We start from the raw sequence: 115,343 nt of genomic DNA on the forward strand, positions 1-115,343 counted from the left end.
CGCAACGAAGTGGAGGACGGCAAAGCCGTTGCCGGCGGCGCGAGCCTGGCAGGACCAAAAGCCGGGGCAGGACGAGATGGCCGCAATCAAAGGGGAGGTTCAGACGGAGGCGGACATGGCAAACCTCGCGAGGCGGCATCATGTCGCTCACGTCGCGGATCAACCACAGGCAATACAACATCACGCGCCAATCAAGATCTTCATCCTGAGCGATGAACATCCAGGCATGGCGCGAGCATGAGCTCGACGGTCGGATGGCAGCGGTCGATCGCGCTCCTATTCGACGAGGCTAGAAAAGCCGGGACATGTCCTCGATTGTCGTTACGCCGCGCAAATGTGCTTGGGACGGTGGTCGAGCAAACTGGCCAAGATGACTTCACATTACTGCCAACCGTAAGCCGGGCTGATGGTGGAGACGGAGGGACCGCCTACTTATTTCGGCAAAGGCAGGTGGAAGCGGATTTGCACCGTATGAAAGCCCCGCGGCGAACTCCGTCTCACTCGGGCGGCAGGTCAGCTAACCTTATACAGTTCGCGAGCAACGCAGCTCGTAAATTCAAAAGGCACATTGGTAGCGGTCGGGTACGATCGGAAATGACAATTTCAGCGCTCGAACCGATCCAGCATCCTCTTCAGTTGTGCGTTTTGCAGTCTAAGCTTCGTCGCCAGTTGATCCCGGAGCAGCCTGATTTCTCCATCGAGGCTCACTGCGTCGTCAGCAACGGCGGCAACCCCTGAAGAAGGTGGAACAACGACAGTAATCGTTTTCGCTTTCTTGCTCCGCCTGCCGCGCTTTCGCGTAGGACCTTCGCCTCCTGGCAACGCCTTTGGTGCGGCGTGCGCGGCTACGTCGGCCTGATTGGATAAGGGCAGATCAATGACTTTCGCGAGCGTTGCGCTTTCGCCATCTGTCGTGTCGTGAACATTGCTTGCCGCATCTTCGGCATGATCCGGCTCTGCTGACACCGCCTCGCGTTCTTTGTGAATGGCCGCACTGCCTGCGGCGTTCAAGCGGTTGTCGGCGGCCGTTTCAGTCGGCTCTGTGATGGCTGATGCGTCCGGCTTCAAGTCATCGGTCGAGCCGTGTTCTTGCTTTTGCTGGCGTCGCCGTGACACCAGCCCAGCAAGAAGTTTCCATGGAGACGCCATATTAATCGACCTCGAATTCTACTTAGTATGCAAACTGCGCGCGAAAACGTTGGCGGCAGAACGAACCGCCGCCAAAATCTTCACGTCAATAAGCATGAGAATGCGGCCAGCGATTGGCCGTTCTGCGGATCAACCGAGGTTGAGTCGCTTTCGCAGATCGGCATTTTCAGCGCGGAGCTTCTGCGCCAGCAGCTTACGCAGTCTCTGGTTTTCCTCTTCGAGCTGCAGAAGATCCGCGATCTCATCAACTGCCGCCACCGACGGTGCAGGCGCTACCGACACAGCCTTCGGAGCACGTTTGACAGGCGCACGCCTCGCACTCGTCGCCCCTTCGTCAGGTTTTGCTTTGCGTCCTCTCGTCTGCTTTGCGGCTTTGGCACCCAAAGCCGCCGCCGGTTGCACAGAAACGGCGGCTGAGGCGGTTTCAGGCACCGCCTTCTTGGCGCGAGGTCTGCGCACCTTCTTCGCTACATCGGGCACGGCAGCGGCCGGCGTGTCAGCACTGGTCATTGTATTGTTTTCGTCGGCCATCATGGTCTCCTGTAAAGCCGATGCATTTGTCTCCTGCCCGATCGGCGGTGTCAACAACGGCCCGGACTGTTCTCCCGCTAAAAGCATCTCGCTGCCGCTAGGGCGAGGCGCTGCTGAAAGAAATGGCATTCCCTCGTCTTGCAGTTCTTGCGCGACGGACTTGAGATCCATGTCTCCCCAGATCGAGTTCGGCTTGGAATTGACTATTCGCCGATCAGATCTGTATTCGACGGCAAAGCTGCGTTGTACTTTTTTCACTTAAGAAGCCTTCGATGTCAGCAGTGATTTTTTCAGCGACGCTTTCAGCATCGCAACATGGCTGCAAATAACGACTGTTGCGCCGGCGGTCCATACCCCGGCGACACCTGGGCTATGGGAACTCGGACGATGAAAGTCTCCAGCCGCACATATCGAGTTACCATTGCGGTTCCCGGTGAGAGCCGCAACGGTAGCTGCCCCGTCAGACATGCCTGCCTTGACCGGAACCGTGAACTGATAACCGCCGTTTCGGATCGTCCGGAAAAGGGGGCCGCTTTGAGTTTGACCAAGCTTGCGTCGCAGCCTGCTCACCAAGAACGTCTATTGATTGGTTCATAGGCTCGCTCTTGCGCCCATGCGTCCGGTCTCTCAAGAAAGACCACTAAAAGTTCGAACTCGGCCGCGGCCAACTCGATCTCCGGGCCAAGCAACTTACAGACCCGCCGGGTGCTTGTATCAGCGACGAAGGGAAATTTAAGACCTTAACGTCGCTGTCAGCGTCCTGAGCGTCAGCGGCTCGTCGCAAGACTGCCCTGATCCTTGCCACGAGTTCTCGCGGATTGAATGGCTTGCCAAGATTATCGTTCGCCCCGAATTCCAGGCCGATGATACGATCCACCCCTCCTTCAATGCGGTCAGCAGAATAACAGGAATTCGAGACCGCCTAGCGGCGCAGGTTCCTGCAGATATCGAGGCCTGAACCATCCGGAAGCTGGACGTCGAGCACGATCAGGTCAGGCCTGCTGGAATCGATCCACCTCTCACATTCCTGCCGACGTGGCTGGCATGCTTATCAGCTCCGACAACCGATTGGCATTCTTGATCGAATGTCCGTCGCGATCATTGTTGAAGTAGACCCATACCGTATTCGCCCGGCTTTGCCTAATGCGCTCGACCCACTCGAGCAATTCCGCGTCGCTGTAATCGTGGCGATACCATTGCTTGGTTCCGTGAAACCGAACATAGATGTCATCGGCGGTCCGCACCAGCTCGTCTGGTAACCGGGGCCCGCTGCAAGAGCAGAAAATCGCCCCGGCGGCTCTGAAAGCCTCGAAAACCTCCTCATTCCACCAGCTCTTGTGGCGAAACTCGACAACGTTCCTGCGGCGGCAATCGAGCTGCGATAAAATAGATTGCAGCATTTGTGGAGTGTAGCGAACGCTCGGCGGCAGCTGGAAAAGAAAGCAGCCCATCTGCGGGCCGAGAAGGTCGGCGATATAGCCGAAATCCTGGATCAGACTTTCCGCGTGCTCGAACCGCTTGATATGGGTAATCAGCTCGCAGACCTTGATGGTGTAGACGAAACCCGGCGCGCCCTGGCGGATCCAGGCCTTCACGGCTCCGATTGTCGGCCACGAATAGAACGGGGCGTTCAGCTCGACCGTTTTGAAGCTGCTCTGATAGATCGAGAAATATTGACTCGACGGAACATCCGCAGGATAGAACTTTCCCTTCCAATGCCAATAGTACCACCCCGAACATCCGATGTGGATACGACCAGCCAGTCGATCCTCGGTCGATTTGTTGGCCTGCGGATCGGCTAGCCGTACCTGACGCATTTTGGCGGCCCGATCGACATTGGCATCGCGCTGCGTCTGCCGGCGCTCAGCGCGGCGTGCCCGGCGGGCCGCGTTATCTTCAGCAGTGCGGTCCACCAATCGATCCTCCCCGCCCCGGTCTCGACTTAACCCGCAACGTAAGCACACGGTGCCGGGTTTACCGCTCGACGAGCAGCATCTTGACATCGCCAGGATGAGTCCCGATGCGCGGACGCGATCCTGCAAAGTCGACCAAAGACTGATCTTCGCCAGCCCGCGTAGGTCTGGGATACCCTCGGGCTTGATGCGCCCACTCTTGAGACAAAGCGTCAGTGAACAGTCCTGAGTCCGATGCCTCTCAGCAGCCGATACCTCCGGCGTTCCTGGGTCGACGCCTTCGAAATCAGCCGGCCACAACGTCTTCCTCATCCGACTATACAAGCGCGCCGAGCGCCAGGAACGACTGCAACTATTGTTCCGACTGCTCGCGCTTGGCAATCACCCGAAACTCTTTGCCATCAGCTTTGAATTGCCGCGCAGTCTTTAGCGCATCGGGGTAAAGGAGCATCGGCTCATTACAGGTGTCGCTACCCTCCGGGTCGAGCGAGCTGATGGCGATGACCTGGAATGTCGCAGCCATAAAATGTTTCCTTTTTCACGCCAGGATAATAGGCCGCTAGCCTTCGTTCCCGTCTGATGAAAACCCTTTGGAACTGCTTCGCGTGCGTCTTGAAGCGCCGTGATCCGATCAAGCCACTTGCTTTTGAGGACATCGTTGATCGCAAAAGCGACGTCCTCGGCGCTCCAATCCGCATTTTCCATCTCCCGAATGAGTGCGGTCAGTTTCTGATCGACAATGTCGCGAAGCTCATCATTCATGGTTGGCAGGCTCATTTGGCATCTTCACACAGCCCTTCAAACTGATCTGAGCAACGGTCGGGCTGCGCATATGTTCCACGGCGAGTTCGAAATCCCTGGAACGGAGACATCCACCTTTCGCCGAAGACGCGTTCCGGGCCGTCGGCGACGATCGGCGAATACTGTGTCAGCGCCCACATGGAGACGCGTTCGAGCGTCGCCGCATCTGCGGCCGGATCGGCGTCGATCATACGCAGGCCCTGGAGGAGCGCCTGCGCCTTGGCGGCCGGCATGCCGACGTGGATTCCGGCCTTTCTGGCCGCGGCGTCGGCGGCGGAGACCCAGCGCTTGGAGCGCTCTTCGAAATGACGGCGATCGCCTCCCTCAACGGGAATGGCGGGATCGCCCCGTCTGATCCTGGGCTGCGAGCGGATTCAGACGCCCCAAGGTGACAAGTGTGGGGCACACTTCCGATGTTTGAGTCATGGTCTCGCTGGTGGAGGCTAGTTGATGACAGGCGAAGACAACCGCAAAGGGCCGCGTAAGATCGTGCATGTCGACATGGACGCCTTCTACGCATCGGTCGAGCAGCGCGACAATCCGGAGCTGCGTGGCCTGCCGGTTGCCGTCGGCATTCCTGCTGCCCGCGGTGTCGTAGCGGCCGCCAGCTATGAAGCCAGAAAGTTCGGTGTGCATTCCGCCATGCCTCCGGTGACTGCGCAGCGGAAATGTTCGGACCTCATCTTCGTCAAGCCACGCTTCGACGTCTACAAGGCCGTCTCGCTGCAGATAAGGACGATCTTTGCCGAGTACATGCCGATCATCGAGCCATTGTCGCTCGACGAGGCCTATCTCGACGTGACTGAAATCTCAAAGGCATGGAGATCGCCACCGAGATAGTCGCCGAAATCCGCGCCAGGATCAAGGCAACCACGGGGCTTACCGCCTCGGGCGGGATTTCCTACAACAAGGTCTCCTGGCAAAGATGGCATCCGACCAGAATAAGCCGGACGGCCAGTTCGTCATCACGCCGAAGAACGGTCCGGCCTTCGTCGAGCAACTGCCCGTCAAGAAGTTCCACGGCGTCGGGCTGGCGACTGCCGAAAGATGCAACGGCTCGGGATCGAGACGGGAGCGGACCTCAAGGCGAGAACCTCGACTTCCTCGTCGAACACTTCGGGAAGTCAGGACCGTATTTTTATGGCATCGCCCGCGGCATCGACAATCGTCTGGTCAAATCTGACCGCGCGCGGAAATCAGTCGGCGCAGAAGACACGTTTTCGCAGGACATCCATGCCTTTGAGCCCGCCCGCGAAGGGCTTCAGCCACTCATCGAGAAAGTCTGGGACTACTGCCGGGCCAATGAAATTGGCGCCAAGACGGTGACGCTCAGGTCAAATATGCCGACTTCAGCCAGATCACCCGCAGCAAAACCATTCCGGCACCTCTGCTGGCGATCACCGATTGAGCAGGTGGTCGATCTGCTTCTTGCGCCACTCTCCTCGCCGCGACAAGGCATACACCTGCTTGGCGTGTCGCTGTCTTCCCTTGGGCGGCGGAGCTTTGCAACGGCGCCGCAATTGCGGCTGGCGCTTTGGACGCCAAGCATTGGCTTGACAGGAGAGGCTGAATGGCTCGCGACCCAGATGTTTCTGCAGCAAGCGGGCGCAGGATTTCGTCCTCGGGTACCAGTCCGTCGAGCCAGGCCATGCGCTGATCGCGGTCAGGACGGCCATTTGGCGATCGCGAAACGGTGCGATATCGGCATTCGCTTCGATCGTCAGGTGGCAAATGCTTCCGGCCAATGCATGGCTCGTAAGTCAGGTATTGGAGATACCGCCGGTTTTTCCGCCGGCGCTCCGCCGAAGGCGGGCATGCGGATAGCGCGCTTGGCGTCCGAACATCGAAACGACTGGTGCGACCGAAAATCCTGCCGACGGAACATGCGACAGCCGAGGTCAGCCGCGCGCCAATTTTTCCATCACCGGCATGCGGCACGAGACGCCTGAGGTCGGCGAGGCTTCACGATGCTGACAATGGAGCGATGCCAGACAATGCGCCTTACGACCTGCGGCTGACCTGCAAACCGGCTGCGAAGAAGTACTTTCTTCTTTCACTCCCTGCTGTGGCAGACCATGCGCTAGCTGGCGCCGCAACGCCCTGTAACGGAACCATATGCTCTTGCCGCGGTTGGATAGGCATATCCCAGCTCTCAGTCTCTTACGGAGCATCCATGGTTATATCGTCCCCAAGCGATCGAGACGCGGCCGCCTATCCAATACAGTCGCTCTTTGTCCCGTTTCCCTTCGTATGTCTCACGCTCGCGCTAGCGACCGATATAGCTTTTTGGCAGACTGACAATCTGATGTGGCAGAATTTCTCCGCATGGCTGCTGTTCGCCGGGCTTATGCTCGGCTCGCTTGCGATTCCGGCAGGGTTGATGGATTTGATGCGTCCCCGCACCCGCCCTTTGCGGCCGCCGCTCCTGTCCGCGCTTCTCTATTTGGTCATACTGGGCCTCGCCTTTGCCAACAACCTTCTCCATGCCGGCGATGGATGGACGGCCGTGGTCCCGTACGGACTGATGCTTTCGGCCGTCACCTTTGTCCTGTGCCTGGTGGCCGGAGCCGTTTCCGCCCGGAAATATGCCAGACTTGCCTGGAGGATATGATGATGAAGTCTCAGCTTCTCGGTGCTTCAGTTCTGTCGATATCTGTCGGCGTCGGTCTTGCGGCTTACGCTCAGAGCGGAGGCTTTGACATTTCTCAGCAGATTGGGCCCAACCCGGTCCTGCCGGATCCAGCCCCCTCCCTGCTGCCTGATCTGAAGGTAGCGGAGGTCGTTGGCTGGAAGGACGGTGAGACGCCGGCCGCTCCGAACGGTTTGACGGTAACGGCTTATGCCAGGGGCCTCGCCAATCCGAGGACAGTCCATACCTTGCCGAACGGCGACGTACTGGTGATTCAGTCGCGCGGCCCCTCAGGCGAACCGACCTCACGGCCGAAGGATTTGATTCGGGACTGGATCATGTCCATCGCCCATGGTGGTGGCGGCGAGCAGAAGGAAAGCAACCTCATCACATTGCTGCGTGACGCTAACCGCGACGGCACGGTGGACGAGAAGCACGATCTTTTGAAGAAGCTCGATTCGCCCTTCGGTGTCGCCTGGATCGACAACACGCTCTATGTTGCCTCGACGTCCGCCATTCTCGCCTACCCCTATGAACTCGGGCAGAATGAAATCACGGCCCAACCGAAAATTTTGGCGCCCCTGCCCGGTGGTCCGATCAATCATCATTGGACCAAGGATCTGGCGCTCAGCCCCGATGGGCAGATGCTCTACGTCTCGGTCGGCTCGAATTCCAATATCGTCGAGAATGGGCTTGAAGCGGAAAAGGGCCGTGCAGCTATCTGGCAGGTCGACCGGCATACCGGCGCGGCGCGCGTCTTCGCCTCAGGTCTGCGCAATCCGAACGGCCTCACCTTCAACCCGGAGACAGGGACGCTTTGGACGGTCGTCAACGAGCGCGACGAACTCGGTCCAAACCTCGTTCCCGATTACATGACGTCGGTCAAGGAAGGTGGTTTCTATGGCTGGCCATGGAGCTATTATGGCAACCATGTCGATGAGCGCGTACATCCGCCGCGTCCCGACATGGTCGAAAGGGCAACCCCGCCGGATTATGCCCTGTCGAGCCATGTCGCGGCGCTCGGATTGGCGTTCTCGATGAATTCAGCGCTGCCGGCCGCTTACGCCAACGGCGCCTTCATCGGCGAGCACGGCAGCTGGAACCGGGACAGCTTCAACGGCTACCAAGTGGTGTACGTGCCTTTCGAGGCCGGCAAGCCATCCGGCAAGGCGCAGGACGTCGTCACGGGCTTTATCCAGGGCGACCGGGCGAAGGGACGACCAGTCGGCGTCGGGATCGACGGGACGGGAGCTCTGCTCGTCGCAGATGACGCCGGCAATACCGTCTGGCGCGTTGCTTCGTCCGACGGCAAGATCACGCCGCAGCCCATCGGCACGGACCAGATTTCGGCGAATCCGCAAGTCTCGACTGATGCGAAAGCGGGCGGGACTGCCGATATGAATCCCAACGTCGGAACCGAACGGACGGGTTCGACCCCTCAATCACAGACGCCGGCGGCCCCGGCAGATGAACGCCCGATCGACCAAAAACCCCTTCCCGGACAACCCGACAAATCCCAGCCTGCGCAAATGCAGATCGCTCCTGCAGGTGGCCTATAAAGAGATTTCGTCGGGTCTATATCATTTCTCGTCATGTTTTCGTGGCGAGACTGGCCAGCATCAAGAGAAGCTAATTTCCCGAGGTCACCGTCGGGCGCCGGCCGTGTCGCGCGCTCTTCTGTCGCCGATCATTAGCCGCCGCATATTCAACCTGGCGCGAAGGCGCACAAGGCAGGGGTTCCCGGCAATGAGATGCAAACTTAGATCGGCTTCAAACGCGGGACTTCAATGCAAATGGTTGCGCTGCAAGCACCAAACACACCACGCCGAATAGTCGTCATCAGCGACTTCCAGGACGGCGATTGGCGTGACGCCCAATTCGAGACGATAGCCTGGTTTCGGCAGCAATGGTTGTCGGGCAATCGCGGACCTCTCCCAGAGAGGACCGTCAACCCGAAACAGAACGTCGAGGTCGCGGGGGGCTACATCGAGCGACTCCCTCTTGCAGTCCTCAAAGGGGGCCTTGCCGACCACGCCGAGATTTGGACCCACAGCCGTGGTGCGTTGCCACATACGCATCGGCCTGACGGCAGCCCATTCTTGACGCGCCGGTCGTTCCAGATGAATGGGCCTGAAGTGCCATTCGCATCAAATGATATGCTGGGCCATATTGAGGCTTTCGGACCACCGTCGATCTTGTGCGTATGGGGCCTTGGCGTCAGCGAAGACATATTGCTGGCGTGCCCCGACAGTTTCAAAATTTATAATTCGATCGACGCACCGGCGTTGCGCGTGCCATCTGAGGTGAGCCGCCACTTCGACCTTATTCTCACCGGCGCCGCGTGGCAGTCGGAAGCAGTGCACGTTCGACATCCCGCTATGCGCACCGCGATTATGCCAATCGGACCGGAGTTTGCTTCCGAGGCGACATTCCGGCCTTTAGGTCTGGAAAAGATCTATGACGTGATCTACGTCGCTGCTGCCCAGGCGTACAAGCGGCATGACATTCTTTTCAACGCGCTAGGCCAACTGCCCCGTTCGCTGCGCGCATTGTGCGTCTGCGGCTATGGCGAGATGATGGAAGCGCTGCGCCGGCACGCAGGGGCACTCGGCATCGACGTCGATTTCGTCGATCCGCCTGGCGTACCATTTGCCGAGGTGAACAGGCTTATGAACCAGGCCCGGATCGGCGTCGTTTGCGGCGTCGATGACGGCGCGCCGGCTATTTTGACGGAGTATATGCTGGCGGGGATACCGGTGCTTGCAAACAGTGAGCTGAGCTGCGGACTGCAATACATCACGCCGAAGACGGGGTGCGCTGCCTCGGCCGGTGAGTTTCACGAGGGTATCCGCGACATGCTTGGACGGTTGCACAGCTTCGACCCACGTCAGATCGTCTTGGAAAACTGGACATGGCCGCATAGCCTCCGGACGCTCAAAAGCCTTATGGAGATAACTTAGCCAAACTGATTGGAACATTCGCCGCAATCGCAAGTTCGTGGGGGCCATGATTGCGAGGTGCCTGATGAATCTGCTGAATTCTGTGCCGTTGTCCGGCTGCGGTTTGCTGGAAGACGCTCCGCTCATTTGCTTCTCGCATCTTCGCTGGGACTTTGTGCTCCAAAGACCCCAGCACCTGATGCAGCGTTTCTCGCGGGAGCGCCCAGTTTTCTTCTTCGAAGAATTCATCCCGACCGACCATTCCCTTGCCTATCTGGAGATCCACCCGTTCGAGGGGACCAGCGTCAAGGCGGTTCGTCCGCGCATTCCAAATGGGTGGAGCGAGGCCGACCGTGAAGCCGCTCTTGGCAAGCTGCTTGACGAACTCATCACGCTTTACGGCGGAAAACGCCCGATTCTTTGGTTTTACACCCCGTTGATGTTTGCTTTCGCCCGGCATGTCGATTCGGTTGCGGTGGTCTACGACTGCATGGACGAGCTGGCAAACTTCAAGTTCGCGCCGGCCAACCTCAAGGCCTCCGAAGAGATGTTGATTGCCGCCGCCGATGTCGTCTTCACCGGTGGCATAAGCCTTTATGAAGCCAAACGGGACCAACACGACAACATCCACCCATTTCCATCCGGTGTCGATAGCCATCACTTCCGCAGGGCGCGCGAGCCTTTGCCGGAACCCCGGGACCAAGTCCATATTCCTCATCCTCGCCTTGGCTACTACGGTGTGATCGATGAGCGGCTCGATCTGGATTTGATGGAACGCTCTGCCGCAACGCGGCCCGGCTATTCCTTCATCTTTCTTGGACCGATCGTGAAGATTTCACCCGATGATTTGCCGCGAGCAGCCAACATCCATTATCTCGGTCAGAAAGCCTATGGTGATCTGCCGGCCTACCTTTCGGGCTGGGAGGCGACGCTTATGCCGTTTGCGCTGAACGATGCCACCCGATTCATTAGTCCGACTAAAACTCCTGAATACCTCGCCGCGGGCCGGCCAATCGTCGGAACGAAAATAGTCGATGTGGTCCGCGGGTATGGCGATGTGCCAGGCGTCTTCCTGGCCAATGACCCACAAGCCTTTGCGGAGGCCTGCGATGCTGCCCTTCATATTTCCCGTAATGATCAGACATGGCTGCAAGCCGTCGATGAAATTTTGGCCCGGTCATCCTGGGAGACCACCTTCCGTAAGATGTCGGCGCTTGTCGAAAAGGCCGCAGCGCAAAAAGTCCTATCTCCTGGCCTGCCCCAAAGATTTTCCGTTCGCACCGAACGGTCCGCGCCGGGAAGCTATGACTATCTCATCGTCGGTGCAGGATTTGCCGGATCGGTGCTGGCGGAACGACTTGCCTCAGATGGGAGGAAGGTGCTTGTTTGCGACAAGCGGCCTCATATTGGCGGAAACGCCTACGATCACTACGATGACGCCGGGATCCTTGTCCATAAATATGGCCCGCACATTTTCCACACCAACAGCGAGGATGTGGTTGCCTACCTCTCGCGTTTCACAGCATGGCGTCCCTACGAGCATCGCGTGCTTGCACAGGTCGGCGCCCTGCGGCTTCCCATCCCTATCAACCGCACGACGCTGAACGCGCTCTATGGCCTCGACCTTGCGGACGAATTAGCGGCTGCACGCTTCCTGGCCAATCGGGCGGAACCCTGCGATCCCGTGATAACGTCGCGAGACGTCGTCATATCTCAAATCGGCTCCGGACTTTATCGCACTTTCTTCGAAGGCTACACGCGCAAGCAATGGGGCCTTGATGCCTCGAAGCTCGACAAATCAGTCACCGCACGAGTGCCTACCCGCACCGATACCGACGATCGATATTTCCTCGACCGCTTCCAGGCCATGCCACTTCACGGATACACGCGCATGTTCGAACGCATGCTCAACCATGACAACATAAAGGTCATGGTTGGCACGGATTTCGCCGATTTGAAGCAGGATGGGCTGGCGAGCCACACAATCTTTACCGGGCCAATAGACGAGTATTTCGGCCATTGTTTGGGCCAGCTGCCTTATCGCAGTCTGGAATTCCACCATGAAACGCACGACGCACGACGGCTACAGCCGGTAGCCGTCATCAACTATCCATCCGAGGACGTGCATTACACGCGCGTGACTGAATACAAGCATCTGACCGGCCAGGTTCACCCAAAGACGAGCATCAGCTATGAATATGCCCGCGCCGACGGCGATCCCTATTATCCGATCCCCCGCCCTGAGAACCACGCACTTTATAAACGATATGAGCTTCTCGCCCGCGCGCTGACCGACGTGACATTCGTCGGGCGGCTGGGAACCTACAAATATTACAATATGGATCAAGTGGTCGGCCAGGCACTGGCGACCTACCGGCGCCTGAAGCTCCGGCATGAGGCCGGCAAAGCGTTTGCCGGCGCGCGACATGAGTAGGAGTCCTCATATCCTGCTGGCGACCGACAGTTCTGAACCGTCCGGGATGGGCGAGCACATGCTTGCTCTTGGGCGGGCTTTGAGCAAACGGTGGGATGTCACAATAGCCCTGTTGAGCGAGGACAGGACCGGTTTGTTGCCGCGTGCTGCGCGCCACGGAATTGGCATCAAGCTAAGCCAAGATGCAGGCGCATTCCAGGAGTGGTTGGCGCGATCAAGTATTGATCTTCTGCACGTTCACGCGGGAATCGGATGGGAGGGACACGGCCTAGCCGCCGCCGCAGATGCCCTGGCAATCCCGATCATCCGCACCGACCATCTGCCTTATCTGCTCACAGATGCTGATCAGATCGAGCTTTACCGGCGTGAGACCGGGAGGCTGTCGCATCACATCGTGGTTTCCGAGGCCTCGCGTCAAAGCTTCTGCGAGGCAAACGTCGCGCCGAAGCGTTTGACAGTCGTGCGCAACGGCATCTTTCCGCTTTCGCCGGCGCGAGCAACGACTGAACTAAGGCAAGCGCTCGACCTGGTGGGTAAAACTGTGCTGCTGATGGTCGCCCGCTTCACCGAGCAGAAGGATCACGCGTCGCTTGTCCGCGCCTTCCCGACCATCCTTGAAGCTCACCCTCAAGCGGTTTTGCTTTTTGTTGGATCGGGTCCAGAAGAAGATCGTGTCAGCACCTTGGCAGGAGATTTGAAAGCCTTCGGTCACATTCGCTTTCTGGGGCACCGCGCAGATATTGCGGAGATCATGGCGATCGCCGATCTCTTCGTGCTTCCTTCGCGCTTTGAAGGCCTTCCACTCGCGGTTCTCGAGGCAATGTCGCTTGCCGTTCCCGTGGTTGCGACGAGGATCGGCGGAACCGTCGAGGCGCTGGGCGCTGATCATCCCTATTTCGCCGAGCCCGGTAACCCGGCGTCGATCACCGCTGTCGTCAATCAGGCATTGAACGACCCCCATCTAAAGGGCACCGGCAGAGCCGGCCACGCGCGTTTCGCGCGCAACTTTTCCGTCCATCGTATGGCGGATGAGACTGGCGCCGTCTACGAGCGGTTCCTCACCCAACTTGCAGATCAAAAACAAAAGGATACCGAAATGCGAAAAACGCGGCTAGGCTTCATCGGCGTGGGCGGCATCGCCCATCGGCATCTGGATATCCTAACCGGTTTCGACGATGTCGAACTTGTCGCCTTTGCCGATCCGGACCTTCCCCGTGCGGATGCAGCCGCAATGCGTCTTGGCGCCCGCTCTTTCAGCCATCACCGCGAAATGCTCGAGACGCAACAGCTCGACGCGGTCTATATCTGCATTCCGCCTTTTGCCCATGGCGAGCCGGAACGGGACCTCATCGACCGCAACGTTCCGTTCTTTGTCGAAAAGCCGGTGACGCTGGATCTGGCGCTGGCGGAAGAGATCGCAGCCGGCGTGTCGAAAGCCAGCTTGGTCACTGGCGTTGGCTACCACTGGCGTTATCTCGATATCGTCGATGAGGCTCGAAGCCTGCTGGCGGATAATCCAGCGCAACTGCTGTCGGGATATTGGCTGGATTCCACACCGCCTCCGCAGTGGTGGTGGAAGAAGGATCAATCGGGGGGCCAGATGGTTGAGCAGGCGACGCATCTCCTTGATCTGGCGCGCTTCCTCGTCGGCGAGGTCACCGACGTCTATGGCCGGGCGGGATACGCGGAAAGGGTGGAGTTTCCCGGCCTCGATGTGCCGACGGTCACGACCGCTAGCCTGACCTTTGAAACGGGCGTAGTCGCCAATATCGCAGCGAGCTGCCTTCTCGGCTGGAACCATCGCGTCGGCCTGCACATTTTCGCCGACCGACTGGCGATCGAATTGACTGATCGCGACATCATGGTGGATGTTGGAAGAGGACGCCCAGTGCGTCGTGCCGATGGCGATCCGGTATGGCGCGAAGACCGCGATTTCATCGACGCCGTCCGTGGTGGTGAAAACCGCATCCGCTGCCCGTATGGTGATGCTCTAGCCACCCACCGGCTTGCCGTCGCCGTCGTATCTTCGGCTTGCAGCGGGGAGCCGATACACCTCGACGCCCCGGTTCTGAAGCGGCGCGAGCTATCGCCCTTGCTGGCACAACCACGTGCCGAGAAGTCTCAAGAACTGCGGCCTGGGCACCGCAAAATTCGCTCGCTTGGCATCGAGGCGCCGGGCCGAGCCTATTTCTTCGAATACGAGGAAGGCCCGCCTTCCGATGGGCATGTGCGGCTCGACACGCTCTATACCGGTCTTTCCGCCGGGACGGAGCTGACGTTCTTAAAGAACACCAACCCCTATCTCCGCGCGCGCTTTGATGGCGAACGCGGCGTCTTCATCGAAAACGAGCCGGATCTTAGCTATCCAGTGCCTTTCCTCGGTTACATGGAGGTTGCACGCGTTTCGCAATCCTGCGCGCCCGGCTTTGCCGATGGCGAGGTGCTCGCAGCAAGCTACGGGCACAAAACTGGGCACACTGCAGACCCCTTTCACGATCTTCTTGTCAGCATCTCGCCCGATCTCGATCCGCTGCTCGGCGTCTTTGTCGCGCAGATGGGACCGATCGCTGCCAACGGCATCCTCCATGCCGACGCAGAAGCATTTGGCGCAACCGTACCCGCACTCGGTTCCGGCGTTTGCGGGCGAACGGTCATCGTCCTCGGTGCAGGTACCGTTGGCTTGATGACGGCGCTTTTTGCCCGTTCGCTCGGCGCATCAGACATTTTGATCACAGATCCCTCCGAATTTCGCCGCGGCAAGGCGGAGGCGATGGGATTGATGGCGATGGACAAGGAACAAGCCTGGCAGCATGCCAAGGCGCGCTGGCACGACGGCGCCACGGGACGCGGCGCGGATCTAGCGTTTCAGACGCGAGCTCATGCAGCTAGCCTGCACACGGCGCTCAAAGCCTTGCGCCCACAGGGCACGGTGATCGATCTTGCCTTTTACCAGGACGGCGCCAGCTCGTTGCGGCTGGGGGAAGAATTCCATCACAACGGCCTGAACATTCGCTGTGCGCAAATCAACCGCGTTCCCCGCGGGCTGGCGCCACGGTGGGACCGTCGACGGCTGGCACGTGTGACGCTCGACCTCTTGAAAACGGAGGGTGCGACGATCCGCGAGCACATGATCACTCATATCGTGCCTATGGACGAAGCGCCTGCTTTCCTCGTCGATCTGATCGAGAACCGGCCGGAATTCCTCCAGGTTATATTCAAGGCCAGCGAATGAAGGTTGAACCAGCGCCATTGCGGATCCTTTTCGTCCTCGCCTGGCTGGTCGTCGGGGGCGAGGAGACGGAGGTCCGGCTGCTTGCCAAGAATCTCGACCGCCGTCGCTTTCGTCTCGACGTCGTCGCCTGCTTCCGAAAACCCGGCATGCCGGAGCAAACACACCGGCAGCTTCGAGGGCTGGGGATCGATGTCGATACGGCGCCTTACGAATTGTCGTTCGAGGATACGGTAAAATATCTCGCCGGGAAAATCTCAGGTTACGACATTGTCGTTTCCTGCCAGAACGTGGCGGACATCTATCCGGCATTGGAGCGACTGCATCTTCGCCCGCCCCTCATCGAACATGGCGGGCTGGTCTCAGAGGCTTTGGCCGGCCCCAAGCATCTGACGGCGCGTTATGTGGGCGTCTGCCGCTCGATCCGTGACGCAGCCGCATCCCGCATGCCCGGGCGCGACCATCATGCCCTGGAAATCCCCTCTATGACCGATCTTTCGGCCTTCGACCCTGCACATCGCGAGCGGGCGCGAGCGGACCTCGGGATCGCGGCAAATGAGGTTCTGATCGGTTGGGTTGGCAGGCTCGATCCCAAAAAGAATGTCGAGGACTTTATTGAGGCCGCCGCACTGGTTCATGCCACCAAGAAAAGTGCACGGTTCGTTATTGTCGGCGGGCCGGACGCCTTCCTGCCGGAATATGCTGTGCACCTCAAAGCCCTGGCCGCCCGGCACGGGCTCAATGGTATGCTTCAGTTCCTCGGCGACCGGAACGATATCCCGTCCCTGCTCGCCGCGCTCGATATATTCGTCTGGCTGTCATCAGGCGAAGGCATGCCGCACGTTATCGCAGAGGCCGGGGCAGCCTGCCTCCCGGTGATTGCGACGCCTGATAACGGTGCTATGCAGCAGATCGATGACGGACTATCTGGTATCTTCGTGCCCCATCGCAGTCCAGGCGTCGTTGCGAAAAATATCGTCGCGCTGATCGAGTCCCCTGCGCGCCGTCACGCACTCGGCACCGCCCTGCGACGGAAGGTCGAGAGGGACTACTCCGTCCAGGCAGTTCTGCCGCAGTGGGAGCGGCTTCTGGCAGATGTCCATGGAGAGCGAAAGGCAGCGCGGCCGACAGGTCTGTTCCAATCATTCCTGCAAGGCGGTTTCGAATGTTCGAGCCATCGGCTCCGGCCAAAAAACGGTGAGACGCAGGGCGATCGACTCGACTTGATCGCCGCGACTGGTCACGATCACCATGCCGAGACCGACTATCGCCAACTTCAGGGCTTTGGTATCAGCACCGTGCGCGATGGCTTCCGATGGCACCTGATTGAAAAAGCTGGCCGATACGACTGGTCGAGCATTCGTCCGATGCTCCAGGCGGCAAAGGCAACAAAGACCCAAGTTGTCTGGGATCTTCTGCATTATGGCTGGCCCGACGATCTCGACATCTGGTCGCCTCGCTTCGTCGATCGCTTCGCGCGGTTCGCACGTGCATGCGCCGAGTTGGTCCGCGAGGAGAGCGATGGCGTTCCGTTTTATTGCCCTGTCAACGAGATCTCGTTTTTCTCATGGGGCGGTGGTGACGCTGGCTATTTGAACCCATTTGCCAATGGGCGCGGATTCGAACTCAAGGTGCAGATGACACGCGCCGCCATCGCAGCGATGGATGCCATTATCTCTGTCGATGCCCGGGCCCGCTTCGTCCACTGCGAGCCGGTGATCAACGTCGTCGCGGATCCGTCGCGTCCCCACGATGCGCGTACCGCCGAAGGACATCGCCAATCGCAATTCCAGGCCTGGGACCTGATTGGCGGAAGGATGTGGCCGCAGATCGGAGGCTGCGAACGCTATCTTGATATCCTCGGTGTGAATTATTATTCCAACAACCAGTGGATTCACGGCGGTCCACCGATCGACCTTGGTCATTCGCGTTATAAGCCCCTCAGCCGAATTCTGGTGGAGACGTTCGCGCGCTACGGCAAGCCGATGCTTATCGCCGAGACCGGCATCGAGGATGACAGGCGGGCATCCTGGTTTGACTATGTTGCCGACGAGGCTCTGGATGCGATCCGCTCGGGGGTGCCCTTGGAAGGTTTGTGCCTGTATCCAATCGTCAATCATCCGGGTTGGGATGACAATCGGCCTTGCGCAAACGGCCTTCTCTCCGTCGATGTCCCTCCAGGAGGACGAGCCCCATTTGCTCCCCTGGTTGCTGCGATAGGCGAACGAGCAAAAGAGTTTGCAAGCTACGCGCCGCATCCTGTTGGGGGCGCGGAAGCTACGACACCTAAACGCCTCTAGCGGCTCCTTGTGAATTACGGGAATTACCGACGGGTCAAAGGCGGTTGCGAAGGCAAACGGGGTATCGCTGCGCTCATTCTCGACAAGATCCAGAGCGGCGCCCACGCCAGCCAAAAACCGACAACTGATGCGCCGGCTCTCGCAGGCTTCTGCCGAGTCTCATCTGCCAGAAAATACATCCTCGACGATCAGCACCCGCTTACCTTCAAAGAGCGTCGCCATGAAACAACGGCACCTCACGATCCGTATCGCTCAGCGCTCGGAAGCCGATAGTGCTGGACCGTCCGCGCCGCATCGCTCAGTAAACGGGCTCGATGCGCCGGAAGCGACCGCGCGTCGTGGCACCGACGCGGCTTACTTTGCGCACGACAAGTGCGCGATGTGCGGCGTTGTGCTATCCGCGTTAAGAGGACCTAAGCCGGAACTTGCGCACTCTGGCATTTGATCCACAGGTTTTGTCCGAGCACCACCGCCTGTGACCGCCGCGAGACTGGTCTAGGAAAAGCCAGCCGCAATTTCGACCTTGGCACGCGCGCACAGGACGGCGTTCGGCTCGCGACGTCAGCAGCTGGGCAGCCAACACGGCGATACGGTTGCTGATCGCATCCAAGTCTTTGGCCTCCGAGCGACGCCACTCGATGGTGCCTCCAACCTGGCCCAATGTTTGTTGGGATAGGCCACGTCTAGCCATGTCGGCAACTAGCTCGAGATCATTCGGACTAATTTGGCTTTCACCAAACTCGGACAAGAACAGTCGGTATAGGGCCTCCCGCAGGTCCTTTGCTTGGCCGAGTTCTTTTTCGGCGTCCGGCCCCGAACTGTTAGCCGTGACCAGCAAGACGTCGCGTTCCTTGTCGTCGATCACGTCGAGACGACAGGCCCAGGCCACCAGGTCATCGTAGCTATTCAGGAAATCCGGCCCCCAACGTCCACCGCGACTATCGACTGTGTTGACGAAGTCGAGTGCCGGGTGACCGCCAAGAAGGCTGATATCATCGATCTTCTTTTGCATGTCCATCATGTGAATATCGTTCTGCGGAACGATTTGAACAAGAGCGGGTTGTAACGAGATAACTAAATATTACTCGTTACAATGATCGGAGCCCTCATGCTCGCCGACGTCAACAAAAATCAGCTGCGCTTTCTGATGCTGTGCATGATCTGGGGGAGCACCTGGATCGGAACGAAGGCGGGCATCGAGGCCGTTCCGCCTCTCCTATTTGCCGGCACCCGTTTCACCGCGGCCGGTATTTTGCTTCTTCTCTATACACTGGCCAAAGGCGAGACTACGAGCTTCAAGGTGCAAGACGGCTTTCGCTTCACCGTCGTCAGCATCCTGATGATCACGCTCTGCTACGGCCCGCTGTTCTGGGGCATGCAATATATCGATTCCGGGACTGCTGCCGTTCTGGAAATGTCGCTTACCCCTATCGCGCTCCTGGTGTTTGCGCTCCTCCTCAACGAAGAGACGTTGGATGGCCGTCGCATCCTTGCGATCGCTCTGGGGGTCTGCGGGCTGGTCGTCCTGTTCTGGCCGGCCGCCGCCAATGGAAATCTGCCCGCTGCTGAAGCCTTTCCAGGCGCGAGCCTATGGGGCGGATTGGCGGTTGCATCAGCGGCCTTCACCTATGGCTACGGCTCGGTTCTGGCCCGTCCACTTCTGCGAACCTATCCGGCCTTGTTCGTTTCAGGTGTGACGACCTTGGTCGGAGGCATCGTGCTGCTGATTGCAGCCCTGGCTTTCGAACCGGGGGCAGTCGCCGCCCTCTCCGGCGATTGGGGCACAGTCGCCTGGCTCGGCTGGTTCTTCCTGGTGATCTTCGGCTCGCTGATCGGCTACACGACCTTCATGCGCCTGCTGCGGGACATCGGCGCATCTCGCGCAGGCAGCTATGCCTTCGTGTCACCAGTGATCGCTGTCGCGCTTGGCGCCGCAGTCTTCGCCGAACAGATCACTGCAATGGATGTGATTGGTATCGTCGTGATGCTGAGTGGCGCCTATCTTGCCATGTCAGGAGTGCCGGCGACGAACGCAACCGTTCTCGAACGTGAACCCGAGCCGAAACGGCCCCACGAGGATCTCGACCACGACCTCAAATGCCAAATCCGCGCGATCACGAAACAAAACCAGCAATGCCGCGGGCGGCTAAGGTGAGGCGGAAAATCGCCCCGGAGAGGCGAAGGTGGGAACAAAGCCGGCCACGCGAGGTTCGTGGGTCGGCAGACGCCGTTTGTTCAGTCATGGGAGGCGTCAGTGTCAAACGAGTTCACAGAGATCGATGGGAGGCCAAGGCCGTCATCCGCAACATCACTGCAATCTGAGGATGCGACGTCGTCAACGCAACCTTCCACGTCACTCGCGGGATTGAAGGAGAAGTTGGCTGACGACGTGACCGCCGCCACGGACACCATAAAAGAAGGCGCCGATACAGCTGTCGAGAAGGTCAAAGAGATGGTTTCCGATCAAGCGAACTTCGCTGCCCGCCAGGTTGGCGGCGTGGCAACGGCGCTTGAGAAGGTTGGCGCTGAACTGGAAGCATCCGACCAACCGGAGGTCGGACGCTATGCCAAGCAGATCGGGCGAAGCGTCCAAAGCTTCGCCACGCAGATGAAAGATAAAGACATCGGCGAAATCGCGGTGATGGCTGAAGAATTCGGCCGCAAGCAGCCGCTAGCATTCCTTGGGATTGCAGCACTTGCGGGATTGACCGCGAGCAGGTTTTTGACAGCGATCGCCAACGCAAGCAACGACCCGGGCCTCTCCGGCGAGCCCCACGAAGTCATCTGCCACGGGAAGCTACAATGGCTAAATCTCCTGACAGTGTTTCTCTCTCAGAGTTGATTGGCGGTCTCGTGGCTGATGTCACCGGACTGTTGCGCAAGGAAATCAATCTTGCGAAGACTGAGGTGTCTGAAAAGTTCTCGCAAGCGCTCAACGGCGTAGAAGTGGTTATGTTCGGGCTTGTGCTTGCGGTGGGGGCTGTGGGCGTCCTGCTGAGCGCCCTTGTTGCCGGGGTTGCTGCCTTCCTGGACACTCAAGGTTTCACAGAAACAAGCGCTGACGCGCTCGCCTCCGCTGGTCCAGAATCCTGGGGCGGTTCAAAAACGCTGGGCTCTAATCGCAGTCGGATGAAAGTTCAGTGGCAGGTCACGATCAACCGCATCGTGTAGGAGGCGCGGAGAAGAGTTCGCAACGTTCTGGCCGATATAGAAAATGCAGTCGGTGTTCTCGAAATCCGAGAGTATCGCCGTTCCGACAGACGCTCCGATGCTTTCCGACACCGCCACTGACGAGCTTTCATGACACATGTTTGAACTATCCGGCAGATTATTGCTGCCGTAGATGCGGGCGAACAGCTGATACATATAACTGGTCTCGAACGAAGCTCGCCCGGAGGTGTAGAAATCGGCCTCCCGCGGTTTTGGCGACCGAAGCTCTCTGCCAATCTCGTCAAACGCAGCCTTCCATAAAACTGGGACACATCTGTCTGTGGCCGGATCCCATCGCATCGGATGCGTCAAACGGCCTCCTCTTCCAGGTCATGATCCCGCCACTGCTACAGACCCTTCAAGGTATGTTTGGCAAAGAAGGCTCTGTCGGCTCTCCTGTTTGTAACTTCCCACGCTGTTGCCTTCGCGCCGTTCTCACAGAATTCGAGCGGATGCGTCTTGGCGGGCTTGGCCCACGCGCAGCTCACGCACATGTAGCTTGGAGCTTGGCTTGCTTTGCAAGAAGTCCCGCGCCAGAAAAGGTTTTGTGTTCGCGCAACAGGATTGCGGCACCGATTTGGCCGAGCCCCCTGCCGGTCCCCGATAGCGTTTTATTTTCGATGGAGATTTTGGATTTGCAGACATTTCTAGGTTCTCTGCGTCCTCAAACCTAAGACGCGGGACTACTCGACTGCCGAGAAAGAAATTTACTTCAGGAACCGTTTACCGGTCCGGGCTGTTTGCCATTGACGACCATCAAGGAGACATACGATGACCGACCATACGCGCCGCCCGACGCCGCCCTATCCTGCGCAACAACAGGAGCCGCCGGGCCGGACAGCAGTCATGCAGCCTGTGCCCGACCATGGTGAGAAATCCTACAGGGGAAACGGAAGGCTCGAAGGCAAAACTGCTCTTATCACGGGTGCGGATTCGGGCATTGGCAAAGCTGTGGCGATCGCCTTTGCTCGAGAGGGCGCCGATATAGTCATCTCGTATTTAAGCGAGGACGAGGACGCCAACGACACCGCAAAGTGGGTCAAGCAGGCAGGCCGCAAAGCTATCGTCATCCCCGGCGACATCAAGTCGGAGGATCACTGCAAGCTGCTCGTGCAGCGGACCGTCGATGATTTGGGCGGCATCGACATTTTGGTGAACAACGCCGCCTTTCAGCGCACTTATGCCGACATCGCTGATATCGATGCCGAAGAGTGGGACGAGACCTTTCGCACGAACATCTATGCACCGTTCTTTCTGGCGAAGGCGGCGATCCCACACATGGCGCGCGGCAGCGCCATCATCAACACCACGTCCATCCAGTCGCGCCAGCCGTCCCCCCAGCTGCTAGCATATGCGTCGACAAAAGGCGCTATTTCCAACTTCACGGCCGGCCTTGCCGAGATGCTCGGAGAGCGAGGCATTCGCGTCAATGCGGTCGCGCCCGGCCCCATCTGGACGCCGCTCATCCCTTCGACGATGCCGGCCGAAAAAGCTGCGAAGTTTGGAGGAAATACCCTGATCGGGCGGGCCGGACAGCCTGCGGAGCTTGCCGGCGCCTACGTGCTTCTCGCTTCGGATCTCGGCAGTTACATGACCGGAGCCATAATCCCGGTGACCGGCGGGGAAATCATGATCTGATCACGTCGGCAGACTATAGGAAAAGGCCGCCAACGATGACGGCCTTTTCTGCATGATCGTATAGACGGTTAGGCCGCCCTCTTTCCCTTGGCGTTTGCGGACGCCTGTGCAAGCTGGGTCAACTTCTTGTCGGTCGCTACTTCTTCGGCGAGGTTTGCCTGAAGCAGCGGAACGGCATCCTTGAGGCCGAGCTGATTTGCCCAAGCGATGAGAGTGCCGTACCGGGCGATCTCGTAGTGTTCGACGGCCTGAGCCGAAGAGATGAGACCGGCATCAAGTGCCAACGACCCCTTGAACTCTTCCATGATCTCTTCACCCTCGGCGATGATGCCCTGGATTGCTTCACAGGTCTTGCCGCGTGCCGGCTTGCCTAAAAGCTCAAATACCTGGTCGAGCCGTTCGATCTGCGCCTGAGTTTCGTCGCGGTGCTGCAGGAATCCTGCCTTGCCTTCCTCAGCCTGGGCGGCGCGGGCCATTTTCGGCAGCGCCTTCAGGATCTGCTTTTCCGCGAAATAGATGTCCTTGAGCGTATCCAGGAAAAGGTCATCAAGTGTCTTGGTGGTGGTGGTCGCCATGGTTAATCCTCCTGTGGCAAGGGCTTGCGCGGGGGTAAACGCCGCGAGGTTTTGATGGTTCCTGTCCGTAAATCCACCGGCGCCCCGTTGCCGGAGCGCCGTCTCGTTCCGGCGAAGATGAGAGGCTGATCAGCGATAATATCCATGCCAGGCGCCGGGACCGATCCGCTGGTAGGGGAGAACAACGCGGGACCATCGTTGTTCCCTTAGACCTTGGCTTTCTCGCCAGCTCCGCGCAGAGAAAGAAACTTGGTCGTCACGGAGACGATGTTTTCATCCAGCCACCGTGCCATCGCCGTCTCTTCGGCGAGGTTTGCTTGCAGGGCAGTGCTGGCCGCGCCGTAGCCACCTAGTTCGGCGATGGTCAGCAGCGACTTGTAAGCTGCCATTTCGAAATTCTCAAAGGCGAAGTTGGCGAACGAGTTTTTCAGGATTTCGTCGCCGGCCATGGTATGGCTCATCGCGGCCATCGACCCGGTCCGACAGAGCCATGTCTTTAAGCGAAGAGTGGTCTTCGTTCAGACCATCGAGCACCTCTTCGAGGCGGACGATTTGCCCCTCGGTTTCGCGGATATGCTGGTCGAGCTTGGCCTCAATCTCCGGATAGTGTCGGACCGCCGCCATTGCCTTGTGGGGTGTAGGAGCACGATCGGTAGCTTCAGGCGGCCGGCTGCCGCCGCCAGCCGGATCGTTGTCGAACGTTCCGGCGCCGTGGGGCTCGGCATTGATTGGATCTGGGGCTATCGATGCCTTGGGTGTGGGACCGATGTCGATGCTTTCTCCCCAGATCTCGGCGGCGCCCCAGGCCATCATCGCCAGCACGAGCACACTGACGAGCACCGCAAGGACAGGTTTGCCATATCGGCCCTGTCTCGCGTCTGTCGCGCTCTCGGTCACCCGTTCAGGCTGCTGGCGCTGCGACCGGTGGTTCGAAATTGTCATCGTTAGGGTAGACCGCGCCAAACCGGCCCGATGCGGAAGTTCCAAAACTTTTCGCCGAGGTAGCTCCGGTGCGGCTTGGCAAAACCTCCGGAACATTTGCCGCGCGCTGAGGTTGGAGACGGCAATTCCTCTTATGGAGACCTCGATGAAAACCGCTCTCGCCTCCCTTCTCTTCTGCTTGACCGCATTTTCCACCACGGCGGCAGAGAACGCGTCCAAGCAGCAAGCCACCGACTTCGCGTCGAAGGCCGCCATGTCGAACTTGTTCGAGATGGAGGCCGCGAAGATCGAGATTGCGAGCGGAAAGGCTGACGACGCCATACAATTCGCGCAAGACATGATCAAGGATCACGGCAAGGCCGGGCCTGCTATCAACGATGCCGCGAAACAGGACGGCATCGAACTGCCCGCCGCTCTCGACGCAGAGTATACTGCGAAGCTGACCGCCCTTCGGCAAAGCGACGCCGCCAATCTTGATCAGGCCTATCTTTCCACTCAAGTAACAGCGCATGAAGAAGCCGTGACCCTGTTCGAGAGCTATTCAAAGCAGGGGCCGGACGGGCAACTCAAGCGGACGGCTGCAAAGATCCTGCCGGACTTGCGAATGCATTTGACGCGGATCCGCGGGCTGACGTCGAAATATCAGCGGGGATAGGATCCGCCAGCCGGTTTTTTCATCACGGTTCTGACGTTTCATAAACACCATTGCCAAGCTGAATGCAGACTATCGGTGGCAGCAGACCCGGCTTGGGGAACCAAGCTCTTTGTCTGGGATCCGTTATTGATGCAGAGGATCAACCAGCAACACCCACTCCAAATTAGACGTGGTGACAGCGTGCCGAGTGCCATCGCCATTCTGGTTCATTTATCGTCATTGCGTTGTTTTCGAAGCCAACCTGTCGGCACTTCCCACGTCGACCACTCTTTAAGGCGCCGGGAACATTTGCCGCTTCGGCATGTTGGTTGGTTCCATCGGATCAAGAGCCGCACGATGTTCCCTTTGCTGCGGACATATCTTTCATGCCGGCCGTCAAGGGGAGCGAGGTTTTGCAAAATTCAGCCATCGAGTTCTTCGCAGGAAAGCGCAGACTGATCGTCGAAGACGAATTTCTCCTGGCAGACGAAGCGCGGCGGAAGCTTGAGAAAGCCTTGCACGGTTATCGGGCCGGCTGCCGGTGTGACCGCAGCCCTGGATCTTGTCGACAATGAGGAGATTGACGCGGCAATTCTCGATGTCCACCTCGACGGCGAGTTCGTATTTCCGGCCGAGGAGCTTGAGCGCCGGGATACTCCATTTGTATTCGCCACAGCCTTCGACCGTTCCGTCATCCCCGCAAAGTTCGCAAGCTTCATATTGTGCGAGAAGCCAACCGAACTGGAAAAGATAGCGCAAGCTTGTTCAGTCAGAGGATCACCGGGTCCCACTAGCTCACTCGCCGTCGAGGACCTTCGTCAGATGATGACGGGCTCGGTTGACCCGGCTCTTGATTGTTCCGATTGGAACGCCGCATCGGTCCGCAGCGGCTTCGTAACTCACTCCTTGAATGAACACCAAGTCGACGACGGTTCGGTAATTGTCCGGCAAGGCAGACAATGCGACCTCCAGCTCGTGCCCGCGCACCTCCCAGATTTGCGACGGCGCCCGCGAAGCCCAACCGGCGGAATCTTCGATCGCACCGACCTGTTCTCGTTTCGATATTCTAAATTTGCTGCAGAAGGTATTACGCATGATGGTGAACAGCCACGAGCGCAGCCGGGTGCCACGCCTGAAATCGCCGGAATGGGCGATAGCTTTGGCGAGCGTTTCCTGAACAAGATCATCAATATCGCTCGCCGAATTGTGGAAGCGTCTGGCGAAAGTTCTCAGAGCTGGCAGATTATCAAGTAGTTCCACGTCCGTAAAACCTGGACCATCATTGGTGAGCATTGGGGTTCTCCTCTGCTGACTGAACTTCGCCTGGGCTGTTACGTTCCACTCGCTAGTATTATTCTGTGGATCTGCAGTCGCGCCGCTACACTCTCGGGTTTGACGATGAAATGAAGCCACCGTTCAGCCCAGTCCGAAGTAACCCAAAATGCGATACCGTCGGCGCGCGACATCGTCAGAATGTTAATCACCGATTTAGGAGGTTGACGCTGGGAACCTTGCCGGTCATTCAAAGTTCGGTGCTACACTGGGAGCACCACAATGAATTATCTTTGGTTTTTTGTAGTGGGGGGAGGAGCAGCACTTCTTGGGGCTGCGCTCGCTTTTGGAATGATCAAGCAGGATGGTCGACGGTCGGTCGTGGCGCTCGCTGGTGCCGTCTTTGTGGCCCTCGGCGCACTGGGACTTGGCCTCTATATCGCCAGCGCGCCAACGGCCCCTCTTCGCGGTTCCGATAGGGAGGGATCGCAGAACAGACTTCCGGCGGCTGCCACAACGGAAAAGGATCTGCCGGGAAAGTGAGGCCTGGCAGAGCGTATCCAGCGGGCACTGATGCTGAGCGTTGACGCGCCATTGCTGTGATTTGCAGGCTTTTAGGATGCCGGATCGCTCTCTCGACAGGTCTATATCTGGGAAGCTCGGGCGGTGCCGTCGAACCGATCCTGACGCTTTTATCCTTCCCCGCGCGCCAACCGGCTAATCTTGAGAGCCGCCCCGAATTGGCGGAAGGCGCCTCCGTCGAGATCTTCAGGTTTTCCATATCCAGGTGTGCCTGCCGCCTAAGACCGGCGAGGCTTTGCTTGTCGTGGGATGCCGCATTCGAACCACGGGCCCAGCTCCCTGGCAACGTGCTCTGGCACCGGGCTGGCGATCTCGCACGATTTGCAACGCACCATCTCTCCAAGACAGCGGTCAACGTCGCCTGGTCATCCGGCAGGAGCGCCGGTTCGGTGTTTTCCGTATGCTGGATCGTGCATTCCTCCCTTATATTAGCCGGTCCTAATCAAAGTTCTTCCGGCATCAACCACTGGTTGGAAAGCGTACGGACGAGAGAAAGACGGCGATCAGTGGAAGGGCGAACCGTCGACGGGAAATGCACTCCCGTGGGGTGCTTGAACATGGTACCCACTGCGTAGGCCGACCGCCCGCCTGAATCGCTAAAGCATCGGCACCATCAAACAGGATAAATTAGACGTCCGTCATGAATTTGCTCAGCCAGATCGCCGGCAAGACGATCCTAATCATCGGCGAGGCTGACTTCCTCTCCAACCACGCGAGAGAAGCGCTTGCTGCGCTTAACGCAGCAGTGGTCGGGCCAATCATGGTTTCTAACGCGATGGAGCGCTTGAAGGAGGAGCAGATATTCGATGCCGTTGTCATCGATATTGCAGTCCCCGACGAGGCCATGCTCTGGATGAACGCCTGGCTGGAGACACGAGAAATTCCTTTCATCTTTGCCCGCGATCAGCGGTCGCAAGCGCTGCCTGGCGGCTTTGTCCTTAGCGGAGCTGCTTCCGACCTGACCGACATAGTCGCATCGTTGTTCGGGCCCGTCCCCTCTTATCACTGAGTTGTCCGCTTTCGTAGGGCTGGCTCGTCTGCTCGCAGTTTTCCAAGATGAAGCGGTCCATGGAAGCGCTGGCGCGTCTCGTCGTCGATCGTCAGGAGCAATGGTACCAACCACAAGCCGCACGCTGCTCATCGCAATCCGCATGGCATCGGGCTCGAAAGCGTCCAAATCATAAGTATTTTGATCGATGCGGGTATCCACACGCCCATGGTCAGCAATTTTCACGAAAGCACCATTCCGGCGGCCATGATGATCGCCAGGATGACGCCAACACCGGCCAGCGCGAGCGACATCAATTCGCTTCCGCGACTCGCGCCGCCCCTCCTAATCTCCTGGCGGGTTCCGATCACGGCAAACAGGCCGGCCGCCATCCACGATGCGAGCGCCAGCGTGCCGAGGAGCATCGCCCAATACGGTCCGTCCATGATAACCTCCATGTCTCTGTGCCAAACTCTGGTCACCATTGGGGGGTTCCCCTGCTGCAGGCGATGGTACGGTCGAAGACAATACACTAGCGGTCGGAACCCGAAGTGCGGCGGTTAGCCGGGATCAGGTGGATAGGAAAGATGAGTTTTGCGATTTCGGCGGTAGCACTGCTGTCGGCGCCGCTGGTGCTGATGCACCCAACACGTTGGGCGGCGGCCGGCGCGTTCCTTTTGAAGGCGGTGGCGTCGGAGCACGGGTGGGGCCGTCCCTGGCTTCACCTGACGAGAGCTTTCCGCGCGCTGGCCACGCCGGTTTCTGCAGGAAGTAGTGACAGACGACGACAAGGTTTTGTTCAGCGTTGCCAAGCGCGACTGGTGCGCAGAACCTAGCGAGACCCGAATTCCGGCATCGTGGTCTACTGGGCCGGTTGGAGGCTTTAGCGATCGCGAGGCAAAAGATGCATTCGGAACCATCGTCCGTGACAGACGAGTGGGAGATGGTGCACACGATCCATCGCAGTGGTGCAAGGAGCACGACTATTTCTCTGACCACGATTTCGCTCAGGAGTCGGCTCTCCGGCAGGAACTCTTCGGATGTAGCCGGGTTGGAGGCGTTTACACATCTGAAAGGATAGCGTGATGACCGATGCGGAAGACGCGCGGGAGGGCGATGTCGACCAACTTCTCTTCGAGCCCAATGCCTCGATTAACGGGCCTATTGACGAGAAGGCAGTCACGAGTTTTCTGGATCAGATTGCCGCCGTACGCGCAGGTGATCAGGACCTCGTCTTGGAACTGAGTACCGTCGGGGGCGACGCCGATGCTGCGCGCAGGATCGCGTTGGAGATCCGGCTGTTTTCCCGGCGTGCCGGACGAGCCGCACACTGCGTCGGAAAATCATACGTCTATTCGGCGGGCGTCACGATCCTCGCGGCGTTCAATACACAAAACCGGTACCTGACGGCGGATGCGTTCCTCCTGATACACGAAAGAAGAATCAGCGGCAGCCTTGAACTCTCGGGCCCGATCACTGCATGCATTCAGATGGTGCGAGAAAAGCTTGCGATGCTGGAGAACGCTCAGCGGCTGGAAAAACAAGGTTTCGCCGAGCTGGCGAGGGGAAGTCAGATGTCGGCGGAAGAACTCTTCCACTGCGCCCGAAAAAACTGCTACATGAGTGCGCAGGATGCTCTGGGCTACGGCCTGATCGGCAGAATACTCCCATAACGATGTAATAGGATGGGGGCGTGGTGACGCCGAAGCCACGCCTTAGTCGCGAGCAGGTTGTTCCGAAATGAGGGATGTGGTTCTCCGTCAATTCACCGGGATGGGCTATTGTTCCCCACAATCCCGCGACTCCCCTTCCTTTAGTCGGCGTGGGCCTTCTGTTCGATGGTGTCGAGCACGTCCTCGGGCGCCACGTCCTGCGTAAGCTCGTTAATCTCCTGCTTCTGTTCAACCACGACGCCTAATTTTTCCGCGATCGCGGAAACGATGATCAGGAGCTGTGTAGCCTCGTGTTCCGCAAGCAGAGAAATCTGCAAGTTCAGATCGGCTCTCTTGTCGTCTGCCTCCGCCATGCGGTTCTGGCTGATCATGACAAAAGTCGAGATAAAAATCGCCTCGACCGACGCCACCATGGCAAGGATCACGAGTGATGGATCGAAGACCGGAAGAAGCGGCAGCAGCCCGACGTTGAGGAGTATCCATAAGCCGAAGACGATGGCGTGGATGTAGACGAAGGTCATAGAGCCCGCGAACCGGGTGATCGACGCGGCAACGCGATCTTGGAGGGATGCGTTCCGCAGATCCTCCTTCCGCCGATCCAACAGCGCCTCAATATTCTGATCCAGGCGACGAGAAACGTTTGCGGCAGGGCCGGACGTGTTCATGGGATTAAACTCCAATCTGCACCTGCCAAACCCAGGAGCGCCTGCCGGGTTCCACGCTCTCACGTTCGTTTGATGAATAGGCGTCGGCGGGTGAAGCAGGGCTAGTCTACGGGCTCGGCGATGCACGGACGACGTGAGACGCTCCGGCCAACCGATGTCCCACCCGTCTAGACTGGGCGTAAAGGTGACCTGGCGTCACTCACCGTCTTGGGCGGTCGATCGGCGCCGCCTTAATGGACTCTCGATGTAGATCCTCGACTGACAATGCGGCATCATCGCTCATGCAACCGGCCCCAATGTTCACCGCGACTGCCGCGGTCTCCTCGTTTCGATGAAGGGCAAGCGCTTGGCCTTCGTGAGCGCGCTCGTTGCGACGAGTATCGCATCTCGATGAAGGTCGCAGTCTCCACCATACGTCCTGCGACCGAGCAACGGATGGAAGGACTTACTTCGCCGCGCCAGGGCATCGAGGCGCAAGGAGGCTGGCCACGGCGGAACAAAAGGGTTTTTTCGGAGGTTCACGACTGCATGTCATAGGCTGCAACGTAGTACTGTATCGCCAAAGCTTGCCCTAATCACGAGGAGACGGGATGCTGATAGGTTATCATGCCTCGCACGAGCAGTTTTCGCCCAGCGAATTGCTAAACTTCGTTCAGGCTGCAGAGCGTGCTGGCTTCGGTGCGATCATGACGTCCGACCATATCGCGCCATGGAGCGAGCAACAGGGAAACTCAGGTAACAACTGGGCCTGGCTCGGCGCAGCACTTGCAACGACATCGCTGCCTTTCGGCAGCCTCGCGATACCCGGAGGCTGGCGCTACCATCCAGCCCTGCTTGCGCATCTCGCCGGCACCCTCGCCCAGATGTACCCCAACCGTTTTCGATGGATAGCAGTAGGTAGCGGTGAGGCCCTCAACGAAAGCGTCGTGGGTAGCGGCTGGCCCGAAAAAGCAGAACGCGACGCGCGGCTTCGTGCCGGCGCCGACGTTGTCCGGGATCTTTTTCGCGGAGAGACGGTCACTGTTCGTCATCCCTGGTTCGCGGTGGAGGAAGCCAAGCTTTGGTCCCTGCCCGCGCGGCCGCCGGAAATATTTGGCGCCGCCTTGACCGCCAAAACGGCAGGGTGGATGGCAGGTTGGGTCGACGGCCTGATAACGGTGCGGAAATCTACGGAGAGCATGCAAGAGCTCGTCGGCCGCTTCGAGGATAATGGCGGCCGCGGCAAGCCGCTCGTCTTACAGCTTCAGGTATCCTGGGCAGCGTCGAAAGAAGAAGCGCGCCTAGCGGCCTGGCAGCAGTGGCGCAGTGCGGCCGCGCCGCCGACTGTTTTAGCGGACCTGAAGCGGCCGAAGGACTTCGACGAATTTACCAAAATCTTGATTCCTGCGGATATGGACGAGCTCATCGTATTGGTCACCGTTGGATCGGAGCTACTTGAAATTCTCGACGAATTGGCATCATGCGGATTTGAGGAAATCTACGTGCACAACGTGTCGAGGGATCAATATGGCTTCCTACGATTCATGGCGCAGGAGGTCCTGCCCCATATCAAATAGCCACACCATCTTTCATAAGGCATCAAGCAAGCGTGAAGCGGGCGGATTGCATCTTGCCCGCCGCCCGTTCTTCTCGTTGAAAAGGTCTCTCTGGTTACTGAGCGCACGCCTGACCCTGAGGAGTCGCGTCGCTCAATCCGCCCTGGGTCTGGACCGAGCCCGAAGCCGTGGAACTTGCAGGATCACTACCGCCGCTGCAACCACCTGGCATAGTCGAACCCGTTGATCCGCTGGTGGTGCTGCCGGTTGAGCTTGGATCGGAAGCCATCGGCTGCATTGTCTGTACAGTTGCACCACCATCGGGACCAACGGCATTCGGTTCAATAGTGGTTCCAGCTCCCGCGCTGGACTGGGCAAGCGCGCTTGTGGCCACGCCAGCCGCAAGCAAAAAAGCGTAGATGAGCTTGATATTCATTCTTCATTTCCTTCATCGGTTGCGTTACGGCCCTCGAACATCGAGATCACCCTTGTGTTCCCAATTATCTGAACCGAGATATCGATTGCGCCTCCGAAGGCAGACACGCGACCCTTGGACGACTGAGTTGTCCTGCCGCATCTGTGCTCGCCATTGCTTGCATGGCCAAGACGCTGGTCAGATGGCGATGAGATGCAAGCGCCAGAGGGTGATCGATGCGGAGCGCCTTGAGTATTTCTTTGGGGTTCTGATGGAAATTCAGACGTGATGAAGGAGAGTGCTGCGAGCGGCGCCGAAAGATTATGCGGCGCCACGACACCATGAAATCGGCTCCGGTGGCGAGAAGCAGCTGAAGGAGGTTACGGTTCCGCGGTCAATAACGAGACGCCGACATCGAGATTTCCAAGTCTCGTCGCGCGAGTCCAACCGGCAAAACCGCCACCCCATAGTTCCGGTGGCGACTTGGAGAACCGTGTGTTTCTCGAAGCGGGTTGAGACCGCGTAGCCTCAGTCATTCCGTTTTTCGACCAGCGCCTGCATCAGGAAGCTCCACCTCGAATCGTGCCGGGGATGCCGCGAACAACGGAACGCATGAAAGGTTCCGCTTGCATAGGGACGCCGAAAACCAGTGCGACTGCCGCAGGCCTCTCTGCGTGCCGCCAGCTTTACCTGGCGATATCCGATCCATGCAGCTCACCGGCGGCTTAGGGTCCTTCTACCATGTTAAACCCGAAAGCTCCCTGTAGAAGCAATGGAGAGCTGATAGACCTAACCATCGAGGACTTCACGGCTGGAGATCATGCTCGACGACCATTCACCAGCATGACCAGCTTCAGGTTGCTGAGCTTAATTCACGGAAGGTTATCGAATACGCAATTGGTCAACCGGTGGGATGGAGTGTTGCCACAGGATTCTGGCTTCGCCCGCCATCACATAGGCCGATCGCGGTTCGAGCGTGATCGAGCTGAGCTGCCACTTGCTGCCCTGCCGCCGCCTTAGCCTGAAAGTGCACGAAGATAGCAGCGAGACTCCAATTGCTTGTCCGAAGACGAACTTATCTCTGTGCCAGCCGATCGGAGCCCCCGGACCATATTCGGTTACCAAAGCCTGTTCCAAACGGTCGGGATCGATGTCTGCAAGGGCAGCTACGATTTTGCGGAGCGGCAAAAGGATGAGCGGAATATCTTCGCTTTTTCGGAGACGCTTCTTGTCGAAGTCGTATGTCCGGCTTAGGAGACGGTCCTGCGCTTGCCTTCGAAGCCGTGGAAATCGAAAGCCTTGAACGGCAGCTCTGACATCTTTTCCAGAATGGCCTGCTGCAGATCGTCGGGGACGACATCCGGCGAATAGCGAAATCCGTCCGGCAAAGACGGTTTAACTGCGCCAAAGAGGTCATGCTGTTCCGTCTCGCTCATCGGGGTTCTCGAATTTGCCGCCGCAGAGGCCTCACGGCACGGTCGCGATGTTCTTCGGGCCGGCATGCCGGTCCGAGGCAACTCCTGGCGAAAGCCAGCATGCAGGGTTCAGAGTGATTTCCCCACTTGCCGCCGGAGAGTTTTGTCGTCGAGGCGGCCGATGCAGGAACATATGCGGCGATCGCTTCGTGATTCAGGTAGAGCAGATCGAGCTTTTCGATGTTGCCCTCGTTTCCGACCATGGTACCACATTGAAAACCTCCGGTTGGTTTTGGACCCAAAACCGTCGGACACCGCAGTTTGTTCCTCGAGGCGATACGCGTGGTCGCAACACCCTGTTGTCAAAGGATATTCGCTCAACTTACAAGCTTCGGCGATCTGAGCGTGGCGCGTCGCGATCGGGTGACGTCTGGAACAATCGGGGCTGCTCAGGGTTTGCGAGCCATACCATACGGGATCGAACCGACTTTGTCGGTAACGAACGCACCGCCATGCCATTACTAAACATCTGAACTACTCTTGGTGGAAAGATGATGGCGAGGTTGAGTGCGCTGCCGAAGTCATGACCGAAGATCTCTGACTGTGTGCGGCATACCGAAATCAGCTTGAGGCTCACGAGAAATCGATATCCGCGCCACACAGCCCAGCGTCTTTGAAACCGTGTCCTGGCGGAGAGCCTGATGATCTTAGACGCTTTGAACGATATAGGCATCAGTCCTGCCGATCTGGTGGCTGCTCAAAGGCTGAATTCCGTACTCGCAGCAATTCCTCGGTTCCATACGAGCCGTCGCTGGAACGCTCGTCTGGTCAACGCTGCGCTGAGGCTACACCGTGCAATGCCCGACCTGCGACGATGGCGTTCCAAGGTTTGTGTAACACCGATCCCTGGAACTTCGTGTTCCCTTCGACTGACACACCCGGTCGCACCGCGCCGCGCGATGCTGCTTCATTTCCATGGTGGTGCCTGGGTCATGGGTTCCGCGCGTCTTGAAGACCGGCTGGCGGCCGACATCGCTGGTGAGTGCGGGATGCTTGTTGCTGCGGTTGATTTTCCCAATGCCGTCGATGACGATCTCGACCGAACGCTGCAAGAGTGTATTGCCACGACGGCCTGGGTGATCGATAATCTGGAGACTTTCAGTGTCGACTGCATTTTCTTGTCAGGCGAGTCGTCGGGTGCGCATCTGGCGTTGGAGTCGTTGCTCTCCTTGCGCTCCACCGGCAGGCACTCGGTCGTTCACGGCTTCTATGCTGTATGCGGTGCCTTCGATCTCGAGGGAACGACAAGCCTTCGCGACAGCCCGGGCAGCGCACTGCTGATCAACGGCCCATCGGCTCTAGAGAACCTTCATCGTTTGTCGGCATCACTCCCTGTTCATCTACGGCGCGGACCGTTACACGCCGTATTGCAGGGCCTCCCACCCGCTCTGTTCATCGCCGGGGAACTAGACCCCATCGTCGACGATAGCATCGAGATGCATGCGAAGTGGTGCAACGTCGACGGCCGCGCCTGGCTTGCCGTCGTGCCGGATGGCCCTCACGGGTTCAACCGCATGCCGACACGACTGGCTTCCATGACAAATGCCTTTGGGAGGCGGTGGCTGAGCGAGCGGCTGAGAGAGAGTTCGGACGATTAGAGTGACAACTAGTCCAGAGGTCATCAGGCCACCAGCAGCTTGCGGGCCAGCAACGATCAGCGACTTTTAGATCTTGTACGTCGCTCTGAGCACTCAAGGCGCAACCAAGCCGCGTTTTTGTCCCAACAATGTCAGATGATAATTTTAAGCTGATGTAGATTCAGGTAGGAATATCTAAAGATACTCGGACGCCAGCTCCCGCCGAACTCGGGCCGCCTCGCGCCAAGGCTACCATCGCGATCGACGCCGAGAGCTCATGTTCGCAAGCGGTGTTTCCTCAGACACGGGAGCGTTCGGCTTTCAAAGCCATGTGTGCCGCCCGGGGAGGGCTCGCGGCCCATGAGAGCGTCAGGCCGATGCTTGGCCGCGCTTTGTCTTTTCGTCCGCGACGTCCTCGACGCACTCCGCTTTTTCGGCGAGTGTCCTGCTCATCTCGCGCAAGGATTCCTCATCGAGCTTTTCGATCCCAACGAACTTGTTCTGAGCCTGCGAGGTCAGAATGAGCTCGTCGAGCTTGGCCTGCAAAGCCTTGCCATCTCGATTCTGCGAGTTCTGCAGGACGAAGACCATCAGGAACGTGATGATAGTCGTCGACGTGTTGATTACGAGCTGCCAGGTTTCGGAGTAGCCGAAGAACGGCCCGGAGATCGCCCAGACGAGAACAAGGGTCACGGCGAGCACGAAAGCGCCGGGCTTGCCCGACATGCCCGCAATGGACGTCGCGAATTTTGAGAAAACATTAGACATGGTGAACTCCTGTTGGGCCGGCTCAAGGTAACGCGGCGGTTGAAGCGGTTCCTCATGAGAGGCACGAAGCCGCTGATCGAACGCTGGTTAGAAACGCGACGGTCTCCATAATCTCCAACTGAACCGAAAAGCGGTCTCCAAGCAGCTTCAGCGATGCGTCGTGTGTCTCGTCGGCGCCGCTGCAAACGGCGTCCTTGAGGAGGATAACCCGATAGCCGAGATCGATGGCGCCGAAGATCGCGGCTGTGACGCAGACATCGGTTTCGCCCCCGGTCACGACGATTGTTTGGATGCCATCAATCCGCAGATGAGCGTCCAGTCTTCCGTCTACCCAGGGCGAATAGGTGGGTTTGTCGAAGACCCGAGCGGGCGGAACGAGCCGGCGCAGTTCTGGCAGTATGTCGACGAGCTCGGCGTGAAGATGCTCGCCTGTCATCATCCACCATTTCTCGTAGTAGGCACGCCACATACCACGCGCCGTCGCCCGATGCGGCGGCGGTACGAACCGCGTGAAAATCGTCCTCTCCGGGTAGCATGGGGCAAGTTCGACAACCGCAGGAGAAACCCTCTTCATCCAGCCGACGTGCCACGGCGTATCCTCCGCGAACATCCGCTGCATGTCGACGCACAAGTGGATCCAGCCGCCTTCCATTAAAGCCTCCTTTGGCAGAAACCTGCGGGTTCCCCTCCGAGTTCCAGCCACGGACGAAGACGAAGTGGAACCTTTCACGTTCACGACCGGCGATAAGCGTGTTTAAAGCGAATTGCACTCGTCGCGCATCGACGATCCGAGGCGTCGATTGCGCTTCCAGTTCTGCCCAATTTGCTGAACGACCAAAACGCCGGCTCTCGGAGGAGATCGAGGGCCACGGCGATCAACTGCGGGCAAGCGCCTCTGAGCACGGGTTGGAAGGCATCATCGCAAAAAGGCGGGATGCGCCCTATAGCTTCGGGCGGAGCTAACGACCGCGATTCCAAATCGTTCCGAAATTCAGAGGCGCTCGATCGAGGTTGCGCGGATAACGATCTTCTCCTGGCGGAAGCGAGCCTCCAGTTTCCCGCGGTAAGAGGACCACCAGGAGTAGTCGATATCGTCAGTCATCACTTCGGCCATGACAATACGGTCGCGCTCGACGTCTCCACCGTCCTCCCACAGCCCCTCTGCGGGAGAGCTGATCTGCAGGGTTACCCCTCCGAACTCCGCCGTGAGTTCGTCGCGGACAAGGTCAAGGTTCGTCCGGCTCCGCCGGCCATGCGTAACAGGAAGAAGGATTTCGACCAAATAGGGCATGCCCCCAAACTGGCAGAGCACAGGAAGGTTCCGGGTTGTGCGATCGTGCCACCAGGCTCGGCGGATCAAGATAATTCGACTTACGTGCGATTCATCCACCAGCAGATGTTACATAGCCTGCCCAAAAGGCTGATAAAATCTTTCGCCATGGGAACCATTGGCTCTGCCGATCGTAAGGAGTCGGGCCGTGCAGAGATTTGTTACGGCAGCCAATGCTACACTTTAATGTGCGGCCCACCGCAGCCTGTAACTAGCCCCGTCCTACTAAGGCGGGGCTTTTTTAGGCGCCTGAAGGAACGACCTGGCGCTGGTCGCCAAGGACCGCTACGAGAGCTACTGGCTGAAATGGCTTGCGTTTGTAATGACCGGCGCGGTGGACAAGACACATACGCTCCCGCCGTCGGTCAACATCTGTCGAACGAATAGTGAAGAGATCGGAAAGAAGCTGCTTCGGGAGGGCTTCGCGCACCTGGAGCCCGAGGCATCGGAATGACTGGTGCAACGGATAGTTTCAAGGGCTACCACTAACTGACAAAACCACCGGGCATCAACCGCCGGCACTGTTTTTCGCACCTGGTTCGTCAGCATCTGTAAGGCCAGCTGTCCTAAACAGCGCCGAAAATCATAAAATCAGTCCAGCCAGTGCAGGAACGTCCATGACGGCCGGAGCAATTGAAGGGCCTATTAGGGTTTTCCTTGTGAGAGACGCGCAGTCAACTCCAGGTATCTTGCAACCGACGGGAACTTTTCTAGATCACGGCGGGACAGGTAACCTTGGGGGAATGAAATGAGGCTGGTGCCATTCCACTACGCGGGCCACAACAATCCAATCGTCTTCATCAATCCGGAGCACGTAGTCGCCGTTAGGGCTTTCACCAGCAGCACACATATCTATGTCAGCGTGCTGGGAAAAGACGCCTCGCCGAGCTACTATCCAGTGAGAGAGACGATTGAGGAAGTCGTTAAACTGCTAACGGCTTAGCATGTCGAGCTTTGCGCGACCTCGGCTACCGTGGCGGTTACGAACCGTCCGGTGCTATGCCCGAACCTGGGCGAAGGAGCACGGCTCGGTGACGGCGGAAGCCTATCGCGAAGGAGTACCGGAACCACGTCACTCACCGAGTGTTATCTAATGCCGATCGCAAGAGTGCAAAGCCCCTGCCACCCCCTGCACCATCCTCCACAAGGCGGCTGCGGAGGTTCTTTTTTTGCAAGTACTGGACGAAGACGAATTCACCGTCCTTTTCACAAAACGGATCTGGGAACTGTCGGCTGAGAAAGGCTTGTGGTTTGGCAAGGAACCCTCCGACTATGCACCGGCCGTTGCGCGGGCTTACTGGCTATCGCTCCAGCAGAAGGCTTGAGCCCTGAAGACTGTGCCGACGAGGACGCCTCGTATTGGCCCTGAAACACTTTCATCGCCCGTAAGGTGCCGATCTGCGCCCTAGGATCCCAAGCATTTTTCCGAAGCGGGTGCGTAATCATCCGAAAGGCATCGGGACCGCGCGCGAGAGTCCTGCGCCCGCAAGCCTCTCTACATCGCCCGCCCCCGCGCGGTCTCGTCCTTTCCCTCTTTCACAAAATTGCCCCGTTTCGGCGGGGCTATTTTGTTGCGATAACAACCTGCGGCGCGGGGACATCTGGCGATGAATCAACCAACGTCGGCGGCTTTCCCGAAAATCACGCTTTGGCTATGTGCCACCCGGCGACGGACGCGCGATCCCGGATCACCTCCGGTTCCGGCGGAAAACGGTACTGTAGCTGACGAAGGCTGTTGACCCTGGTCGACGAGAAGCCGACATAAGTGCCGATGAGCAAGGTGGAAACTTCTTCGGCCGTTTTGTAACCCTCCTGATAGAATTCGAGGGCGGCTGTACAGAGGGTTTGCACGCTCGTCCGGATCGAGTTCGTAGAAGCGATACCAAGCTTGGACCGCCTCCGAAAGCATGCCGAAACCTTGTCGCGCTGACTGGTTGGCATGTCTTGCCTCCTGGTGGTTCGAGGAGATTTAGAGGTGCTTTTGCCGTCTTCAAGGCCCGGCGGAGGGTCGCTCCGCCGTACCGCGTCGAGTTTAGCCGTTCGGCCGAATGACCACCTTGACGCAGCCGTCCTGCTTCTCACGGAAGGTCTTGAATGTCTGAGGCCTCCTTCAAGTCCTATCCGATGTGTGATCAAGAGGGAGAGCCGCGGAGCATAGCAGACGACGCTTGTCTAGCACGAAGTCGGTCATACTAGGAGAGACCTCTCCGCCGGTTGTACAGGGCGAGGCTACGCCGCGCCCGCTCGTCCGGAATCCATGTGGATACCGGCTTTAGCGCTGGAACCGTGGGGTCTTGCCAGAGTTCTGCTTTCCGACGGAGATGGAAGATGGATCAGGAACGGTATAACTGGATAAGTCGCCGGGCCCATGAGATCTGGCAGAGCGAAGGATGCCCGAACGGACGGGACCGCGAGCACTGGTCGCAGGCGGTCGACGACTGGGACTCAAGGGGCCAAGCTGATCCGCACATCGGCCTGAACGCCGTGGTTGATCCCGTCCGAAGGGTCCTCGTTGTCGATGATGAACCTCTGATAAGATTTGCAGTGGTGGACGCTCTCGAGGACGCCGGGTTCGAAGTTCTTGAGGCAGGCAACGCGGACGAAGCCCTCGTCCTCCTGGAGGGGACTCAGGTCGACGCCGTCTTTACGGACGTCAACATGCCCGGCTCGACGGACGGGCTGGGCCTGATGGCGCGCGTGCGAGCGCGTTCGCCGGGCACGCGGGTCATCGTGACCTCTGGCCATGTTCGACTTGGTGCGTTCGACCTAGCAAGCGGCGTCTCGTTCGTTGCGAAGCCCTATGCTCACGAAGTGATAGTTAGCATGCTTAAAGCTCCCGCCGATTCATCGTGATGTCGGCGGGCTTGCATTCTGTGAGATGCAGTTTTTGACTCTCGGCCGCGGTTTTACGACGGGACGAGTGACCGTGCGGTCCACGGACGAGTGGTGATGGCGCAAGCGGTCGACGCACGGAACGGGCTTCCAATCAGCACATCTGTCGAATGGTGTCGATCTTTTTAGATCGGAACGGCGGTGAGGAGCAAGATAGTCGGCCGGGCGGCGGAATTTTTAGGCAACCGACGCCGAAATCAAAAAACATTATGCCCTTGTCGAGAACTGATCTCCTCGTACGTCTATGTCTATTACAAGTGAGGGCGCCGAACACCATCTGGCACGCCCTTCAACTTCCGAAGGTGGCCGAAACTGGTCGGATAACGAAACCGTCGTAATGGGTCCAGGGAGCAAGCGCATGGACATGAGCGAATTGAAACCTGCGAAGGAACTAGCCGCGAAACGTGTGAGCAGGTTCATGAACGAAACTGCGGACTACGCCGAGGCGAGGACGGCCCTGCTGGTGGAGGAGATCGAGGTCCGACGACATCTCGCCAGACTTGCGGAGCAACGCCGACGCCTGCCTCCGGGCCCGCTCGTACAAAAGGATTATCGCTCCAAAGACGAAAACGGTGAGGAGCTCGGTCTGGCAGACGTACTTCTAGATGTTCGGCCCGCAACGGGAACGGCCCTGTCCGATGTGCACGAACTTCCTCGGTGGAGCGAACGGCAATGGCGCCGACGTCAAACAGAAGGTCGCATTCAAGATTATCGGTCGCAGCGCGGTGGAGCGGCAACGTGCGTTCGCTATCGAACGCAGCTGGCGTGACCTTGGTCCAGGCCTTCGGCGACGACTATGCCCGAGACTTGGGCGTGTTCGACGTCGAGGGATCAGAGTATCCGGGATGCACGGTCTACCAGAAGGATGGGGACCGCGTTCGGGTCTTCTACAATGGCGAGATGCCGGCCGAAGCGGCAGATCCCGGCCAGTATCCAAGGGGGGCGGTAGATATCGCCCCGCTCTGGAACCTTCTGGACATGACGCCCAGCGGCCGCGCACGGATTGGTATCCCAAGCTCAAATACTGAACTCGATCGGTTCGGAATGCGGTCAAGGCGATCCGACGCCTTTCTGCTGTGGATTGCTCGCATCGGAGGTGCTCCCCAGTCGGGATCGGAAGTCCGGCTTTGGGCGCCGCGGGATCAGGGGCCGGCCGATCGAACAGGAACCCAGACCCGAGTCGATGCTGGATGGCCTTATGACAGGCCCAGGCTGCCGACGATAGTGACGATGGCAAACAGGATGACGATAATGGGAAACGCGAGGCGGGACGGCTTATCTTCGTGATAGATCATTGATTGCTCCTGCGGCCCGACGGCGCATAGGACGCCGCCGGGAAACGTATGTTAGGCCTCGATGATGTAGGCGATCGTGAGAGCATCGGGATCGACGATTGTCGCGCCATCGGTCGAAGGCTGCTCGGCACTCCCGCGCATCTTTGGGGTCGAGCATGCCCTCGTGGTTGGAAGTGGCGGCTGGAGCCGCCCGTCGGTCACTGGATGACCTGGATGACCTTCCGCGAGGAAGGTTCGACGATCACACGCTGATCGTTGACGATCGCATATGCATATTTCGGATCGTCGGGAATTGGCGTCACGACGACGGTCTCCGGCAGGGGCTGGCCGACGACGACCTTCTCCTTCACCACGACGCGTTCGGTCGGGGCCGGAGCCTGCTGAACATAGGTCACAACCTGCTGGGGCGGCGGATCAATGACGCTCCCTGCCACGCCGCCAACAATGCCGCCGACAGCCGCACCGACCGGGCCGCCGACGATCGCGCCCGTTGCAGCGCCACCAACGGCGCCTGTCACAGTCGACTGCTGGGCAAAAGCGGTTGTCGATGCCAACAGGACGCCCGCGGCAATACCTACAACTTTCATAATCATGTGTTTTCCTCCTTGGATGCGGTTGGTTCCACTGCAGAGCGAAACCGTCGAGTGGAGGAAGTGTTCCATTACCGGGGCTTCGTACCGGGGTTGCCCCCGGACCTTGGTCCTAGCCTCTTGGATTGCCTCTCGCTACTGCGTGGGGAAGCGGCTCAGCATCCGATCCTGGACGTTGTCGTGGCCGACGATCATCCCCGCAAGCGAGATGGCTTTCTCGCGGTCTGCGGCGTTTGTTATGTAGCCTTCGAGCAGGACCAGCGGGCCGAGCATCCTGATCTCGATGGCACTGCTGTCGATATTCTGATCGGCGGAAAGCGCCGCTTTGATCGTGGCGATGGTCGAGGCCGAACTATGGCCTTGGGAGCAGCGCCCTTCATGGTTGGTGTTGTCGGAACCGAACTTCATATCGTCCTCCTGTTCCGTCCCTCCACGGACCGTCATGTTACCTCAGACCTAATATGAGAAGCAGGTGGCGGCGTCGCCAGTGCGACCTAAGTCCCTCTTCCCCCCGACGGCATGTGGCATAGATTCCCTTTTCCTTGTTGAAAGGACACCAGGGAGGTTTTAGCGATGTTGCTGTCTCCAGTCAGAACCTCCCTGGTGAAGCGTTGTAGATCAGTCGGGCGTCGCTTCCCGAGAGTAAAGGGCCTCATCAATGCAAACGGTCGGTGAACTGGCATAAAAGCGAAGATTTCGCCCCTCTGATGCTCGTGATGAGCAGTCAAGAAAAGCATAGGCTGATCCGATCACTTGGCGAGGTTGCCGAGCCCTCGTCGCCGCTTGGCCGACAGACGACGGCAAGGAATACCTTGCGGCCGTAAAAACCTGCCTGGATGCCATTCAAGGCAATATCCCCGCAAAGACAGCGCGTGCCGCGCTCATTCGCGCGGCGGAGGAAGCCGGAATTCCCGTGATTGCGGTCGTCCACTGACAGATTGCCCTTCCCGCTTCAAGCAGTCAATGTTCGCTTCCCAGTTCCGTTGAACAAATCGATGATGGCCGCGCGGGCAAGAGGCCGGGAGATTAGGAAACCTTGGAGGCTGTCGCACCCAAGGGCCACTAGAGCGTCGCTCTGTTCGTTCGTTTCCACTCCTTCAGCCGTGGTCTTAAGACCTTTCGCTCGGGCCATATTGATCATCGCCTCAATGAGCGGCTTGCTGTCTCCTTGCACTGCATCGATGAACGACTTGTCGATCTTGATTCTGTCGATCATGACATTCTGCACTCTCGAGAAGGACGAGTAACCCGTTCCGAAGTCGTCGATGGCGATTCGCACACCCGCATTTCGGAGCATAGCAATGTTCCGATCGCTGTGTGCTTCTCCACCAAAAGCCAATGACTCGGTGATTTCTATCTCCAGCCTCGTTGGATCGATGTTCCATTTCGCCAATCTGGACAAGACACGAAGGGGATAACCGTCGGAACAGAGTTCCAGCGTCGACGCGTTGATTGCCATCGAGATAGAAGGAAGGTCGGCCATGACACTGCAAGCATCTTCGAGCACGATAGCGCCGACTTCCTGGATCAGGCCGATTTCCTCGGCAATGGGGATGAAGACGTCGGGAGCGATGAAACCTTCTTCAGGATGCTTCCAACGGGCAAGCGCTTCCATGGATGACAGGCTCTTGTGCTCTGCCGAATATACTGGCTGATAAAAGGTCTCGATCTGGGACTTCGTCTCGAGCGCCAGTCGAAGGTCGTGTTCCAGCTTCCGACGGCTGCGCAGCAATTCGTCCATATGGCCTCCGAATTTCGCAAAGGTATTCCGACCCGCAGCCTTTGCGTGATAGAGAGCTATGTCGGCCTGACGGGTGAGTTCAGACGGATCCGCGGGGCCGGCAGCAAGCGCAGCGCCGACACTGGCACCAATGACGATGTGAGCGCCATCGATCTCGAAAGGATCTCGCAGACGCTGTACGATCCGTGCGCAAGCCGCGTCGACCACTTGGCCGTCGGCTTCTTCGAGCAGGACGGTGAATTCATCACCCCCGATGCGGCCGATGAGCGCCGCCGGCATGATCTCATTCATGCGCTGGGCCACGAGTGAGATGAGCTTGTCCCCCGTCGGGTGCCCGAAAGTATCGTTGACCGCTTTGAACCGGTCGAGGTCGATGAACAGCACGCAGTGGCACTGGTTCTGGGAGGCCGCCCCAATGCGGGCGGCGAGTTCGGTGCTGAAATGAGCGCGGTTGGAAAGGCCAGTCAGCGGATCGCGCGAAGCCAGTCGCTGGAGTTCCTCACGACTCGAGGCAAGACGTGCTGAACGTCTCCAGATCGCACGCCCGAACATGTTTGCCGCGACGAAGATGGCAACGGCGGCCAGACCGACCGCCGGCAGGGTCGCTTCCATCACGTTCGCACCAGGACGAAATGGGCGCCAGGTGAAGTAGCCGATAGCGGCGCCCGCGCGAGATTTCAACGGAACGAATGAGTGCTCAGCGTCCGTAGGAGCGTCAGCCGAAAACTGCATTTTCGGCAAACTGGTAGTCCGCTCCGATCTCGGATACGAAACTTCGATCGAGGAACCTTACAGCGACATGGAGATTTTGCTGCCCCGGCGGTTGCTCGATATCGCCCGTGTCCGAAACGATTGGCTTGACGCTCACAATCGCCGGTCGCCGCCCTACATATGTAAGGTCGCTTTCTCCGATCGAGAGAACCCGATCCGTGACCCCTTCAGCGTCGCCAGCAGCAAGTCGTTTCTGCAAAGCATCCGCCAACGGCTCATAAGCGAGGCGGAGATCACCCAGCGTCAAAGCGTTGTCCGAGGGCGCAATGAACTCGTAGATCCGGCCATGGTCGGCCGAAATTACGATGGCCGCGTCATGCCCGAAGTAGGTTTGCATCCATTCGCCGAGGTTCGAGCGAAGCCATTCCAGGTCCCGCGCGTCGGTTTTTCGAACAGCGTCGTCCCAGACTGTCGCGCTTTCCTGATCATGAGCAACGCTAGCCTGCATCTTCGAGACGATCAGTTTGACGAGATCCCGCTGGCGAGCCTCCGCAACCATATCGGTCTGCCCGGCGGCCCATTGGAGGGTACCATAAAGAACGCACCCGATGATCAATGACGTGGCTGCCGGGAGAACCCATTTTAAAACCCACTGCGACCGCGCCTGCCAGTTCATCTGCATTACGTCCTTCTATGTTCGCAGACCGTAAAACAGCGATCGTTAAAGCACGCGGAATGGGATTGGTTAGCACTTCCTTTCTGTCTTTCGGCGGCGGCTGACATACCTACCCATCCTACGAAAGGAGAGGGTCTATCTCAGACCAAAGTCCGTTTGCGCCAGCACATGGACAACGCGTCCGCTATTCTTTCGGGCTTCGTCGGCTTAGCGACGACAGGTCGCCCCTTAGGGTATTCGATAAGGCCGGGGTTCACGGTGAAATACACCACCCCAAGTCCGAATTCAGAAAAGAGTGCACGGGCGATCGACGGCCCCGGAGTCCATCCCCCAGCCGGACGTCGATGATGGCGATGTCTGCTTCCGCGCCGAGATCCAGAGCCTCAGACATGTTTCCCGCAATACCTGCGATTTCGAATCCGGCGCCCATCGCGACATACTCGATCACCAGAGCAATTCCCAGTTCGTCTACGACTATGAGCAGGCGCATGTTTCGTCTCCGAGGATGGCTCCAAAATCGGCACGGCACCTCTGGCGTCGCCAATCGAAAACACTCCCCACCACAACCGGTTCCACGCGTAAGACTTGAGTCGCAGCCATCCCCAACCTAGGTTCGACGTCGTCCAGGATCCCGCGACGATATGCGCGCGGCGCACCATGAGGCATGTTCATTTATAAGAATTCTGATATCGTCCGCGCTCAAACGGGAGTGAGCGTTATGTTTACCGCGAGTTTGATTCCGGAAGCCTTTTACTGGGCGCGTTCAGCGAAGTACTTCGAGGGGAAGCTCACCGTTGTGCAGGTCTCGACTGTCTTCGGAGAAGATCCCAACTATTGGACCCTTGCACTACTGGGCACAGACCAGCACGCAATGCCTTGCGATTTCGAGATCGTCGGTCCATTGGTACTCTTGGACGAAAACCCCATTCGGCAAGCCGCGGAGTAGTGTTTTTCCTCCGACTGCTGCCGAACGCCGTGCCAAAGGAATCCCACGGCGGACAATGAGAAGAGGCAGCACGACTGATTGGGCCCCGCGGGCTCTCGCTCTCATCACGTGCAGGTTGACGGACATGATGCGGCCGATCGACGCTGCTGGCCCGCCTTAAGGAAGTGAATCTAGCCGAAGTGAAGCGCAATGAACTCGCTATGCACAAGCAACCATTGCGATAATGGCGGGAAAGCGCAGGAGCGTCCAAAGGACCTTCGCCTGCGATGAGTCAAATTGGTAACGAACCATTCGTCGAGAGCGACGAGAACGCGCACGCGCTCGCCGAGCGGCCATAGATAGAAGCCGTAGCGGAGCTTCTTTTGCGTTGAGAAGCCGATTGCTGTCGACGAAGTCGCGCATGGCGACCGGGCGGTAGGCATGCCCTGCCCGGCGCGGCGGCCAGCTCTCTCCAGTCGGGCCGCTTCGGAAGATCTGGGCGACGTCGACCACGAAGGTGCGGTCGTCGGTGCCGGTGACGATGAAATCGACCCGATAGGTCTCGCCGCCATATCAGCGCGACGCATTCGCATGACCACCAGGTGACGTCCCGTCGTCGTCGAGAAGACAGGCAAAATCGCGGGCCTCCTGGCTCCGGAAGAGCGGAGGCCCGGCGCACTTGATAGAGCGAGCGGAAAATGGAAGCGAGGAGGCTCGTTTCGCGGGACGACATCGTCCGGCGGCCTCTCATAGGGAATGCTCTTCATGGCACCCTCGAAAACATGAACGCGGAAGGGCGGACGCCGAACTATGTCCGGCGGTCGGTCAACGTGCGTCGAGGATCTTTCACCAGATCGATTTTTCTTTCACGCGAGCTAGTCTTTCTTCTCGCCGCGCCAATAACTGTCGATGATATGACGACCGTCGCCCTAGATGCGCTCGCCCAGTTCGGGGTCGCCTCCTCGCAAGGTCTCGGGATCCCCACTGCATAGACGGACGAAAGCAACCTGGTGGACGATGAAGGTGAAGAGTCTTGGTGGGTGGATTCGAAGTCCAGCCTTGCGTTCCTGATGCCGTTCTCGACCGCGGCAGCCGCCTCAGAGATCGCCTTGAACAGTGTCGAGCATTCTGCGTTCGGCCGCCTCGCTTATGTCGAGGAAGCGTCTCTGATCGAGTGTTGGCGGCGTGCAGGTGTCCTCGGTCATCGTCATCCTCTTTCACGTCAATCAGAAATCCTGAGTCTCGTAAGCGCGCGTGATCCCCATCCTTGCCGGGGATCGCGCAACGGTTTATGAATGCGCCTCCCAAAACCAGAGCATCGGAGAAGTTGGTGGCTACCGGCACTGTAAAGTTTTTCAATCAGGACAAGGGTTTCGGCTTCATCACTCCGGACAACGGCGGTCAGGACGTTTTCGTCCATATCTCTGCCGTTCAGGGCGGATCGCTGCGCGACGGCCAGGCTGTCAGCTATGAGCTCGGCCAGGATCGCAAAACCGGGAAGTCCAAGGCTGAGAACGTCCGGCCGACCTGATCGTCACCAACAAAAAAGGCCGGGGCGAAATCGCACCGACCTTTCGTTCGTCTACCTATCCCTGCCAGTACATCCGTGGTCAAAGCCAGTCGACGAGGCATTGCGAGCGGCACTATTTCCAGCGCTCATCAGCAATGCCGATGGGCCGTATGTAGTGGCGCAATCTGGCGATATCAAGGCAGTGTCTCATCTACCTGTTCGCGAAGGGTGCGCCGCCGTTCCCTGGATCTCGCCGCGCTCCTCGCAGCCGCAGCTCCTCGATCGTCGGCTGCCACCATCCCCGAGCCTCTCCTATTCGCCCGGCTCCGCTCGCGCCGGCCATGAGTTCTTCCAGCGTCGCCGCCCCGCCATCCTGCCCAGACATGCTCGCCGACGGCGTCCGGATGATGCTCGGCGGCCTCCTCGGCATCGACGAGTTCGCCCGTGATTTCTGTCACGACAACGATCCCGTAGGCTGTCGTGGCGACTGGTGGGTAACTGTTACCTGTCGACCCATGTAAGTCTCGGATCGATTATAGCAAAGTCGCCGAGCGCAAGTCGGATGCGTTGCCAATCACTACAGAACCTGCAGAATTGAGTCACCGAGGCTCGCGAAATGCCGGCACCAACCAGGACACGACACTTGACCTCCCACCAGATGCGATCCGAGGATCCGGAACTCGGACACGAAACCAGAGGCGGCCTACCTTCGCTCGTCCTCGCCGCTTTGGGCGTCGTCTATGGCGACATCGGGACGAGCCCGCTCTACGCGTTCAGGGAGGCCCTCCACGCTACGGGCGGGTCGGAAGCCCGCCAAGAGAACGTGGTCGGCATCCTTGCACTGATCATCTGGGCTCTCACCATCGTCGTCACGGTGAAGTATGTGTCCTTCGTGCTGAAGGCGGATAACCGGGGTGAAGGTGGAACGCTGTCCTTGATGAGCCTCGCGCGCGAAAGCCTGAGAGGACGACCCAAATGGGCGCTTGTCCTCGGCGTGACGGGCGCGTCGCTGTTTCTCGGCGACGCCATCATCACGCCGGCGATTTCCGTTCTCTCGGCGGTCGAGGGCATTCAGGTCGTGGCGCCCGCTCTTTCCAACTGGGTGGTGCCGATCACGCTGACGATCATCGCCGCGCTGTTCTTCGTCCAGCGTTTCGGCACGGGCGGCGTGGCGTCGGTCTTCGGGCCGATAACGGCGCTGTGGTTCGCCGTCCTTGGCGTCAGCGGGGCGATCCACATCCTCGATGATCCATCGGTCCTCGGCGCGATCAACCCGGTCCACGCGGTTCGGTACGTCGCCAACAACATCACTTCCGCCGTCGCGGTCTTCGGCGCGGTCTTCCTTGCGGTGACCGGCGCCGAGGCGCTCTATGTCGATCTTGGACACTTTGGCCGGCGGCCAATCGTCGTGGCGTGGTTCGCGCTGGTCTTCCCGAGCCTGCTCCTGAACTATTTCGGACAGGGAGCCTTCGTGCTCGCCAATCCCGAGATGGCCGCCCATCCATTCTTCAACATGCACCCCGAATGGGCCAGGATCCCCATGGTCTGTCTCGCGACGGCGGCGACGGTCATCGCCAGCCAGGCGGTGATATCTGGAGCCTACTCGCTCGTCCGCCAAGCGATCCATCTCAACCTGCTTCCCCGCCTGCAGATCCTCCACACGTCCGAAACCCATTCGGGCCAGATCTACATGCCGCGGGTCAACACGCTGCTCTTCGTCTTCGTGGCGGCGCTGGTGCTGTTTTTCCGCAGTTCCAGCAGACTGTCGGCCGCCTATGGAATCGCCGTCACCGGCGAGATGCTGATCACCTCCGTGCTACTGTTCGTCGTCATGCGGCGGATCTGGAATTGGAAACTGGCGACCACCCTCGCCATCATCATCCCGATATCCCTGATCGATGCCGGTTTTCTCGCGGCCAACATCGCCAAGTTTGCCAACGGCGGCTGGGTCCCGGTGGCCGTCTCCGCCACCATGGCGCTGATCATGCAGACCTGGACGGCAGGGCGACGGCTCCTCATCAGTCGCACCAAGGCCGACGAAATTCCGCTCGCGACGATCATCGACAACCTAGCCCGCAAGAAGCCGCCGACGGTGCCAGGAACCGCGATCTTCCTGACAAGCGACGTCGAGGGGGCGCCGACGGCGCTCCTTCACAGCCTGAAGCACTACAAGGTGCTTCACGAGCGGAACGTCATCCTGAGCGTGGTCACCGCCACCAAGCCGTTCGTTCCCGATACCGAGAAGATCTTCCTGGAAAGTTTCAATCCGCTGTTCAGCCGGATGGTCATCACCTTCGGCTACATGGAGACGCCCAACATCCCGCGCGCACTGGTCCTGGCGCGCAAGCTCGGCCTGAAATTCGACATCATGTCGACCTCGTTCTTCCTCTCCCGCCGCACAATCCTTCCATCGAGGAAGGGCGGGCTGCCCTTTTGGCAGGACCGGCTGTTCATCGCCCTTTCGCGCAGCGCCAGCAACGCCACCGACTACTTCGGGCTTCCCACCGGGCGAGTGGTGGAACTCGGCCTACAAACAACCATCTAGCCGCCCGCTTCGGAAACCGGGCTTCCGACGTCGTGCCGTCGCGAGGGCCTCACCGACGTACTTTCCATTCACGGACATTTCCACGCAGAGGTGCGTCCGGCGAGGATGAAATGCTTTGGAAGAGGCGTGTGGCTATCGCAACCTTCATGCCGGATCAGTTTGCAGATGCCGTTATGTAAGCCCCGAAAGTGGTGTGTGCCCAGCCGCATATTGCTTTGTCTAACGGACAGACGCCGAAGTTGGGGCGTTGATCCGCGGGGCCCAGATGCCAACATATGTCCCAATCAACATGGTGGCGATATCATCGACTGTCTGGTAACCGTCACCATATAGACTGATCGCCGCGCTGCAGAGCGTGTCGGGCGCTCTTTCGTCGAGCTGAACCTCGTAGAACTCGAATCATCGCCGGACAGCTTCGGAAACCACCGCCACCACCGGCTCCACCTGTTGTCCATCCATGTCGAACTCCTCTAAGCGATATCTAAGAACGTGCTGAAATACTTCAGCGGGCAACGTGGGCTGCACGTCGCCCGCTTAGTAAGGCCAGACATGCCTGCAACGTGACGTCTAGAGAAATCGCCGGCGAAGAGACGAGTTCGGCGAGCCCAACCTCATTCTCGTCGAGGGCGACAGCAGACCGGGTGCCGGATGTCGGAATATGCCGACTACTTGACTCATTCCGCCGCGACTGAGCCTTCACGCAGGCCAAGGACATCGATCCTTATTCGTTAGGAAATTGACGATTGCTCTGGACAGAGCGACAGGGTTTTCCTCCGCCACATGGTGCCCGCTATCGATGCCAAATCCGCTGACGTCGATCGCCCATTCCTTCCAGATCGCTACCGGATCGCCGTAGATCTGCTCGAGGTCATCACGAAGCGACCAGAGGCACAGCATTGGACAGCCGATCTTCCTACCCGCGTCGCGATCAGCCTTGTCATGAATATGGTCGATGAGAATGCCAGCGCGGTAGTCCTCGATCATCCCATGGACGGTCTCGGGCCGATGGATGGCCTGGTTAATATCGGCGTATGCCTCATGGCCCATGAGATCTGGCGAAAGCTTGTCGTACCATGCGCCGGGATCGGCTGAAATTACGCGCTCGGGCTTATCCGGCTGTGCGAAGAAGAACCAATGGTACCAGTCTCGCGCGAACCGCCAGTCGGCTCGCTCAAGATGTTCGAGGACCGGTAGGCCGTCTATGACGATAAGTTTCCGCACCGCGTCCCGATGGTTCATTGCCATTCGGAAGGCCGTCAGGCTGCCACGGTCATGTCCAACCAGAAAGAAATCGTCATGCCCCAAGCGTCGCATCAATTCCACGAGAGCCGCTGCCTTTGCCTGCTTGGACGAGTGGCGGCTGTCAGGTGCTTCTGGCGGTATATAGGACTGGCCGAAGCCAGGGACGTCCGGGCAGGCGACGGTAAACGATGGCGCGAGAAGATCGGCTACTTTCCCCCAGGTCATGTGGGTCCGCGGGTGCCCATGCAGGAGAAGAAGAGCGGGACCGCTTCCCCCCACGCGAAGCCGAATGTCACCCGCGTCGACGTGAACCGTTTGCAGTTCGAAGCCATCGAAGGCCATTTCATCACCTTAGATTTGGGTGCGACGTCACAATACGCCTCCGCGGTATGACCGAATAGCGGTGCCGACTTTGACGAGACGTGGCAAGCTCATGAAACGTACAGGAGGAACAAACTCCCATGCTTTCCTGCAGATATAACAAAGAACTGACCAGTCAGGTTCCCGTTATCGCTCGCCACGATTCAAAGAAGGAGCCCCGCCGAATGGAAAGGACGGACCGCACAGGAAGGAAGGGAAGCGGACAACCCCAGTTCGAGGCGCCTGTGCGATCCTATCATGGGCGTCCGTGAGCCCTTCGCGCCGAACGACGCGATTGATAAGTTCGTCGAATGCTTCTCTGGCGCTTTGGATACGCTCCGGATCAAGGGGATGCCCTCCGTGCTGATTCACTGACGTCCGTACCTGTGATGCACCGGCGCGTCTGGAGCGACGAAGAGCGTACCAGGAAGGCGGGCACGCTAGCACGATGCCAGCGGCGTGAGCTGCGCGCCGGAGGCACCGATCCCATGCAGGAAGACGATCAAGGTTTTATCGGACAAGGCTTTCTCTTTCGGACTTATGACAGCCGAGGGCGCTCGACCCAAGGGGGAGCGCCCTCGTTCACCCGGACGGCCGCGACCACGCGAAGTCATTTCGCGGCGCGGACTGTCGTTGGTTTCGGGTGGTAGTCCCTAGATGATGATTGAAAAGACGATCTTCAAGATCCGGTCCAAGTGAGTCCTCGTCTCCGTCAGAGGCTTTTTGACCGGGCGTCGCGCGTGGCGACATGGGCGAGAACGGCCGCCGATAGAAGTATGCTGGAGACGAGAGCGGCGATCGAAAGCAGGCGCTAGAGCCATAGACGCTTGTGCGCAAACCCGCGTTCTTCGTGAAGCTGATCTCAACTTCGACGTTCGACATGTGTCGGTATTGATCCTGAGCGAGCGTCAATCGCTGAGCTCACGGCGCTTTTATCGAGCCTCTGATCCATCAACATTGTAGATCCGCTTCGACCTTCTTGCGGCTATTGCCGACCTTTTTGACGGCGTCTTTCACTTCACTCTTTGAGACGCCTTCCTTCTTCGCTTCGTATCGGACCTCATGATCCTGTTCGGCTGTGACCTTCGCTCCGTCCTGCGCCCGGCCGCGTGTTGTGGTCGCATACGTAATCCTGCCCCTAAACGTTTGATAATTCACGTTGTTCCGCGCGATAGGCGTAGACGATCCCATCCTCCACAGGTGCCTTTCGGCGCACCCGGAATCAAATTGGCAACAAACGGCGCTAAGCCATTGAAAAATGATTCGTTTCGAATCGGAACGAATCACCTCTTCAGACCTTGATTCGCCAGTAGCGATTCGGAGTAGCGGGCATGGCGAGTGGACACAGAGCCCAATGGAAGGGCTTCATCAAGTTCGGGGAAGTCTCTTGCGGGGCGGCTCTCTACACAGCAGCGAGTACCTCCGACCGGATCACCTTCAACACGATCAACAAGGCAACCGGCAATCGGGTCAACCGCGTCTTCGTCGACGGAGAGACCGAAGAGCCTGTGCCGAAGGAACAGCAGACCAAAGGATTTGAGATCGAGAACGGCCAGTACATCATGATTGATCCAGACGAAGTCGCAGCCACCATTCCCGAGTCAAACAAGACACTGGAGATCGAAGCCTTCATCCCCTGTTCTGATGTCGACGACGTCTACTTCGACAAACCCTACTACCTGACGCCCGACAAGATGGGCGGCGACGCCTTTGTGGCGTTGCGCGACGGAATGCGGAAGTCGAAGGTGGCGGCCATCGCGCGCACCGTCCTGTTCCGCCGGATGAGGACCGTACTCATCCGGCCGCATGGCAAAGGTCTTATCGCAACGACCTTGAACTATGACTACGAGGTGCGCTCGTCAAAAAAGGCCTTCGAGGAAATGCCCAAGCTGAAGATTGAAGGGGAGATGCTAGATCTTGCCAAGCATATCATCGGCACCAAGAAGGGCGACTTCGATCCGGCCACGTTCGACGATCGATATGAAGCAGCCTTGGCCGAGCTGGTGAAGGCGAAGATGGAAGGCAGATCCTTGCCTAAGCCGAAAAAGGTCGAGGTTTCGAAGCCGAACGATCTGCTTGCCGCCCTGCGCGAAAGCGCTGGCATGCTGAAGGCCACCGCAGACAAACCGAAACCCACCCCCGCCAACGCCAACTCTGGCGTCGGTCGGCCGCGTGCCGCGCGTGGAGCGGCTGCGAAGGCCGCCTCCTCCAAGGCTGCTCCGCAGCGCAAGGCGAGCTAGGAGGTCGGTCATGGCGCGTCCCTACTGGAAAGGCTACCTGAAGCTTTCGCTCGTGACCTGCCCGGTCAATATGAGCCCGGCGACGTCGGAGTCGGCGAAGGTGCGGTTTCACACGCTCAACAAGGAGACGGGCAACCGGGTCGTCTCCCAATATATCGACTCCGTCACGGGCAAGCCCGTCAAGGACGAGAACGAGGCGAAGGGATACGCCCGCGGCGAGAACGACTATGTCATTCTGACCGACGACGACCTCGATCGGGTCGCGCTCGACACAGTCAAAACGATCGACATCGAGAAGTTCGCTCCGGCGGAATCGATCGAATGGGTCTACCTGGAGAAGCCGCATTATCTAATGCCGGACGACGCCGTCGGCAACGAGGCTTTCGCGGTCATCCGGGATGCAATGAAGGCTGACAAGGTCGTTGGCATATCGAAGCTCGTCGTTGGCCGGCGCGAGAAGGCGGTCGTCCTCGAGCCGCGAGACGAAGGCATAGTCCTCTGGTCCCTGCGTTTCGGCGACGAGGTGCGTCCAGAGGAGGCCTACTTCGAGGACATCGAAGACGAGGCCGATCCCGATCTCGTGCCGCTGGTCCAGAAGCTGATCAAGCAGAAAACGAAGCGATGGTCGCCGGACATGGTGAGCGACCCCATTCAGGAGAGTCTGCTCGCTCTCATTGAGGAGAAGAAAAAGGCTCTGAAGCCGCAGAAGAAGAGCTCCAAGACCAAACAAGCCTCCGCTCCCGCTTCGAACGTCATCAACATCATGGACGCGCTGCGCAAGAGTGTCGCCAACGAACTCAAGAGCAAGAAGACCGGATGATGGACAAGGTCATGGAGCTCGAACTCTGCCAGCCGGCACCCTTCATCTAAAGGCAAAAAGGCAGCTTGATTGCAGCGAAATCGCAAAAGGCGCCATCAGGCGCCTTTTTTGCGCCTGAGGATAGAAGATGGCTATCCTGCCGGCGCCATCTCCGGGAGGGCCCTGCCGGACGACGAGAAGCTATCGGTCTGACGCTGACCAATGCCAGTGCGCTATTGAGCTGCTCCTGACTAAACGGTTTCGAAAGCCGCGCCAGCCCCTCTCCGCCCGGCAATTCGGCATAACCGGCAGCAAGGATCACGCGCAGCGGCACCATCGGAAAAGGAGACGACGAAGTTCTTTTCTGCCCTGCACAAGGCTGTCGCGCGTTTATCTAGGATCTCGGCGCCGTACATGGTGGCTTGAGCACGCATCCGGCCAAGCAACTCGGCGCCGCTGATGCCGCCGGGAAGCCCGCATGGTTATGAGAAATGGGATGCTGGCCGCCCGGCTGGTTCCGCCGTCTAAAACCGTCACAGGTGATAGCGCGCGAGATAAATCGCGGCTGTCAATCCTGCCGGTCCACCTCCAACGATGACGCAATCTTTTATTGTTAGATCCATTCCGTCGTCCGTCATCGGTGATTTCCCTGAGGCCTCGCGGGATCACTGGAACAACGGGCGAGTGGGATAGTTCCCGATCGCTTTGGATCACACAGTTAGGAGACCGTCATTTTGGATACAGCGCTGATCGTCGGATATCTTGCCTCCGTATGTTCCGTCTGCAGCTTCGTTCCGCAGGTCTGGAAGGTCGTTCGCACCGGAGACACCGAAGCGATTTCGGCGAGGATGTATTGTCTTACCGTAACAGGCTTTGTTCTCTGGACCGCCTTCGGCGTCATGCGGGCTGAGTGGCCAATCATCCTCACGAACGCTGCCTACTTTCTACTGTCGGCGTTTATCCTTCTAAAGAAACTCAGAAATTAGCGCGAGCGACAAATTCTTTGGTAACCGATCTGGAACTACGGCGCCTGGTGCGTGATTCTCCGGCGAGCAACGCAACCGGTTGCTATGACGCCGAGCTAGCGAGAGCAAATGATACGTCAAAATCACCCGGACGATAACTATGAACAGCGGGCCTGCGTCTGGCGGAGAGATCGTGATGCGAATACCCGGCGTCACGAGCCAGATGCGCTTTCGGTTGCACAGCCTGGTGAAAAGGCGGCACTACCCGCGACAAGAGGACATGCAGTCCTCCGATAACGTGACAGCGCGGGTGCTGGAGCAGCCAACAAACCAACTCCGGCAATCACAAGACGAGTTGGTCGAAACGGCCGGTTGTCAGATCGAGCGGTCAGTTACGGTCGAGCACATCCCGGACGCGTACGGCCAGATCTTCAAAAGAAAATGGCTTGGGCAGCAAATGCACGCCCTTGTCGAGCCGGCCGTGATGAACGATGGCGTTGCGCGAATACCCTGTTGTGAACAACGCTTTCTGCGTCGGATTTGTCTCACGCGCCTTGGCAACAACGTCGGCGCCGCTCATGCCGCCCGGCAACACCACATCCGAAAAGATCAGATCGACTTTGCCGTAGCTCGACAGCGCTTGCAGAGCCGCCGGACCGTCCTTGGCTTCGAGTACATGGTAGCCGAGCTCGCGCAGCGACTCGACCGAATAGGCGCGAACGTCCGGATCATCCTCGACGACAAGAATAACTTCGCCGGCCGACGCCTCGGGGATGGCAGGTGCCTCTGCCACCTCGTCATCGGCCCCGTCTGAAAAGAGCCGTGGCAGGTAGATCTTGACTGTCGTTCCCTCACCAACTTCCGAATAGATCTTCACATGGCCCTTGGATTGCTTGACGAACCCATAGACCTGGCTGAGGCCAAGCCCGGTGCCCTTCCCCTGATCCTTAGTCGTGAAGAACGGCTCGAACACATGCGATAGCGTTTCCGTGTCCATCCCCGTCCCAGTGTCGGAAACACTAATGGCGGTATACTGGCCGGGGATCACTTCGGCATGCGATGACGCATAGGCCTCGTCCAGTTGGGCATTGAATGTCTCGATCGTCAGTTTTCCGCCATCAGGCATCGCGTCCCGGGCGTTGATCGCGAGATTGAGCAGCGCGCTTTCCAGTTCGTTGGGATCGGCTTCCACTTTCCAGAGACCGGCGGCGAGCACAACTTCAATGTGGTATATCTCTCCGAGCGTCCGGTGCAGGAGCTCCGACATGCCGCGGATCAGGCTGTTCGTGTCAATCGGCTTGGGGTCGAGTGGCTGGCGGCGGGCAAAAGCCAACAGTCGTTGCGTCAGAGCCGCTGCCCGCCTCGCGCCGTTCATCGCCTGCGAGGCTGCCCTTCGCAACCGACCCGCTTCCGGCGGCAGGTTCCGCGTGAGCGTGTCGAGATTGCCGACAATGATCTGCAGCAGATTGTTGAAGTCGTGGGCGACTCCCCCCGTTAACTGTCCAATCGCCTCCAATTTCTGGGCCTGCCGCAGCGCCTCTGCGTTCTGGGTCAGCTCCTCCGTCTTCTGCTTGACGAGATGCTCGAGGTTGGCGTTCAGTTCCTTGAGTGCTTCTTCAGCGCGGCGTCTTTCCTGCAGCTCACGTTGCGCGGCATCGAACAGCCGGGCGTTGTCGATGGCGACCGCAGCTTCGCCGGCGAGGCCAGCGAGACCGCTTTCTGACGCCGCGTCGAACACGCCGATGTCAGCGTGACCGAAGAAAAGTCCACCAATTACCTCGCCTGTTCGTGAAATGACCGGCACGGCCAGATAGCTGCGTACGGGAAGATGACCTTCCGGCATTCCCCGTCGCGGCTCATTCTTGCCATACCGGCTGTCTTGGGTGATATCGGCGGAACGCACAATCCCCTCTCCGAGAAAGGTCGGTGCAAAGACAGCCGTATTGCGTGGCATGGGAAACTTCGAGAATGCCTCGCGAGGAACGCCGGACAGCGTGTAGAGCATGTAGCTCTCGCCCGATGGATTGATGACGTTGTAGAAGAATGCGCCGAACTGAGCTCCGGTAAGCTCCACGCCGGCATCCGTTACCAGTTGGACAACCTTCTCCAGGTCATTCGCGCGCGCGAGGTCAGCTCCGGCTCGGTTGAGAATCTCGAGCGCGCGGGTGCGCTCTCGCAGCGCCATCTCCGTCTCGCGCTGCTCGGTGCGATCACGCAGGACCTTCACGAAACCAACAAGCGTTCTCTCATCATCCATTATCGGCGTCGTCTCACCGACGGCCCAGATGCGCCCCCCGCCCTTCTGCAGCCGCCATCCTTCGCCGCTTCCCTTTCCCTTGGACCTGGCGTCGGTCAGTTCCGCCTCGAGCAGCGCGGCGGCTCCTCCTTCCGGCGGGAAGATCGCTACCAGGGTCTTACTGAGCATTTCATCCTGCGACCAACCGAGTAGGGTTTCCGCACCCTTGCTCCAGCCGGTGATCGTGCCATCGACGTCGAGCATGATGATCCCGGTATCAACTGCACTGTCGAGGACTTGCTGGAGACGTTCGGCGGGGAAGCGGAGGGCAGTGTTCATTCTATAGCCTGATCGTTGAGATGCAGATGGCGCGGCGCGATTCAACACGGTTGGTTTGCATCGCAGGGATATGGCGAGAAATCAAGCAATCGACAAGCGACGATGGCGCGCGATCGACGCGCTCCCGCACAGATTACTGACGAAAGGACACACGGTTGATATTGGATACACAACCCCCCACCTAGGAGGCTGGTTGTAGACCCAAGTTACGGCTCCACCGGCTATTGTTCGTCGAAGGGCATAAGCCTTGCGCAGGATCTTGATGCCCTGTGCCTCCGCGTCCTGTTTTGCCGCTCTGAACAACCGCTGGTGAGCAAGATGGGCAAATCGCGCCGACGCAGCCGGATCTCCTTCGCGAGCTCCACGTCGTTCATCCCGCTGGCATCATGACGTCCGAGAACACGAGGTCGATGCTGCGGTCGTTTGCCAATGCGCCAAGTGCAGCCGCAGCTGTCGCTGCACGCATCCCCTCAAAACCGGGTTCGTCGAGCATCGACCATGAGTGCGGCGACTTCGTCGTCACCTTCGACCAGCAGTGCCGTCACGTAACTTTTAGAAGTTGCGCTAGAACGCCGACGATCGGCAATAGCCTGCTGAACATCGAAAGCAGACTCGTTCCGAGAGACCTTCAGCCGATCGTTGCCAGCTCGCGATAGCGTCCGTTCGATGCGATTAGCTGATCATGGCTTCCCATTTCGACGATGCGACCTTGCTCAAGGACCACAATCTGGTCCGCGTGGCCCACAGTGGATAAACGATGTGCTATCGAAACCATCGTGCGTGCTGCCATCGCTGCCGACAGAGCATTCTCGGTTTGCGAGTCGAGCGCGCTAGTCACTTCGTCGAGCAAAACTACCCTCTTCGATCACCGCACTCAGCGGGCAATTCCGCTTGACACGAAGTGGTGATGCGCGAAAAGAAGCGTGGGGGTGGGGTTGGCTCCTCCAGTATCCGCTCCAGCCCAAGCAAGATGCTAGACCACATTCGCCCGTTCAGAGACATCGGGAGGCATTCGACAATCTTGCGCTTTGTGACCCCAAGGCCATCACATCGGGAACAATCGCAAGGGGACACGAGTTAACGGTTCAGTCGGGCGTAAGCGTAATCGGAGCGTGGCGCTCTCCTATCCCTCGGGTATCCGAGGTTGCTTCCAGCCTTCGAGCTGTGACGCGGGGTTCGAATCCCTGCCCCGACAACAAGCTTCGATACAAGCGAACAAGCCCGGCGATTCTCGTCGGAGCTTTGTCCCCGAAATTCGAAACGATCTTCAGTTAATCGTGTGCACCGCGGTATCGCCGTGGCGCTGGCAAGCCGTCGTACGATGCTTTTTCGCAGCTTTCCATCATGTGTTCATGCGCCTATATGTGGATGGACCCCGACGCCGGCCGCGAAAACTGAGGAGGAGGGCGACACGACGAAGCGCGCCGGTTGCAGCTTCGTCATGAAGCCAGGTTTCGTCGGTGTTTGGCGTACGATCGAGACTGTGCGCACAGCGGACAACTTCATGTCCTGCGACTCTGCGGCGTCTGCCTGGAATTCATTCATCAGGTCGACGATGAAAATCTCGACGCGGAAATCGTCCTCGACGGGAACGAACCGCTACGCTTCGCGAATTGCTTCCACTGTGCGAGTGGCGGGAGGCTTTTGCCTGAAGAGGTACAATTTCGCCGCAACGGATGCACCGAGTGGAGGGAGGAACTTGCGCCCCTCGCAACCTGAACACCTCGGCGGATGCTATTTCGGAAATGGCAGGATCGGCAAAACCTGGCTTTCTCGGAAGCTTCAAGGTCTCTGGGACCGTCGAGGTCCGAACGCGCCGTTCGGGACGCGCGTAAAGTGCTCTGTTTGACTCGGCTCGCGGTCTCACCTTGACATCATTAGAGCAGGAAAAATGGCCGGAGTGCATCGATCATTGAGGTATGGCCATAGCGAACCACGCCAGCGTTCGGCGCGATCTCGACCAGACCCCCCTTATTCTTGGCGTCGTTGGCTTTGATTAGCAGGCTGGCAAGGCTTGACGGCATAGTGCGTTCGAAGGTCGCCTGCCACTGCGACCGGGGTACCGCCCGAGCGCGCACCACTCGGCTCGAGAGTTGACTCACCACCGCTGCAACGTCGTTCGCGCTATACCTGCGAGGTCCCTCCGCATGGATGACCTGAACCCCCGTCCCGCTCTCGGGTCCCAGCAGGAGGTCGGCGGCAATCAGACCGAGGTCATGGGCGGAGATCGTCGGCTGCGCCAAGTCGACTGGGTCCTGAAAAGTTGGCAAAATGCCGGAAGCGACGGACATCGGGATGACACGCCCCCAATTGTGCATGTGTTCTGCAGACCGCAGCACAAGCAGCTGGGTTTTGAGTTGGGCGAGCCGCGCCTCAAGGTCGCGGAACATGCTGGGCATCCCAATATCATCAGTGACGTGGGCTCCGTAATCGGAGATTGCCAGCACCTGCTTCGGCCGTGCCTGGGTCAGCGCCTCGAACAGGCCTTCGATCGATCGCCGAAGACCATCAGCCGGATCCTTTGTCAGTGGCGATACCGGGATAATGATTTGCACGGCGTCAGCATCGCCGATCGCCATGGCTAAAGCGGCGGCATCTTGCAAATCGGCGGTAGCAATCTCGCAGCCGATGTCGCTCAGCCGCGCTGCTTTTGCCCTATCGCGTAGGATCGCCCGGACTGGCATACCCGCCCGGCGCAGGGCCGATGACGTTGAGTAGCCGACATTGCCCGCGGCTCCGACGATCGCAAACATGCTCCATCTCCCTGTCGTGATTGCCAGGATTGAGAAAAACCAGCCAGCATCGCACCCAGCCACTTATCTAAATTTGGAATCGTTAAGGCCATTCAGCAATAGCCCTCATAACGCATGTTATCGGGGGTATTGCCTATGTCGGAGAATCTCCTCGGAGACCCAAATGCGAACTTCGATTATGTGCTATGGCGGTGATCCATATGTGCGCCCGCCTAATTGACGGACGACAGCAGACCGACTGGCGTTGCAGTGGTATTTGGAGCGATGATGAAGGACAAGAAGGCGAATGCCGAGTTGGTTGTGTCACCTCAACAGATCGCTCAAGCAAAAGCAGAAGGTAAACCGGGCCGTGAGAACTCCCGGGGCTTATTGACTGTCCTGCCGATCCGCAGTGAAAAAGACGATATGCTGCCCCTGACTTGACCTATTTTCGGCGTTGCTGCCGGCCGCGCGGCCTTCGTTGTCACTCGGCGCAAATTAATCCGAGCGCGGCAGCCTCCGTTGTCCTCCCGCGCGCGATATAGACCTAGAGTGAGCGAAAAGCCAAATGTCCCGCTTTCTGTTTTCCCTGATTATCGGAGTCGGAGCACTCCTGAACGGCTGGTATCGTCTTGGAACTCCGGCAACTGATGCCGAGCAGGCTGGCTGGCTATACACGCGTTTCGGCCCGAACGGGATCGGGTGGGGTATGATAATGCTCGGGGCAGTCATGCTTGTAATCGGTGTTCTCATGCTACGTACTTGGCTAGTCAAAATGGACGAATCTAAAGTCAGACGCGACAGGTGAATGGGTGGCTTGTGCTCGTCCCAGGCATGACGGATATCGGCCCGAAGTGGTCATCGGGAATGGTACCTGCCTGTCTGGTGGCGCGTCTCAAGCGACAGGTCGGTGGGCTGGACCACATGTCATTGGTTGAGACCGTTTTAACTCCCCGCAAGAGATTGTGAAAACAATACAATGCGTGGAGATCTTTCGGAAGCCACACCAGGCCGATGTGTTTTCGGCCGGGCATAAAGGTATGGTATCAGCATCACCAAGGCCAAGGGAACAAAAGCTCTCGCCGGCCTTTCTTTGCGGATAGGTCACTTTGGACACGCGCATGGAAGCTCCTCCTCTTGATCGAAAGCTTGCCGCCATCCTCGCTGCCGACGTGGAGGGTTATTCCCGGCTCATGCATGTAAACGAGGAGCTGACTCTGGCTACTCTGACTTCGCATCGCACGATCGTCGACGGCATCATCGAACGGGCAAAGGGGGAAATCTTCGGGACGGCTGGTGACAGCGTTCTTGCTGAATTCCCATCGATCGTGCTCGCGTTCAATGCCGCCGTTGCAATGCAGCAATCTATCTGGCGCGCCAACCAAGCTTTACCTGACGAAGTGCGCATGAATTTTCGTATCGGCATTAACGTCGGCGACGTTCTAGTCAAGAACGGGAATATCTTTGGCGATGGTGTAAATATCGCGGCTCGGTTGGAGGGCATGGCGGATGTCGGCGGCATCTGCGTCACCCGCGGTGTCAGAGACCACCTGCGGGATCGTGTCGACGCGACGTTCGAAGATCTTGGTGAGCAGACATTTAAAAACATCGCAAGACCGCTGAGGGTTTTCCGGGTGCAGTTCGACCGGGAGGCAGACCCGGTCCTCGATGGGCCCGAGCCCCGCTTCCCGTATCTCGATGATGGGAGCGACAAAGGCACTTGGGCACAGAATGCCGAACCGATACCGACCGATTACCGAACCCCGGACGACATGCAGCAGGTCGAGATTGCTTACTGGGACTCTGTACGGGAAAGCAATGACCCCAATGAGTACCGACAGTATTTGAGGCGATATCCGAACGGCAAGTTTGTCGATCTGGCGCAGACTCGCCTTGAAAACGGCAAGCCGTCGACGGAAGAGCTGGCGGTCGAAGTTGCCTTCTGGGACACGGTACGCAGCGATGGGAGTGCTGCAATGATCGAAGCCTACCTTGCCAGATATCCCCAAGGACAATTTTGTGACTTGGCGCGTCTGATGCTCGCGGGACCGGGCAGGTAGAATTATCAATTACACACGCTGCCGCGTTTATTGTCTTTACCTGCGGCTCAACCAAGGCGCACAGCTGCCACAAGCGAAATCGAGGATCGCATGTTTTTCCTTTCAGTTGCGGCAATCTGGGCCATCGCCTCCATGACGCCCGGACCAAATACGCTCCTGTCCATCCGCTATTGCCTGACATCGACGCGCAAGGTTGCGCTCACCGCGGCTTGCGGTACCGTCACTGGGACGTTCATTTGGGGCCTGGCGGGATGGTTGGGCATCAACGTGTTGTTTCAGGCCGCTCCTTTCTCCTATCTGGCTCTGAAAATCGCCGGCGGGCTCTACCTTGTTTGGCTCGGGCTGAAACTCTTCCTCGACCTACGGAAAGCACGCGGCGGCGATGCGGACGTTTCGCCGGCGCGCATCGAAGTACCATTAGCAACAGCTTATCGCATGGGTCTTGTGACCAACCTTGCCAATCCGAAAACAGCGCTTTTCGTCGCGTCGGTTTTCGCCGCGACAATCCCAGCGGGCACACCGTTCTGTTACGGCGCGGCGGCAATTGCCGAGATGATGATGATCTCAACCATTTACTACACCTGCCTGATCAGCCTGGTTACCCATCCCGCGGTGGCCGCCGGTTATCTCAGGGCAAAGCGCAAGATTGATGTCGGTGTCGCGACCGTGTTCGTCGGCTTCGGCACAAAACTTCTCCTGTCGCGGCAGTAGGATCACCACGAAAGCTGAATTAAACCGGCACATCGTCGGCCAGAATCTGGCACTCGTGCGAAAGGCAAGGGCTTTACGTTAGTCCGGCATCGCCCTAAAGCATGTCGCGGTTTTTGAAATCCAGGATTCGCAAATCAGCTGAGTTGTGATTCCCTTCTCTTGAAGGGAGAGTGCCAATGGGCAAATCACATCCGATCGCGTTGCGTAGTCGTGTCGTTGCGTTTGTCGAGGATGGTCATAGCCATCGCGAAGCGGCACGGCACTTCCGCGTGTCGCCGCGTTTTGTGAACAATCTGGTGATCTTGAAGCGGGAGACCGGATCGCTCTCGCCGCGACGGCAAGGTCATGTGGGTGGCGGCAAGCTGAATGCACATGGCGACTGGGTACGCCAGCGCTTGGATGAGAATGGCGAGCTTACACTGGATGAGCTGTGCCTGGACCTGGCCGGGCGCGGTGTCATTGTGCATCGCTCCAATGTGGCACGCCTTCTGCATCGGCTCGGGCTGAGCCATAAGAAAAGCCTACGGACAAGTGAGCATGAGCGTCCGCAGATTGCCCAAACGCGCGAGCTGTGGATTGGATGGCGCCGGCAAGGCCTTGGCGCGATTGATCTTTATCGATGAGACATCGACCAATACAAAGCTGTGCAAGCGCTCGGGATGGTCGCAAAAAGGGCGACGCTACCGCACACACGCGCCCTTGGGCTCGTGGAAATCCCAAACCTTATCGCCGGGTGGAGGGGACTGCAAAGGGGACCAACTCCTGCGGAACATGCTCACTGGAGCCGCGTTTTTGTTGCGAAGGCAATTAAGCACTGACCCGAACGAACATGGACCGGCGGAATTTCTCGAAAATCCACACATGTGTTCTTTACCTGGTCGCAGCCCTGGCAGGCTGTTCCTCCTCTTCGGATGCTGATCAGATCAGTGCGCAAGCGAGAATTATTGCGTCCTGTTCGAATTCGGCCCGCATGGCGCTCGTCGAATGGGACTTGATGCAGTTGCCGGATGCTTATGTACAGCGGACCTTGCAGTCGATGGAGCGCAATGTCGAAGTTGCCGCTTCAAAGATCGAAACCGTCCGCGGCCTCGACGCGACAGCGCGCGAAGTGACGCGATCGGCGAGCGATATTCTCGATATACTCCGACAAGCGCGGAACCAGGTTTCGCAGGGGGATCGCGACACCAACCAAACGGCGACGCAGCTAAAAGCTGCGAGCGACCGCCTCAACCTGACCTCAGGTGTGAGACGCACATGAAGAAGATATTAGAAATATCGCTTGGAATTGTGACGAGCGTTGGCGGTTTTCTGGAAATCGGATCACTGGCAACGGCGGCCCAAGCGGGAGCGGCATTCGGCTTTCAACTGATCTGGGCAATAGTGCTCGGGACGATCTGCATCATCTTCCTTGTTGAAATGGCTGGCCGCTTTGCCGCAGTAAGCGGTCACACTATCTCGGATGGTATCCGTGAGCGGTTCGGTTTCAATTTCTTCCTTCTGCCTTTCCTCTCGATCCTGTTGCTCAATCTGATGGTCCTTGCCGCCGAAATAGGAGGTGCGGCTGTTGCTCTGGAGCTCGCTACAGGCGTGGCCTTTCAATGGTGGGCACTCCCCGTTGCGTTCCTTGCCTGGCTGTTACTCTGGAAGGGAACTTTCGGTTTCATCGAGAAAGGCGTTTCCGTCCTTGGATTGGTGACCCTTTGTTTCGTGGTTGCTGCCGTATTGCTTAAACCCGATTTGGAGGCGGTGGCGGCCGGTGTATTGCCAAGCACGCCGCATCACGACCATGCCAGTTATTGGTTTATAGCGGTCAGCATTCTCGGTGCCTCGATATCACCATATCTATTTTTATTCTATTCATCCGGCGCGGTCGAAGACCAGTGGGACGAAACGTATCTAGGCACCAATCGCGCAATCGCGGGCCTTGGAATGAGCTTTGGTGGCACCATATCGATCGCCGTTCTCATCGTGGCCGCTCTTGTGCTGGCTTCCAATGGGGTGGATCAAATCACCGATTACCATCAATTACCGACCATGCTCGTTCCCGTGTTCGGGTTGTGGGGATACTGGCTATTTGTCGCTTCCTTGGGAATTGCCTGTTTCGGCGCGATCTTGGAAGTTGGGTTGCAGCAGGCGTACCTGGCGGCTCAGGGACTGGGCTGGAACTGGGGCGAAGACCGCAAACCGCGCGAAGACCCCGGATTTAGCGCTGCATACACGCTGGCACTTTTGTTTGGCGCCATTCCGATCGCTTTCGGCCTCGATCCGCTGAAACTGACCATTATGTCCATGGCTTTGACTGCAGCCACACTTCCGCTGACAGTCGTCCCATTTCTCTTCCTGATGAATGATAAGCGATATATTGGGAAACATGGAAACGGGATCATCTCGAATTCGGCAGTCGTCCTCATCATCCTGCTGGGCTCTGTGCTGGCGATTGTGACCATCCCACTCGAACTGATCGGAGGCACGTGATGGATTTGCTGCGTGATGTACTCGACAAGCAACTGGTCGACCGGGACGGCGTGAAGATGGGCAAGGTTGACGGCATAGTCGCCGAACTGGGGCGAGATGGCCCGCCCCGCGTCGTCGCGATAGAGGTCGGCGCTATTGCGATGGCCCGCCGATTTGGCCACCGGCCACAGCAATGGATAACCTGGCTCGCGACCAAACTCGGTGGAGAAAGATACTCAAAACCTCATCGGGTGGCGTGGAGCGAGGTCCGGTCTATTGGCGTCGACGTTCAGTTAGAAGCGTCCGTGAGCGATACCGCAATTTTCGATTGGCAAGACTGGTTACGAGACAGAGTGGTAACTAAAATTCCCGGAGCCTGACGTGGTAGAAATCAATATCGAATTGCTGGTCGGTCGCGCCGTCTCGTCTAGAGCAGGGAAAACAATTGGCCACATCGAAGAGGTACGAGCCGAACGAGACGGACCCGACCTTATTATAACTGAATTCCATATCGGCTCGTACGCAGCCCTGGAACGCATGTCTGCGTCGCCGATAGGTGCAGAATTACTAGATCTCTTTCGCCTCCGCCGTGAACCGCGCGGCTTTCGCATACGATGGGATCAAATCGAACTCGGCAAGGCCGAGCTAAAGCTGCTTTGCGATGAATCCGAACTCACGGCGCTGGACCGCCGTTCCGAAAGGTAATTGGACTCTGCCGACCAGCGATATTAGGCCATTTTTGGCTCATCGCCGACCACTTTGACCCGGAATGGTTCGATCTGTCGGTGGTGGACATGGATGTGCGCAACGCTCCATCGGCGACTTTGGGGTGCTGCCTGAAATTGCTCGTGGTCGCGATGTAGACGCATCGCAACTGGCGCAGTTACTGTTCGTGCAGATCCTGCGGGCACAGATGAAGGGTAGCGGCCGCCGCGACCGACAGCCGGAAGGACAAGTTCGGCTTCCGGCGGTTCGAAGCCAAGGATGGCTTCCTGCACCTGAACGGCATGCACTTGCGCCTATCCGCTTTGCCGCCGACGATGACGGCCTCTCCGAGCGGTTGTCGGCCCTTGGTCACGCGATGGTTTCGCCGAACGAGGCGGATGTCTTCGTCACTGGAGACATCGATGCCGCACGCGTCGAGGCGATCCATTCCGGTCAGCGCGTATTGCAGATCGTTGCCAAGGATCCCGGCCGCCTTCGCGACGACACGCCACCGCGCGACGGTCCGATGTCGATCGAGATCGATGCGGGCGGCGGCGGCATGCTTTCCGGCCCATATTTCAGCTTTCCAGGCTATGGCCTGGTCAACCGTCATAAATCAATCTGGCGCGGCGATGGGTCGGCAACTTCTCCTGGCTGCGCAGGGACGGCGTTTTCGCTCATATTCCGGGCGGTCCGCTATTCGACATGTCTTTCACCGGCGTCGTGCCGCACCAGTTGATGACAGGCTTCCGTCCCTAGGAATTCCAAGGTCGCGTCCATGCCGGTGTCGTCGTCGGCTGGGTTCACAAACCTGCCGCCTTCATCATCGAAAAACGGCTCGGCCGCGGCAAGCTGGTTGCGACCACCTTCCGGCTGAACCAGGAGGCACCGGATATCGACCCACTGGCCACGGCGCTCTACGACGGCCTCCTCACGCTCGCCGCAAGGCCGTGAGCTGCGCGACAAACGAGCCTGTCACGACAGGCTCAGCCGGCCTCGGCTTTCCTCCCGCTCACCGATTCGCGGAAATGACGCGGCGTGGTCCCCGTCCGCTCCTTGAATATCTCGTAAAAGCGACTGCTGGAGCCGAAGCCGCAGTCAAAACCGATCTGCAGGATGGGATCGTCGGTATCCGTTAGAAGCTGCATCGCCCTCGCCACCCGGTATCGGATCAGATATTCGTTGACCGATATTCCGAGGACCTTCCGGAACGCACTGTTTGCCGTGCTCGGATGCATGTTTGCGAGCCTGGCGAGCTCGGGAACGCTGATCGGGTTCGCATAGTGAATATTGATCAGGTCGCTCAGCGATTCGACATGCCCGACGGCCTGGCCTGCCAGAGGCGCCGGAGCTGATTGTGTCGCGGCATTTTCCGGCTCGCCATTATCGAGGATCAGGCGTCGTATGCGCAATCGCACTTCCTCGACGATCAGTTTCCGCCGTGCATTGCCTCCTGACTGCCATTCGCTTTCCCACCGCGGAAACATCGAAGGATCAGACGTTTCCTGATCTCCCTGTGTCAGGAAACGCCCCTGCATGATCGATTGCCGTGCCCCTCTGTCTATGGGCAGAGCAAGAAAATCGACGAGGGGGAGATAGACGCACACGAGGGGCGCGTTTTCGGTCACGGCGATCGTCTGGTGCGGGATCGCCGCCCAGAACAGGACGAGCCGCCCGGCCGCCACCTGTTCCTGCCTGCCGTTGAAAAGATAGGTCATCCGGCCATCCATCAGCAGGTTCAGCTCGACATGGTCGTGCCAGTGCGCTGCAGCCATCGCATCGGCTATGTGGCGCTCGATCAGGAATTCGCCTCTCGATGCGATCCACTCGGTTCGGTCGTGACTGCGCTTCATTTTCTGGTCCCGACTCGAATTCCGGAATTATTCGTCTGAGCGCCGGAAGAAATTCTGATTCAGAAGGAGCATCAAGCAATCACAACCGATAGGGAGATTGCAATGCCGAAGATTTGCCTTGTGGGTGCCGGCAGCACCGTGTTCGCGCAGAATATTCTTGGAGATGTCTTATCCTCGCAAAGCCAGGGGAGCTACGTCATCAGTCTGTTCGATATCGATCCGGAGCGATTGAAGACTTCTGAAATCGTTGCTCGCCGGATCTGTGAAGCGATCGGGCATTCCAGCGTCAGGATCGAAGCCACCTTGGACCGGCGTGAGGCTCTTCGCGGATCGGACTTCGTAATCCTCATGATGCAGGTCGGCGGCTACAAGCCGGCGACCGTGACGGATTTCGAGGTTCCGAAGAAATACGGCTTGCGTCAGACGATCGCCGACACCCTTGGCATTGGCGGCATTTTCCGTGGCTTGCGGACGATCCCGGTCCTGGAGGCGATCTGCCGGGACATGCAGGAAGTCTGCCCGCGGGCTCTGCTGATGCAATATGTGAATCCGATGGCTATTAATTGCTGGGCAATCAAGGAATTCGCGCCTGACATACGAACGGTCGGCCTGTGCCACAGCGTGCAGCACACTGCCGCCCAGCTTGCAGATTGCCTTGGCGAAGACGTCGCCGACATCAACTACCTGTCTGCCGGCATCAACCACGTCGCCTTCTTCCTGAAATATGAGAAGGTTCACAGCGATGGCCGAAGGGAAGACCTTTATCCACGGCTGAAAGCCTTGGCGAACGAAGGCGCCATCCCGGCCGATGACCGCGTTCGCTTCGATGTGCTCAAGCGCCTCGGCCATTTCGTGACGGAGTCGAGCGAACATTTCTCGGAATATACTTCCTGGTACATCAAGGAAGGCCGCAGTGACCTGATTGACCGGCTCAACATCCCCTTGGACGAATATATCCGTCGCTGCGAAGTGCAGATAGGCGAATGGCATGCCCTGAGGCGGGAACTGGAAGGCGAGAGGCCGATCGAGGTCTGCCGCAGCAACGAATATGCTGCCGGCATCATCCAAGCTGCCGTAACCGGCACCCCTGCCCTGATCTACGGGAACGTCCCAAACAACGGCCTGATCGAGAACCTGCCCGACGACTGCATCGTGGAAGTGCCTTGCCATGTCGACAGGAACGGAATTCAGCCTGTTCGCATCGGACGGATTCCATCTCAGCTGTCCGCCGTCATGAACCTGAGTGTTTCAGTTCAGCGGTTGACCGTTGAAGCCGCTCTCACAAAGAGCCGCGAGCGTATCTATCAGGCCGCCCTCCTGGATCCTCATACCTCCGCCGAACTTTCCCCCGATCAGATCTGGAACCTTGTCGACGATCTTATCGATGCACATGGCGATCTCCTGCCCGAATATCACTGACGCGTGAGCCATAGCTGTTTCCATGGAACGCGCCGCGATACTCGCGGCGCGTTTTCCTTTGCCTTATCGACAAAACATCAGAAAGGATCAAAAATCTGATTGACTCTGATCATATTGAGTGGAAGTGTGATCGATATAGAGAAAACTCTCGGAGGCTTTCAGTGAACCAGGCAGGCGGAATGAAGGTCGATCGTCTGGATGCAATCCGCAGCCATCTCTATGCGAACGGCTTTTCCACCATCCAGGCACTTGCTGACGCCATTGGCGCGTCGCTTGCTACGGTGCGCAGAGACCTGCAGATCCTCGAGCAGGAAGGAGCGATCGATCGCGTGCACGGCGGGGCCCGCATCGCGCAAGGCTCTTCGGTCGAGGTCGCCTTTCAGGAGCGGGAAAAACGTCACCTGTCGGCCAAGCGCGCCATTGCGACTGCTGCCCATGAATTGCTGCATCCGCGCACGGCGATCTTCCTCGATGCGGGCACCACGGTGCTGCAGCTCGCGCGCCTCATCAGGATCAACCCCACGCCACTCAGGATCTTCACCAATGGCCTGACCGTGGCGCAGGAATTCCTGAACATTCCGAACCTCGAAGTCATTCTTCTCGGCGGCCAGCTGCGCAGCGAAAACGCGTCTCTCGTCGGACCGCAGGCGGAGGCGATGATCGAGACGATCTGGTTCGACCAGCTCTTTCTTGGCGCAAGCGCCATCAGTCCCGATGGGGCGATCTATAGCGTCGACAGCGCCGAAGCGAGCCTCAATCGCCGGATGCTGGCTCGGTCGGCGAACCGCTTCGTTCTCGCCGATTCATCAAAATTCGGGACGATGGCGACGTACAAAGTGGCGCCGCTGAACACCGCAAAGGTCATTACCGATTCCGCACTTTCGCGCCATTGGCGCGAGGAACTGGCGAATTTCGGTGTCGACGCAACGATCGCGCAGCTGGGGCCCAAGGAATGAGCGACGAGCTGGTCCTCGGTATCGATGGTGGCGGAAGCAAGGTCGTCGTTGCCGTTGCAGACCGGACCGGCCGCATTTTGCGCTGTTCCCGCGGTCGCGGCGTCAATCCCATGGACAATCCGAACTGGCTGGAAGAGCTGGAGCGGCACCTGCTCCCGTTTCGTGACGAAACGAAGTTGATGGCGGTCGCCGCGGGGCTTCCCGCCTATGGTGAGGTCGCACGCCTGTCCGCCTTGCAGCGCGATGCGATCCAGCGCGCCTTTCCGAATGTTCGTCGCGAAGTCCTGAATGACGTCGATGCCGCCCATCTCGGCGCCTTCGCGGGCAAGCCGGGGATACTCGTTCTCTCCGGTACGGGTTCCATGGCCTGGGCGCGTAACGAGGCGGGCAAATCGGAACGAACCGGCGGCTGGGGCGATCTGATCGGCGACGAAGGCAGCAGTCACTGGATTGGGCAGCGGGCGCTCAACCTCGTCAGCCAAAGCCTGGACGGGCGCGCGCCGGCGACAGCCCTGGCGGCGGCCCTGTTCGACCGACTCCACATCGATCCTGCCGATCCGATGAACGGGCTTGGCGACTGGGCGAGTTCGCTCGAAAATCCAAGGGCAGAAATTGCAGCGATTTCAGCTCTCGTGGATCGGGTAGCGAGCGGGGGTGACGAGGGAGCCGTGAGCCTGCTGGAGCAGGCAGCCGACGAACTCTCGAAACACCATCACGCGATTTCGCGTCATTGCCGGACAGATGCCGATTGGACCTATGCTGGCGGCACGTTTTCCAGCCGGCTCCTGCTGGAAGCGCTCGGACGCAGGATCGGCAAGGCTCCGGCGCCACCGAAACTCCCCCCCATTGGCGGCGCCCTTCTGGCTGCCGCCCAACTTCTCGACTGGCCTTTGGACGAAGGCTGGTTCGGGCAAATCGCGGCCACTGCCCAGGGCATCGGCACGCACGCAGTTTAATCCGAGCATCAAGAAAACAATGAAGGATGGGAACATGCACAAATTAATCTTGCGACTACTTGCGTCGGCGGCTCTGGCCATTGCCATGCCCGCCCTCGCTGACGACGCAAAGCCGCTCGCCGGCCAGTCAATTACAGTATTGATGCCGTCACCCCAGGGGCCGACCATTGCGGCAGACTTCGAAGCCGAGACCGGCATTCACGTCGACCTGCAGACGCTCTCCTGGGACGATATCCGGCCGAAGCTGGTGACGGCTCTGGTCGCAGGCACGGCGCCGGCCGACGTGACCGAATTCGACTGGTCATGGACAGGGCAGTTCAGCGCCGCCGGCTGGTTCCTGCCGCTCAATGACGTGATCGATGCCGACAGCGTCAAAGACATCGGCGTGGCGAAGATTTTCACCGTCGATGGCAAGCTTCTCGGCGTTCCCTATACGAACGACTTCCGCGTGATGCTGATCAACAAAAAGCATTTTGCCGATGCCGGCGTATCGGAAATGCCGAAGACGCTCGACGACCTCGTCGCGGCTGCCAAGAAGATCAAGGAAAAGGACATCACGCAATATCCGATCGGCCTGCCGGTTTCGGCAACGGAGGGCGCCTCGACGAGCTGGTATCTGTTGACGAAGGCTTTCGGCGGAGAGCTTTTCGACAAGGACTTCAACCCGCTTTTCACATCCCCCGACTCGGCTGGTTACAAGGCGCTCGCTTTCGAACTCATGCTTCTCAAGGAAGGGCTCGTCGATCCGGCATCCACCGGCCTCAAGGACAGCCAGATCAACGAAAGCATGTTCGGCCAGGGCATCACCAGTATCATGATCTCCGGCGAGCCCGGACGCCTCGGCCAGATGAACGATCCCAAGCAGTCGAAAGTCGCCGGCCAGGTGGAAGCCATCCTGGTGCCGACCGCGAGCGGCGAAACGCGAAGCTTCGGCCTTCCCGAGGCGCTCGCCATTCCGAACGTCTCTCAGAACAAGGATGCGGCGATCGCCTTCGTGAAGTGGTTCACGAGCAAGGACTTCCAGAAGAAGAATGCTGCAAACGGCTTCCTGCCGACACGCACGTCCGCGCTCTCCGAGTTGAACCAGGACGGCAAGTTGAATAGCGGCGATGTACTGGTGGCGCAGTCCAAGACCGTGGAGCCGCTTTTCCCGCAGGGCACGCCGCCTTGGTATCCGCAGTTCTCGAGTGGCGTGAACACTGCGATCAACAGCGCAGCCAAAGGCCAGATGAGCGTCGACCAAGCCATGGAGGCGATCGCTGCCGCTGCCAAGCAGGCGATGGCGCAATGACCGCCTTCGCATCTGAAGGCCTGTCAAGCAAGCGTGGGGTCGGCTTCAACGCCGACACCACCCTCGGGCTTCTGCTGATTTCCCCGATCGTTATCACGATGGCCGCGCTTGTCTTCTATCCCGTGGGCCGAACGGTCTGGGACAGTCTGCACAGGGTCAATCCCATGCAGGCCGGCACGCCCTTCGTCGGCCTGGAAAATTATGCAAGGATGCTCTCCGACGGCCAGCTCGCGACGACCTGGAGCAATACGCTCATGTATGTCGTCCTGGCGGTTATCGCGGAAACTGTCTTCGGCGTGCTTTCGGCGGCGCTGATCAACCAGATTAAGGTCGGGCGCCAATGGGTTCTCGCCGCGGTGATACTGCCTTGGGCGCTGCCTGGGGTCGTCAATTCCGTCATCTGGCTTTGGATTTATCAACCCGGCGCCGGCCTGCTGAACGGCATTCTGTCCGCACTCGGACTCCCCTTCGAAAATCACGTCTGGTTCAACGATCGAACCAGCGCGATCGTTGCCGTGACCATCGTTCACGTCTGGCGGATGATGCCGCTGACGATCGTGATCGTTCTGGCTGCAATGCAGAGCATCCCTGCGCATCTCTATGAGGCCGCGCGCATCGATGGCGCCACGCGCTTCCAGATGTTCGGCCTGGTGACACTGCCCCTGGTTCGAAGCGCAATCGCCGTGGCGATGACGAACGCAACGGTAAATGCCTTCAACCTCTTCGATGAAGCCTGGGTCCTGGCTGGAGCCAGCCTCGAGACAAGGCCGGTGCTCGTCCAGATCTACCTGGAAACGTTCCAGAACCTCCGCTTTTCCTATGGGATGGCGCTGTCGGTGGTGATCACGCTCGTCTCTCTGCTGATCTCGCTCGTCTACGTCCTTCGCGTATACCGCAACACACGGTTCGACTGATGAAAGCCACCCTAACCTATCGACTGATGATCTGGGCCGGCGTCCTGGTGCTGCTGATCTGGTCCCTCGGACCAATCTACTGGACCATCGCGAGCTCGGTTACGCCAAGCGAAGACTTCTCGGTCCGGCCCATCAACTTCTTCCCGCAGCACTTCACCCTGGATCATTATTCGCGACTGTTCGGCATCGACATTGCCCGAATCGGAGGGGTCGAAGTCTTCAAGCAGTTTCGCGCTGCCTTGCTGAACAGCGTTGTCACCGCGGTCGCCGCCACGCTGCTCTGCGTTGCGATATCTGCGCTTGGAGCCTACGCCTTCACCCGGCTTCAGTTCCCCGGCAGGAAGGCGATCTTCGTTGCCGTCGTCGCGACGCTGGCCATTCCCGCCTACGCGGTCCTGATCCCGCTCTACCAAATCATGATCAAGCTGCACCTCGTCGATACCTATGTTGGCATCGCTCTGATCTACGTCTCGGCGTTTCTGCCGCTCTCGCTCTGGCTGTTGCGAAGCGTGTTCGAAGCTCTTCCGATCGCGCTCGAGGAAGCGGCGCAGCTCGATGGCGCTGGCAGGCTTTACATCTTCTTCAACATCGTCTTGCCGCTCGCCGGACCGGGACTGACGGCGGCAGCGATCCTGACCTTCCTGGGCGCCTGGGGACAGTATCTTGTCCCGCTCATCTTTTCACCGCAGGCGACGAAGCCGTTGACCGTGCTCATACCTGAATTTGTGACGAAGAACTTCATCGACTACGGGCTGATTACGGCCAGCGGCTCGATCGCGATCGTCATCCCCGCCCTCGTCGTCATTTTTCTCAACCGTTATCTCGTCAGCGGCCTGCTGGCTGGTTCGGTCAAATAATCGGAGACTTCATGAATACGACCGAAAAGGTTATTTTCGAGCAATTTCCCTATTGGGAGAAAGCCATCGGTGCAAATCCGGCCGATAGCAGTTCCAAGTTACTGGTCTTCGTCGGCTGCGGCACGTCCTACAATCTCGCGCTCTCGCTTGCAGCCTACTCCAACCTCGCCGGGCGAAAGGCGATTGCGGTGCCTGGCGCCGAATGGGAAAGCCGGCCTTCGGCATTCTGGCCCGACTGGCGCGACACCCATGTCGTGGCGCTGTCGCGCAGCGGTGAGACGACGGAGACAGTCGCTGCCGCAAAAGCGAGCCGGGCCGCCGGCGCATTCGTCACTGCCGTGACGGTCGAGCCGGAAAGCTCTCTTGCCAAGAATTGCGATCGGATGATTTCTGCCGAGACCCATTCTGACGAAGGCATCGTCATGACGGTGTCGGCGAGCCTGATGGTCCTTCTTGGCCTGCAGATGATCGGGCAGCATGTGCCGAGCTCCGTTGTCGGCGCCGCCCGCAAGATCGCCGGCGCTCTCGATCGTGTTCTTCCCGCCATGATCGCCGATCGGACGCACTTCGTATTTCTCGGCGGAGGTCCGTTGTTCGGCATCGCTCTGGAAGGAGCGCTGAAGCTCATGGAAATGAGCCAAATCATGACGCAAGCCTTCCACCCCCTGGAATACCGTCATGGACCGATCAGCCTTGTCGACGAAAAGACCGCTGTCGTGATGCTTTACAGCTCGGACCAGCGGGAGGCCGAGACGAAGCTGGCCGGCGAATTGAGAGACAAGGGTGCGGTCGTCATTGGCCTTGGCGGTCCGGGCGATGTCGAGCTCGCCGTGGATGCCGATTTGTCGCTTACAGGTCTGGTCGTCCTGCCGGCGCTACAAGTCCTGGGCGAACGCGCCGCTCAGGCCCGGCAGATCGATACAGTTTCTCCCCGTCACCTGACCAAGGTCGTGAAACTGGCATGACTGCGATCGAAGAGAACCGCCAGACCGCTCTGCAAAAGCTTCTGGGCACGGGAAAACTTGCGCTTCCACGCGGCGTCACCTCGGTCTGCTCCGCACATCCGCTGGTCATCGAGGCCGCACTCCGGCGCGCAGCAGCAGAAGACCGGCCTGCCCTCATCGAAGCCACCTGCAATCAGGTCAATCAAGAAGGCGGGTATACCGGGATGACGCCGGCGGGATTTCGCCGTTTCGTCGAGGACATCGCTGCGGCCGCTGATTTTCCGGCCGAGCGCATCATCCTGGGTGGCGATCATCTCGGCCCGAACCCATGGAGGAAGCTGCCGGCCGAAGAGGCGATGGCGCGCGCGTCTGCCATGGTCGCGGCCTATGTCGAGGCCGGATTTGAGAAGATCCACCTGGACACGTCGATGGGCTGCGCGGGCGAACCGACTGCACTGGAGGACGAAGTGACGGCGGCCCGCGCCGCACATCTGGCAAAGGCTGCCGAAGAGGCCAGTCACCGCGCGCCCCGGCGGCCGCCCGTCTATATCATCGGGACAGAGGTGCCGCCTCCCGGCGGTGCAACCCACGCACTCCGGGAAATCGACATCACGAGGGCCGATGCGGCGCTGAAGACCCTGGCTGTCCATCGGGCGTCATTTGCCGAAGCCGGTTTGGCTTCCGCCATGGAGCGGGTGATCGGCATCGTGGTCCAGCCGGGAGTCGAGTTCGGCAATACCAACGTGGCGCTCTACCAGCCCGACAGAGCGATCGGCCTCATCCGGTCGCTGGACGAAATGCCCGGACTGATTTTCGAAGCGCATTCCACCGACTACCAACCGTCCAGTGCCTTGTCGGCTCTGATCGATGGCGGCTTCGCCATCCTCAAAGTCGGGCCTGGGCTAACGTTCGCGCTTCGCGAGGCTCTCTACGGTCTCGATGCGATCGCCGGCGTGCTTGCCGGAACGACGGCGCAAACCGGACTGGCCGCTGCCATGGAAGCAATCATGGTGGAGCAACCGGCGCACTGGGCAGGTCACTACAGCGCCAGTCCCGAAGAAGAGCGCCTGCAGCGGCATTTCAGCTATAGCGACCGTATCCGCTATTACTGGCCTGATCCAAGGGCCTCCGCGGCCGTGGACGAACTGTTCAGCCGGCTCCCCGGAGACATCCCCGAGACATTGATCAGCCAGTATCTGGCAAGACTATACCCCGACGTGGTGTCAAAGCGGATCGCTCCCAACGCCCGCGAACTTTGCCTTGCGGCCATCGACGCGGCTTTGGCTCCCTACTCTGCCGCGACAGCAATGCAATAAACAATCCTGCAGCCGCTTCCACGAAAGGCTGCCCGTCGAACTGCGAACATCAGCCGGAGAAAATCATGGCGTCAGTAAGTGTGGCGAACGCCCGTAAGAGCTACGGTCACTTCGAAGTCCTGCATGGCGTGAATATCGATATCGAGGACGGCGAGTTCGTCATCCTCGTCGGCCCCTCCGGATGCGGAAAATCGACATTGTTGCGGATGATCGCCGGGCTGGAAGAGATTTCCGACGGCAGGATCTCGATCGGCAACAAGGTGGTGAACAATATTGCGCCGAAGGAGCGCGACATCGCCATGGTCTTCCAATCCTACGCGCTCTACCCGCACCTGACGGTCGAGGCCAATATGGGTTTTTCGCTGAAGCTGGCTAAGGCGCCCAGAGAGCAGACCAAGCAGCGTGTTCGCGAGGCCGCCCAGATTCTCGGGCTCGAGCATCTGCTCGAAAGATATCCGAGGAACCTCTCGGGCGGCCAGCGCCAGCGTGTTGCGATGGGCCGTGCGATCGTGCGCAATCCGCAGGTGTTCCTGTTCGACGAGCCGCTGTCCAATCTGGACGCGAAGCTGCGCGTTCAGATGCGCTCCGAAATCAAACAGCTGCACCAGCGGCTGAAGACAACAACCATCTATGTCACGCACGATCAGATCGAGGCGATGACGATGGCCGATCGCATCGTCGTGATGCGAGACGGATTCGTGGAGCAGATAGGCTCCCCATTGGACCTCTATGACGAACCGGCCAACCTGTTCGTGGCAGGTTTCATCGGATCTCCGGGCATGAATCTCATTCGCGGTCAGGTCAGCGCATCGGGACCTCTTGAATTCATCGCCGATGGTGGCGGGAGGCTACCTCTGCCCCAAGGCGCAGCATTGGCGCGCGGCGCCGAAATCATCTACGGCATCCGGCCTGAGCATATGACGGTCGGACGGGGCCCCGTGACGGCGGATGTCGTCCTTGTCGAGCCGACCGGAGCTGAGATCCAGATCACCGCCAAGCTCGGCGCCGATACCCTTATCGCGACGGTGAGGGAGCGCCTCGAACTGCGCGCCGGGGACCAACTGGTCCTTGCGCCTGACCTCGGCAAGCTGCATCTATTCGATGCCAGGACTGAACGGCGGTTGTGAATTCCCGCGCCCGATGTGATGAAAACAATTACCTCGCGTTTGTCTGGCGCTCTTGGACGGCATCGAAGCGAAAGTGGTTGTTGAAGTCTCGGTGCCCGACCATTGGTGCCCGGCTTTGCTTAACGCTACGATCGTGGCTTACTGGTTGGCATCGGCGGGTTCAGTCCCATCGAAATGTCCTGGCTGGCAGGTGATGCTGCCGCCATAACAGGCTCCTCTAAGGGGGTTGACGGCTTCATCCAAAGGGTCGGCGTTCAAATGCACAACCTTGATCCGGTCGCGCAGGCAAGCATAGCGATATCGACCAATCGCAATCCGCCTGCGCGACATCAGCCGCCGAACCCGCACGCGCTGATGCAATCTGAAACAACGTCGCTGCCCCGGCGGCAGCCTGCGCCAGCTGCGTGTCGCTGCGTAGGCAGGGTCGCCGCAAGCTGCGATCCCAGAGCATGATCTACTGACCAACCATTGTCTAGCTCACACGTAACGAAACCCCGATCTGCGGGAGCAGACCGGCTGGCAAGGCCTCCGTGAGAATGGTGACGAAACCCTCCAGCGCAAGTGCGCATAGCCCGGTGCTGGCAGCAGTGCGTTTTCCGACGTTTTGCTGCATACATGAGATTGTCACCCGCGATGATTAGCTGCTCCAGAGAACGGTCGCTGGCTTCGACGAAGAGGGCGCCCAAGCTGCAACCTGGCCGATAACCGCTCGACGCCAGCGCCCTCGTAAATCTCGGGCAATGTCTGGATCAGTGCAGGGTGCCACTGATGATCATCCTCGAGACGAACGCCGACAAGAGCTTCTGGTCGAAATGTCCGGAAGAGTTCATCATCATGTTGATTGCCTCCGCCTGCGAGAAAGCCCGCTTGTACGGCCGGATGGATGTCAGCGCCTCGTATACGTCGCAAATGGCAGCAACGCGAGCAACATAAGGGATGTCCCTGCCCGACAGGCGATCGGGATAACCGCTGCCATCATAGCGCTCATGATGGAAACGGCAGATATCAAGCACTTCATCCGGCGCCGAGTCCGCTTTCGCCACCATCTCGTAACCCTTTTGCGGGTGAGCGCGGACAAGATCCATTTCCTCGGCGGTTAGCTTCCCTGGTTTGTTCAGGATCTCAGGAATTATCATCTGAGATCGTGTACGAGACCGCCTAGGCCAAGAACACGCACTTCTTCTTGCCCATGACCGAGAACGCGCCCGAACGCGATCATCAAGGCGCTGACCGACTGAGGCAATGATTAGGCCCTCCAGCGTAAGGCACCGCTGCCAGCCCCGCGGACTAGCGGGCTAATATTATAGGTGGTGCGCTTTGTCGCTCGCGCAAGGAGATGGCACGCCTCGGAATCAAGGGGGTAACTTTCCACGATCTGCGCGGGACGGCGATCACCTTTGCCTATGCCAATCTCGACAAGGCCCACGATGAGAAGATCAAGCTAATTTCGGAGATTTCAGGCCATTCGCAGGACGACGCCGAATCGACGGCCGGCTTGGCCATGGTCAGCTTGTCCATCTGTTTCCGGAGATCCGCGGCGGAGCGTTCGTTGAAGCCGGTTCCCACTCCCCCGACATAGACGAGCTCGCCTCCCTTGCGCGCGGCGAGCAGCAGCCGGCCGATACCCCCGAATGATGCCGTCGACATCTCATAGCCGACGATCGCGAAGCCATCGCTCTGGATGCATTTGATCTTCAGCCAGTCGCCGAGGCGGCCGGATCGATACGGGCTGTTACGGTCTTTCGCTATGATGCCTTCAAGGTCGTGTTCGCAAGCGATGCGCAGTAGCTGCTCGCCATCGGCCTCGATCTCCTCTGACAATCGAATAGCGTCCTCTCCGCCGGCGGGCACCAGTCCCTCGAGGAGGTGGCGCCGGGAGGTGAGCTCGGTTCCGGTCAGGTCATGGCCGTCGAAATAGAGAAGATCGAATGCCATGAAGATTGCATCTCTGGACGCCCCCTTGCCCCCTCGCCCGCCCAGCGACTGCTGGAGCATGCCGAAATCGGACCGGCCATGCGCGTCGAGCACGACGGCCTCTCCATCCAGGATCGCCGTTGAGACAGGTAGGCGCCTTGCCTCGGCCAGGATCGCCGGAAAGCGCTCGGTCCAATCGTGGCCGCCGCGCGTCAGGATGCGCACGCCCGACGGCTCGATGTGGACAGCCAGGCGATAGCCGTCCCACTTGATCTCAAAAACCCAATCATCGCCCTTCGGCGGTTTGGCCTTGAGCAGCGCTAGGCACGGCTCGACGCGCGCCGGCATCGGGTCCAGGGGCAGGTTCGGCTGGGCGGGATCTCGGCGCCGGCGCGGGCGGCTTCGGAGCTGCGTGTCGGCTTCACCGAGCAGCGGCAGGGAAGGTTTGCGGGACGGCTTCGCCATGCTGACACTTCAGCAGCGGCGCTCGGAAAAGCAATTTGCCCAAATTCATTAGGTGAGGGCCGGGAACTTTCTGTTGCAACGGCGGGTTTTTGCGCGAGGATGCGCTTTCGTCTGCTCCCCAGCAACTATGGCGCAGCCGCCTTTCCGTCTGTACAAACTAGCCCCGCCATCCAGCGGGGCTTTTTTTGCGGTGAACTCATGATACGGGAACCTGTTCAGGCAGTTATGGGTTGTGACGACGGGCCGCACGGCTTCAGTATCTTGTACTGCTGCACCCCTGTTCGCAGTGGCCGTGCGGTCCACCGGGCCGCTCTGGGACCCCTCATGGCTTAAAAGCCAATTCACCCAGATTGATTATTGAAGCGGCTAGGGCAATGTTCCGGGTATGCCCACTCGATACCAACCACTCTACAAATGGCGCGGCACGAAGATCGACGAACGCGATCAGCCGACGGATCTCGATTGGCTGGGCTATGACGGGGAAATAATCATCGGGAGGATACGAATGGAGAGCGGCGGGCCGAATAACAGCATGTGGCAATGGAGTGTTCTTGGCCCAAGTGTGCGCCGAAGGCTGACGCTCCACCAAGGCTTCGAAGTTGAACCGCGCGAGGCTATTCGAAAGGTCGAGGAATACTATCACCGGCTGATGCGTTTAAACGGAATGCGAGGAAGCAAGGATGATCGATGAACTGATCTTCTGCGCATCGCTGACGGCGGTCGATGGCGACACTGTAAAATGCGACGGGCAAAACATGCGGTTGTTGGGGGAAGGTATTCCGTTCGTCTCGGGCATAGACACGCCGGAGATCGGATCGCACGCGAAGTGCATGAAGGAACGGAAGCTGGCGCTAATCGCCAAGGGAAGGCTGAAAGAGCTACTGGCTGAAAAGGGCTTGCGGATCGTGTCGAGCGGCGCGGTGGACCGGACGCCTTCACACCGGCCGCTCGTCAACATCTACCGAACGAATGGGGAAGAAATCGGCAAGAAGCTTCTTCAGGAGGGTTTTGCGCGGACCTGGCAACCGACGAAGAGGAATGACTGGTGCGACCGATAGTCCACAGCCTCCACGCTTGAACCGGCCCTTTTCCGCCCTACCCTTTTTATAGGGAAAGGGAGGGCTGTCATGATCCCATTCCAGATTGCGCAGGCGCAAAACGTGCTGAACGACGCCGAGGTGGCGCTCTGCCAAAGGGTCTACGACCACGTCGTTTCGCTGAAGCAAATCAACACAGACGCTGAGCGTGAGGATTTAGCCTGCCGGATTATCCAGTCATTCCAGCATGGGGTGCAGGACGAGGCAGCGCTGCTGCGACTCCTAATTTGATCCGCGGCAAAATGATTTGTGCGGAACTGTACGGGAACAGCATCCGCTGAGTGATGGTTAACCGCTTAGATCGCGGGATAGCGTCTGCCCTGCACTGTTCCCGATCCACCCCCTCCACGGGGTTCGGGCCGCGCAGAGGTCAATGGTCCACTCCTTCACCAACCCCTTCTGCGCGGCTACCGGCTTGTGGGCACTTTTGAAGATCCCGCGGCCGCGCCTGCATCGTACGAAACCGTACGGGAACAAAGCAATCGCTTTTCCGTTCGAGCGGCAGGATCGCACAGGTTGCCCTTAGTGACGGGCCGTATGTCAACTCTTCCTTCCTGTGTGATCCGTCCTTTCCAAAATTGCCCCGTCTCGGCGGGGCTCTTTTTTATTGAAGGCGCTGAACAATGGCCGCCCGCGCAGCATCAGAACGTGGCAATCGACGACGTCAATCAATCGGTAACCAGATACACCTGTCACAGGCGCACTTAGGTTGTTTTCTGATATTGTCATCTCGTTGAATTGTAGATCGGAAACCAAATGTCTTCGCCTGCTCTTGTCACCGTTCATAGCTGGCTCCCCGGCACCGTGAATAAGAATTTCATCTCGCTGCAAGCAGCAATTGAATACGCTGGGGAGAACATTAACGAGCTTCAGGCGATCGAGATCCTTGTTCGCACTGGTACCCATCGTTACGCGATCCTTGAGGGCCATCAACTTGCTGCTTTGATTGAAATGGTTTGCACGACCCACTGAGCGGGTGACACGCAAAATGATTGGTGCAGCTGAGCCCAGCTACGCCCGGAATGATAGCTATAATGGAAAGGCCGCTTGCATAGCGGCCTCCTCCTCTTCAAGATTGCGAGGCTTCGTTCAGCCTGCGGACTTGATGCTCGTATTGCAAAGGCTCCAATAGCCGCCGCCCTTCTGGATCCACTTCAGATCGCCGAGCGTGCCGGCATCCTTGGCGGCATGATAGGCGTCGACGCAGGTATGGAGGCGACCCTTTCCAGGCGTCTCGCTCGAATACTTCTTGTCGATCGCCTTCGGGAACTTGACGCTCTTTGGCGCTGCGGCTGTCGGCTTTGCAGGCTCTTTGTCGGTTGTTTTTGCGATGTCCGCTTCGTCTTCCTTATCAGCGGCAGCAGCGTCCGCGCCGCAGAACTTGGCGCGGAAATCATTCCACTTCATGTCTTTGGCGGAGCCATCGGTTTTAGCCGCCTGATATTTCGTGCTGCATTCCTTCATCGTCAGCGCGTGCGCCGGCGTCGACATGATAAAAGCAGCAAGCAACGATCCGGCAGCGGAGAGAAGCAATTTGTGCGACATGTGATTGGCCTCGGTCGATGATGTTGATGTTTCAGTCTCCCTCTTCCGCCTGAGCTGTGACACCGATGACGGAAGGGTTCTATTGGGGCTGCTGCACAATGAACCTTCGATGAACAGCCCTGTGACCATTTGTCGGCGTTGCCGAAGCAGAGGAACGATCGGTGCGATTTGCGGCCTAAGCGCGCCTTAAAAGCGCGAGGACGAGCGGGCTAATATAAAGGTGACCGGCTTTGTCGCTCCCCGACGACAGCAAGCGGCCGCGCCACGGACGTGGCAATGCTCTCCGCAACGTCCGATTGGATATCAAGCGCTGGCTCTTTGCCTATTTCGTCGTCGTAGTTTTCAGCCCAGACGACAGCGCCATCCGACCGCCTCACCAGTCGGGCCGACGATCTTAATCTCTGCCCAGCCATTAGCACGGTGCCCTGGAGCAAATAGAGACCATCTCTTTTACCCGACGTGCTATCGATCTTTACGACGATGTCCGGCAGTGAGACCAGCTTGGTCACCAGTTCGTAGGAAAGGCCTTCAGAGATGGCAGCCACTGCCGGCGTGCTGGGTACCGCCTCAAACGGCTCGACGAGAATCGATGGTTTCGTCGTCGTCGTAGCCGGATTCCGTGCGTCGAGCCAAACCAATAACTCAGCCAGGACGAAAACCCCTATGGTCGCAGCTGTCATAAGCCATTGCCACGGAAGCGTGACGACGGCATTGCGCGCATAAATCGCATTCCTAGGCGTGGGCTGGGGCTTCTGCGCTGGAGCTGTTTCCTGGACGTCCGACACCTCTCTTATCCGGAAGCTTGGCACGTAGGTGCCTATGGGGACGGTGATGAGAACTTCATCTTCCGGCCCCGCGAGCAGGTAGTATCGCTCCAACTCGCGGCGAATGCGAGTGGCCTGTACGCGGACACACGGGTCTCTCTGTGCGTCAAAGTAAACGTCCCGGCCAAATACCGCTTGGGCGATTGTGAAGGCCTTGAGGTATCCTCCTCTCCCATCGAGGGTTTCCTCGACGATGAACTGCAGAAATCTCCGCCCTAGATGCGGCAGGCCGAAGTCACGACTGCTCAATATGCGTTCGAGTTGCACCCTCACTCGATCTGGAGAAGGTTCACTGGTGGAGACAACGGCGATTGCACCTGCCATGGGCTCGCGCTCAGGTTCTAGTTGCGGTGAATGCAGGCGTTCATGCGCAGTGCAAAACAGATTGCCTGCACACGCTCAAAAACGGCAGCGGCACGGCCTTGACCAGCTGTGAACGTCGTAGTGGCAACTAGATCGCAAATGCCAACTACACGCGCTGATGGGCTCGCGACCAATCCACCCCTACACGTTTACAATATTTTTCTAATATAGCAAAGTCGTTGCAGGCGAGATATGGGCTGGATCAATGCGATGGACGACGTCCGGCTGCGGATGCGGAAAAACCGCGAGGAAGCAAGACTACCGCTGAATTGATCGTATCCAACCGCTTTTGCGCGGCCACCTGGTGCAACTAGAAAGTTTAGCGGCCGCCCAACGCACAGGAGACACATTGCCTGGGGTAAGCAATAATCGCTGAGCGGCCAGATGAAACCTTAAAACATATTCTTTTGAGTTCTAGTTGATTTCTTTTCTGGTCATAAACCGCACAATCAATTTTGTTTTACTCGGAATACTTAAAGCCGCAGTTGCAAAAAGTATTGCAAAAAGATATAAATGTAACGCAAAATATTTGTGCAGCGCCTAGATACGCTTATCTACGATAACCCCCACCCTACTCATCCTTGCCGCCGCGGCGATTTTTTCCAATAAATCTACATTGTGTGTCCCATGTGCTTTAACCGGCCGGAAACTGCGGCACATCTACCTCCGGTCATGCAAATCCGCCTGCCAAAGGAGTTTTTTCTTTTATACGGCCGGGAACTGCGGCGGGCCAAAAAGGTTGTCCAGTAAATTGCCGGATGCTTTTCGACCTAGCAATTCACCTATCCCAGAGTTGGGTCGTGCGGAGGCAAGTTTTCGGTCTGCTCCAAGCGACGCTCCGCGCGGCCCGACACCCGAAATCGACGGTATAGCAAAAGCGCCGCGAGACCTGTGATCGTGGGAGGTTGATCTTCAGCCAGTGTCGAAGCTGATCCGCGATCCGTATGGTGCGAAACTGTACGGGAACCGCTTCCTCGGACTCGTGGTTAACCAATTGGATCGTCGAGCAGCGTTTGCCCTGTCTGTTCGCGATCTACCCCTTCCCAGGGGTTCGGACCGCGCAGAGGTTATGGTCTACTCCTTCTTCCAACCGCTTCTGCGCGGCCACCTGGAGCAATTAGAAAATTCAGCGGCCGCCCAACGCACAGGAGAAGTAAATGCTTGGGGTTTAGCAGATCGCTGAGCGGCCGTATGAAAGTTACCAGAAATTGCAAAGCGGTTGTATCGGTAGCAGGCCGCTTTGTACGAAATCGAACACTTCTGCATTTAAACGCTTAGAAAAAAACAATCTCCAGAACGGTCTATGCATTGCAACTAATGAAATTCTCATCATAGTGGATAGTGCCTCGCCAGAGGCGCAGCTTTAAAAACCACCCCCCTTACTGAGCCCCGCGAAGGCGGGGTTTTTCTTCCGGCTGGCGAACTACGTCGGCAATATTCTCTCATTGTATGATTCGACTTTGGCCGGCGGGCTAAATCTCTCTGTCCGAAACCGTACAGGACCTAACAATTGCTTTGCCGGTTAGAGGGACGGATCGCGCGGGTGGCCCTGTGTGACGGGGCCGTATGTAACTCGTCCCTTCCTGTGCGATCCGTCCTTTCCAAAATTGCCCCGTCTCGGCGGGGCTTTTTTGAAGCGCCTAACGGCCCAGCCTTGTCTCCTAAAAAAATCCGACTGCCGGGAACAATAGGCTTCATTGGCGGTAAGGATGTCGGGCCGTGCGGAGATTTGTGCAGGCAGCCACTCGACATTTCGATGTGCGACCCAACTCAACCCAGAACTAGCCCCGCTCCCCAAAAAGCGGGGCCTTTTTTGGACAAGAATATCTCAACTGATCATCAGCCAGTGTCTAATCCAGGCCACAGCGCCGTCACTGGCGTAGCCGACGATCCCTCCCTCTTTAGACCAGCAAGGCTATCAATCCTAAATGCCAGAGCCGAGCGTCTCTAGGTGTTTCCACTCCTCCAGGGTTGGCTGGACAGCATCGTGATTTTTCTGGACCGTATCCTTATGCTTTTGAGCTTTTGAGCTGATTGCGCACCTGGGAGTTGAGCCGGCATTCATCTCAACAGCTTGCCGAGCAGATTGATCCGAATGGCCGACCGGCTCTGAACGCTGTCCTCTCGTCGCTCAACTCATTCCGCAGGAGGTTGACGTTCTCATCGATACCGGTAAGCCTTCCTTCCACGCCTAGAGAGGCCCTGTGATTAATGACATGACGTGAAGCTGGTGGAGCCGAAAGTAATTCAACATCCACAGGAAGAGGTGGATGCCGGCACGGCGATCCGGATCGCAACAGCCAAAGAAGGCGAGCGGCGTGCATCATACCGGACTAGAGCCGGCGGCAGGCACCTCGATCTCGATAAGCAGGCCGTCATCGAACCAGGTTTTCTCGACGTGCCCCCTCAGTTGCTTTTCCACCATAGCGCCGACAATCACCGTACCAAAGCCTCGTTTGGTTGGCTTGGGCGGCGGGCCCGCACCTACCTCTTTCCATCTCAACCTGAAGCCGTCATCCGCCGGTCCGGGCGCCCAGTCAATCGACAACTTTCCTTGCGGTTTGGCAAGCGCGCCGTGACGAGCCGCGTTAACGGCCAGTTCGTGAAGGACGAGCGCGACCGGCTGGACAACTGTCGCCGGCAGCCTGATATCGGGGCCGCTTAAAGCAATGCGGGTGGCCGCGAAAGGCGTCACCTGCAGCCGAACGAGCTCCTCAACCGAGATATTCGCCCACCCTCGCTCTGCCAGCAAATTATGTGCGCGGGCTAACGCCTGCACACGGTGTTGGATAGCCGCGGCATAAAGGGCCGCATCGTCGGCGTTGCTGAGGCGAACGATACTGTCAACGATGGCGAGGACATTCTTCGACCGGTGGTCGACCTCCATAAGGAGACGATGCTCGGAAGCCTCAAGCGCCTCAACCCGCCGGTAGTCCGTCATGTCGATCTGCGATCCAAAGAAATACAGGATCCGTCCGTCATCCCCATGGATGGGGCTCAAGTGCAGGCGGTTCCAGAATGGCTTCCCGCTTTTCTTATAATTGAGGATCTCGACGCTGACCTCCCGCTCCTCTGCAATGCAGACGCGAATCTCGGCAACAGCAATCGGTGAGGTCGCAGGGCCTTGCAGAAACCGGCAATTGCGGCCCACCACCTCGTCAGCGGCATACCCTGTCAAATCAAGGAATGACTTGTTTGCCAGAACGATCGGAAGATCGGGTTTGCGCGCATCCGTCACGACCATGGGCATCCGGGTGCGCTCGAACGCGACCGCCGCTAATTCTTTCCGATCAGCCAAGGCTGCTTTTGACGACGCCGAAGGCAGGTCTCCGTGTAAGTTCTTTGTCGAGTGAGTCCTCATGTTTCTACGCTTCATTAGTCATCGGCTGATAACGTCGCCTGCGCTCCTTTGTTTCCCGACGATCACCTATTTGCCTTACTTCAGAGCTTTGCGGACACCGTGCTGCATAAGCATCCCGCGCGATGGCACTGCGGCAGCATCAGGTATAGGATTGGGGCAAGTCCATTCTCATGTGATCTGAACAATCAGGCGCGGAGCAAGACCATGAACCGCTTTTCGCATCCCAGTCGGGCTCGTGAGCGCTTTCTCGAAGCCATCCTCCAGAGTGCCATCGAATATGCGATCATTGCCGTGAATCTAGAAGGTCTCGTCACCACATGGAATGAAGGGGCACGCCGGATCCTCGGTTGGGAAGATACCGAAATCATCGGTCAGCCTGTGGCCGTGATTTTCACGGAGAAGGATCGTGAGGCCGGGGCGCCTTCACGAGAAATGACCGCAGCTTTGACGGACGGCCATGGAGACGACGAACGCTGGCACGTTCGAAAGGATGGCTCGTTATTCTGGGCATCGGGCCAGATGATGGCGTTGAGGTCGGATGATGGCGAACTGGAGGGCTTCCTGAAGATCCTCAGAGATCGAACCGAGCAGAGAGAAAACGAGGAGCGCCAGCGCGTCCTGATGCACGAGCTTTCCCATCGCATCAAGAATACGCTGGCCGTCGTCCAGGCGATCATTAGCCAGTCCTTTCGAAGTGCGAACAGCATGGCGGACGCCGAGCAGTCGATCTCGGCGCGCATCAACGCCTATGCAAACGCCCATGATATTTTACTGCAGAAGAACTGGCTATCGGCGACCATGGATACGATTGTCGGGGCCACTGCAATCAATCTCGGACTCGAGCCCGACCGTATCGAGGCAAGTGGTCCCGAAGTCAATCTTAACCCCCAGGCGGCGCTTTCGTTCTCCCTCGTGCTGCACGAATTGGTCACGAACGCGACAAAATACGGGGCTTTGTCGGTGGATACCGGATCTGTCAAAATCGAGTGGTCGGTGCTGCAAAACGCCGGCAACGCTCGCTTTCACCTGCTTTGGCAGGAACGCGGCGGACCGGTGGTTGGAAGACCCAAGAAAAAGGGCTTCGGCTCGCGGCTCGTTAGAGCGAGTCTCGCCGCGTTCGGAGACGTCTCTCTCGATTATGCTTCAACGGGTATCGTTATCAGACTCGATGCGCCGCTTCAGAAGCTGCAAGCCAAAGATTGTTCCGGCTCCCCGGCATAATATCGGTCAGCAGGCGGTTCCGATCGGCCGATGCCAAAACCGACGGCTTTGCAGGCCTCTAGCATGCGGCACGAACAGCGGGCGGCCATGGTTCAAGGCCGGACCGGCGCTGAAGACGTCAGAACGCTCGAACGTCTGTCCGTTAATCCATCGAACCACCTGACATCTGCTGACAACGACCTTGGGGCCGGATCTTGGGCGAGGGACTCTTTGTGGCTGCCCGGGCTTCTCGTTCCGTCTGCGCTGGTGCACGAAGCACCTTCGCCTTCCCTGCTGGGGCGCAAAAAGTTTTGATGGAACACACAACCCCCCGGGAACAAAGCTGGAAGACCGAGGTTCGGCGCCCACAAAGGATCGAATCCAGGGAGACTCTCGATGACAAATAATTTTTCCGCTCCCGCAGGAGGACGCGTTCCGTCTGCCAATGCCCCACCAGTTACTGACCTCAAGAACAAGCTCAACGAGGATGTCGACTCGACAAAGGAGATGATCAAGGAGGGGTCTGGCGCCGTCATCGAGAAGGTCGACGCGGTTATTTCCGATAAGACGCACTATGCCGCCCATCAGGTGAGCGGCGTGGCGAAAGCTCTGGAGAAGGTCGGCGCAGAACTAGAAAGCGCTGATCAGCCACAAGTCGGCCGATACGCTCGCGAAGTCGGCCAGAGCATCGCAAAAGTTGCCGAAAGGATAGAGGGCAAGGATCTCGGTGAGATGGCCACGCTGGTCGAGAATTTCGGGCGCAGGCAGCCAATGGCATTTCTTGGAATCGCGGCACTCGCGGGCTTAACCGCAAGTCGTTTTCTGATCGCGTCTGCAAAAAGGAATGACAAGGCCCGACCGACCGGGCCATCGCAAACGGTGGGATCGTTCTCCGGACGCGAGGGCAATTCAAATGACTAAGACCTCTGAAAACACGCCGCTGTCCGAATTGATCAGCGGCCTTCTGCGCGACGTCACCGGTCTGCTGCGCAAAGAAATCGACCTTGCCAAAACGGAAGCGGCCGAAAAACTATCGGATGCTTTGAGCGGTGTCGAAATCCTGCTGATCGGCCTGGTACTGGCAATCGGGGCGGTCGGCATCCTGTTGAGCGCCATCGTCAGCGGTGTCGCTGCATTCCTCGTGGCTCATGGGTTTGCCGAGCCGACCGCCAATGCGCTGGCGTCCGCAGCCGTCGGTGTCGTCATCGGGCTGATTGCTTGGATCATGATCGCACGTGGTCTCGCTGTCTTCCGACGCAACAATCTGATGCTCGAGCGAACCACCACTTCGCTTGGTCGCGACGTGCAAACCGTGAAGGATAAACTGTGATGGAAACCTCGACAGACAAAACATCGGCCGAGCTGCAGCGAGAAATCGAGCGAGATCGGCAACGGCTTGGAGATCGAATAGACGCCATCCAGGAGCGAATGTCACCTGGCCAATTGGTGGACGAGGTTCTTGCTTACGCGAGGAATAGCGGAGGCAGCGAGTTCGTCGGAAACCTTGGGCGAACGCTCAAAGAAAATCCCTTGCCGGCGGCGTTGATGGGCGTCAGTCTGGCTTGGCTGATGGCCAAAGGCTCCCCTTCGACGACCGCACGCGATTCTTCACGAGAGCCGGAATACGAACTCTACCCTGTTCAGGGACCGGTTCGTCGACTTGGTCCGCCAACATCGATTGGGGGCGTGCGATATAGTCATTTCAGCGATGGCTCTGGCCGGCAACTGAAAGCGCTCACCGACGAAACGGGACGCCGCGCCGGCCATTTTATGGACGAGACAGGCAAGACCTATCGCGGTTTCGTCGATGCCAGCGGAAAACAAGTCCATCAGATCCTCGACGAGACGGGGGCGATGTTCGACGCGGCATCCGGATGGGCTGCGGAAAAATGGGAGCAAGTTAAGACGACAGCGCAAGATCTTGCAGAGAGAGCGGCGCGAACAGCAAATCTGCAGGAAAAGGCCACGGACCTCAACACCTTGTTCCTTACGCAGTTTCGCGATCAGCCGCTGGTCGGAGGGGCGCTGGCATTTGCTGTCGGAGCTGCTATTGGCGCCGCTCTTCCAAGGACGGAGACGGAAGACCAATTGGCAGGAGAAGCCTCAGACGCCGCCAAGGACGCGTTGGGCGCCCAGACCTCCGAGCTTGTGGATCGAGGGAAAGCCGTTGCATCTGACGTCTTTGAACGTGCGGCCGAAGTGGCATCGGACGCGCACGACGAGATCAAAGATCGCTTGTCGGAGGAGGTGGATGCATTGAAGGGCGGTGCAGCAACTGGCCAAAACACTGCAACACCAGGATGACCATTTTCACACCCTGACGTTCACCAGGCGAAAACCGAAATCCCAGTCGCGGTCCCGAGTTTCCCTTCCGAACCAGACCGGCGCATCATCGCAGCTTCGCTCCGCCACGCATGCATATCGAGCTCCGCTTTTCGCCAGACGCCGGCCGCCGCACCCTGTGGCGTCGATAAACTCGCTGCGCTCGTCCTCCGGCTCTGCGGGCAACACTTTCCCGGGTTATGGGGTTACCCAAATTGGCAGGGATAGCCACCTTTCCGGCCCGCGAGGCAGTTCTGGCCTATCGGTCAAGCGGTTGGCGGCTAGGTCGCGATCTTAACAGCTAGTGACGGTCAATTTCAGCTTCGACCTTCTTGCGCGAATTCCCTGCGGTCTTCACAGGCTTCTTGATGGTGTCCCTGGAGAACGCCTTCCTTGTTGGCTTCGTAGCTGACTTCGTGATCCTGTCCGTCGGCGACCTTTGCGCGGTCCTGAGCGTGCCTCGGTAAGGGTTGCCATGATATTACCTCCTGGTGGCTTCCGGTCATCGCAGAACGGACATCGATTCAGGAAGTTCCGGTTTCCAAGGAATGAGGCTTTCGCGCGCCGGTAATCCAATTGAACGAGCCTGCGCGCCAACTCCGCCGGTGCGGACGTTGGCCGCCAGGAAGAGCGAGAGCTACTTGTTTTCGGAGGCAAGCTCGCCCGGCCTGAGGCTACCGGGTTCATTCGACGGCAGAGCTTCCGAGGGCGTGGAACCCTTAGAAGGCGGATTGACACCGCCTCCATGATCGGACGACCAAGTCTGAGCAACGTCGGTCGATTTTGACGGGACTGCTTCCTCGGCCTCCCGCAGTGGCGTTTGTGTTGCCCTTCCGGATGCCCTGGTGCTCGGCCTCATCTCATTGTCGCACCCGGCGCCGCCAAGTACGGGCGTGCCCCATGTACGTTTCTCCGCCCGGGCGACCACATTCAAGCGTTCTGCGGTCGGCCTCCGAGGCAGCCCGCAGTCGATGCGCCTTCGGGCCGTCGTGTGGAAAGGTCTCCTGATACCGCGCGAGGGTCACTCGCTAGAAGGTGAAGGGGGTTGTTTCCTGTGGCGGTCCGCCTGCCTCCTATCGTTCGCGACGCTCGCTGATCAAAATGATCTGATCTTCGCCGTTGGCCCTAGAGCAGCGACTTCTTTAGGAAAGAGACCGCCTTCTGCGCGCCGGCGGTGGAAATCGTGTGACCTGTTCCCCGCTCGACGTCCAGCTCGACCTTGAAGCCGGCCGTTCCGAGCCGCGCAGCGGCGACCCTGGAAGCCAACGGCGGGATGGTCGTATCGTTCTAGCCGTGGACGAGAAGGACAGGCGTGTTCTTGCTCGCTGGGGACACCGCTTGCGGCGGTAGCAGGCCGGAGAACCCGACGAGAGCACCGATCTGCCAGCGACCGGACGCAACGGCGTCGAAGGCAACGATCGCTCCCTGGGAGACCCCCACGAAGGCGATCTGGTCATGAGCGTTCCCAAGGCCTTCCCGCCGGGCGACGGTAATGATCACCTTATCAAATGCTTCTTTAACCGCGACAATGCGGTCCGGGGCAAGCGGATTGCCCTCGACGCTGAACCACTGATGCCCATAGCGATGATGAAAGGGAGCGTCGGGAGCTGCGAAGCGGGCGTTCGGGAGGCTTAGGCGCCAAGAAGACGCCAACGGCGCAAGCTGTGTCCCAGACGCGCCGATGCCGTGGAGGAAGATGATCAGCGAGTGTTTGGTCAATTATCCTTGCTCAAGGTTGGCAGACACGCCGAGGCCGCTCGACCGACACAGAGCACCGTCGATCACTCCGATGCCGGGGCTTGTCGTTGGTTCTGGTAGTATTGATTTGGTGACGATCTTCAAGATGAGAGCGTCTTCGCTGTGGTATCCATCCACGACCTATGCCTCTCCTCGTCCTGATGAGCCTTCATGAAGAACGCCTTTGAGGCGGGGATAGCATCCTCGTGGCGGACCTCCCGCTCGTAGGCCGTCACGGTATCGTCTTCGTTCGTTTTCATGGCTTTCAGGATCGCGGCGTCGCCCATCAAGTCGGCTAGCGCGATCTTGCCGGTCGTCAGCATCTGTTTCATGTCTCCTTCTGTCGGAGCTTCAATACCGAGCTCCCCTGCCATTGCTGTCAGGACATGGACGTGCTGCAGATGGTCTTCCTTGAAGACGGAAATCTGGCTGGCAAATTCCCGGCTGTCGAGGCGCTCAATGCAGGAATCATACGCGGCGATCGCGTCGTGCTCGAGGTAGAGCAGGTTCTTCACGAGATCCTTGATGTCCGACTCATTACCTACCATCGTGACCATATCATTCTCCTTTTGGGCTTAGGAAGATCAGGGAACGGGGTGCGCGACGTCTTGTTCCAGCTGTAGGCGGACCGTACCGTATCGTACAGTCGTTGAATGTCCCTGCCTGAAAATTCGGTCGTTTGGATGAGTTCTGCATCTATGCTTCCCTTGGCAACTTCGATGCAAGATGGAAAGCGATGATCCTCGAAGGCAGGCACTCCATATCGGCAATGGACCGGTTCTTACCGCCTTTCGAAAAGGTTAGAATTCCGGCTCCTTCGACGAAGGGACACGCTCTGCGAATGAGGAAAAATCACCTGAGGAACTGAGCTCGGGAAGTTGCGTGGTTGATGCAATCCTCCCACAAGACCACGGGGTCCAACCCCCTAATGCAGATCGGGCGCGAAGTAATCCGCGCCCGTCGGGAACATTCGGATGAGGCGACGTTACTTCGAATTCTTGTGGCTCTGTTCGCCTGCCTTGACGTGCTGCTCGTGCGACCCGCCCTGCTTGCCTGACGAGGTGCCTGTCTTTGCCGACGAAGCGCCCTTGGCTGAGCCCGACTTCGAGCCGCCTTTGGAATGCGATGTGTCTGTTCCACTGGATGCCATGATCTATTCCTCCTTGAGAGATCTTGATGATCCCGGGGGAGTGAACTTTGATTTGAAGATCAAGTTCCCAAGAAAGTTCGACTATACGCGATGTTCGCCGACGTCATTTGATCAGGAGCAGCCGCCGAGGGTAAAGTCGTCTCCCCCACCCTTTATCATTCCGCAGTCATTTCGTTCAGCCGATGCATGTTGTTGGCTCGAGCAACGTCTGCCATCTCTCTCCGGGCTCGCCGCCAATGCTCCCGTCCTCCAGGCGGCCTTCGTCCTTCCAGGTCGTGTATGCGCGTCAGCGGCGGTGTTCACCCTGGTCCAGTTTCGGCAAGGGCTCCCGCGAGCCGCCGGAATGGCGCAGGCTACCGGGTCTTTTCTGTCCCCGCCGGCGTCTTAACCTGCGTCGGGCCACCACCATTTCCGCTCGGGCTTGGAGACCGGTCCGTCGCTTCGGGCGGACGGCCGCTGCCATCGGCGGCATTATTGTCAAACGTACCCGGTCCGGAAGGCTTCGCATTGATCGGATCGGGCGTCGTCGAGGCGGTCGGCTTCGCATCCCGATCGATACTCTCGCCCCATATCTCAACGCCGCCCCACGCCAGCAATGCGAGCACGATCCCGAAGACAAGAACGGCAAAAACCGGTTTTCCGTAGTTCCCCTGCCTTGCTTCGGTGGCAGTTTCCGTGACCCTTGGCTCTCCAGGGCCGCTGCGGTTCGTACCCATGTTATTCTCCTTAAGATGTAGCCTTAGAGCCCGTTGTCCGGACAATGAAGGACGGACGGTCTCGACGTAGGTAACATCACGAGCGCTTCGAGATACTGCTGCGCGAGCGTGCGCCTTTAACCCCCAGACATCGCGATCGTTCCGGTCACAGGCATCGTTAGAGCTCAAATTCAGCAATTCCCGCACCCGGACGCTGTCGGTGATGCCAAGCTGAACCACAGCAGCTCGCTCGCGTTTCGACCCGCCTAAGCCACCAACACCGAACAGAATCCTAATTTGGCCACACGTCCTAATCCTCTCGAAGGATCCTCTTGCGTCCGAAAGCGCACTATCGTCGAGCATCTCCGATCCCTTTTGCGCCGCGTCTGGCTGGAGCGACGGGCCTCGTACCGGTGACGATCGTGAGAACGGCCGCTGGCTGCTGCCCACTGCCACAAGGATGGCCCATCGAAGGGAACGAAATCCAGACGCCTTGGTTAGGCATCCGTAGGTGGCGTCTCACAGGCGCCGCACGATGAAATCTAGTGCAGGAGCATGTCGTGACCGTCTTGATGTTCAGCAGAGTAAGAAGCGATCGAGAAGCTCCGGATGTGGCCTTCGTGACCAATGACGGCGATGACCGGAAACTCTACAGGTTCGCCCTCCAATACAATATGGACGGAAAAAACTGGGCGACCGAAATATGGGCATACTCGTCCAAGGATGCCGAAGAGCGGGTGGCAGCGATGCGACATTCGCTGATGATGTGCGGCCAGCTCTACGGCGAGGTGGAAGCATAACACCGCTGTTGAAGGTCAGCCGTTCTCCGCAAATTTGATGCACGCTGCCGTTACGATGACCAACTCCCCAATGCGATTGGCCATTTTCATCCGGACCACGCCGACGGCCTGTTCGCTCCACCCGTCAACTCTCCTTCGCCGATGGCACTCTAATGCAGCTTGAACCAAACCCTATTGTCGCGCTCGCCGTGGAGGCGGCTATAGTACTTTGATACGGACCAGCGAGAAGAATTTGGAAACTTCAGCTCTGCGACTCTCTGTAGGCGCTGAAATCGGACGATCGATCACATAATCTGCTTTGGTCCGATATCGTACTGCAACGAAGCGCATCGTGCCGCTTTCCTTCTTATCACAGGAGGGAAACATGAAGTCCTCATTTCCAACAAGCACCGCGTCTGACTGCAGGAAAACGTCCCCCATCGAATTGGAAATCGTTCAGTTGACACCGGCGTTACGCGCCTTTGCTCGAAGGTTCCTGCGCAGCGAAGACGACATCGATGACCTCGTGCAGGAAACCCTGCTGAAGGCCCTGCACTCTCTGCACCTCTACCAGCCCGGCACCTCTCTTAAGTCCTGGTTGTTCACAATACTCAAAAACACCTTTTGCACGATCTACCGCCGACAGAAACGTGAGCCAACGGCAGTGGAGGCGGCTTTGGAAAAAGTCGCGATTGCGCCGAGCCAGGAATGGGCACTGCGCGAGCGCGAGCTGCAGCAAGCTTTGACGAAACTTCCAGACGACAGGCGACGCGCATTGATACTGGTGGCGACCGGGACAAGCTATGAGGACGCTGCAAGGCTGTGTGGCTGCCGGCTCGGCACCTTGAAAAGCCGGGTGAACCGGGCACGCGGATCCTTGCTGTCGATGCTCGGAAACAATTTGGTCGACTGATCCCATCTGCCGTGATCAGTCGAAAACTATGCAGGGATTCTATATTGAGAGACCCGCGCCCGACCCGTTGAAGCGACATTGCATGTCACTCATCCAATGGATGCTCACACTTAAGTTTCCCGCCTCAAATGCCGCGAAGCCGTTGCATGGAACAGTTGGGCTCTGTCGGAGTTCGGCGTGACGGAACGTCGGTCAGATTGTCTTCGCAAGATTTGTCGAGAGGCCCAAATGTCAGCCAGAGCAAAAAATCATCCCAAAATCGGTAAGGGCAGCCATGTAGCAGGCGGTTGGGGAGCCGCCAGATCGACCGGAGAGATTCTCCTGCGCGAGCACGTGCCGCGATCCGGACCGTCGCTGCTTGCCCATCAAAACAAAGCCGATGGCTATATGTGCGTCAGTTGCGCCTGGGCCAAGCCTGCTAAGCCTCATCCGATGGAATTCTGCGAGAACGGCGCCAAAGCGACTGCGTGGGAGATTACCTCCCGGCGTGCCGACCGCGCCTTCTTCGCAGCCCATACCCTGCATGAGCTGGAAGAGTGGAGCGATCACGATCTTGAGGAGCAAGGCCGCCTGACCCACCCGATGCGCTGGAACAGCGAAACCGACAAATACGAGCCGGTGAGCTGGACCGAAGCGTTCGAAGAAATCGGCAGGGAACTTCGGTCGCTTGCTCCGCAGCAGGTCGATTTTTACACTTCCGGACGAGCCTCCCTGGAAACGGCCTATATGTACCAGCTTTTCGCCCGCATCTTCGGCAGCAACAACCTGCCCGACTCCTCCAACATGTGTCACGAAAGCTCCTCGGTCGCTCTGCCGGAAAGTATCGGCTCCTCCGTCGGCACGGCGATGCTGTCGGACTTTCAAAATTGCGACTGCATTTTCTACCTGGCTCAGAACGTCAACACCTCATCGCCCCGAATGCTTCATGACCTGCAGGATGCCGTCGACAGAGGCGTGAAGATCGTGACCTTCAATCCATTGCGCGAACCCGGTCTCGAGCGCTTCATCAATCCGCAAATGCCCGGCCAGATGCTGACAGGTCACTCGACGCCTATCTCGTCGGAGTATTATCAGGTCAGAAACGGGGGCGACATTGCAGCGCTCTTCGGTGTCTGCAAGGCGCTGATCGAAGCCGACGATGCCCTGAAGACGTCAGGGATCAGCAAGGTCTCTGGCAGTGATGCCATGCCAAAGGATCCGACAAATGCTGCAACGGTCGTTTTTGCCGCCTCGATGGCGGCAGCCGATACCAGGCATGTGCTGGACCACGATTTTATCCAGACCCACACGTCGGGTTTCGAAGAATTTGCCGCTGCTGCGCGCGGACACGACTGGGCGGAGTTGGAGAGGGTGTCAGGCCTTTCCCGCGAACAGATGACCCAGGCGGCAGACACATATGCCAAAGCCGAGGCCGTGCTGATGATTTACGGCATGGGGCTAACCCAGCATGTAATGGGCGTCGAGAATGTTCATATGGTCGTCAATCTAGCTCTGTTGCGCGGCAATATCGGCAAACCCGGCGCCAACATCTGTGCCGTGCGAGGCCACTCGAACGTTCAGGGCCAGCGCACGGTCGGGATCACGGAAAAACCCGGTCTGGCGCCGCTCGATAAGCTTTCGGAACTCTATGCGTTCGAGCCGCCGACCTGGGAAGGTCGCTCGACCGTCGATACCTGCAGGGCGATTATGCAGAGCGAAGCGAAATCCTTTGTCAGTCTCGGCGGCAACTTTTTGCGAGCCATACCGGAAACGCACGCGATGGAGGAAGCATGGCGGAAGCTTCGCCTGACCGTACAAATCGCGACCAAGCTCAACCGCAGCCATGTCGTCCATGGCGAAATTGCCTATCTCCTGCCCTGTCTCGGCCGGCTGGAAGTCGATGAACAAGCAAGCGGGCCGCAAGCTGTCTCAATCGAAAGCTCGGTGGCGCATTTCCACGGATCGCGCGGAAGGGCAAAACCCGCAAGCAAGGAGCTTCTTTCGGAGCCTGCAATTATCGCTGGGATTGCAAAAGCAACCCTGACGAAGGGCCAGGTCCCCTGGGACGAATGGGTCGGCGATTATTCAAAAATTCGAGATTCAATCGAAAGGACCTATCCCGAAACCTTCAGGGACTTCAACAAACGCATGTTTCAGCCGGGGGGCTTTCCGCGGCCGGTGCCGGCCCGGCAGCGAAAGTTCGCCACATCCAACAAGAAAGCCAATTTCATCACGCCGCCGCGGCTCTTTCCGCAGTTCGACATCGGCCCGGCCGCCGTCGAGGTTCTCAATCTCGCGACGTTGCGCTCGAACGACCAGTTCAACACAACGATCTACGGCTATGGCGACCGTTACCGCGGCGTGGATGGCACCAGAAAGGTCGTTTTCATGAACGAAGAAGACATCGAGCGGCTAGGCCTCAAGGACGGCGACGTCGTTGATCTAACAACTGCAATTGATGTTGCGGCGACGCGTCGTGTCACCGGCTTCAGGGTCGCTCGGCACGACATGCCGAAGGGATGCTGCGCAGCCTATTACCCGGAGGCAAATCCCCTCTTCCCGCTTGCCCATCACGACGCCAAAGCCAAAACGCCGTCCTACAAGCTATTGCCGGTCCGAGTGAGCCCTTCCGGCGCCGCGTCGCCATCCTGATTCTGGACCCGCGGCGATGGGCGAGACCAGACGTTTCAATTGGCTTGCGGCAGGAACTCTTCTCTGCATGTTGCTGATCGGCGCGGCGATCGGCTGGGCACGACACCCCCGTCAATACCGGGCCGATCCCCCGGTTGCATCAGCGCTCGATCAGTTCAAGCTGATGCCCGACCGCATCGGCGGAACGCCGCCGGATGTTTATTTCGCGATCGGCAAACCCTATGAGGCGACGGCCTTCGATCTGAGCCAGGGCAAGCGTCTTTATTCCTGGTTTGGTTGCTCCGGTTGCCATGGAGATGGGCGCGGCGGAACAGGGCCCTCCTTTCTCGACGGGTGGTGGTTCTACGGTTCTGAAATGGTATCGGTCGTCGCATCCATTCGTGATGGCCGACCCTACGGCATGCCATCCTACGCCAACAAAATGACCAGCGACCAGATCTGGCAGCTTGCCGGCTATGTCAGGACGATTGGGGCCTATTCCCCACCCTATACCGCTACGAGCCGAAACGACGACAAGCATACCAGGCCGTCTGAAAACCGCGCACCGGCCGCGGGTCTTTTCGAGCAAGGACCGGCCGGCGTTCGCTCCGATCGAGGTGTCCAGCCTTGAAAATCGTCCTGGCATGCGCTCCGTTTCTTCCCGGTTGCGCCGGTACACAATCGGCGCTTAATGCGAATGGGCCGTCGGCCCTTGCACTTCAGAACCTCATATTTCTGTTCATCGCCGTCTGCGGCCTCGTCTTCGTGTTGGTGATGGGGGTGATGGTATGGGCCTTGGTGCGCGGAAGGCATGCGCCCGCGGGCCGGCAGCAGACGGAGCGTTCGATGGGTAGGGTTGTCGCCGGCGCCGTTGTTGCAACTTCCATCATCATAACCTTCCTGACCGCGGCCAGCTTCTACGCCACGCCCGAACTGGATCGCGGCGAGGTTGATGCGCCGACGATTCTCGTTCGGGGCCAGCAGTGGTGGTGGCAATTCACCTATCTCGATCCCGATCCTGCGAAGACCTTCCAGACCGCCAACGAGCTGCATATCCCGGTCGGGAAAGACGTGCGCCTTCGCCTTGAGGCGAGCGACGTCATCCATTCCTTTTGGGTGCCGAACCTCACCGGAAAGCAGGATCTTGTTCCCGGCCGCGAAAACGCGCTGACGCTTCATGCGAGCCAGGCCGGCGTCTACCGCGGTCAGTGCGCCGAATTCTGCGGCCTGCAGCACAGCCATATGGCGCTGCTCGTCATCGCCGACGAGCCAGAGGCCTATGCCCAATGGCTGGATGCGCAAAGGGAGGTAGCCGCCGCTCCGAAAGAAAGTGAAGCCGCCGCCGGCAAGATCGTGTTCATGCGCAAGCCCTGCGCCGCCTGCCATACGATCCGCGGCACCGAGGCATCCGGCACGACCGGACCAGACCTCACCCATGTTGGCAGCCGAAGCACGATCGGCGCGGGGCTGGCTCAAAATACGCGCGGATCGCTCGCCGCATGGACTGCCGATCCGCAAACGCTGAAGCCGGGAAACAACATGCCGTTGGTTCCCGTCACCAGCGAGGAGTTGCGCCAATTGAGCGCCTATATGAGTGGGCTCCAATGAAACCGCACTCCAAAATTCCCACCCATGCTGATCTGGCCGCCGGCGATGAAAGGGCCGAAGCTTTCCTTAAGGCCACATGGTCGACGCCAGCAGGGATCGTTGCGGCTCTCTCGACCGTGGATCACAAGATCATCGGACGGCGCTACATCGCCACGGCCTTCGCGTTTTTAATGCTTGGCGGCGTCCTAGCGCTGGCCATGCGCCTCCAGCTCGCGTTTCCGGAAGCCCGTTTCATCAGCGCCGACCGCTACAATCAGATCTTTACCGTACATGGGAGCAATATGATGTTTCTGTTTGCCGTGCCAGTGATGGAGGCGATGGCGGTCTACCTCGTTCCCCTCATGGTGGGCACCCGCAACATCGCCTTTCCCCGGTTGAATGCCTTCTCTTACTGGATCTTTCTCGCCGGCGGGCTGCTTCTATGGGCGTCTCTCGCGCTCGACACTGCTCCCGATGTCGGATGGTTCGCCTACGTGCCATTGGCAGGCCCGCAATACGGCCCGGGCAAACGCGCTGACATCTGGGCCCAGATGATTACCTTCACGGAAGTCTCAGCCCTGGCCGTTGCCGTCGAAATTGTCGTCACCGTCTTCAAAATGCGAGCGCCGGGCATGTCGCTCGATCGGATCCCGATCTTTGTCTGGTCGATGCTGGTCACCGCCTTTCTGGTGATCATGGCAATGCCAGCAATCATGCTCGCCAGTTCATCGCTGATTCTCGATCGGCTGGTCGGCACCCAGTTCTTCAATCCCGCAGAAGGCGGCGATGCGCTCCTGTGGCAGCATCTGTTCTGGTTCTTCGGCCATCCGGAGGTCTATATTATCTTCTTGCCTGCCGTCGGCATGGTTTCGGCGATGATCTCCACCTTTACGCAGCGCCCTGCCTTCGGCTATCTGCCGCTGGTGCTGGCGATGATTGCGACTGGTGCTCTCGCCTTCGGATTGTGGGTGCACCACATGTTCGTGGCCGGCCTACCGCGTTTGGGCAGCAGCTTCTTCACCGCATCAAGCATGGCGATCGCCATTCCGGCAGGCACCCAGATCTTCTGCTGGCTGGCAACCCTGTGGGCCGGACGCCCCGTCTTCAAGACACCGATGCTGTTCATCATCGGCTTCCTCATTACGTTCGTGATCGGCGGTCTGACCGGCGTCATGGTGGCTTCGGTACCGTTCGACACCCAGGTTCATGATACTTATTTCGTCGTAGCGCATTTTCATTACGTGCTGATTGGAGGTTCGGTTTTCCCCCTCATCGGCGCGATCTATTATTGGTTTCCGAAAATGACCGGGCGAATGATGAGCGAACGGCTCGGGCGCTGGGCCTTCGGCCTGATCTTCACCGGCTTTCACCTCACTTTCTTCCCGATGCATGTCCTCGGCCTGCAAGGCATGCCGCGGCGCGTCTACACCTATCCGCCGGAATTGCCCTGGGCGGGCCTGAACCTTTTCATCAGCCTCAGTGCCGTCATCCTCGCGGCGGGCTTCCTCGTCTTCTTCATCGACGTCCTGCGCAGTTTCCGGTATGGGCCGCCGGCAGGCGCCAATCCCTGGAATGCTTCGACACTGGAATGGGCGACGTTGTCGCCCCCGCCGCCTTATAACTTCCGGCACATTCCCATCGTCGACTCCAGGGAGCCGCTCTGGACGTCGGGCGATGCGCTAGCGGTGGCAACCGGTCTGCGGCTCGACCGGCGCGAGCTGATCGTCAGCGGTCTCACATCTGCCGATCCGGAAGCCCGGGAATTGTCGCCGGCCAATTCGATCTGGCCATTTCTGGCAGCCATTGCCACGAGTATCATGCTGATCGCCTCGATATTCAGTCCCTGGGCGGTCATCTGGGGTGCCGTCCCGGTGGCGATCACGCTCACGGGCTGGTTCTGGCCGAAACGAACGCCGGAGGACGAATCATGAAAGAACGCATCGCCCTCGATCTGTCGAAGCTTCCCCCGCATGGCATGGGCAGCGCGAGCCTGACCTTCTGGGGTACTAGCGCCTTCATGCTGATCGAAGGCACAGGTTTTGCGCTAGCGATCGCAGTTTATTTCTACCTGATGAGCCTTGCGCCTCAGTGGCCGATCGAAGCCCCTCCTCCGGACCTTCCCGCCGGCACGATCCTGACACTGCTGCTCCTTATGAGCGTCGTGCCGAACATGTTGGTTTCCCGGTGGGCGAAGCAGAGGGACCTTCGTAAGGTGCGGGCCGGCCTGATCGTCATGGCCATTCTGGGACTTCTTCCCCTCATACCGCGCGCGTTTGAATTCTCGGCCCTCCATATCAATTGGGATGATAACGCCTACGGATCAATCGTCTGGACCCTGCTTGGCCTGCATACGACCCACATCGTGACCGACTTCGTCGATACCGTCGTTCTCTCCTGCCTAATGTTTTCAAAGCACGGAGACAATATGCGGCGCTACGGCGATGTCGAGGACAACGCGCTCTACTGGAACTTTGTCGTCCTTGCCTGGCTTCCCATCTACGGGTGCATCTACTGGGTGCCGCGATTATGAGAACACGAAGCGCCATCATCGTTTTTGCTGCCACTGCGATAAGCCAACCGGCGATCGCCCATGATGGGCATGCGCATTCAAGCGTACTCCCGTGGACCGCCGATCCGTGGATCCTTTCCCCGCTTGTTCTCAGCGCAATCCTTTATGGCTGCGGCAGCCTTCGCTTCCGGCCGCGATTGACTGCAAGCCGCCGCGCGTCTCAACGCCGGATGACGAGTTTCTGGGCAGGCTGGTGCGTGCTTGCCGGCGCGCTCATCTCACCCTTGCATTGGCTTGGCGAACAGCTCTTTACCGTTCACATGATCGAACATGAGCTGGTCATGGCGGTTTCCGCACCGCTCATCGTGCTGGCGCGCCCTTCCGCCATGCTGCTCTGGAGCCTTCCAAGGTCGATAAGACGCCGGACAGGACAGGTTGTTTCCAACAAGGCGGTCCGCAAGACATGGACTTTCCTCACCAATGGCACGGTTGCAACGCTGGTGCACGGCGCCGCGATCTGGGCCTGGCACGCACCCGTCCTCTTCGACGCAGCCATCGAAAGCGTCTCACTCCATCGCCTGCAGCATCTTTGCTTTTTTGTGACCGCCTTCCTCTTCTGGTGGTCGGTCATATGGAAGACCAACAGGGGGCTTGCCGCCTGGCACCTCTTTCTCACCATGTTGCATATGAGCATTCTTGGTGCCCTGATCGCACTTTCGCCGAAAGTGCTTTATGGCCTGCAGACACAAACCTCCGGGAATTGGGGTCTCTCGCCGCTCGAAGACCAGCAGCTGGCCGGCCTGGTCATGTGGGTTCCCGCCGGGATCGTCTACGCAGCTGCGGCGCTTGCGTTGGTAGCTCTTTGGATCAGGGATTCGGCAAAGGGAGGCGCAGGTGGAACACGCATCATTGCTTCGTAGCTCGCTTCGCCCGGCCATCATCGTCGGCGCCTGTGCGCTGAGCCTGACCGCCGCTTTAGCACTGACCGACGTCTATCGCGCGCGCTCCGAAAGGTTCGCCAGTGCGACTGCCCTGACAAGAGGCGACCCCAGCCGTGCCGCTGTGATCTTTCGTCGATACGGGTGCAGCGGATGTCATACCATCCCTGGTATCGACGGTGCGGACGGCAAGGTCGGGGGCGATCTTTCCGGTCTGCGCGAGCGGGTCTATATCGCCGGCGTGCTCAACAACTCCGCCGATAACCTGGTCGGCTGGATCGTCACGCCCCAGAGCTATTCTCCGAAGACCGCGATGCCGACGACCGGGATATCGGAGAAGGAAGCACGTGACCTCGCGGCCTATCTCTACGCCCATTAGGTACAATCACTTTCGGCCGGGGCTCCCAACGGAACTCGTTCAGGTGAACTTGGCGCATCTAACCTTTTTTGGCGATAGGACGGCAAGCAGGGGGCCCACAGTGAGCGACCGGACGATATCACCTGTCCCCTCGCACTTATCCGTTTCCCAAGCTGGAGAATAAGCGCATGATCAGCGGCTGGGAGAAAGGACAAAGGGATGGACAGAGGTATGGTGGAGAAACATCTGCAGCAGGCCCTAGAGCATGTGGCCCTAGGAGGACATCACATCGCTCGGCAGCGGGAGATCGTGGCTCAGTTGACGAACCGCGGCTCCGACGCCAGCGAAGCGCAACGACTTCTGGAGGTTTTTGAGGAGTCGCAGGTGTTGCATGTCGCTCACCTTGATAGGCTCAAGGCCGAGCTGCATGCTCTCCGATAAGAAGCATGTGGCTTCGGCCGGGTGCGAACCGTATCGGGCGATGATCAGTATACGATCGCGCAATAACGATTTGTGGGGCTAGGCCGGCCGTGAAAGCTTGATAGCAGACTGCAAGGCTTCCAATAGTTTCGTGAAGCGAACGGGTTTGGCGCAGCAGGCAATTGAATTGAACCTGCGGGGTAAAACAGAGCGATCGTAGCCGGTGGTGAACACGAATGGGATATGGCGCGCAAGAAGCGTATCGGCAACCGGATATACCGGCTCCCCATGAAGGTTGACATCCAAGACGGCTGCGTCGAGGCCGTCTGTTGTGGCCAGCAGCTCAACCGCACGCTCCAGAGATTGCGCCGGGCCGATGACGGTGGCCCCTGCGTCGGCCAGCTCCTGGGACAAATCTTCCGCCAGCATAAATTCGTCCTCGACCACGAGCACACGGTATCCGAAAAGCACCCGTTCAACCATGACCACCCTCGATGAGGTTGCTGACGGAAACAGGGATTGCGATCGTGCAATGGACCCCATCCTCACCAAGGACATAGGACGTCTTCGCATCGAGCTGGTAGGGCAGCGCGCGCTCGATCAGTTCGCGGCCCTGGCCGCCCCCTTGTGGTCCAGAACCGGGAGGCGGCATCTTCACCCGGCTTTCGCGCCAATCGACGTGCAGCCATGGCTTGCCGTCTTCGCCTTGTTTTTCGACACGCCAAACGATCGCCAGATGGGCCTGAGGTTGGCTAAGCGCCCCATACTTAACGGCATTGGTCACAAGCTCATGCATCGACAGTGCCATTGTCTGGACAGTCGTCGATCGAAGCCTGACACCGTCTGGACCTTGCAAGATGAACCGGCTCGTTTCGCCTTCCGCCACGCCGAGGGATGCCAGTTCGGAGCGAATAAGCTGATCGAAGGTAATGCGATCCCCATCCTGCAGCCGCGATAAGAATCCCTGCACCCGCGCCATCACATCCAGCCGGTCGCGGAACTTCTTGTGGAAATCTGCCAGATCTATGCTGGTACGCAGGGTCTTGTCAGCCATCGACCGGACGACTGCCATGAGGTTGCGCGTGCGGTGCTGAAGCTCGCCGACAAGGACTTTCAGACGATCAGCAGAGACCTTTTCATCGGTGATATCTCGGCCGATACCGCCGATCTGGGTAAAATCTCCTTCCTCTCGGAAAAGCGGGAACTCGGCGTTGCGCAACCATCGGATTTCGTGGTCGGAGGCGCGCCTGATGCGGTACTCGTATTCCGCGCTTTCGCCATTGCGAACGCGACGAATTTCGGAGAGCGCCCGTTCCCGGTCTTCAGGGATGATCAACTCCACCCAATCGCGAAAATTGTTGCCCGTGAGGGCCTGATGCCGCTCGACACCGTAGATGGTCTCGAAGGCTGGCGCGAGATATTTCCATTGCAGCGTGTCGGCATCGCGGATCCATAAAACGTCGGAAGAAGCTTCGCCAAACAGGCGGAACTGCTCCTCCTCCTGGCGCAAGGCTGCCTGTGCTAGTTTTCGTGCCGAGATGTCGATGCAGAACTCAGCGGTCGTCCCGTCGCCAAGCTCGCGTCCGGCAAACAACATCCAGCGACGGGTGCCATCGGCGAGGAGATACTCCTTTTCATATGGGCCCATGCGGCCCGTTTCTTTCAAAGTTTTAATCTGCAATTCAGTTTCGGCGATATGCTCCGCCGGGGTCAGCCGGCGCCAGTGAAGCTCTGGGCGACCCAATTGTGAGCGCCTGTACCCGGACATCTGCAAGAAAATTTCATTGGCGTCGACGATCACGCCTTCCTCATTCAGAAAAACCACGCCGACCGCATCAGTCTCCAGAACGCGTTGCAGGCGTTCTTCGCTGCGTCGAAGCGCCATCTCCGCCTCGTAGGTCGCCGTCAGGTCTGTGAAGGTGACGACAGCTCCGCCGATATAATTATCAACGCTGCGATACGGCAGTGCACGGGCTGCGTAGTGCCGGTTATTTGTGGGGTCGCTGACCTTCCGATCCACGGGCATCAGCGTTCTCAGAACAAGCCGGACATCATCCAGAAGCTCCGGATAAGTGACCCGCGAGACGACGTGGTCGAGCGGTCGCCCGACGTCGGTCTCGAGCAGGTGGAAAATTTCGGTTGCGGCCGGTGTGAAGCTTCTGACCCGCAGATCGTTATCGAGGAACACAGTCGCGATCTGGGTCGCCTCGAGGAGGTTCTTCAAGTCTGAATTTGCACGATCCAGTTCAGCGACCCGGTGGGCAAGTTCGCCGTTGACGGTCTGCAGCTCCTCATTGACAGACTGCAGTTCTTCCTTGGAGGTTTCCATCTCCTCGTTGGCCGACTGCAGTTCTTCGTTGATCGACTGATATTCTTCGTTGGACGACTTGAGTTCCTCGTTTGTGGATTCGAGCTCTTCGATGGTCGCCTGGAGTCGATCGCGCGTCAGGCGCAAGTCGGTCTCAAGACGCTGGACGTGCTCTTCGCTCGTCAGCCGTCCTCCGTCCGGCGCCGTCCCCTCGGCAACCTGGCCTGCGTCTTGGAACAGCACGATCAGTGAGGTGACGTCGCCGCTGCCTAGAGGTTCGACGATGATATTGACGGCATAGCCGCGGTCGTCCTGTCGCAACAGCACGCGCGGCACTTCTACCTTGACGGCTTCAGTCGTGGCACGCTGCAAGGCGGATCGCAAATCGAGCCGAAGATCGCGATGGGCAAGGCTCAGAAGGTTGAGTGTCGCCGTTCCTGACGTCGGTTCGAGAAAGCGACCCGTGCGCCCGGAGAAATGGAGAACGTCATAGTGCGAATCGACAACCACATAAGCTGGCGCAAAGCGCTCTGCGACGACCTCTGCCTGCCGGCTGATCGTGGCCGAAAGCCGGCCGGTCTGGAGCATGGGCGCCGGTGGCGAGAACGGATGGTCGGGGCTGCGCGGACGGGGGCTGAGCGGGAAGTCCGGAATGATCCTGGTTGCTGTTTCCAGCCTCCGAAACAGGCGGTTTTTGCGGTCGACAGGGGCAAAAAGCTTTGCGTGCCGGGTAACGTTCTCCGATGAGCCCAAAAACAAGATGCCGTTTGGCCGGAGAGCAAAGTGGAAGATGGGCATGACCCTGTTTTGCAATTCGTTGTCGAGATAGATCAGCAGGTTTCTGCACGACAGGACGTCGATGCGGGAAAATGGTGCATCCTTGACGATGTTATGCGGTGAGAAGATGCACATCTCACGCAATTCCTTGACCACGCAATAGGTGTCACCTTCTCGCACGAACCAGCGAGCGAGCCGCTCGGGCGGCACATGGGAGGTGATTGCAGCCGAATAGCGCCCAGCGCGCGCAATTCCCAGCGCCCGTGCGTCGAGATCCGTCGCAAATATCTGCACCTCCGGAGGATAGTCCATGGTTGATACGTGCTCGCGCAGGAGCATTGCGATCGAATAGGCTTCTTCTCCGGTCGCGCAACCCAGCACCCAGACGCGGAATTTGTCACTCGCCTCCTTGCCTTCGAACAATTTTGGAATTTCGCGCTCGAGCGCTTCAAACTCGGCCGGGTCGCGAAAAAACTGGGTGACACCGATCAGCAGGTCTTGAAACAGGTCCTGAACTTCGTCTCGGCTGGCGCGCAATCGCTCGATATAAGCATCGATGCTGCCGATCTGCAGCACCTGCATGCGTCTGTGGACGCGTCGGTTGAATGTCCCGCGCTTGTATCCGTGAAAGTCGTGGCTCGTGACGTTGCGAAGAACCGTGGCGATCTGGGTGATCTGCGCCTCGAGCGCGTTTGGGGTCTCATCGCCTATTCCAGCGTCTTCATTCTCGTTGACATTGCGCGCGCGACGGGCAATTTCAGATGCAATGCTCTGGGCCGGCAGACGCAGATCCGCAATTGCCACCGCCCCTCTCCCATCCTCGAGGGATGCATTTGCGGTTTCACCAATCTCCACGATCGACAGGCCGCCGAAGTTCTTGGTTGCCGCAACCGCAGCGGTGCCGTCGTTGTCGAGCCCCAGCAGGACAACAACGATTGCCCGCTCCCCCGCATGCTCTGCCAAAGAAATCAGCATCGTGTCGACGGTCCCCCGGTGGCCGACTGGTTCGGAAGCCGGACGGACGCGGATATGACCGTCCTCGAGCGTCACGACATCGTCCGATCCACTGACATAGATATGGTTCTGGAGGAGCCGTGCACCGTCGGCTGCGACGATCACTGAAAGCCTGTTCTGCCGCCCGAGCAATCCAAGTACAGTCGCGGTGCTAAGGCCCTTCTGCTGGCGTACTGCCACAAGATAGGATACGCCCAATCCTAGGTCGACTTCTGAAAATATCTGTTCGAGCGAGCTCAGCGACTGCTCTGAGACCGCGATGCCGACAATCACGAGCGGCTGTACGTGGCGATCCGCCGCCTCCGCCCCTTGCTCCATGTACTCCTGTTCATCGTAGGCCATTATCAATCCATATCTCGGTTTAGGGCTGACCCTAAACACCGGGCGCGACAAAATGATACACCTTTTATGAGGCGTGTTGAAAAGTCACGCGTTTCCGAGGCGCAGCGAGGTGAGTGCGGCTTCATGCAAGGTAGCGGAATAGCGCCGATATTCCGCAGCCCTTGCCTCGTAGAGTTCGGCCACGGCGTTGCGGCCCGTGTCACGCGCATCCCGGGCCATGCGCTCCACGAGGGTCACGCGCTCCTCCATAACCCGCAGGGCAATCCTGATTGCTTCGTCGACCTCATCGATATGGGCAGCAAGCGCGTCGGCAGTATAGGCGTGGCCGATCTGGCACCGATAACGCAGCGGCCCCGATCCGCGAACCTCGGAAAGCACGCCATGACAATCGGGGCAGGTAATGGCCGTCGGTGAAGCGATGTTGCGAAGTTCGCCGCTCCCGGTTCGGGCGCCAGCTGCGATCTCGACCTCGAGCCGCAGGTCGCCCGAGGGAAGATCCGGAGCCGCGCCTGCAGACGTTCCCGCGATACCGACAAGAAGCCTGCCAAGGTCGGCTGCCGAGGCCACGTGATCGACCTCGACCGCTTCGAGCGCGGCGATCGGAATTTGATCTGCCTCAGCATCGAGAGGGTGCTGCACCACTGCCGTACCGCCGTGGGATTTGATCGCATGAAGCCCTGCCGCTCCGTCGTTGAGCATCCCGGTCAAAATGAGCCCCACGACGCGTGGTCCGAATGACAGGGCAGCAGAACGAAACATCGCATCTATCGACGGCCGGGCCATATTTTCCCGGGGGCCAGCGCCAAGCACGATTGTTTCACCGATGAGCAGCAGATGTCGGTCGGGTGCCGCAAGATAGATGTGGCCGCGCTCGATTGGCTGGCCATCAACCGCCTGCGTCACCGGAAGCTTGGATTTGGCCCCCAGTACTTGCGCCAGGAAACCGGGTGAGTTCGAAGGAATGTGGGTGCTGACGAAGACGGCTGCCGGAAGGTCGGCGGACAAATCCGCAACCAAGGTCTGGAGCACGGCGCCACTCCCGGCCGAACCGCCAATAGCAATGATATCCTTGGTTGGGCTTGATGGCATGGTGGTCGACCTTTGATGATCACTCAACAGCCGGCGAGGTGACATTGTTCCATGTCGAGCGCCGGATCCGTTCTTCGAGCCCCTAGCCCTCGAAAATCCGGCATCATGTCAGGCGCGCGGCAACAACGCGATCAGTTAAGCCGGTCCGAACCACCGCGTGGACCAAAGAGCGCAACAGCGATCTGCTCGAGTTCGATTGGTTTATCGCAGAGCGCAAACCCTTTGTACTTCGCCGGCATGTGGGATGGGTCATAACCGGTTGCAAACACAAAGTTGATGTCGCGCGCCTCCAGTTCATCGGCAACGGCAAACACGAGCTCGTCAGCGAGAAAAACGTCGAGGATTGCCGCGTCGATGGGCTCCCGTTTGATGAGATCGAGGGCACGGCAAACGTTTGATGTCGGACCCACAACCATCGCCCCAAGGTCCTCAAGCTTGCGGCGCGTCTCGTCGGCAAGAAAATATTCGTCCTCGACGATTAGAATACGCTTTCCCGAAAAGAGTTTCGCTTGATTTGTTTTTTGCACGGAGGAACCTTTCCGAGGAGACAGGAGTGACAGCGTCAACCCGCTGGACGCACTCCAGGCCTGCTCTGCCGAACTGGCAGGATGGCGAGCATCGCCAATAATTTTTTCTCCTTACACGGTTTGGGCACAAACATGAAAAGCTTTGGAGCAGAAGAACAATAGTCGCCGGTAACGAAAACGAACGGGGTCTGGTATTCCGTGAGCGTTTCAGCCAGCCTATAGGCCATGGTTCCGCGAAGGCTAAGATCGAGGATTGCTCCGTCGGGTTCGAAGGTTCGCTCGTTAACGAGTTTCAAAGCACATACGACATTCGACACCGGTCCCGCGATTTCAGCGCCTTCGCCCTCAAGGACCATCATCGTGCTGGAGGCGGCCAGATACTCGTCTTCGGTCGGGTAGAGGCGCCGTGCCAGCGTGAGCGAAGGCTCCATGACTAGTCTCCTTTCTCCGTCGAACTATTTCTGACGACAAAAGTTGCGGGCTTCGCAAAGATTAACATAGGCGAACGAGATGCTGATACCGTTGAAAGATCACACTCACTTCCACGCTTCAGGGACGGGAAAAGCGGAGACGAGTGGCCGAATTCATCAGATTTTTTGCGCGCCGCGCACCGAAAATCCTATCAATCGCTCGTATTCGGTCTCCGGAATGCCGTAAGATCCATGCGCCTTTAGGATGAGGCCTTCCCGATCGACGATGATCACCTTGCCTCGGACAGATCTGATCAGTTTCTCTCCCTCCAAAACATGGAGCGCATCCGTCACGCCAGAACGCCGCACACCCAGCATGAAAGACATATATTGATGAGTTAGATACAGCACCTCGCTATCCACTCGGTCATTAATCATGAGCAGCCAGCGCGCCAACCTCTGCTCGATTGAATATCGGCCATTGGCCACGGCGGTATAGGCAATCTGAATTCCGAGTGATCGAGCAAATGACGATGTGAGAGAGCGCAACTGCGGCATCTTGTGCACGACACGAAGAAATTTGTCGACGTCAATGCGCTGAGCGGTGCCTTCGATCTGAACCATGGTGTTGTAAGGCGTGCGCCAATCGCCCTCCAGCAAGCCGGCACCTGTCATGCCTTCCCGTCCGATCAGGCCGGCCTCGACCTGCGAGCCGTCGAGCGACACTGCGACGAGCGATACAATCCCCGTTTCGACGAAGGAAACTGAATTTATCTCGCCAAACTGCTGTTCGAGCATCTGACCTTGCATTAATCGTACCTGTTTCAGATGCGGCTGGAGGAGATCGATTTCACGGGGAGGAAGCGCAGAAAGGATAAGATTTTCCTGGCGGTGCGAGGCCTTTAGCGTCGACCCCTCGCAGTCTGACAGGGCCTCGAAAATCGCCTTCTTATCCAGCGGCTTTTCCACGAAGATTCGATCGGCAAAGCGCGGAGGAACGACATCTCGGTTATAGCCCGTTGCGAAAAAGAAGGGGATGTTGCGTTTCGACAGCTCGTCGGCGACGGGAAATACCATCGTACCATGCAGATTGATGTCGAGAATGCCGACGTCGATCTGTGAAGATTCTTCGATGTATCTCAGGGCTTCCTGGATATTGGGTGCAGGGCCGATGATCTTGATACCGGCTTCCGATAAGGCGGAGGCGAGGTCGCTTGCAAGGTCGTAATCGTCCTCGACGACCAAGGCCATCTGCGCTGGCTTTGTGAAAGCCGTATTCATGTCACTTACCTGCCTACGTCAGGTCCTGTTTCAGATGAAAACGTTTGGGTGATCGACCTGTTCCAAGTGGTCGTGCGAAGCCAATATCGCGCCGGTTGGGGCGCGCCGGATGCCATCTGATCCTACGGATGCGGGGTCGGGCGCGGCGGCAGCGATTTCAGGTATCGAGCGATGGCAATGCGGTCGGGCTCTTGGAGCTCCGCTGTGTTTCTAACGACATCTGCCATCGACCAGCCCACATAGCCGTGGTCTGGCGTCTTTCCGCTCCTGAGCATCTCTACGATATCGTTTTCCGACCATGGGCCGATGCCCTCTGGCGTGATGTTCGGATTGAAGCCGACGCCTTCCGAGCTCACTCCCCCGGCAAAGCGGGTTTTCGGTTCTATCGCGCCCAAGGCGTTGCGGGAGGAATGGCATTCTGCGCAATGGCCGAGTACCTCGACGAGATAGGCGCCGCGATCGTGCACAGGCTCACCATTTTGCACCCCCTCTGGCCGGCCCTCTTGAAAGAAAAGGAACTTCCAGAAGCCAACGAACCGGCGAACGCGAAACAGGAAAACGATATCATGGGGCTGCGGCCGAGCGGCAACAGGCTGAAGCCCATGCAGAAAGGCATATAGATCCCTTATGTCGTCAAGCGTCATTCCGGTGTAGCTGGGGTAGGGAAAGACCGGATAATAATGCTGTCCTGATGGCGATACGCCGGCGATCAGGGCATTGGCCAAATCGGCCACCGACCATGATCCGATGCCGGCGTGGCGGTCGGGTGATATGTTGGGAACTCTGAAGGTTCCGAAGGGCGAAGCTAGGGCGAAATCGCCTCCCAGCTTCAGGCGATCGGGCTGGCCGGGAGACGCGTGGCAAGAGGCGCAGCCACCGGCGGCAAATACCAGCCGACCGCGCTCAGCATCTCCTGGTGTAAGCCTTGGATCGTCGGCAGAGAAAGGCGGACGCGGTCTAGTCAAAAGCCAGACCGCGGAGACAAGGACGATCGCGGCGATCGCAATCGAAAATAACCGGGGACCTTTCAGCATTTTGGCACCGGACATTGTGGTGTCTTTGTCTCAGACCGGCGGCGGCTCGACCATGTAGGGCCTCGCGCAGCGGCGGCAAAGATAAACTTCTCGCTCAGGATTGGCTTCAACCAGAAATCCCGAACTGCGCAACATCGCCTCGACCGCTGCCTTATTCGGGATGAACCAATTGGTGGGATCATTCGCGTAGCGATTTTCGACGAAGAACAGCTTCGGAAAATCCGGCTGGTCGAAGATGGCCCATTCCGAGAAATCATAGTCCTCCTCCGCAATGGTACTTCGCTCGTCACCGCGTTGCAGACATTGAAATAGCATCAAATCGCTCACCACATGTTCATAGAGAAGGTCGAGCGCCAGTAGGGGATGACGCAGATGGTAAAGCACGCCCATGAAGAGGACCAAATCGAAGGTCTCCCCGAGGGCGGATACCTGGTAGACCGATAATTGCCGGAATTCGACGTCGAGGCCGAAATGCGCGGCGGCAAACCGCGCCTGCGTGAGATAGCGCGGATCTGAATCGATACCGAGAACCCGCCCGGCATTGCGGCGCTTCATCTCAAGTGCATAAAAGCCGGCATTACAGCCGATATCCAGCACGCTGCGCCCGCCCAGATCTTCGGGAACGACATGTTTGAAGCACTCCCATTTGAAAGCGGGATAATCGCCGAGAAAATGATCCGGGGCGGTTTCAATCTCTCCGAACCGCAAGTTCTGGAACCAGGGGCCGAGCTCAGCCACGCGGCGCTTCAGGGCGAGGTTAATCATGGCTTGCCTCCGTTTTTCGATCAGCCCTGCGCGGTAGCCGCCACGTTTAGATGGCTGCGAGACGCCGTTGCCTGCCGCCGCGGGCCGGTGGCGAGGCTGCTGGCAAACCATTCCACCGTATAGACGAGGCCTTCTGAAAGCGGCACGGTCGGCTGCCAATCGAGAAGTTCCCGCGCTCGCGAGATATCCGGACGGCGGCGCTGCGGATCATCCTTCGGCAGCGGCTTATAGACCACCCCCGTCCGGCTCGGCACCATCGATCGGATCATCTGGGCGAGTTCGTTGATCGTGAACTCCCCGGGATTGCCGAGATTGACCGGCACTTCGGGGTTGCGCCTGAGGTCCATCAGCGCAATTAGGCCGCTGATCAAATCGCTGACATAGCAGAACGACCGCGTCTGCGCGCCGCTTCCATAGATGGTCAGGGGTTTTCCAGACAGGGCC

104 protein-coding genes and 12 pseudogenes (1 of these 116 running past the window's edge) are annotated in these 115,343 nt (G+C 58.7%); 62 read left to right on the forward strand and 54 right to left on the reverse strand.

From position 1 onward, the window contains the following. The 7 genes and pseudogenes from FHX03_RS34235 to FHX03_RS31440 all read right to left on the reverse strand — a co-directional run. Positions 1–220 (reverse strand): hypothetical protein (locus FHX03_RS34235; protein ID WP_210298797.1); only part of this gene is annotated, 220 nt, incomplete at its 3' end. A 383-nt stretch (positions 221–603) separates the two neighbouring features. Further along, positions 604–1,149: a hypothetical protein gene (locus FHX03_RS31420; protein ID WP_183780690.1), complete on the reverse strand. Its 546-nt coding sequence runs from the start codon at positions 1,147–1,149 to the stop codon at positions 604–606. A 129-nt stretch (positions 1,150–1,278) separates the two neighbouring features. Continuing rightward, entirely contained in the window at positions 1,279–1,938 is a 660-nt protein-coding gene (locus FHX03_RS31425) for a transcriptional regulator (protein WP_183857091.1), read from the reverse strand. A 150-nt stretch (positions 1,939–2,088) separates the two neighbouring features. Continuing rightward, a pseudogene (locus FHX03_RS34710) lies at positions 2,089–2,713 on the reverse strand (response regulator transcription factor); the annotation flags it as partial. After that, positions 2,700–3,497 (reverse strand): DUF72 domain-containing protein, encoded by a 798-nt coding sequence (locus FHX03_RS31430; RefSeq protein WP_409565201.1) that lies wholly within the window; start codon positions 3,495–3,497, stop codon positions 2,700–2,702. The pseudogene FHX03_RS34710 and the gene FHX03_RS31430, both read right to left, overlap by 14 nt. A gap of 448 nt (positions 3,498–3,945) precedes the next feature. Further along, positions 3,946–4,116: a hypothetical protein gene (locus FHX03_RS31435; protein WP_183857095.1), complete on the reverse strand. Its 171-nt coding sequence runs from the start codon at positions 4,114–4,116 to the stop codon at positions 3,946–3,948. A gap of 382 nt (positions 4,117–4,498) precedes the next feature. Beyond that, positions 4,499–4,768, reverse strand: a pseudogene (locus FHX03_RS31440) (DNA polymerase Y family protein); the annotation flags it as partial. A 76-nt stretch (positions 4,769–4,844) separates the two neighbouring features. Between FHX03_RS31440 and FHX03_RS34715 the strand changes: the two are divergent. Both FHX03_RS34715 and FHX03_RS34720 read left to right on the forward strand, forming a co-directional pair. Then, entirely contained in the window at positions 4,845–5,234 is a 390-nt protein-coding gene (locus FHX03_RS34715; RefSeq protein WP_246699317.1) for a hypothetical protein, read from the forward strand. Continuing rightward, positions 5,213–5,857: pseudogene (locus FHX03_RS34720) on the forward strand (DNA polymerase IV); the annotation flags it as partial. The gene FHX03_RS34715 and the pseudogene FHX03_RS34720, both read left to right, overlap by 22 nt. Positions 5,858–5,931: 74 nt before the next feature. On the opposite strand, the pseudogene FHX03_RS34725 reads toward FHX03_RS34720, so the two are convergent. Further along, a pseudogene (locus FHX03_RS34725) lies at positions 5,932–6,138 on the reverse strand (SOS response-associated peptidase); the annotation flags it as partial. A gap of 429 nt (positions 6,139–6,567) precedes the next feature. On the opposite strand from FHX03_RS34725, the gene FHX03_RS31450 reads away from it, so the two are divergent. From FHX03_RS31450 to FHX03_RS31475, 6 genes are all read left to right on the forward strand, one after another. Continuing rightward, positions 6,568–7,005: a DUF2231 domain-containing protein gene (locus FHX03_RS31450; RefSeq protein ID WP_183780678.1), complete on the forward strand. Its 438-nt coding sequence runs from the start codon at positions 6,568–6,570 to the stop codon at positions 7,003–7,005. After that, positions 7,005–8,582 (forward strand): PQQ-dependent sugar dehydrogenase, encoded by a 1,578-nt coding sequence (locus FHX03_RS31455; protein WP_183857097.1) that lies wholly within the window; start codon positions 7,005–7,007, stop codon positions 8,580–8,582. Before FHX03_RS31450 ends, FHX03_RS31455 begins: the two co-directional genes overlap by 1 nt. Positions 8,583–8,816: 234 nt before the next feature. Then, the gene (locus tag FHX03_RS31460) at positions 8,817–9,983 is read left to right on the forward strand and encodes a glycosyltransferase (RefSeq protein ID WP_183857099.1); all 1,167 of its coding nucleotides are present in this window, start codon (positions 8,817–8,819) and stop codon (positions 9,981–9,983) included. Positions 9,984–10,047: 64 nt separating this feature from the next. Beyond that, positions 10,048–12,396 carry a UDP-galactopyranose mutase gene (gene glf, locus FHX03_RS31465; RefSeq protein ID WP_183857101.1) on the forward strand — a complete coding sequence of 783 codons (2,349 nt, stop codon included), beginning with the start codon at positions 10,048–10,050 and terminating at the stop codon, positions 12,394–12,396. After that, complete coding sequence (locus FHX03_RS31470) at positions 12,389–15,628, forward strand: glycosyltransferase (protein WP_183857181.1); 3,240 nt, start codon at positions 12,389–12,391, stop codon at positions 15,626–15,628. Before glf ends, FHX03_RS31470 begins: the two co-directional genes overlap by 8 nt. Further along, on the forward strand, positions 15,625–17,925 hold the full coding sequence (locus tag FHX03_RS31475; RefSeq protein ID WP_183857103.1) for a glycosyltransferase family 4 protein: 2,301 nt from the start codon (positions 15,625–15,627) through the stop codon (positions 17,923–17,925). The genes FHX03_RS31470 and FHX03_RS31475 overlap by 4 nt, the downstream gene beginning before the upstream one ends. A gap of 403 nt (positions 17,926–18,328) precedes the next feature. Here FHX03_RS31475 and FHX03_RS31480 read toward each other — a convergent pair whose 3' ends face one another. Further along, positions 18,329–18,946, reverse strand: a complete 618-nt coding sequence (locus tag FHX03_RS31480; RefSeq protein ID WP_246699318.1) for a CGNR zinc finger domain-containing protein — start codon at positions 18,944–18,946, stop codon at positions 18,329–18,331. Between the two features lie 87 nt (positions 18,947–19,033). On the opposite strand from FHX03_RS31480, the gene FHX03_RS31485 reads away from it, so the two are divergent. The 3 genes from FHX03_RS31485 to FHX03_RS31495 all read left to right on the forward strand — a co-directional run bounded on the left by FHX03_RS31485 (position 19,034) and on the right by FHX03_RS31495 (position 21,096). Beyond that, positions 19,034–20,080, forward strand: coding sequence for a DMT family transporter (locus FHX03_RS31485; protein ID WP_131711678.1), 1,047 nt, complete (start codon positions 19,034–19,036; stop codon positions 20,078–20,080). Positions 20,081–20,179: 99 nt separating this feature from the next. Then, positions 20,180–20,767, forward strand: coding sequence for a nutrient deprivation-induced protein (locus FHX03_RS31490; protein WP_409565198.1), 588 nt, complete (start codon positions 20,180–20,182; stop codon positions 20,765–20,767). Continuing rightward, entirely contained in the window at positions 20,728–21,096 is a 369-nt protein-coding gene (locus FHX03_RS31495; RefSeq protein WP_246699319.1) for a phage holin family protein, read from the forward strand. Before FHX03_RS31490 ends, FHX03_RS31495 begins: the two co-directional genes overlap by 40 nt. Here the strand turns inward: FHX03_RS31495 and FHX03_RS31500 are convergent. Further along, positions 21,079–21,780, reverse strand: a pseudogene (locus tag FHX03_RS31500) (molybdopterin-dependent oxidoreductase); the annotation flags it as partial. The gene FHX03_RS31495 and the pseudogene FHX03_RS31500 overlap by 18 nt on opposite strands. Before the next feature lie 126 nt (positions 21,781–21,906). Between FHX03_RS31500 and FHX03_RS31505 the strand changes: the two are divergent. Further along, positions 21,907–22,773 (forward strand): SDR family oxidoreductase, encoded by an 867-nt coding sequence (locus FHX03_RS31505; RefSeq protein WP_183857105.1) that lies wholly within the window; start codon positions 21,907–21,909, stop codon positions 22,771–22,773. Between the two features lie 68 nt (positions 22,774–22,841). Here the strand turns inward: FHX03_RS31505 and FHX03_RS31510 are convergent, their stop codons facing one another. Then, positions 22,842–23,348: a ferritin-like domain-containing protein gene (locus FHX03_RS31510; RefSeq protein WP_183780661.1), complete on the reverse strand. Its 507-nt coding sequence runs from the start codon at positions 23,346–23,348 to the stop codon at positions 22,842–22,844. A gap of 206 nt (positions 23,349–23,554) precedes the next feature. Further along, positions 23,555–23,972: pseudogene (locus tag FHX03_RS31515) on the reverse strand (DUF892 family protein). Between the two features lie 463 nt (positions 23,973–24,435). On the opposite strand from FHX03_RS31515, the gene FHX03_RS31525 reads away from it, so the two are divergent. After that, positions 24,436–24,945 carry a DUF4142 domain-containing protein gene (locus FHX03_RS31525; RefSeq protein WP_183857107.1) on the forward strand — a complete coding sequence of 170 codons (510 nt, stop codon included), beginning with the start codon at positions 24,436–24,438 and terminating at the stop codon, positions 24,943–24,945. A gap of 375 nt (positions 24,946–25,320) precedes the next feature. On the opposite strand, the gene FHX03_RS35020 is transcribed toward FHX03_RS31525, so the two are convergent. After that, positions 25,321–25,683: a hypothetical protein gene (locus FHX03_RS35020; protein ID WP_183780656.1), complete on the reverse strand. Its 363-nt coding sequence runs from the start codon at positions 25,681–25,683 to the stop codon at positions 25,321–25,323. Positions 25,684–25,719: 36 nt separating this feature from the next. After that, positions 25,720–26,217 carry a sigma-70 family RNA polymerase sigma factor gene (locus FHX03_RS31535; RefSeq protein ID WP_183780653.1) on the reverse strand — a complete coding sequence of 166 codons (498 nt, stop codon included), beginning with the start codon at positions 26,215–26,217 and terminating at the stop codon, positions 25,720–25,722. Between the two features lie 1,201 nt (positions 26,218–27,418). On the opposite strand from FHX03_RS31535, the gene FHX03_RS31540 reads away from it, so the two are divergent. Then, a complete protein-coding gene (locus tag FHX03_RS31540; RefSeq protein WP_183780650.1) occupies positions 27,419–27,787 on the forward strand; it encodes a hypothetical protein in 369 nt (122 codons plus the stop codon). A gap of 221 nt (positions 27,788–28,008) precedes the next feature. Here FHX03_RS31540 and FHX03_RS31545 read toward each other — a convergent pair whose 3' ends face one another. Continuing rightward, the gene (locus FHX03_RS31545) at positions 28,009–28,212 is read right to left on the reverse strand and encodes a hypothetical protein (protein ID WP_183780647.1); all 204 of its coding nucleotides are present in this window, start codon (positions 28,210–28,212) and stop codon (positions 28,009–28,011) included. A 639-nt stretch (positions 28,213–28,851) separates the two neighbouring features. On the opposite strand from FHX03_RS31545, the gene FHX03_RS31550 reads away from it, so the two are divergent. Then, a complete protein-coding gene (locus FHX03_RS31550; RefSeq protein WP_183857109.1) occupies positions 28,852–29,439 on the forward strand; it encodes an ATP-dependent Clp protease proteolytic subunit in 588 nt (195 codons plus the stop codon). Positions 29,440–29,579: 140 nt separating this feature from the next. Here the strand turns inward: FHX03_RS31550 and FHX03_RS31555 are convergent, their stop codons facing one another. Next, complete coding sequence (locus FHX03_RS31555; protein WP_183780641.1) at positions 29,580–30,104, reverse strand: DUF1003 domain-containing protein; 525 nt, start codon at positions 30,102–30,104, stop codon at positions 29,580–29,582. A gap of 590 nt (positions 30,105–30,694) precedes the next feature. On the opposite strand from FHX03_RS31555, the gene FHX03_RS31560 reads away from it, so the two are divergent. Beyond that, positions 30,695–31,660: a TIGR03885 family FMN-dependent LLM class oxidoreductase gene (locus tag FHX03_RS31560; protein WP_183780638.1), complete on the forward strand. Its 966-nt coding sequence runs from the start codon at positions 30,695–30,697 to the stop codon at positions 31,658–31,660. Between the two features lie 94 nt (positions 31,661–31,754). Here the strand turns inward: FHX03_RS31560 and FHX03_RS31565 are convergent, their stop codons facing one another. Then, positions 31,755–32,075, reverse strand: coding sequence for a hypothetical protein (locus FHX03_RS31565; protein WP_183780635.1), 321 nt, complete (start codon positions 32,073–32,075; stop codon positions 31,755–31,757). Positions 32,076–32,907: 832 nt separating this feature from the next. Continuing rightward, a pseudogene (locus FHX03_RS31570) lies at positions 32,908–33,490 on the reverse strand (alpha-ketoglutarate-dependent dioxygenase AlkB). A gap of 680 nt (positions 33,491–34,170) precedes the next feature. Between FHX03_RS31570 and FHX03_RS31575 the strand changes: the two are divergent. Continuing rightward, positions 34,171–35,127 carry an alpha/beta hydrolase gene (locus FHX03_RS31575; RefSeq protein WP_183857111.1) on the forward strand — a complete coding sequence of 319 codons (957 nt, stop codon included), beginning with the start codon at positions 34,171–34,173 and terminating at the stop codon, positions 35,125–35,127. A gap of 348 nt (positions 35,128–35,475) precedes the next feature. On the opposite strand, the gene FHX03_RS31580 is transcribed toward FHX03_RS31575, so the two are convergent. Continuing rightward, complete coding sequence (locus tag FHX03_RS31580; RefSeq protein ID WP_183857113.1) at positions 35,476–35,874, reverse strand: low affinity iron permease family protein; 399 nt, start codon at positions 35,872–35,874, stop codon at positions 35,476–35,478. A 52-nt stretch (positions 35,875–35,926) separates the two neighbouring features. Continuing rightward, positions 35,927–36,526 carry a cysteine hydrolase family protein gene (locus FHX03_RS31585; RefSeq protein ID WP_183857115.1) on the reverse strand — a complete coding sequence of 200 codons (600 nt, stop codon included), beginning with the start codon at positions 36,524–36,526 and terminating at the stop codon, positions 35,927–35,929. A gap of 191 nt (positions 36,527–36,717) precedes the next feature. Here FHX03_RS31585 and FHX03_RS34735 point away from each other — a divergent pair. Next, positions 36,718–36,831, forward strand: a pseudogene (locus tag FHX03_RS34735) (ATP-dependent DNA ligase); the annotation flags it as partial. Between the two features lie 34 nt (positions 36,832–36,865). On the opposite strand, the gene FHX03_RS31590 reads toward FHX03_RS34735, so the two are convergent. Then, positions 36,866–37,165: a hypothetical protein gene (locus FHX03_RS31590; RefSeq protein ID WP_183780624.1), complete on the reverse strand. Its 300-nt coding sequence runs from the start codon at positions 37,163–37,165 to the stop codon at positions 36,866–36,868. Between the two features lie 1,680 nt (positions 37,166–38,845). Next, the gene (locus FHX03_RS31595) at positions 38,846–39,145 is read right to left on the reverse strand and encodes a hypothetical protein (RefSeq protein WP_183781035.1); all 300 of its coding nucleotides are present in this window, start codon (positions 39,143–39,145) and stop codon (positions 38,846–38,848) included. 387 nt (positions 39,146–39,532) lie between these two features. On the opposite strand from FHX03_RS31595, the gene FHX03_RS31600 reads away from it, so the two are divergent. Together FHX03_RS31600 and FHX03_RS31605 are read left to right on the forward strand one after the other, a co-directional pair. After that, complete coding sequence (locus tag FHX03_RS31600) at positions 39,533–40,057, forward strand: response regulator (protein WP_183857117.1); 525 nt, start codon at positions 39,533–39,535, stop codon at positions 40,055–40,057. A 397-nt stretch (positions 40,058–40,454) separates the two neighbouring features. Then, positions 40,455–41,124: pseudogene (locus tag FHX03_RS31605) on the forward strand (DUF899 family protein). 464 nt (positions 41,125–41,588) lie between these two features. Here the strand turns inward: FHX03_RS31605 and FHX03_RS31610 are convergent. Together FHX03_RS31610 and FHX03_RS31615 are read right to left on the reverse strand one after the other, a co-directional pair. Further along, positions 41,589–41,984, reverse strand: a complete 396-nt coding sequence (locus FHX03_RS31610; RefSeq protein ID WP_183780615.1) for a DUF1236 domain-containing protein — start codon at positions 41,982–41,984, stop codon at positions 41,589–41,591. 132 nt (positions 41,985–42,116) lie between these two features. Then, complete coding sequence (locus FHX03_RS31615) at positions 42,117–42,389, reverse strand: BON domain-containing protein (RefSeq protein ID WP_183780612.1); 273 nt, start codon at positions 42,387–42,389, stop codon at positions 42,117–42,119. Positions 42,390–42,688: 299 nt separating this feature from the next. On the opposite strand from FHX03_RS31615, the pseudogene FHX03_RS31620 reads away from it, so the two are divergent. Then, positions 42,689–42,915, forward strand: a pseudogene (locus FHX03_RS31620) (DUF982 domain-containing protein). 18 nt (positions 42,916–42,933) lie between these two features. On the opposite strand, the gene FHX03_RS34740 reads toward FHX03_RS31620, so the two are convergent. The 3 genes from FHX03_RS34740 to FHX03_RS31630 all read right to left on the reverse strand — a co-directional run bounded on the left by FHX03_RS34740 (position 42,934) and on the right by FHX03_RS31630 (position 45,599). Next, complete coding sequence (locus FHX03_RS34740; protein WP_246699320.1) at positions 42,934–44,334, reverse strand: putative bifunctional diguanylate cyclase/phosphodiesterase; 1,401 nt, start codon at positions 44,332–44,334, stop codon at positions 42,934–42,936. A gap of 103 nt (positions 44,335–44,437) precedes the next feature. Continuing rightward, positions 44,438–45,115, reverse strand: a complete 678-nt coding sequence (locus FHX03_RS34745) for a CHASE4 domain-containing protein (RefSeq protein ID WP_246699321.1) — start codon at positions 45,113–45,115, stop codon at positions 44,438–44,440. 247 nt (positions 45,116–45,362) lie between these two features. Next, on the reverse strand, positions 45,363–45,599 hold the full coding sequence (locus FHX03_RS31630) for a hypothetical protein (RefSeq protein WP_246699322.1): 237 nt from the start codon (positions 45,597–45,599) through the stop codon (positions 45,363–45,365). 228 nt (positions 45,600–45,827) lie between these two features. Between FHX03_RS31630 and FHX03_RS34750 the strand changes: the two genes are divergently transcribed. From FHX03_RS34750 to FHX03_RS31645, 3 genes are all read left to right on the forward strand, one after another. After that, on the forward strand, positions 45,828–46,055 hold the full coding sequence (locus tag FHX03_RS34750; RefSeq protein ID WP_246699323.1) for a hypothetical protein: 228 nt from the start codon (positions 45,828–45,830) through the stop codon (positions 46,053–46,055). 1,309 nt (positions 46,056–47,364) lie between these two features. Beyond that, complete coding sequence (locus FHX03_RS31640; RefSeq protein WP_183780609.1) at positions 47,365–47,565, forward strand: cold-shock protein; 201 nt, start codon at positions 47,365–47,367, stop codon at positions 47,563–47,565. A gap of 637 nt (positions 47,566–48,202) precedes the next feature. Then, complete coding sequence (locus tag FHX03_RS31645; RefSeq protein ID WP_409565202.1) at positions 48,203–50,089, forward strand: potassium transporter Kup; 1,887 nt, start codon at positions 48,203–48,205, stop codon at positions 50,087–50,089. A gap of 696 nt (positions 50,090–50,785) precedes the next feature. Here the strand turns inward: FHX03_RS31645 and FHX03_RS31650 are convergent. Together FHX03_RS31650 and FHX03_RS31655 are read right to left on the reverse strand one after the other, a co-directional pair. Next, positions 50,786–51,673 carry an alpha/beta fold hydrolase gene (locus tag FHX03_RS31650; protein ID WP_183780603.1) on the reverse strand — a complete coding sequence of 296 codons (888 nt, stop codon included), beginning with the start codon at positions 51,671–51,673 and terminating at the stop codon, positions 50,786–50,788. Between the two features lie 969 nt (positions 51,674–52,642). Beyond that, positions 52,643–52,822: a DUF3606 domain-containing protein gene (locus tag FHX03_RS31655; protein ID WP_312865354.1), complete on the reverse strand. Its 180-nt coding sequence runs from the start codon at positions 52,820–52,822 to the stop codon at positions 52,643–52,645. Positions 52,823–53,022: 200 nt separating this feature from the next. Between FHX03_RS31655 and FHX03_RS31660 the strand changes: the two genes are divergently transcribed. From FHX03_RS31660 to FHX03_RS31670, 3 genes are all read left to right on the forward strand, one after another. Further along, positions 53,023–53,931, forward strand: a complete 909-nt coding sequence (locus tag FHX03_RS31660) for a Ku protein (RefSeq protein WP_183857121.1) — start codon at positions 53,023–53,025, stop codon at positions 53,929–53,931. A gap of 10 nt (positions 53,932–53,941) precedes the next feature. Continuing rightward, complete coding sequence (locus FHX03_RS31665) at positions 53,942–54,751, forward strand: Ku protein (RefSeq protein WP_183857123.1); 810 nt, start codon at positions 53,942–53,944, stop codon at positions 54,749–54,751. Between the two features lie 713 nt (positions 54,752–55,464). After that, positions 55,465–55,716: a SemiSWEET family sugar transporter gene (locus FHX03_RS31670; protein ID WP_183780593.1), complete on the forward strand. Its 252-nt coding sequence runs from the start codon at positions 55,465–55,467 to the stop codon at positions 55,714–55,716. Positions 55,717–56,083: 367 nt separating this feature from the next. Here FHX03_RS31670 and FHX03_RS31675 read toward each other — a convergent pair whose 3' ends face one another. Both FHX03_RS31675 and FHX03_RS31680 read right to left on the reverse strand, forming a co-directional pair. Continuing rightward, the gene (locus tag FHX03_RS31675; protein WP_183780590.1) at positions 56,084–58,270 is read right to left on the reverse strand and encodes an ATP-binding protein; all 2,187 of its coding nucleotides are present in this window, start codon (positions 58,268–58,270) and stop codon (positions 56,084–56,086) included. A 628-nt stretch (positions 58,271–58,898) separates the two neighbouring features. Next, on the reverse strand, positions 58,899–59,120 hold the full coding sequence (locus FHX03_RS31680; protein ID WP_183780588.1) for a hypothetical protein: 222 nt from the start codon (positions 59,118–59,120) through the stop codon (positions 58,899–58,901). Positions 59,121–59,666: 546 nt separating this feature from the next. Here FHX03_RS31680 and FHX03_RS34760 point away from each other — a divergent pair. Beyond that, positions 59,667–59,759, forward strand: a pseudogene (locus FHX03_RS34760) (cupin); the annotation flags it as partial. A gap of 388 nt (positions 59,760–60,147) precedes the next feature. On the opposite strand, the gene FHX03_RS31685 reads toward FHX03_RS34760, so the two are convergent. Beyond that, a complete protein-coding gene (locus tag FHX03_RS31685) occupies positions 60,148–61,023 on the reverse strand; it encodes an NAD(P)H-binding protein (protein ID WP_183857125.1) in 876 nt (291 codons plus the stop codon). Between the two features lie 267 nt (positions 61,024–61,290). On the opposite strand from FHX03_RS31685, the gene FHX03_RS31690 reads away from it, so the two are divergent. The 8 genes from FHX03_RS31690 to FHX03_RS31725 all read left to right on the forward strand — a co-directional run bounded on the left by FHX03_RS31690 (position 61,291) and on the right by FHX03_RS31725 (position 66,932). After that, entirely contained in the window at positions 61,291–61,446 is a 156-nt protein-coding gene (locus tag FHX03_RS31690) for a hypothetical protein (RefSeq protein WP_183857187.1), read from the forward strand. Positions 61,447–62,123: 677 nt separating this feature from the next. Then, positions 62,124–63,062, forward strand: a complete 939-nt coding sequence (locus tag FHX03_RS31695) for an adenylate/guanylate cyclase domain-containing protein (protein WP_183857127.1) — start codon at positions 62,124–62,126, stop codon at positions 63,060–63,062. Positions 63,063–63,152: 90 nt separating this feature from the next. Further along, positions 63,153–63,773: a LysE family translocator gene (locus FHX03_RS31700; protein ID WP_183857130.1), complete on the forward strand. Its 621-nt coding sequence runs from the start codon at positions 63,153–63,155 to the stop codon at positions 63,771–63,773. A 176-nt stretch (positions 63,774–63,949) separates the two neighbouring features. Next, positions 63,950–64,396: a helix-turn-helix domain-containing protein gene (locus tag FHX03_RS31705; protein WP_246699324.1), complete on the forward strand. Its 447-nt coding sequence runs from the start codon at positions 63,950–63,952 to the stop codon at positions 64,394–64,396. Positions 64,397–64,743: 347 nt separating this feature from the next. After that, complete coding sequence (locus FHX03_RS31710) at positions 64,744–65,031, forward strand: hypothetical protein (RefSeq protein ID WP_183780582.1); 288 nt, start codon at positions 64,744–64,746, stop codon at positions 65,029–65,031. After that, entirely contained in the window at positions 65,028–66,248 is a 1,221-nt protein-coding gene (locus FHX03_RS31715) for an Nramp family divalent metal transporter (protein WP_183857132.1), read from the forward strand. The genes FHX03_RS31710 and FHX03_RS31715 overlap by 4 nt, the downstream gene beginning before the upstream one ends. Further along, a complete protein-coding gene (locus tag FHX03_RS31720) occupies positions 66,248–66,607 on the forward strand; it encodes a hypothetical protein (protein ID WP_097630084.1) in 360 nt (119 codons plus the stop codon). The genes FHX03_RS31715 and FHX03_RS31720 overlap by 1 nt, the downstream gene beginning before the upstream one ends. Position 66,608: 1 nt before the next feature. Beyond that, positions 66,609–66,932, forward strand: a complete 324-nt coding sequence (locus FHX03_RS31725; protein WP_183780580.1) for a hypothetical protein — start codon at positions 66,609–66,611, stop codon at positions 66,930–66,932. Positions 66,933–67,110: 178 nt separating this feature from the next. Here the strand turns inward: FHX03_RS31725 and FHX03_RS31730 are convergent, their stop codons facing one another. Together FHX03_RS31730 and FHX03_RS31735 are read right to left on the reverse strand one after the other, a co-directional pair. After that, a complete protein-coding gene (locus FHX03_RS31730) occupies positions 67,111–67,545 on the reverse strand; it encodes a hypothetical protein (RefSeq protein ID WP_183857134.1) in 435 nt (144 codons plus the stop codon). 373 nt (positions 67,546–67,918) lie between these two features. Next, positions 67,919–68,785 (reverse strand): helix-turn-helix domain-containing protein, encoded by an 867-nt coding sequence (locus FHX03_RS31735; RefSeq protein WP_097629675.1) that lies wholly within the window; start codon positions 68,783–68,785, stop codon positions 67,919–67,921. Positions 68,786–68,887: 102 nt separating this feature from the next. On the opposite strand from FHX03_RS31735, the gene FHX03_RS31740 reads away from it, so the two are divergent. The 9 genes from FHX03_RS31740 (at position 68,888) to FHX03_RS31780 (ending at position 78,565) form a co-directional block, all read left to right on the forward strand. Next, positions 68,888–70,204, forward strand: coding sequence for an alpha-glucosidase/alpha-galactosidase (locus tag FHX03_RS31740; RefSeq protein WP_183780574.1), 1,317 nt, complete (start codon positions 68,888–68,890; stop codon positions 70,202–70,204). A gap of 161 nt (positions 70,205–70,365) precedes the next feature. Beyond that, complete coding sequence (locus FHX03_RS31745; RefSeq protein WP_183780571.1) at positions 70,366–71,160, forward strand: DeoR/GlpR family DNA-binding transcription regulator; 795 nt, start codon at positions 70,366–70,368, stop codon at positions 71,158–71,160. Next, on the forward strand, positions 71,157–72,116 hold the full coding sequence (locus FHX03_RS31750; RefSeq protein ID WP_183780568.1) for an N-acetylglucosamine kinase: 960 nt from the start codon (positions 71,157–71,159) through the stop codon (positions 72,114–72,116). Before FHX03_RS31745 ends, FHX03_RS31750 begins: the two co-directional genes overlap by 4 nt. A gap of 34 nt (positions 72,117–72,150) precedes the next feature. Beyond that, entirely contained in the window at positions 72,151–73,407 is a 1,257-nt protein-coding gene (locus tag FHX03_RS31755) for an ABC transporter substrate-binding protein (protein ID WP_183780565.1), read from the forward strand. Beyond that, positions 73,404–74,321 (forward strand): carbohydrate ABC transporter permease, encoded by a 918-nt coding sequence (locus FHX03_RS31760; RefSeq protein ID WP_183780561.1) that lies wholly within the window; start codon positions 73,404–73,406, stop codon positions 74,319–74,321. The genes FHX03_RS31755 and FHX03_RS31760 overlap by 4 nt, the downstream gene beginning before the upstream one ends. Further along, a complete protein-coding gene (locus FHX03_RS31765) occupies positions 74,321–75,178 on the forward strand; it encodes a carbohydrate ABC transporter permease (RefSeq protein ID WP_088675162.1) in 858 nt (285 codons plus the stop codon). The genes FHX03_RS31760 and FHX03_RS31765 overlap by 1 nt, the downstream gene beginning before the upstream one ends. 11 nt (positions 75,179–75,189) lie before the next feature. Beyond that, complete coding sequence (locus tag FHX03_RS31770; protein WP_183857136.1) at positions 75,190–76,143, forward strand: SIS domain-containing protein; 954 nt, start codon at positions 75,190–75,192, stop codon at positions 76,141–76,143. Continuing rightward, entirely contained in the window at positions 76,140–77,438 is a 1,299-nt protein-coding gene (locus tag FHX03_RS31775) for a D-tagatose-bisphosphate aldolase, class II, non-catalytic subunit (protein ID WP_183857138.1), read from the forward strand. The genes FHX03_RS31770 and FHX03_RS31775 overlap by 4 nt, the downstream gene beginning before the upstream one ends. 65 nt (positions 77,439–77,503) lie before the next feature. Next, positions 77,504–78,565, forward strand: a complete 1,062-nt coding sequence (locus FHX03_RS31780; protein WP_183780548.1) for an ABC transporter ATP-binding protein — start codon at positions 77,504–77,506, stop codon at positions 78,563–78,565. A 749-nt stretch (positions 78,566–79,314) separates the two neighbouring features. Here FHX03_RS31780 and FHX03_RS31785 read toward each other — a convergent pair. Then, positions 79,315–79,701: an HD-GYP domain-containing protein gene (locus FHX03_RS31785; protein ID WP_312865352.1), complete on the reverse strand. Its 387-nt coding sequence runs from the start codon at positions 79,699–79,701 to the stop codon at positions 79,315–79,317. 265 nt (positions 79,702–79,966) lie between these two features. Then, positions 79,967–80,944, reverse strand: coding sequence for a non-homologous end-joining DNA ligase (ligD, locus tag FHX03_RS31790; RefSeq protein ID WP_183857141.1), 978 nt, complete (start codon positions 80,942–80,944; stop codon positions 79,967–79,969). Between the two features lie 680 nt (positions 80,945–81,624). On the opposite strand from ligD, the gene FHX03_RS31795 reads away from it, so the two are divergent. The 3 genes from FHX03_RS31795 (at position 81,625) to FHX03_RS31805 (ending at position 83,013) form a co-directional block, all read left to right on the forward strand. Beyond that, entirely contained in the window at positions 81,625–82,002 is a 378-nt protein-coding gene (locus tag FHX03_RS31795; RefSeq protein WP_183857143.1) for a thermonuclease family protein, read from the forward strand. A 69-nt stretch (positions 82,003–82,071) separates the two neighbouring features. Further along, on the forward strand, positions 82,072–82,272 hold the full coding sequence (locus tag FHX03_RS31800) for a hypothetical protein (RefSeq protein ID WP_183857145.1): 201 nt from the start codon (positions 82,072–82,074) through the stop codon (positions 82,270–82,272). Positions 82,273–82,797: 525 nt separating this feature from the next. After that, entirely contained in the window at positions 82,798–83,013 is a 216-nt protein-coding gene (locus tag FHX03_RS31805) for a hypothetical protein (protein WP_183857147.1), read from the forward strand. A gap of 117 nt (positions 83,014–83,130) precedes the next feature. On the opposite strand, the gene FHX03_RS31810 is transcribed toward FHX03_RS31805, so the two are convergent. From FHX03_RS31810 to FHX03_RS31820, 3 genes are all read right to left on the reverse strand, one after another. After that, entirely contained in the window at positions 83,131–83,586 is a 456-nt protein-coding gene (locus tag FHX03_RS31810; RefSeq protein ID WP_183857148.1) for a hypothetical protein, read from the reverse strand. Between the two features lie 209 nt (positions 83,587–83,795). Beyond that, positions 83,796–84,734, reverse strand: a complete 939-nt coding sequence (locus tag FHX03_RS31815; RefSeq protein WP_183857150.1) for a hypothetical protein — start codon at positions 84,732–84,734, stop codon at positions 83,796–83,798. Positions 84,735–87,096: 2,362 nt separating this feature from the next. Beyond that, positions 87,097–88,134, reverse strand: coding sequence for an HWE histidine kinase domain-containing protein (locus FHX03_RS31820; RefSeq protein ID WP_183780515.1), 1,038 nt, complete (start codon positions 88,132–88,134; stop codon positions 87,097–87,099). A gap of 204 nt (positions 88,135–88,338) precedes the next feature. Between FHX03_RS31820 and FHX03_RS31825 the strand changes: the two genes are divergently transcribed. From FHX03_RS31825 to FHX03_RS31840, 4 genes are all read left to right on the forward strand, one after another. Further along, entirely contained in the window at positions 88,339–89,355 is a 1,017-nt protein-coding gene (locus FHX03_RS31825) for a sensor histidine kinase (RefSeq protein WP_183780512.1), read from the forward strand. A gap of 375 nt (positions 89,356–89,730) precedes the next feature. Further along, on the forward strand, positions 89,731–90,255 hold the full coding sequence (locus tag FHX03_RS31830; RefSeq protein ID WP_183857152.1) for a nutrient deprivation-induced protein: 525 nt from the start codon (positions 89,731–89,733) through the stop codon (positions 90,253–90,255). After that, a complete protein-coding gene (locus FHX03_RS31835; RefSeq protein WP_183780508.1) occupies positions 90,248–90,664 on the forward strand; it encodes a phage holin family protein in 417 nt (138 codons plus the stop codon). The genes FHX03_RS31830 and FHX03_RS31835 overlap by 8 nt, the downstream gene beginning before the upstream one ends. Further along, positions 90,664–91,638 (forward strand): DUF3618 domain-containing protein, encoded by a 975-nt coding sequence (locus FHX03_RS31840; protein WP_183857154.1) that lies wholly within the window; start codon positions 90,664–90,666, stop codon positions 91,636–91,638. The genes FHX03_RS31835 and FHX03_RS31840 overlap by 1 nt, the downstream gene beginning before the upstream one ends. A gap of 319 nt (positions 91,639–91,957) precedes the next feature. On the opposite strand, the pseudogene FHX03_RS34765 reads toward FHX03_RS31840, so the two are convergent. From FHX03_RS34765 to FHX03_RS31860, 6 genes and pseudogenes are all read right to left on the reverse strand, one after another. Beyond that, a pseudogene (locus FHX03_RS34765) lies at positions 91,958–92,162 on the reverse strand (DUF3606 domain-containing protein). A 619-nt stretch (positions 92,163–92,781) separates the two neighbouring features. After that, complete coding sequence (locus FHX03_RS34770; RefSeq protein WP_246699325.1) at positions 92,782–92,922, reverse strand: hypothetical protein; 141 nt, start codon at positions 92,920–92,922, stop codon at positions 92,782–92,784. A gap of 21 nt (positions 92,923–92,943) precedes the next feature. Beyond that, complete coding sequence (locus FHX03_RS31845; RefSeq protein ID WP_246699326.1) at positions 92,944–93,375, reverse strand: alpha/beta hydrolase; 432 nt, start codon at positions 93,373–93,375, stop codon at positions 92,944–92,946. A 119-nt stretch (positions 93,376–93,494) separates the two neighbouring features. Then, positions 93,495–93,950, reverse strand: a complete 456-nt coding sequence (locus FHX03_RS31850) for a DUF2383 domain-containing protein (RefSeq protein ID WP_183857156.1) — start codon at positions 93,948–93,950, stop codon at positions 93,495–93,497. A gap of 428 nt (positions 93,951–94,378) precedes the next feature. Then, on the reverse strand, positions 94,379–94,543 hold the full coding sequence (locus FHX03_RS31855; protein ID WP_183780500.1) for a hypothetical protein: 165 nt from the start codon (positions 94,541–94,543) through the stop codon (positions 94,379–94,381). Between the two features lie 353 nt (positions 94,544–94,896). Continuing rightward, a complete protein-coding gene (locus FHX03_RS31860; RefSeq protein WP_183857158.1) occupies positions 94,897–95,259 on the reverse strand; it encodes a hypothetical protein in 363 nt (120 codons plus the stop codon). A 539-nt stretch (positions 95,260–95,798) separates the two neighbouring features. Here FHX03_RS31860 and FHX03_RS31865 point away from each other — a divergent pair. The 10 genes from FHX03_RS31865 (at position 95,799) to FHX03_RS31910 (ending at position 105,373) form a co-directional block, all read left to right on the forward strand. Then, positions 95,799–96,038: a hypothetical protein gene (locus FHX03_RS31865; RefSeq protein WP_312865353.1), complete on the forward strand. Its 240-nt coding sequence runs from the start codon at positions 95,799–95,801 to the stop codon at positions 96,036–96,038. 364 nt (positions 96,039–96,402) lie between these two features. Beyond that, positions 96,403–96,930 (forward strand): sigma-70 family RNA polymerase sigma factor, encoded by a 528-nt coding sequence (locus FHX03_RS31870; protein ID WP_183857160.1) that lies wholly within the window; start codon positions 96,403–96,405, stop codon positions 96,928–96,930. A 228-nt stretch (positions 96,931–97,158) separates the two neighbouring features. Then, complete coding sequence (locus tag FHX03_RS31875) at positions 97,159–99,561, forward strand: FdhF/YdeP family oxidoreductase (RefSeq protein WP_183857161.1); 2,403 nt, start codon at positions 97,159–97,161, stop codon at positions 99,559–99,561. A gap of 16 nt (positions 99,562–99,577) precedes the next feature. Further along, positions 99,578–100,171, forward strand: coding sequence for a c-type cytochrome (locus tag FHX03_RS31880; RefSeq protein WP_183780491.1), 594 nt, complete (start codon positions 99,578–99,580; stop codon positions 100,169–100,171). Continuing rightward, positions 100,168–101,148: a cytochrome c oxidase subunit II gene (gene coxB / locus FHX03_RS31885; protein WP_183780488.1), complete on the forward strand. Its 981-nt coding sequence runs from the start codon at positions 100,168–100,170 to the stop codon at positions 101,146–101,148. The genes FHX03_RS31880 and coxB overlap by 4 nt, the downstream gene beginning before the upstream one ends. Beyond that, on the forward strand, positions 101,145–103,058 hold the full coding sequence (ctaD, locus tag FHX03_RS31890; protein WP_183780485.1) for a cytochrome c oxidase subunit I: 1,914 nt from the start codon (positions 101,145–101,147) through the stop codon (positions 103,056–103,058). Before coxB ends, ctaD begins: the two co-directional genes overlap by 4 nt. Further along, on the forward strand, positions 103,055–103,657 hold the full coding sequence (locus tag FHX03_RS31895) for a heme-copper oxidase subunit III (protein WP_183780482.1): 603 nt from the start codon (positions 103,055–103,057) through the stop codon (positions 103,655–103,657). The genes ctaD and FHX03_RS31895 overlap by 4 nt, the downstream gene beginning before the upstream one ends. Next, positions 103,654–104,556 carry a cytochrome c oxidase assembly protein gene (locus tag FHX03_RS31900; RefSeq protein WP_183780480.1) on the forward strand — a complete coding sequence of 301 codons (903 nt, stop codon included), beginning with the start codon at positions 103,654–103,656 and terminating at the stop codon, positions 104,554–104,556. The genes FHX03_RS31895 and FHX03_RS31900 overlap by 4 nt, the downstream gene beginning before the upstream one ends. Beyond that, positions 104,531–104,953, forward strand: a complete 423-nt coding sequence (locus FHX03_RS31905) for a c-type cytochrome (RefSeq protein WP_183780477.1) — start codon at positions 104,531–104,533, stop codon at positions 104,951–104,953. The genes FHX03_RS31900 and FHX03_RS31905 overlap by 26 nt, the downstream gene beginning before the upstream one ends. Positions 104,954–105,163: 210 nt before the next feature. Further along, positions 105,164–105,373, forward strand: a complete 210-nt coding sequence (locus FHX03_RS31910) for a hypothetical protein (protein WP_246699327.1) — start codon at positions 105,164–105,166, stop codon at positions 105,371–105,373. A 78-nt stretch (positions 105,374–105,451) separates the two neighbouring features. Here FHX03_RS31910 and FHX03_RS31915 read toward each other — a convergent pair whose 3' ends face one another. From FHX03_RS31915 to FHX03_RS31955, 9 genes are all read right to left on the reverse strand, one after another. Next, the gene (locus FHX03_RS31915; protein ID WP_183780472.1) at positions 105,452–105,835 is read right to left on the reverse strand and encodes a response regulator; all 384 of its coding nucleotides are present in this window, start codon (positions 105,833–105,835) and stop codon (positions 105,452–105,454) included. Beyond that, positions 105,828–109,793 (reverse strand): CheR family methyltransferase, encoded by a 3,966-nt coding sequence (locus FHX03_RS31920; protein ID WP_183857163.1) that lies wholly within the window; start codon positions 109,791–109,793, stop codon positions 105,828–105,830. The genes FHX03_RS31915 and FHX03_RS31920 overlap by 8 nt, the downstream gene beginning before the upstream one ends. 84 nt (positions 109,794–109,877) lie before the next feature. Beyond that, positions 109,878–110,882: a chemotaxis protein CheB gene (locus FHX03_RS31925; protein WP_183780466.1), complete on the reverse strand. Its 1,005-nt coding sequence runs from the start codon at positions 110,880–110,882 to the stop codon at positions 109,878–109,880. 131 nt (positions 110,883–111,013) lie between these two features. Then, the gene (locus tag FHX03_RS31930; protein ID WP_183780463.1) at positions 111,014–111,409 is read right to left on the reverse strand and encodes a response regulator; all 396 of its coding nucleotides are present in this window, start codon (positions 111,407–111,409) and stop codon (positions 111,014–111,016) included. A gap of 35 nt (positions 111,410–111,444) precedes the next feature. Next, complete coding sequence (locus FHX03_RS31935) at positions 111,445–111,840, reverse strand: response regulator (protein WP_183857165.1); 396 nt, start codon at positions 111,838–111,840, stop codon at positions 111,445–111,447. A gap of 156 nt (positions 111,841–111,996) precedes the next feature. Further along, positions 111,997–113,100, reverse strand: coding sequence for a helix-turn-helix domain-containing protein (locus FHX03_RS31940; RefSeq protein ID WP_183857167.1), 1,104 nt, complete (start codon positions 113,098–113,100; stop codon positions 111,997–111,999). Between the two features lie 122 nt (positions 113,101–113,222). After that, positions 113,223–114,134 (reverse strand): cytochrome c, encoded by a 912-nt coding sequence (locus tag FHX03_RS31945; protein ID WP_183780962.1) that lies wholly within the window; start codon positions 114,132–114,134, stop codon positions 113,223–113,225. A gap of 30 nt (positions 114,135–114,164) precedes the next feature. Beyond that, on the reverse strand, positions 114,165–114,899 hold the full coding sequence (locus FHX03_RS31950; protein WP_183857183.1) for a TIGR04290 family methyltransferase: 735 nt from the start codon (positions 114,897–114,899) through the stop codon (positions 114,165–114,167). 20 nt (positions 114,900–114,919) lie between these two features. Further along, positions 114,920–115,343, reverse strand: the final stretch of a protein-coding gene (locus FHX03_RS31955) for a UDP-glucuronic acid decarboxylase family protein (RefSeq protein WP_183857169.1). The gene runs 611 nt beyond the window's last position; only the last 424 of its 1,035 coding nucleotides appear in the window; its start codon lies beyond the right edge, outside the window — the gene reads right to left on this strand; it ends in the stop codon at positions 114,920–114,922.

This window comes from Rhizobium sp. BK456 (assembly GCF_014194045.1).
In the GTDB taxonomy this organism is placed as follows: domain Bacteria; phylum Pseudomonadota; class Alphaproteobacteria; order Rhizobiales; family Rhizobiaceae; genus Rhizobium; species Rhizobium redzepovicii.

Coding starts and splice junctions, on each gene's coding strand:
- glf (WP_183857101.1), top strand. CDS start 10,048: ATGAATCTGCTGAATTCTGTGCCGTTGTCCGGCTGCGGTTTGCTGGAA.
- FHX03_RS31450 (WP_183780678.1), top strand. CDS start 6,568: ATGGTTATATCGTCCCCAAGCGATCGAGACGCGGCCGCCTATCCAATA.
- FHX03_RS31760 (WP_183780561.1), top strand. CDS start 73,404: ATGACCGCCTTCGCATCTGAAGGCCTGTCAAGCAAGCGTGGGGTCGGC.
- FHX03_RS31495 (WP_246699319.1), top strand. CDS start 20,728: ATGGCTAAATCTCCTGACAGTGTTTCTCTCTCAGAGTTGATTGGCGGT.
- FHX03_RS31870 (WP_183857160.1), top strand. CDS start 96,403: ATGAAGTCCTCATTTCCAACAAGCACCGCGTCTGACTGCAGGAAAACG.
- FHX03_RS31715 (WP_183857132.1), top strand. CDS start 65,028: ATGAAGAAGATATTAGAAATATCGCTTGGAATTGTGACGAGCGTTGGC.
- FHX03_RS31775 (WP_183857138.1), top strand. CDS start 76,140: ATGACTGCGATCGAAGAGAACCGCCAGACCGCTCTGCAAAAGCTTCTG.
- FHX03_RS31945 (WP_183780962.1), bottom strand. CDS start 114,134: ATGCTGAAAGGTCCCCGGTTATTTTCGATTGCGATCGCCGCGATCGTC.
- FHX03_RS31540 (WP_183780650.1), top strand. CDS start 27,419: ATGAATTTGCTCAGCCAGATCGCCGGCAAGACGATCCTAATCATCGGC.
- ligD (WP_183857141.1), bottom strand. CDS start 80,944: ATGGCGAAGCCGTCCCGCAAACCTTCCCTGCCGCTGCTCGGTGAAGCC.
- FHX03_RS31700 (WP_183857130.1), top strand. CDS start 63,153: ATGTTTTTCCTTTCAGTTGCGGCAATCTGGGCCATCGCCTCCATGACG.
- FHX03_RS31750 (WP_183780568.1), top strand. CDS start 71,157: ATGAGCGACGAGCTGGTCCTCGGTATCGATGGTGGCGGAAGCAAGGTC.
- FHX03_RS31710 (WP_183780582.1), top strand. CDS start 64,744: ATGGCGCTCGTCGAATGGGACTTGATGCAGTTGCCGGATGCTTATGTA.
- FHX03_RS31470 (WP_183857181.1), top strand. CDS start 12,389: ATGAGTAGGAGTCCTCATATCCTGCTGGCGACCGACAGTTCTGAACCG.
- FHX03_RS31575 (WP_183857111.1), top strand. CDS start 34,171: ATGATCTTAGACGCTTTGAACGATATAGGCATCAGTCCTGCCGATCTG.
- FHX03_RS31800 (WP_183857145.1), top strand. CDS start 82,072: ATGATCCCATTCCAGATTGCGCAGGCGCAAAACGTGCTGAACGACGCC.
- FHX03_RS31805 (WP_183857147.1), top strand. CDS start 82,798: ATGTCTTCGCCTGCTCTTGTCACCGTTCATAGCTGGCTCCCCGGCACC.
- FHX03_RS34745 (WP_246699321.1), bottom strand. CDS start 45,115: ATGCAGATGAACTGGCAGGCGCGGTCGCAGTGGGTTTTAAAATGGGTT.
- FHX03_RS31690 (WP_183857187.1), top strand. CDS start 61,291: ATGAAGGACAAGAAGGCGAATGCCGAGTTGGTTGTGTCACCTCAACAG.
- FHX03_RS31880 (WP_183780491.1), top strand. CDS start 99,578: ATGGGCGAGACCAGACGTTTCAATTGGCTTGCGGCAGGAACTCTTCTC.
- FHX03_RS31480 (WP_246699318.1), bottom strand. CDS start 18,946: ATGATGGACATGCAAAAGAAGATCGATGATATCAGCCTTCTTGGCGGT.
- FHX03_RS31820 (WP_183780515.1), bottom strand. CDS start 88,134: ATGAGGACTCACTCGACAAAGAACTTACACGGAGACCTGCCTTCGGCG.
- FHX03_RS31875 (WP_183857161.1), top strand. CDS start 97,159: ATGTCAGCCAGAGCAAAAAATCATCCCAAAATCGGTAAGGGCAGCCAT.
- FHX03_RS31615 (WP_183780612.1), bottom strand. CDS start 42,389: ATGAAGTTCGGTTCCGACAACACCAACCATGAAGGGCGCTGCTCCCAA.
- FHX03_RS31475 (WP_183857103.1), top strand. CDS start 15,625: ATGAAGGTTGAACCAGCGCCATTGCGGATCCTTTTCGTCCTCGCCTGG.
- FHX03_RS31935 (WP_183857165.1), bottom strand. CDS start 111,840: ATGGAGCCTTCGCTCACGCTGGCACGGCGCCTCTACCCGACCGAAGAC.
- FHX03_RS31665 (WP_183857123.1), top strand. CDS start 53,942: ATGGCGCGTCCCTACTGGAAAGGCTACCTGAAGCTTTCGCTCGTGACC.
- FHX03_RS31545 (WP_183780647.1), bottom strand. CDS start 28,212: ATGGACGGACCGTATTGGGCGATGCTCCTCGGCACGCTGGCGCTCGCA.
- FHX03_RS31705 (WP_246699324.1), top strand. CDS start 63,950: ATGGGCAAATCACATCCGATCGCGTTGCGTAGTCGTGTCGTTGCGTTT.
- FHX03_RS31560 (WP_183780638.1), top strand. CDS start 30,695: ATGCTGATAGGTTATCATGCCTCGCACGAGCAGTTTTCGCCCAGCGAA.
- FHX03_RS31565 (WP_183780635.1), bottom strand. CDS start 32,075: ATGAATATCAAGCTCATCTACGCTTTTTTGCTTGCGGCTGGCGTGGCC.
- FHX03_RS31915 (WP_183780472.1), bottom strand. CDS start 105,835: ATGGTTGAACGGGTGCTTTTCGGATACCGTGTGCTCGTGGTCGAGGAC.
- FHX03_RS31755 (WP_183780565.1), top strand. CDS start 72,151: ATGCACAAATTAATCTTGCGACTACTTGCGTCGGCGGCTCTGGCCATT.
- FHX03_RS31825 (WP_183780512.1), top strand. CDS start 88,339: ATGAACCGCTTTTCGCATCCCAGTCGGGCTCGTGAGCGCTTTCTCGAA.
- FHX03_RS31535 (WP_183780653.1), bottom strand. CDS start 26,217: ATGCTCACCAATGATGGTCCAGGTTTTACGGACGTGGAACTACTTGAT.
- FHX03_RS31555 (WP_183780641.1), bottom strand. CDS start 30,104: ATGAACACGTCCGGCCCTGCCGCAAACGTTTCTCGTCGCCTGGATCAG.
- FHX03_RS31795 (WP_183857143.1), top strand. CDS start 81,625: ATGATCGATGAACTGATCTTCTGCGCATCGCTGACGGCGGTCGATGGC.
- FHX03_RS31910 (WP_246699327.1), top strand. CDS start 105,164: ATGGTGGAGAAACATCTGCAGCAGGCCCTAGAGCATGTGGCCCTAGGA.
- FHX03_RS31815 (WP_183857150.1), bottom strand. CDS start 84,734: ATGGCAGGTGCAATCGCCGTTGTCTCCACCAGTGAACCTTCTCCAGAT.
- FHX03_RS31925 (WP_183780466.1), bottom strand. CDS start 110,882: ATGCCATCAAGCCCAACCAAGGATATCATTGCTATTGGCGGTTCGGCC.
- FHX03_RS31720 (WP_097630084.1), top strand. CDS start 66,248: ATGGATTTGCTGCGTGATGTACTCGACAAGCAACTGGTCGACCGGGAC.
- FHX03_RS31950 (WP_183857183.1), bottom strand. CDS start 114,899: ATGATTAACCTCGCCCTGAAGCGCCGCGTGGCTGAGCTCGGCCCCTGG.
- FHX03_RS31550 (WP_183857109.1), top strand. CDS start 28,852: ATGACCGATGCGGAAGACGCGCGGGAGGGCGATGTCGACCAACTTCTC.
- FHX03_RS31675 (WP_183780590.1), bottom strand. CDS start 58,270: ATGAACACTGCCCTCCGCTTCCCCGCCGAACGTCTCCAGCAAGTCCTC.
- FHX03_RS31810 (WP_183857148.1), bottom strand. CDS start 83,586: ATGTCGCACAAATTGCTTCTCTCCGCTGCCGGATCGTTGCTTGCTGCT.
- FHX03_RS31785 (WP_312865352.1), bottom strand. CDS start 79,701: ATGATAATTCCTGAGATCCTGAACAAACCAGGGAAGCTAACCGCCGAG.
- FHX03_RS31900 (WP_183780480.1), top strand. CDS start 103,654: ATGAGAACACGAAGCGCCATCATCGTTTTTGCTGCCACTGCGATAAGC.
- FHX03_RS31600 (WP_183857117.1), top strand. CDS start 39,533: ATGGATCAGGAACGGTATAACTGGATAAGTCGCCGGGCCCATGAGATC.
- FHX03_RS31740 (WP_183780574.1), top strand. CDS start 68,888: ATGCCGAAGATTTGCCTTGTGGGTGCCGGCAGCACCGTGTTCGCGCAG.
- FHX03_RS34715 (WP_246699317.1), top strand. CDS start 4,845: ATGACAGGCGAAGACAACCGCAAAGGGCCGCGTAAGATCGTGCATGTC.
- FHX03_RS31855 (WP_183780500.1), bottom strand. CDS start 94,543: ATGGCATCCAGTGGAACAGACACATCGCATTCCAAAGGCGGCTCGAAG.
- FHX03_RS31510 (WP_183780661.1), bottom strand. CDS start 23,348: ATGGCGACCACCACCACCAAGACACTTGATGACCTTTTCCTGGATACG.
- FHX03_RS31595 (WP_183781035.1), bottom strand. CDS start 39,145: ATGCCAACCAGTCAGCGCGACAAGGTTTCGGCATGCTTTCGGAGGCGG.
- FHX03_RS31765 (WP_088675162.1), top strand. CDS start 74,321: ATGAAAGCCACCCTAACCTATCGACTGATGATCTGGGCCGGCGTCCTG.
- FHX03_RS31455 (WP_183857097.1), top strand. CDS start 7,005: ATGATGAAGTCTCAGCTTCTCGGTGCTTCAGTTCTGTCGATATCTGTC.
- FHX03_RS31580 (WP_183857113.1), bottom strand. CDS start 35,874: ATGTCTAATGTTTTCTCAAAATTCGCGACGTCCATTGCGGGCATGTCG.
- FHX03_RS31895 (WP_183780482.1), top strand. CDS start 103,055: ATGAAAGAACGCATCGCCCTCGATCTGTCGAAGCTTCCCCCGCATGGC.
- FHX03_RS31430 (WP_409565201.1), bottom strand. CDS start 3,497: ATGCGTCAGGTACGGCTAGCCGATCCGCAGGCCAACAAATCGACCGAG.
- FHX03_RS31850 (WP_183857156.1), bottom strand. CDS start 93,950: ATGGTCACGATGGTAGGTAATGAGTCGGACATCAAGGATCTCGTGAAG.
- FHX03_RS31840 (WP_183857154.1), top strand. CDS start 90,664: ATGGAAACCTCGACAGACAAAACATCGGCCGAGCTGCAGCGAGAAATC.
- FHX03_RS31770 (WP_183857136.1), top strand. CDS start 75,190: ATGAATACGACCGAAAAGGTTATTTTCGAGCAATTTCCCTATTGGGAG.
- FHX03_RS31525 (WP_183857107.1), top strand. CDS start 24,436: ATGAAAACCGCTCTCGCCTCCCTTCTCTTCTGCTTGACCGCATTTTCC.
- FHX03_RS31590 (WP_183780624.1), bottom strand. CDS start 37,165: ATGCCCTATTTGGTCGAAATCCTTCTTCCTGTTACGCATGGCCGGCGG.
- ctaD (WP_183780485.1), top strand. CDS start 101,145: ATGAAACCGCACTCCAAAATTCCCACCCATGCTGATCTGGCCGCCGGC.
- FHX03_RS31610 (WP_183780615.1), bottom strand. CDS start 41,984: ATGATTATGAAAGTTGTAGGTATTGCCGCGGGCGTCCTGTTGGCATCG.
- FHX03_RS31660 (WP_183857121.1), top strand. CDS start 53,023: ATGGCGAGTGGACACAGAGCCCAATGGAAGGGCTTCATCAAGTTCGGG.
- FHX03_RS31645 (WP_409565202.1), top strand. CDS start 48,203: ATGCGATCCGAGGATCCGGAACTCGGACACGAAACCAGAGGCGGCCTA.
- FHX03_RS31735 (WP_097629675.1), bottom strand. CDS start 68,785: ATGAAGCGCAGTCACGACCGAACCGAGTGGATCGCATCGAGAGGCGAA.
- FHX03_RS34750 (WP_246699323.1), top strand. CDS start 45,828: ATGTTTACCGCGAGTTTGATTCCGGAAGCCTTTTACTGGGCGCGTTCA.
- FHX03_RS31940 (WP_183857167.1), bottom strand. CDS start 113,100: ATGAATACGGCTTTCACAAAGCCAGCGCAGATGGCCTTGGTCGTCGAG.
- FHX03_RS31460 (WP_183857099.1), top strand. CDS start 8,817: ATGGTTGCGCTGCAAGCACCAAACACACCACGCCGAATAGTCGTCATC.
- FHX03_RS31730 (WP_183857134.1), bottom strand. CDS start 67,545: ATGACGGTTGACCAGGCCATAGCCTGGAAAGCTGAAATATGGGCCGGA.
- FHX03_RS31650 (WP_183780603.1), bottom strand. CDS start 51,673: ATGGCCTTCGATGGCTTCGAACTGCAAACGGTTCACGTCGACGCGGGT.
- FHX03_RS31835 (WP_183780508.1), top strand. CDS start 90,248: ATGACTAAGACCTCTGAAAACACGCCGCTGTCCGAATTGATCAGCGGC.
- FHX03_RS31435 (WP_183857095.1), bottom strand. CDS start 4,116: ATGGCTGCGACATTCCAGGTCATCGCCATCAGCTCGCTCGACCCGGAG.
- FHX03_RS31630 (WP_246699322.1), bottom strand. CDS start 45,599: ATGCGCCTGCTCATAGTCGTAGACGAACTGGGAATTGCTCTGGTGATC.
- FHX03_RS31585 (WP_183857115.1), bottom strand. CDS start 36,526: ATGGAAGGCGGCTGGATCCACTTGTGCGTCGACATGCAGCGGATGTTC.
- FHX03_RS31780 (WP_183780548.1), top strand. CDS start 77,504: ATGGCGTCAGTAAGTGTGGCGAACGCCCGTAAGAGCTACGGTCACTTC.
- FHX03_RS31695 (WP_183857127.1), top strand. CDS start 62,124: ATGGAAGCTCCTCCTCTTGATCGAAAGCTTGCCGCCATCCTCGCTGCC.
- FHX03_RS31685 (WP_183857125.1), bottom strand. CDS start 61,023: ATGTTTGCGATCGTCGGAGCCGCGGGCAATGTCGGCTACTCAACGTCA.
- FHX03_RS31505 (WP_183857105.1), top strand. CDS start 21,907: ATGACCGACCATACGCGCCGCCCGACGCCGCCCTATCCTGCGCAACAA.
- FHX03_RS31860 (WP_183857158.1), bottom strand. CDS start 95,259: ATGGGTACGAACCGCAGCGGCCCTGGAGAGCCAAGGGTCACGGAAACT.
- FHX03_RS31485 (WP_131711678.1), top strand. CDS start 19,034: ATGCTCGCCGACGTCAACAAAAATCAGCTGCGCTTTCTGATGCTGTGC.
- FHX03_RS34740 (WP_246699320.1), bottom strand. CDS start 44,334: ATGGAAGCGACCCTGCCGGCGGTCGGTCTGGCCGCCGTTGCCATCTTC.
- FHX03_RS31830 (WP_183857152.1), top strand. CDS start 89,731: ATGACAAATAATTTTTCCGCTCCCGCAGGAGGACGCGTTCCGTCTGCC.
- FHX03_RS31920 (WP_183857163.1), bottom strand. CDS start 109,793: ATGGCCTACGATGAACAGGAGTACATGGAGCAAGGGGCGGAGGCGGCG.
- FHX03_RS31420 (WP_183780690.1), bottom strand. CDS start 1,149: ATGGCGTCTCCATGGAAACTTCTTGCTGGGCTGGTGTCACGGCGACGC.